Here is a 110689-nt window from a genome sequence, read left to right as displayed (position 1 = left end):
GACCAGCACGATCGCGGTGATGACCGCCGCCGCGCTCCGCCGGAAGATCGCGCCCAGCGCCAGGGCCAGCACGGCGGTCACGGCCAGCAGCGCCGCCGTGCCGACGATCACCCGGACCTCGGTGAGCGCGGTGACCGGCGCGATGTCGTTGTTCCGGTCGCGCATGAGCCGGATCCCGACCGGGACCGCGACCGCCGCGGCGACGAGGCCGCCCGCGAACGTCACCGTGCCGACCACGGCGGCCTTGGCCAGGAGCACCCCGCTCCGCCCGGGGCTGGCCGCCAGCGTCGCGCCGATCAGGCCGCGCCGGTATTCGGCCGTCACGTACAGCACCCCGACCACGATGACGGCGATCAGGCCGATGGACGCGCCGGTCAGCGTCCGTTCGAGGACCGCGCCGCCCTCCATGCCCGCCGGCCCGACGTCGCCCGACCCGGTGAGCTGGACGGTGCTCCCCCACTGCCGGGCCGACCCGACGGACAGCGGCGGCGCGCCGGTCTCACCGCCGACGTCGTCGTGCGCCCACGTCCCGGACGCCCCCTCGACGGCCACGTCCTCGAATTTCCCGGTGACGTTGGTGAGGCGGCACGCCCCGATGGTGCCGCCGAGCGTGCCCTGGGAGAGGGTGACGTCGCAGGGTGAGGCCGCGAACAGCCCGATGAGGGCGGGCCCGGGGAAGGGCTTCTCGACGATCACGTCCCACGATCTGCCGTCCGGTGACGACTCGCCCTTGAGGGTGCCGCCGGTCCGGGTCAGCCGCAGCCACCGATCGCCGCCGGCCGCGAGGTCGCCGACGAAGTCGTCCTGGACGCGGGTGCCGTGCTCGCCGGTGACCATGACGGCCGTGTAGGCGGAGCCCTGGCGCAGGTCCCGCTTGACCATGAGGCCGACCTTCGCCCAGGGCACCACGCCCGCGACGATCTCGTCGTGATCGGGCGGCGGATAGGTGATGACGCCGCTCAGCCCGGCGACCCTGACCGTGATCGAGCCGTCGCCGGGAAGGGCCTGGTGGTAGTAGGAGAACCGGTCGTTGACGGCCTGCCCGCCGGGCCCGATCGGGGTCACCGGGCAGACGTCCCCCTGGGGCCCGTCGCACGACCGGACCGTCCCGGCCGCGCCCAGCAGCCCCACGCCCACGGTGAGCAGCACGGCGGCGATCGACCCGGCGACCCAGCCGCGTACCGTGCGGAACTTGGTCCATTCGGACCTCAGCAGCGGGATCACCGGAACTCCACGCTCTCTCGGGTCAGCTCCATGTAGGCCTCCTCCAACGTCGCCCGATGGGCGCTGACCTCGGCGAACGGCACCGCGGCGGCGGTCAGCGCCGCCACCGTCTCCGCGCCGGACAGCCCCGCCACGGTCACCGCGTCGCCGCCGGTCACGGTCACGGTCGCGCCCGCACGGGCCAGCGCCTCCATGGCCTCCTCGCGCGCGGTCGTGCGCAGGGTGACCCTGCCGTCCGAGGCGGCCGCGATCAGGTCGTCGACCGCGCGGTCGGCGACGACCCGGCCGCGGCCGGCCACGATCAGGTGCCCGGCGACATCTTGGAGTTCGCTCATCAGGTGGCTCGACACGAGCACCGCCCGGCCGCCGGCCGCGAGTGAGCGCAGCAGGCCGCGGATCCACGCGATCCCCTCCGGGTCGAGCCCGTTGAACGGCTCGTCGAACAGCAGCACCGGCGGGTCGCCCAGCAGCGCCGCCGCGAGGCCGAGCCGCTGCCGCATCCCGAGGGAGTAGCCGCCCGCCCGGCGGCGCGCGGCCGTGGCGAGGCCGACCTGGCCGAGGACCTCGTCGACCCGGCGCGCGCCGAGCCCCTGCGACTGGGCCAGCCAGAGCAGGTGGTTGCGGGCGGTCCGGCTCGGCTGCAGCGCCGACGCGTCGAGCAGGGCGCCGACGTGGGTCAACGGCCTCTTCATGCTCGTGTACGCCACCCCGCCCACCAGCGCCGATCCCTCGTCGGGCCGGTCGAGGCCGACGACGATCCGCATCGTGGTCGACTTGCCCGCCCCGTTGGGGCCGACGAACCCGGTGACGACGCCCGGCCGCACGGTGAAGGTCATGTCGTCGAGCGCCTGTGTGGGGCCGAAGCGTTTGCGCAGCCCCGTGACGGTCACATCCATGCTCCGGAACCCTAGGGTCGCGCCCTCGGCCCCCGCGTCGCGCGGCGGAGCGGTCTTCGGGTAGCTCGTACGAGGGATGTCCGCCCACCCCATAACGGGCAGAATGACCTGCGTGAACGGGCGTGCCGTCGCAGGTGTCCTGGTGGTGGTGGCCTTCGGGCTGGGGGTGTCCCAGTCGATGGTCCTGGCGTTGGTGGGCCTGGCGACGACCCTGCCGCTGGTGCTGCTGTGGCCGCAGCGGACGGCCGCCGCCGTGCTGGTCACGGCGGCGACGGTGCTGTCGGTGACGGCGTTCCGGGACCCCGCGTACGCCGGCCTGGCCGCCACCATGATCGCGCTGTTCCGCCTGGGCGAGACCTCCGAGAGGGCGGCGCTGGCCTGCTCGGCCGCGGGTCTGGCGCTGATCGTCCAGGCGCCCGTGCTGGCCCTCGCGCCGTCGGCCGCGATGGCCGGGATCACCTGGCAGGCCAGGAGGAAGGCCCGGGTCAGCGAGGCGGCGCGGGACGTGATCGAGGAGAGCCTGCTGCGCCGCAGCGCGGCCGGCGAACGGGCCAGGATCGCGCGCGAGCTGCACGACGTGGTGGCCCACCACATCTCGATGGTGGCCGTCCAGGCCGAGACGGCCCGCCTGGCGACCCCCGGGCTGCCGCCCGCCGGGGCCGACCGGCTGCGCGCGATCGGCGACGCCGCGCGGAGCGCGCTGACCGAGATGCGCCGCCTGCTCGGCGTGCTCCGCGAGGACACCGGGCAGCCCGAACGCGCCCCCCAGCCGGGCCTGCGCGAGCTGAACGCCCTGGTGGACACGGCCCGCGCGGCCTCCGGCGGGGCGACCCGGCTGATCCTGCGCGGCACGCCGATCGCTCTGGACCCGGTGGCGGAACTGGCGGCGTACCGGATCGTCCAGGAGGCGCTGACCAACGCCCGGCGGCACGCGCCGGGCGCGGCGGTCGACGTGGAGTTCGCCTACGGGGCGGGTGCGCTGCGGGTGGTGGTGCGGGACAACGGGCCAGCCGTCGACGACCCGGTCGAGGGGCTGGGCCTGGCGGGCATGCGGGAGCGCGCCTGCGCGGTGGGCGGGACGCTGCGGACAGGAGCGGTGAGAGGCGGCGGGTTCATGGTCGAGGCGACCCTCCCCGGGAGGACGGCGTGATCAGGATCGTCATCGCCGACGACCATCCCGTCGTCCGGTCGGCGTTCGCCGACCTGCTGGCCACCCAGCCCGACCTCGCCGTCGTCGGCACCGCCTCCGACGGCGCGGAGGCGGTGCGGGTCTGCGCCGCGACCGCGCCGGACCTCGTGCTGATGGACGTCCGGATGCCCGTCATGGACGGCATCGAGGCCACCCGGCGGCTGTCGGCGAGCGCCCGGGTGCTCATCCTCACCACCTTCGACCTCGACGAGTACGTCTACGACGCCCTGCGCGCGGAGCCGGCGGCTTCCTGCTCAAGGACGTCACCGCCGAGCGGCTCTTCGACGCCGTCAGGGTGGTGGCCGCCGGGGAGGCGCTGCTCGCGCCCACCGTCACCCGGCGGCTCATCGGCGAGTTCGCCCAGCTCCGGGCCAGAGTGTCGCCCAGGGTGTCGATCGAGGGGCTGACGCCCCGCGAGACGCAGGTGCTCCGGCTCATCGCCGAGGGGCTGTCGAACCCGGAGATCGCCCAGCGGCTGACCGTCACCGAGGAGACGGTGAAGACCCACGTCAGCCGGGTGCTCGGCAAGCTGGGCCTGCGCGACCGGACGCAGGCCGTGGTCGCCGCCTACGAGTCGGGGCTGGTGGTGCCCCGGTTCAGGGGATGACGTCGAAGGTCGCCATCATGGCCATGTCCTCGTGTTCGAGGTTGTGGCAGTGGAAGACGTACCGGCCCGGATGGCCGTCGAACTTGGCGATCACCTCCATCGTCTGGGCCTCCCGGAGTTCGACCGTGTCCTTCCAGGCCGGGTCGGGGACGCCGTCGGCCATCACCTGGAAGTGCGCCAGGTGCAGGTGGATCGGGTGGCTGACGTCGCTGGTGAAGCGCCAGATCTCCGTCGCGCCGAGCTTCACCGTGGCGTCGACCCGGTTGGCGTCGTAAGGCTTGCCGTTGATCAGCCAGCCGGTGCCGCCGTGCAGGCTGCCGCTGGAGAACTCGAAGTCGCGGGTCACCGTGGCCGAGGCGGGGTCGATCCGGTCCACCCGGGACAGCGCCGACGGGATCGACGAGTCGTCGGGGGCGTCGCGGTCGACGTCGAAGCGCATGACGGGGCCGTCGCCGGCCAGGTCGCGCAGCTCGACCCGGTCACCGATCCGGTGGGCGGCGAAGTCGACGATGAGATCGGCCCGCTCGCCGGGCGAGAGCCGGACGGAGTCCAGGGTCCTCGGAGCCGGGAGCAGGCCGCCGTCACTGCCGATCTGGACGATCGGGCCACCGGTCGACAGCTCGTAGGGACGCGCGTTCGACGCGTTGACGACGCGCAGCCGATGACGGGCGCGGGCGACCCGGAGAACCGGCCACGGCGCGCCGTTGACCAGCGTGACGTCCCCCAGCACGCCGCCCATGTACGCCTCTTTGGCCCCGGGCTTCCCCGGCCGGCCGGGGTAGGGCATCGTGCCGTCGGCGGCGAACGACCGGTCGCAGATCACCAGCGGGATCTCGCGCTCGCCCTTCGGGAGCGGCAGCGCGTCCTCCTCGTCGTCGCGGACCAGGAACAGACCGGCCAGACCCCGCCAGACCTGCGGCCCGGTGTAGTCCATGCGGTGGTCGTGATACCAGAGCGTGGCGGCCCGCTGCGTCATCGGATAGTCGTATTCGCGGGTAGCCCCCGGTGGTACGAGATCCAGCGGGTGCCCGTCGGAGGCCGCCGGGGTGTGGCCGCCGTGCAGGTGCAGGACGGTCGGCACGCCCAGGCCGTTGGTCAGCCGCACCACGGTCCGGCGTCCCCGCCGGGCCTCGACGACCGGGCCGGGGAACACGCCGTCGTACCCCCAGATGGGCGTGCGCAGCCCGGGGATGATGCTTGCGACCGCCTGACGTGCGGTGATGTCGTAATAGTCGGCGTCGCCGCGCCGGGTGGGCCGGGCGAACGGCCGGAGGGGCAGCGGCACGGCGAACGGCCGCGGCAGGGGGGCGGTGCTGCGCAGGACCTGCGGCACCGGGGTGCCCGCCAGCAGCGAACACCCCGTGACGAGGGCGAACCCGCCCAGGCCGACGACGGCCAGGGCCTCTCGCCGGGTGAGCCTCATGCCGGGGCGTGCTGCCGGGCCGGGTAGAGGGTGCTCAGCACGTGCACCACCCCACCGAACATGATCATGCCGATGGGCACGTGCAGCGCCTTGAAGTGCGCGAACCCCAGATACATCTGCACGAAGACCAGGAGCAGGACCATCACCCCCGGGACGATCTGCTTCCGCTCCCTCGTCATGATCGCGACGACGAGCGAGCCGATCGCCGCCAGCAGCACCAGGATCGCGGTGGCCCGGTGGATGCCCCGCCCGCCCGGCGACGCCAGCAGCAGGCCCGCCGTGATGCCCTGGATGAGCAGGGCGGCGGCGAGGATCAGTGCCATGACGCGCCGCGCGCCCAGATAAGCCGTGTTCATCGGTGGTCTCCCCACGTGAGAAGTCAACGCCGCCAAGCGTCGCCGCCACGTGGGCCGGGCGCGTCGTGCGCGGGTGGGCGGCCCGGCTACATCCCGGGGAGTACGCGGTAGTGGTAGCCGTGCGACACCGTGAACCCGGCGCGGGCGTAGAGGGCGCGGGCGGGCGGGTTGTCCTCCTCGACCTGGAGGTAGAGCCGCCGCGCGCCCTGGCCGCCGGCCCAGGCCGCCCCGGCGGCCAGGACGGCCGAGGCGATCCCGGCGCGGCGGTGGCGCGGGTGCGTGACCATGCAGAAGACACCGGCGTAGCCGCCGTCGACGGCGAAGACGCCCATCCCGGCGGTCTCACCGCCGACGGTGGCGGCGAAGAGGGCGACCGGTTCGGGGATCCGGAGGATGACCTCAAGCGTGGCGGCCCGGTCGTCGAGCGCGGCGAAGACCTCCGGCCAGCGGGCCCGGTCGCCGACCCGCTCGGCCGCTCCCTCGTCGTCGAAGCCCGAGGCCGGGGCGGTGAGGATCAGCGTCGGGGCGTCGCGGTGGTAGCCCCGGGCCGCCAGTTCCGCGTCGAGCTCCGTGTAGGTGTCTGACGGGCTGACCTGCACGGTGACGGCCCGGCCGAGGGCGCGGTAGTAGCTCTCCACCGCCTCGATCGACGGGCTGGAGCCGTGGAGGGGCAGCGCGGAGTTGATCCGGCGGCGGGGCACCGAAGGGGTGTGTCGGAGCAGCCAGCCGTCGCGCTCCTCGGTGTGGGCGGCCGGCCACGCGCGGGCGGCGCTGCGTTCGAGCGTCCACCACTCGGGCTGCTGATCCATGACGGCACCATACAAGCCGGTCATGTCTAATGACCTTTATGGAGATCGGGTGTGACGAATCGGGAGCGGAGGGCGAGAAGCTCATCGGCGGGGTGACCGACGTGTTCGCCCACGCGAGCATCGCGCTCACCCTCGACGAGGCCGCGGCCTGCATGGACGAGGTCCGCCACCGCGCCCCCTCCCCCATCACCGAGTACAAGTCGTTCGTCATCCGGCGGGCCAAGCACCGGCTGGCCCTCCAGTGGCTGCTCGGCCCGACCGGCCCCCTCCAGGGCCACGCGCGCGTCCACCTGACCGACAAGACCCTCTACATGACCCGCCGCATCACCGGCCTGGTCGGCGAGGACGGCGACCGCCTCTACCGGCTGGCCCCCGACGCGTTCGGGGCCCGGTGGCGCGACCTGCTGGAGGGCTTCAACGACCTCATGCGCCCCCACTCCGACCGCTCGATCGCCGAGGTGTTCGCGCTGGTCGACGACCTGGCCCTGACCCACGGCGAGGCCGGTGACGTGATGCGCCGCCTGGCCAAGGCCCGGCCCCAGGTCGAGGACCTGCGGACCCGCCTGGCCGCGAACCCCACGACGGCCGCGCCGCTCGACCCGCTGCTGCCGGCGATCGTGCGCGCGGTCGAGTTCTGGGGCGGCGGGCGGCCGGTGACGATCGTGCACGACCGGCAGACGACCCTGACCGAGGAGCGCGTCGGCCTGCTGCGCCGGGCCTGCCCGCTGGACGGGCTGCGCCTCGTCGAGTCCCACCTCGACGCCCGGATCCAGGTCGCCGACCTGCTGGCGGGCATCGTCCGCGGCATCGCCGCCAACGACCTGCACGGTCAGGGCGACCCGCTGATGACGGGCCTGCTCGCCCCTTACGTCGACGATCATTCCGTCTGGATTTGAGAAAGCCCCGGCGGCGTCGGGCCGGGCGGCCGGCGCGCCGTCCCTACTGTCGGCGGCATGAGACGACTGGCCCTCGCGATCCTGCCGCTCGCCGTGTTCGCCGCGATGTCCCCGGCCTCGGCCGACGCCCGGCCGTCACCCGACCGGCAGACAGCGTACTACCTGGTCAAAGCGGGCAAGCTCAACTTCTTCCAGCAGCTCGCCCTGTCCGGCCGGGCCACCATGATCGAACCGTCGCTGCCGCGCATCCTCGACGAGTACAAGTCGATCAGGATCGACGGCGTCGACCTGAAGACCTACCTGCGCAACGTCGACCCCAAGTCACCGGCCGACCCGGCGCTCGACCCGCTGCTGGCCAACCCCGACTACCGCGCCGGGCTGGCCGAGGTCCGCGCGCTGCCCACCTACCCGAAGCTGCTGCGCCTGCTGAAGAGGCACGTCAACTGACGGGATCGATGTGGATCTTGGGTGGCCGGCCGGGGTCCCGCTTCCCGGCCAGCGCCCCGGCCACGTCGTCGAGCCCGATGGTCGCGCCGACCAGCGGCGTGGGGTCGACGGCGCCGGAGGCGTACCGCTCGATGGCCCCCGCGAGACCCCCTGACGCGCTGAGCACCCCGGTGACCTTCAGGTCCTTCAGCGCGATCACCCGCGTGTCGACCAGGCTGGGCTCCCCCGCCAGGCCGATGTAGACCACCCGCCCGCCGGGCTCGACGGTCTCGGCGGCGAGGGCGGGGAGCGCGGCGGCGTTGGAGGCGTCGATGACGGCGTCGAACGGCAGGTCGGGCACTCCGGTGTGGCAGGTGAAGCCGAGGGATTCGGCGAACCCGGTCGACAGGCCGAGCAGGTGGACCTCCGCGCCCTCGGCGACCGCGAACATGGCGGCCAGCAGGCCGATCGTCCCCGGGCCGAGGATCAGCACCCGCTCCCCCGGTCCCGCCCCGGCGGCCCGGACGGCGCGCAGCGCGTTCCCGCCGGGTTCGACCATCGCGCCCGCCACCGGCCCGACGCTGTCGGGCAGGGCGTGCAGCGCGAAGACGGGGACGGGCAGGAACTCGGCCAGCGCGCCCGGGTAGCCGTACCGGATCCCGATCTCGAACCTGTCGGCGCACAGGTGCTGCCTGCCGCTCCGGCACCGGGCGCACTTCTGGCAGCCGAGCATGGTGTCGCCGGTCACCCGCCGTCCGAGCCACTCCTTCGGGACGCCCGCGCCGAGCGCGGTCACCACGCCGCACCACTCGTGCCCGATCCGCAGCGGATAGCGCGCCTGCCCGTCGTGCAGGTAGGCCATGTCCCCGGTGAAGAACTCCGCGTCGGTCCCGCAGACGCCCGCGCGCTCCACCCGCACGATCACGTCCCCGGGCTCGGGCACGGGCGGTTCGACATCCCGGACCTCGCCTTGGAACGGCCCTGTGATCACGAACGCGCGCATACCACCATCATGCTGGACATCTCAGACATCACCTATGGGGTGTTTTCGGGCAGACCGAACCGCAAAGAGTTCTTTGCAAAGGTCTTTGCAAAGAACTCTTTGCGTTTTATGGTGGTCCTCATGAACGAGTCCGTCTTCCTCGACGCCAAGGGCCTGCGGGCGCTGGCCCACCCGGTCCGGGTCCAGCTCCTCGGCCTGCTGCGGCTCTACGGCCCCCACACCGCGACCGGCCTCGCCGAGCGCCTCGCGCTCACGTCCGGCGCGACCAGCTACCACCTGCGCCAGCTCGCGGCGGCCGGGTTCGTCGACGAGGACGTCGACCGGGGCAACGGCCGCGAACGCTGGTGGCGGTCGGTCCACCGGGGCACCGAGTTCAACGACCGCGACCTCGCCGAGCAGGAGCCCGAGGCGGCGCTGATCTACCTCCAGTCGATCGCCGGTTCCCAGGCCCAGCGCGCCCAGCGCACCGTGGCCGCCTCCCAGACGATGCCCCGCGAGTGGCGCGACGTCTTCGACCTGAGCGACTGGTCGCTGCAGCTCACTCCCGAGGAGGCCCACGGCCTCGTCGAGGAGCTGCACGCCGTCGTCCGCCGCTACCGCCACGAGGGCACGCCCGCCCCCGACGACGCCGAGCGCGTGGTGGTCGTCATCCACGCCCTGCCGGAGCCGTCATGACCCGCTCGTGGCGCCCGGTCGCGGGCCTGTTCGCGGCCTCCCTCGTCGCCCTCACCGGCACCCGCGTCTCGTCGATCGCCATCCCGTGGTTCGTGCTGGTCACCACCGGCAGCGTCACCCAGACCGGGCTGGTCGCGTTCTGCGAGATGGCTCCGTACGTGCTGGTCAAGGCCCTCTCCGGCCCCGTCGTCGACCGGGTCGGGCCGCGCCGGATGTCCTGGCAGGCCGACGCGGTGAGCGCGGCGGCGGCGACGATGATCCCGATCCTGCACGTCTCGGGGTCACTGTCGTTCCCGCTGCTGCTGGTCCTGGTCGCGGTCATCGGCGGGGTGCGCGGCCCCGGCGACCTGGCCAAGGAGATCATGGTCCCCGAGGCGGCCGAGCGCGGCCGGATCCCCCTGGAGAGGGCGGCCGGCCTGGCGGGCGTCGCCGAACGCCTGGCCTCCACGGTCGGCCCCGCCGTCGCGGGCGTGCTGGTGGCCCTGACGGGCCCGATGATCGGCCTGGTCGTCAACGCCGTCTGCTTCGCCCTCGGCTCGGTGATCGTCGCCACCGTCCTGCCGAAGGACATGGGCCACCGTCCGGCCGAGACCGGGCCGAAGTCCGGCTACTGGCGCAGCTTCGGCGAGGGCTTCGCGTTCCTGAAGAACGAACGCCTCATGCTGACCATCACGGTCATGGTCGGGATCACCAACCTGCTCGACGCGGCCTTCGCCTCCCTGCTGCTCCCGGTGTGGGCCAAGGAGAGCGGCGGCGGCCCCGCCGCCATCGGCCTGGCCTCCAGCGCCATGGGCATCGCCGCGGTCGCGGGCGCCCTGATCGCCGCCGTGGTCGCCCACCGCCTGCCGCGCCGCCTGGTCTTCTTCCTGGGCTTCCTGGTCATCGGCGCGCCGAGGTTCCTGATCCTGGCCGTCGACGTGCCGTTGTGGGCCGTCATCACGGTCTTCGCGATCGGCGGCTTCGGCGGCGGCTTCCTCAACCCGATCATCGGCGCGATCTACTTCGAGCGCATCCCGAAGGCGATGCTGGGCCGGGTCAACTCCCTCAGTGACGCCGTGGCCTGGGCGGGCATCCCCCTCGGCGGCCTCCTGGCGGGCGCGGCGGTGGCCGCGACCGGCCTGGTCCCGGTGCTGGTGTTCTGCGGCGCGGCCTACTTCCTCACCACCACCCTCACGGGCCTGCGCCCGGAGTGGCGCGAGATGGGGTCACGGCCCGTGGTCGAACCGGACCGCGCCGGTCAGGAACAGCGCACGCCGTAGATCAGCAGGCCCAGGCGGCCGATTCCGGGAGGGACCGGCTCGCCCGGCCGTCCTCGCGACCTGGCTACGTCCAGTGGCCGGGCCGATCGAGGTCGAGGCGGGTCGTCCGGTCACCCCGGGCGGCGGCGACCTGGGGGCGGGTCAGGAACAGCGCGCCGCGCAGGTCCGCGCCCCGGACGTCGGCCCCCCGCAGGTCGGCCCCGAGCAGGTCGGCCGTGCGCAGGTCCGCGCCGCGCAGGTCGGCCCCGATGAGGAGCCGCCCGCGCAGGCTGACGTTGCGCAGGTCCTGGCCGCGCAGTTTCGCCCCGGCCAGGTCACGGCGCATCTCCCGGGACCGGCCGCGCACCCGCTCGCTGATCTCCCCCAGCCGCGCCCCGACCCGGCCGCGCAGCTCGCCGATCTGGAGGGGGTCGATGACCGGGGACGCCGCCAGCGCCTCGGTCTCCTTGAGCAGGTCGGCGGTGTGGCCGTGCCGAGAGGCCTCCTCCAGGTACCAGAGCAGCTCGTGCAGCTGCCGGATCAGCGGGAACAGCGCGACGTCGAGCCGCGCCCTGGTCACCCGTTGCCCCGCGCCGAAGCAGTCGAAGGTCACGCAGCCCTGGTAGCCGCTCTCGCGCAGGCGGTCGTGGATGCGGCAGCGGAAGTCACCGGTCAGATTGGCGCAGGGCTTCCCTGCCGGTTTGTCGACGGCGAAGTCGGCCGATCTCGTGAACGGCAGCTCCACGCAGCACAGGCCGGCGCAGGAGGCGCAGTCGGAGTGCAGCTCGGTCACACGTGCTCCATGACGATCACGGCGGTGGTCCGGGGTTCCAGGGCGCGGAAGACGTGGGGCACGTCGCCAGGGTAGGTGATGTAGTCACCGGGCCCGAGCTCCACCGGCCCCTCGGTCGGCCCGACCAGGGCCCGCCCGAGCCCCATGATCACGTGCTCCAGCGTGCCCGGGTTGTGCGGGTCGGAGGTGCGCGCCTCGCCCGGCTCGGCGTCGATGCGGAACAGGTCGCGCCGCGCCCCGGGCGGGCAGGAGGCCAGCAGCGTCGCCGCGTAGTCGGCCCGCTCCGAGTGGGTGACCGGCCCCTCCCCCGCGCGGATCACCCGCACATGCGGCCGGGGCGGATCGATCAGCCGGCTGATCGGCACCCCCAGCGCGACGGCGAGCGCCCACAGCGTCTCCACGCTGGGGTTCCCGCCTCCCGCTTCGAGCTGCGACAACGTCGACTTGGCGATCCCGGCCCGTTTGGCGAGCTCGGTCAGCGACAGGCCGACCCGGTCGCGTTCCCGACGGATCGAGGCGGCGATGAGCGTGATCAACGCGGCGGAGGTGTCCAAGCCGTTCGCTCCACAAGTCCGATTGTTCGCCTTGACGAACGATGTCCGTAGTGTTCATTCTATTGGCCATGCGTTCGATATCGCGAACAGCGCTGCGGGACATCGCCCTGGTCTGCGTGGCCGACGCCATCGTAGGGGCGTCTTTCGGCGCGATCGCCGTCTCCGGGGGCTTCGACCCATGGGTGCCGGTGGTGATGTCCTTGATCGTGTTCGCCGGCGGCGCCCAGTTCGCCGCGATCGGCATCCTGATGGGCGGCGGCGGAGCCGTCGCGGCGGTCGCGACCGGCCTGATCCTCAACGCCCGCCTGCTCCCCTTCGGCTTCGCCGTCGCCGACGTGGTCGGGAACCGCCTGCCGGGAGTGCACCTCATCACCGACGAGACCGTGGCCTTCGCCCTGAAGGGCGCGGGCCCCCGCGAACGCCACGACTACTTCTGGACCAGCGGCCTGGCCCTGTTCGCGGCGTGGAACGCCTCGGTCGTGGCCGGCGCGCTGGCGGGCGCCGCGATCGGCGACGTCGGGGCCCTGGGCCTCGACGCCGCCTTCCCCGCCGTCCTGGTGGCGCTGATCATGCCCGCCCTGGCCGACCGCGGCGTGCGCGTCCCGGTCCTGACCGGCGGCGTGATCGCCCTGGCCGCCTCGACGGTCCTGCCGGCCGGGCTGCCGGTGCTGCTGTCCCTCCTCGGCCTGCTGGCCCGGCCGAAGGAAGCCTGAGCCGCCGCGCGACCGATCGTGATCATGGACGATCCCCCGCCACCCCCACATGCCACCCCGACCGAAAGGGACCCGAGATGGACATGCCGATCGCCGCGATCGTGGCGCTCGCCGCCGGAACGCTCGCGTTCCGGCTGGCGGGCCCTCTCCTCCGTGGTCGGGTACGACTTCCGCCCCGCCTGGAGGCCCTGCTGTCCACGGCGGCCCTCGTGCTGCTGTTCGCCCTGGTCGTCACGTCGTCGTCCGGCGGCTGGGCGCGGCCCGCCGGGGTGGTCGTGGCGGGGGCGCTGGCCCTGCGGCGGGCGCCGTTCCCGGTGATCGTCATCGGGGCGGCGGCCACCACCGCGCTGCTGCGGCTCATCGGCGTGCCGTGACTCGGGCGTCGAACTCCTCCGTCGTCGGCAGGAACCACGTCTGGTCGCCCCGGTTGCACTCCCGGACCAGGTCACGGAAGGCGTCACTGGCCGCGACGTGCCGGGAGACGTCCCCGATGACGGCCAGGCGCAAGCCGTACTGGACGAACTTCTGCAGGACCGCGCCCGCGAGCCCGGTCCGCAGGGAGAAGAACGCGTCGGACAGCCGCTCGGCCGGGACGACCACCCAGGTCACCCCCTGCCCGAAGGTGGCCCCGATGACGTCGAGCGCGTCGGCCTCGGTGGCGATCGGCGGGCCGTCGGCGGGAAGCGTGAAGTGCATGATCACTCCTGGGTGAGGCTGTCGACGATGGTGAGCAGCGCGGCGGCGTCGGCCGCGCCCCCGATGACGATGATCTTCAAGGAGGCCCTGACCTCGTCGTAGATGGCCTCGACGCGCAGCTTCCCCTCCCCGCCGGAGTTGGCCGCCGCGATCAGCGCGTTGGTCAGCCGATCGGTCCGCTCCCGGCTGATCGCGTCGACCTGGACGACCGCCGACACCTCCACCCCCCGCTGCCGCCGCACCGCCTCGGGCACGACCGGCTGGCCGGTGAAGGCCTCCAGATCCTCACGGGTGATGCGATATTGCTTGCCGATGCGGACGGCCTTCAGCTTCCCGTCACGCACGTAGTTGCGGACGGTCTTGACGTGAAGACCCAGAAGATTGGCGACCTGTTCGACGGAATAGGGCTGCATGTTCCCTATTATAGGGAACAATAGGGAAGGTTAGCGCCGAAACGAGAACGCGACCAGCACGACCCCCACGAAGGCGAGCGACAGGTTCGCGAAGACCTCCCGCCCCTCGAAGACCTCCAGCCGCTCGAAGATCCAGCGGTTGGGCGCGTTCAGCAGCACGCCCATCACGGGCTGCGCGGCCAGATGATCGACGGTGCCGCTGACCCCCATCGCGAACAGCAGCAGACCGAGAAGCCGGGGACCTTTTCGCATGCGCCCGACGCTAGACGCGGCGACGGTCACCCCGCCTCGGCCGAAGGTCGCCGGACGGCCCGACTTTCGGGTAGGACTGCGGGAATGACCACGGTCCTGTGCGTACCGCAGTGGCAGGGCTCAGCCCACGCGCGAGCCCCCCGCCTGACGGAAGGCGCCCACCGCGCATCCGCCCTGATCACAGCCGACACGGTGGTGACGGTGCCGACCCCCGGGACGACCCCGAAGTCCGGCGGCATCCGCGCCCGGGACACGTTGATCGAGGTCCAGCGCCGGACCTTCGAGGCCCTGGAGGGCGTCGACGACCGGATCATCACCGTCGGCGGCGACTGCGCCGTGGACATCCCGTCGATCGCCACCGCCCACGACCGCTACGGCGACGCGCTGACGGTGCTGTGGATCGACGCGCACCCCGACGTCTACAGCCCGTCGACCCTTCCGTCGGGGGCGTTCCACGGGATGGTCGTCCGGGCGCTGCTGGGCGACGACGAGCTGGCCGGGCTGACCCCGGACCGGCCGCTGAAACCGAGCCAGGTGATCATCGCCGGCGAACGGGCGGGCGCGGACTCGGAACACGCCTACCTGCGGGAACAGGGCATCCGCCGGTACGGCGTCCCCGACCTGCACCGGGCCTTCGAGGGACTGACGGGGCCGGTCTACGTCCACGTGGACCTCGACGTGCTGGATCCGGAGGTGTTCGGTTCGACGTGCTACCCGGAACCCGGCGGGGTGCACCCCGACCGACTCGCCGACCTGATCGCCGGCCTTGACGGCGTGATCGGCGCAGCCCTCACCGAACACGCGCCCCTCAACCAGATCCCCCACGAAGACAACGTGATCCGAACCGTGTCCGAGGCTCTGAACAGCGCATTCTGACCAGAATGGTCCGACCAGAGCGTCCCCACCAGACCATCCCGAACAGACCGTCTCGATCAAACGTCTTGACCCGCGCGATCCGACCGACGTGTCCCGCCCCTCCCGACCGGCGCGTTCTGAGCAGCGCGCCCCGACCAGACCGTCCCGACCAGACCATCTTGACCGGCGCGTCCCGACCGGACCGTCTCGACCGGCGCGATCCGACTGACGTGTCCCGCCCCTCCCGACCGGCGCGTTCTGAGCAGCGCGCCCCGACCAGACCGTCCCGACCAGACCATCTTGACCGGCGCGTCCCGACCGGACCGTCTCGACCGGCGCGATCCGACTGACGTGTCCCGCCCCTCCCGACCGGCGCGTTCTGAGCAGCGCGTTCTGAGCAGACCATCCCGATCAGACCGTCTTGACCGGCGCGATCCGACTGACGAGTCCCGCCCCTCCCGACTGGTGCGTTCTGAGCAGCGCGTTCTGAGCGCTCGCCTGCAGCGCGCGATGTCGTTTGCTGGTCTGTTGAGACCAAGCGCGTCCTGCTACCAGGGTTCCGGGCGGTTCGATCCACTTTGGCCGCCCCCAATCCCTCTCCGTCTCCCGGTCCCACTCCGACCCGGCCGACGCTGCACCCGCCCGACAACGACCGCGCCGGACACCGACTCTGATGCCGCTCCGCACCCAGCCTCACGCGTCCCCGGCCGCCACCGCCCCCGGCCTGGTTCAGACCCGGGCCTACCACCGGAGACCTGTGGCCATGGCCCGCGCGCCGGTCGAGGAGCGGGGGATGGAGATGCTCGCCCTCGACCAGACCGTGCCGGACCCCGGCCTGCCCGTGGTCGAGGTAGTCGTACCGGGATCACACCACTTGTGGTGGCAGCTGACCGCGGCCGGCTATACGACCTGCCCGCCCAGCTCGGCTTGGTGCCCAAACCGACCCCGACCCGACTCCAACCCCCGGCTCAATCCGACCGCCGGCACCATACAAGCGCACCTTCCGCGTCACCGTCCCCGCAGGTAGGCGAGCACGGCCAGCACCCGCCGGTGATCGTCTTCGGCCGGAGGCAGGTCGAGTTTGGCCAGGATGCTGGCGATGTGCTTCGCGACCGCCGCCTCGGTGACCACGAGCGCGCGGGCGATCGCGGCGTTGGAGCGGCCCTCCGCCACCAGACCGAGCACCTCGCGCTCCCGGGGAGTCAGCCGGGACAGCGGTTCCCGGCGACGGTTGAGCAGTTGCCGCACCACTTCGGGGTCGACGACCGTGTGCCCGGCCGCGACCCGTTCCACGGCGTCGACGAACTCGCGCACCTCACCGATGCGATCCTTGAGCAGGTAGCCGATGCCCACGCCACCCCCGGAGTCGAGCAGTTCGGCGGCGTAGGTCTGTTCGACGTACTGACTCAGCACCAGCACCGCCAGCCGCGGGCGGCTCGCCCGCAGCGTGAGCCCGGCCCGCAACCCCTCGTCGGTGAAGCCGGGTGGCATGCGGGCGTCGGCGACGATGATGTCGGGCTCGTGTTCGGCCACGGCGGCGATGAGCGCCTCGCCGTCACCGACCGCGGCGACCACGTCATGGCCGAACCGGTCGAGCAGCCCGACGAGCCCTTCACGCAGCAGCACGCCGTCTTCGGCCAGCGCTATCCGGAGACGAGGCACGCCAGATCTCTCCGAAAGCGGCACACGGCACCTCCACACGGGAGACATAAGGCCTCCACCGGCTTCCTCCGCATGTGCAGCGCGGAATCTCCACGCAGGCCATCCGGACGCGGACCTGAAACCTCCATCGGTCTCCTCCGAATCCGCGGCGCGGCATCCCCCCACGGGCGATCCGGACACGGACCTGAAGGGGACGCGGAATCCCCCACGGGCCATCCGGGCGGACCTAAAGGGGGCGCGGCATCCCCAAACCGGCTATCCGGACACGGACCTAGATGAGACACGGAATCTCCACCCGTAACGAGGTCGGACCGCCGGGCGGGCTCGACAGGGTCATCACGCCGTCGGTGACGGCGACGCGGTCGGCCAGGCCGGCCAGTCCCGATCCTCCGGCGGGGTCGGCTCCGCCCACTCCGTCATCCCGGACCTCCACCACCAGCGCGCCGTCCCGCAGGCGCCCGTAGACCAGGCCGTGGCGGGCCCCGCTGTGCTTGGCGATGTTCGTCATCGCCTCGGAGACGACGTAGTAGGCGGCGGCCTCGATCGGCGGGGGCAGCCGGCCGGGGAGTGAGACGTCGACGTCGACCGGGATGGGCGATCGCCCCGCCACGTCTTCCACGGCCGCGCCGAGCCCTCGGTCTGTGAGCACCTGAGGGTGGATGCCGCGGATGAGTTCCCGCAGCTCGGCCAGGGCGCGTTTGGCCTCCTCATGGGCGTCGGCGACCTGCGTCTCGGCGGGCGAACCGGGCGGCAGGTCGAGACGGGCCAGGCCGAGCTTCATGCTGAGGGAGACCAGCCGCTGCTGCGCGCCGTCGTGGAGGTCGCGCTCGATGCGGCGGCGTTCGGCTTCGAACGCGTCGACCAGCCGGGCCCGCGAGCGGATGACCTCGGCGTCGCCGGGCGCGATGACCGCCCGCGTGATCATGGCCCGGGTGCCCGCCCAGGCCACCAGCATGTACGCCGAGAGCGGCACCAGCAGCACTCCGCCCAGCGCCAGCGGCAGGCCGTCGGCCCAGTGCAGGCTCGGCTGGAACGGCCCCGACATCAGCAGCGCCGGCAGCCAGAAGGCGGAGGAGACCAGCCCCAGGTCCATCCAGCACAGCACCGACAGCGCGACGACCGTGAACCCGAACTCGCGCCAGGTCGCCTGCTCCCGTGCCCGGGTGAAGACCCAGGCCCGGACTCCCCTCTCCGGGGGTTTCACGTGGGGGTCGTCGACGGGAACCCGGTCGACCAGCCGCAGCCGCCACCGCTCGAACGCCGCCGCCGGCAGCGCCAGCAGCACCAGGACGAGCAGGGCGGCGGCGGCCGCGGTGCCCGTGCCGTAGAGGTAGGCCGTGTAGATGAGCAGGCACGCGGTCACGGCGTAGACCGCGCTGGCCAGCAGGTAGGCGAGCGCGCGCCACGGCCACGACGAGCTCAGGAACGCCAGTGGCCGGCGCGTCATCGCCGTCATGGCGGTCTGGATCAGCACGCCCCGACCGTAACCGATCAGCCCGGCGGGGCACGGTAGTGCCAGGACTACCTTCGTCTCTCGCCGCAGCACCAATGTGCCGCCGGGGCCGAGCGAGTTCGCTGGACCCCATGAAGGTTCGATTGGAAGCGGTACGCCGCACCTACGGCACAGTGACCGCCCTCGACGACGTGACGGCCACCTTCGACGCGGGCACCCTGACGGCGATCATGGGCCCGTCGGGCTCGGGGAAGTCGACACTGCTCCACTGCGCGGCCGGGCTCGACCGCCCGACCGGCGGGACGGTCGTCATCGACGGCACCGACCTCGGCTCCCTGAGTGAACACGGCCTGACCGTGCTGCGGCGCGAGCGGATCGGGTTCGTCTTCCAGGCGTTCAACCTGGTCTCGGCGCTGACCGCCGAGCAGAACGTGGCGCTGCCGCTGCGTCTGGCCGGCCGCCCGGCCGCCCCCGAGCTCGTCCGCGGGGCCTTGGCGCGGGTCGGTCTCGCCGACCGCGCCCACCACCGGCCGAACGGGCTGTCGGGCGGCGAGCAGCAGCGGGTGGCCATCGCGCGAGCGCTGATCACCAGGCCCGCCGTGGTCTTCGCCGACGAGCCGACCGGCCAGCTCGACACCCAGACCTCACGCCAGGTCCTGGGGATGCTGCGGGCCCTGGTCGACGACCACGGCCAGACGATGATCATGGTGACCCACGACCCGGTGACGGCCTCCTGCGCCGACCGGGTGATCTTCCTCGAAGACGGCCGCGTGGTCGACGAACTCACCGCCCCCCTCACGGCCGAGGCCGTCGCCGCCCGGATGGCCGCGGCATGTTGAGCTTCGCGACCGTCCGGGAGCGGTGGCACTCCTTCGCCGGAGGCTTCGTCGTGCTGCTCCTCGGCATGACGCTGGTCTCGATGAGCACCCTGGCCCTGACCTCGTCCGGCCCGGAGGTGCCCGGCCGGTTCGCCGGAACACCCGTGTTCGTCTCGGCCCCGCAGACCGATCGCCAAGACGGCGACTTCGCCCCCGACCGGCCGTGGTCACCCCAGCAGGTCACCGCCCTGCTCGACCGCCTGGCCATGATCCCCGGCGTGAGACGGGCGATCCCCGACCGGACCTTCTACGCCCAGCCGGTCATCTCAGGCCGCCCCATCGCGTCCGACCGAGGCTACGCCTGGTCGACGGCGATGCTCGCGCCCTACCCGCTGACGGCGGGCACCGCACCCGGCCGGGGCGAAGTGGCGCTCGACCGGTCCCTGGGTCTTCGTCCGGGGGCACGGGTGTCCGTGCTGACCGTGCGCGGTCCGGTGACCTACACCGTGTCCGGCACAGTCGACGGGCCGGGGGTCTACCTGAGCGACGCCGAGGCGGCGCGCCTCTCGGCCGGGATACGCGCGATCGGCCTGGTCACCGAACCGGGAGCCGACATCGCGGCGGTCGCGAAGGCCGCAGGGGAAGCTTCGGCCCACGTGGGGCGATCAGTCCTCACCGGAGACGCCCGGAGCGCGTTGGAGTCGCGGGACGACGAGCGGACCCGCTGGATCGGCCTCCAGGTCCTCACCGGCATGGCCGTGCTCTCGGGTTTCGTCTCGATCCTGGTCGTGGGGTCGACGTTCGCGGTCGGGGTGGCGCATCGCCGCCGGGAGTTCGGACTCCTCCGTGCCGTCGGCGCGACGCCGGGCCAGATCCGGCGGATGGTCTACGGCGAGGCGCTCGTCGTCGGCGTCGCCGCCACGGCCGCGGGGGTGGCGGCCGGCGCGTCACTCGCCCCCGTGCTGGGCGCGGTGCTGGTCGACGTCGGTTTCGAGCCCGACGGCTTCACGGTGAGCCTGTCGCCGCTCCCCCTCGCCGGCTCGTTCGTGGCCGGGGTGGTCGTGACGCTGGTCGCGGTGTGGTCGGCGTCCCGGCGGGCCGCGCGGGTGCGCCCTCTGGAGGCGCTGCGCGAGGCCGAGGTGGACGACCGGCCGATGCCGCGCGTGCGGTGGATCACCGGGCTGGCCCTCTGCGCGCTGGGCGTGGCCTCGGCGCTGGGCTCCGACCCCGAAGGGTCGTTCGTGATGTCGGGCCTGGTCGCCGCGATGGGGGTGATCGCCGGTCTGGCGCTGCTGTCCCCCGTCGTGGTCCCGCCCGTGGCCCGGCTCGTGTCGTGGCCGTTCGCCCGAGGGCGGGGTGCGGTCGGCCTGCTCGTCCGGGAGAACGCCCGGACCGCCGTCCGCAGGACCGCCGCCACGGCCACCCCGGTGCTGGTCACCGTGGGCTGCGCGGTGCTGATCACCGGGATGGTGCAGACGACCGCCGCCGGGTTCGCGGCCGTCCGCGCCACCACGATCCGCGCCGACGCGGTCGTCGTCCCCGACGGGACGCCCGGCCTGACCGACGCCTCCGGTGGTGAGTCGTCCCTGTTCAGCGCCCTCTTCGAGCCGAACGGCGACCCTCTCAGCACGATCGGGGCGACCCCCGAACTCCTGGCCCGCGCCGGTGACGCCACGGGCCCGCTCGACGCCCTCCGCCACGACGACCGGATCCTGGTGGCCGACTGGCTGGCCGAGGATCGCGGCCTGAGGCCGGGCGCGACGATGCCGGTGACCTTCGAAGACGGCACCTCCGCTCGCCTGACCGTCGCGGGCACGGTCAAGGACGCCGGCGCCGACGTGCTGATCTCCCGGGGCCTGCTCCGGAGACACGACCCCGTGGTCCTCGCCGAGGAGGCCTACGTCGTCGGCCCGGCCGCCGACCCCGGGGCGGGGGCTCGCGTGGTGGACGTCGCGACCTACTCGGCCGAGGCCGACGCCGAGGAGGACCGGCTCGTGTGGATCGCGACCCTGCTCCTCGTCGTGGTCTCCACCGCCTACGCGGGTGTGGCGATCGTGAACACGATGGTGATGTCGGCGGCCGGACGCGTCCGCGACCTGGAGGTCCTGCGGCTCTCGGGCGCGACGCCCCGGCAGGTGCGCGGCACCCTCGCGGCCGAGTCGGCGCTGGTGGTGCTGCTGGGCGCCGGGCTGGGGGCGGTGGTCGCGCTGCCCGCGCTGCTGGGCATCCGCGGCGCCTTCGCCGAGGCCATGCGGGCGGACGTCCCTCTCGTGATCCCCTGGCCGCTCATCGGGGGTGTGGTCGCCGCCTGTCTGGTGCTGGCCGCCGGGGCGTCCGTGCTCGCGGCGAGGATCGGGGGCGCCACCTGAGCGACGTCGGCGCGTTCCGTGCGGTTCACCCCGGCGTCCCCCGGGTGCGGAGCCAGGCGCTCCGCACCCGGGAAGGCAGGTGGAAAGGCTCCCGCACACCGGGCATACTCACGCTCGTGCAGCCACGGTTCGCCTTCCTCGATCATCCCGGGCCTCTCGCGTTCGCCCATCGGGGCGGCGCCGCCGAAGGGCGGGAGAACACGATGGCCGCCTTCGAGAAGGCCGTCGCGATGGGATACGCCTACCTGGAGACCGACGTCCACGCCACCGCCGACGGGCAGCTCGTGGCCTTTCACGACCACACCCTCGACCGGGTCACCGACCGGCGGGGGCGGATCTCCCGGCTGCCCTGGCGCGAGGTCGCCAAGGCCCGCATCGGCGGGGTCGACGAGATCCCGCTACTGGAGGACCTGCTCGGCGCCTGGCCCGACGTGAAGGTCAACATCGACGTGAAGGAGTCGCCGGCGATCGTGCCGCTGGCCCGGGTGCTGCGGCGCACCGGCGCGTCCGACCGGGTCTGCCTGACCTCGTTCTCGGACATGCGGCTGGCGCAGGCGCGGCGGGCCTGCGGGCCGCGGGTGTGCTCGGCGATGGGGCCGCGGGCGATCGCGGCGCTGCGCACGGCCTCGGCCCGGGGCGGCTACGGGCGGATGCTGGCCGGGCTGGCCCGCTCCGGCGTCCCGTGCGCGCAGGTGCCCGTCGGGTGGCGCGGGCTGCGCGTGGTCACCCCGGCGTTCGTCCGCACCGCCCACTCGATCGGCATGCAGGTCCACGTGTGGACCATCGACGACCGCCCCACCATGGAACGCCTGCTCGACCTCGGGGTCGACGGGATCATGACCGACAACATCACCGGGCTGCGCGAGGTGCTCACCGCGCGCGGCCAGTGGCCCACCACCTGAGGCAGATTCCAAGCGCGACACGCTTGGCCCTCCTGAGAGCGAGCAGCAATGACTTCCCCCCAGGTCATCGACGAGAGCCCGACGGCCAGAACCCGCGAACAGAAGGGTTGGTACTGGTACGACTGGGCCAACTCGGCCTTCCCGACCACGGTCATGACCGTGTTCCTGGGGCCCTACCTGACCGACATCGCCGAGACCGCCGCGAACGGGGCGCCGTTCGTCGACGTGATCGGCTTCGACGTGCGGCCCTCGGCCTACTACTCGTTCGTGGTCGGCGTGGCGGCGGTCTGCCAGATCGTGGTGATGCTGATCGCCGGGGCGCTGGCCGACCACACCGGGCGCAAGAAAGAGATCATGGGTTTCTTCGCCTACCTGGGGTCGGCGGCCACCCTGCTGATGTGGTTCGTCGCCGACGGGGCGTACATCCTGGGCGGGGTGCTGTTCATCATCGGCCAGACCAGCTTCGCGGCGGCCTTCGTCGTCTACAACTCGTTCCTGCCGCAGATCTCCACGCCCGAGGAGCGCGACCGGGTGTCGGCGCGCGGCTGGGGGTTCGGCTACCTGGGCGGCGGGCTGCTGCTGGTCGTCAACCTCGGGCTGTTCCTGAACGCCGAGGCGCTCGGCATGGAGACCGGCACGGCGGTGCGGCTCGCGCTGGCCTCGGCGGGCCTGTGGTGGGGCGGGTTCACGATCATCCCGCTGCTGCGGCTGCGCAACCGGCGCGGGCAGGCGCCGGCCGGTGAGGGCGCCGGCCGGGCCGTGGTGCTCAGCGTGCGGCAGCTCGGCCTCACCGTCCGCGACCTGATCACCCGCTACCCGCTGACGCTGGTGTTCCTGCTCGCCTACATCGCCTACAACGACGGCGTGCAGACGGTGATCTCCTTCTCGGCCACCTACGCCGACCAGGAGCTGCGCCTCGACGAGACCACCCGCATCGGGGCCATCCTCATGGTCCAGTTCGTGGCGTTCTTCGGCGCGATCCTGCTGGGCCGGGTCGCGATGCGGGTCGGCACCCGCAAGACGGTCCTGTGGTCGCTGGTGGCCTGGTGCGGGGTCGTGGCGGCCGCCTACTTCGTGCCTCCGGAGCAGCCGCTGCTGTTCTTCGCCCTCGGCTTCGCGATCGCGATCGTGATGGGGGGAACACAAGCACTGTCGCGGTCGTTGTTCTCCCACGTGATCCCAAAGGGGCGGGAAGCGGAGTATTACAGCCTCTATGAGATCAGTGACAAGGGTGCGACGCTCATCGGATCCTTCACCCTGGGCCTGGCCCTGCAGCTGACCGACAGTTATCGGTACGGCATCGTCTCGCTGGTGATCTTCTTCGTGATCGGCGGGGTGCTGCTCGCTTCCGTCAACCTGCCGAAGGCGATCAGGGCCGCGGGCAACGACGTGCCAGAACGGATTTGACGGCGAATCGGTTCACGAGCGCCGGAAAAAGCGCGATTGGATCACGTCTTGGGTGGGAATCCACACACGGTATCAGGCGTTGTACATGGTGGAGACCAACCCCTCTATAGCTGTTGTCGTATAGGGGGATCTCAGGAGGCTTAGAACATGGGCGAGCGTGCACTTCGCGGTACCCGGCTCGGCGCGACCAGCTACGAGAACGACCGCAACACCGATCTGGCACCCCGCCAGGAGGTGTCCTACACCTGCCCCAGGGGTCACCACACCACCGTTCCGCTGGCCGCTGAGGCCGAGATCCCCGCGAGCTGGGAGTGCCGTCACTGCGGCTCCCCCGCTCTCCGGGTCGACGCCGAGCAGCCCCAGCAGAAGAAGGCCAAGCCCCCACGCACCCACTGGGACATGCTGCTGGAGCGCCGCTCGATCGAAGACCTCGAAGAGGTCCTGAACGAGCGACTGGCCATCCTGCGGGCACAGCGGCGCAAGAGCGCGTAGGCCCCGACCCACCACCGACGCGAGGGCGCCTTCCGGATCATCCGGAAGGCGCCCTGTCGCGTTAGGACGTCAGCCACATGGCGTCTTCATGGTCATCCGTTTCCGTCCGGCGGGGGTCTTCGGCAGCTCCGGCTCCACGGCCAGCAAGGTGATCGCCTGCCCGGAGACGGCGCCCGCGGGGAGGGTCTTGCCGCCTTGGCGCTGGACGGTCGGGCGAGTGATCACCATCTGCTGACCCTGCAGCGCATAGCTGCCCGGCTCGAAGATCAGCTCCTCGCGGAAACCGTCGCCGTCGACACCGACGGTGATCGCCGGTTGGCCGGCGGCGGTGTAGCGGGCGTGCGTGGCCGAGATGCCGGGCAGTCCGGCCGCCAGCCTCAGCAGGTCGGCCGCGCGGCCGGGGTGGAAGTTCGCCGACGCGAGGAGACTGAGAACCTCCCGGAACCGCAAGGAGGGCGACCCCGAACGCGTGACCTCGGCCCGCAGATCGGGTGACCACCTGTCCGGGTCGCGGCGGGAGCAGAGCTCCGAGAAGAGCACTTCCTGGCCCATCCCGTTGAAATACAACCACGGACCCCGGCCGTCGGCCGGGAGCCAGTTCTCGCTCCATCCGGACGTGACCTCACCTCCGGGCGTCTCCCAGGACCGATGGGTCAGGCCCTCGTGGAAGAACTCGCCGGGCTTCGCCTCCAGTCGCAGCGGCCGGTTGAGCATGGCGTCGGCGGCCTTCAGCAGCACCTGCCGGGCGTCGAGGCGCGCAGGCGGGTCGGGCGGCGGCGGGAAGGCGGCCGGGACCGGGCGCAGCAGCACCGCCGCCGTCACGCCCACCAGCGCGGTCGCCAGCGCCGCCAGCAGCGGCCCCAGCCGGTTCCGCCACCCCCGGGGGCGGCTCCTCGCCGCGGCGGCCACGAACCGGGCACGGGCGTGGGCCAGGTCGGTCTCACCGGCCGGGGGGCGTTCGAACAGGGTCTCAAGATCACGCATCGACGGCCTCCGGGGTCGTCCATCCATCGGCGCCGGCAGTGGACAGCGGACCCCTCGCAACGGTCCTGAGGTCACGCATCGGGCGCCTCCAGCGCGGCCCTGACCCTGGTCCGGGCGCGGTTCAGGCGGGAGCGGACCGTCCCGACCGGGATCGACAGGGCCAGCGCCACCTCCCCGTAGGTGAACTGGGCCCACGCGACCAGCAGCAACACGTCGCGGTCGCCGGATTTCAGCGCCGCCAGGGCACGCAGCAGGGGCCGGTTCACGGCGAGCGTGGTCACGCCCTCCTCGACGAGGGCGGCGATCGTCTCGTCCGGGCCGCTGCGGGCGTAGGCGCGGTAGCGGGCCGTCTCCCTGCGGCGGTGCTTGCCGATCAGGTTGGACGCGATCCCGTAGAGCCACGGCCGGGCGTCGGTGTGGTGACCTGAGTAGACGTGGCGGCGGCGGAAGGCGTCCAGGAAAGTGTCGGAGACGACGTCGTCGGCCGCGTCGGGGCCCAGCCGACGGGCCACGTAGGCGTGTAAATGGGGTGCGTGCCGGTCGAACAGGGCGGCGAAGCACTCGGGCTCGGCCAGGGAACGCTGGATGAGGTCGTTGTCCCCGGCCGTCGCAATGGCATCCCTCATGGGATCCTCTCGGGCGGTGCGGCTTGACGTCCAGCTATCACCGCGAGCCGCCCGGAGGGTTCACGTCAGTCGTCGACGACCTCGCCGCGCACCACGTTCTCGCGCGGGCGGTCACGGCGGGCATCCTGCGGGGGCAGGCCCGTGATGAACGGCGCGTAGGGCGAACGGGCCGCCATCGCCTTCACGCGGCGTCCGAGGAACCAGGCCGCGCCGCGCCGGGCGAACGGCCGGGTGAACGGAAGGATCATGAAGAAGCCGAAGATGTCGGTGAAGAAACCGGGGGTCAGCAGCAGCGCGCCGCCCGCCACGATCAACGCGCCGTCGGCGAGCTCCTTGTCGGGCATGCGGCCCGACTCGATCGCCTTCTGCAGCGCGCTCCAGGCCCGGCGGCCCTCACGCCGCACCAGCCAGCCCCCCAGCAGGCTGTCGGCGATCAGCAACCCGACGGTGGTCCACCCACCGATGACCTCACCGATCTGGATCAAAAGCCAGATCTCCACAACGGGCACCACGAGAAACGCCAGGAAAAGCCCGATCCGCAGCATTCGCCACACCTCCACACGCGAGCCTACGGGGGTTCCAACGCACCCGCGCGGAACCCGGGTTCCCCGCTCAGCCGCAGGCGTAAACCTCGTCGAGGCGACGACGGAACCGCTGGCCACATCGCTTCGCCCATCCAACGAGCGGCGTAAACCTTACCGCCAACGGCGAAACCACCCCACCGGACCGGCGGCGCACCCAAGCTACCCACCACACCACCCATGCCCGCAGCGTGGGCCATTCCCCCACGCCGGCGTGTCACGCCGCCTCGCGTCTCAGTCGCAGCATGACATTCCCACTCGTAGCGGGAACCGCCCCCGCCACACCGCCTCGCCGACGCCGATCAAGGCATGACACCGCTGGTGCTGGCCACCGCTGTCACCGCGGCACCGGGATCATGATTTCAAGCCCGCATCAGGGCGACGCCGACCCAGGCCAGGGACGTCCACGCATGGAGGGGGCCATACCGCCCCGTGAATCCGACTGCGGCGCGGCCTTACCGCCGGCGCCGCAACCGCCCCGGCAGGCCCGTGACGCCCCACACGCTGATGCGCCACAGCGCCTCGGTCATCACGTCGCGGCTCATCTTGCTCTGCCCGACGGCCCGGTCGACGAAGGTGATGGGCACCTCGGTGATGCGCAGGCCCTCGCGGACCGTGCGCAGGGTGAGGTCGACCTGGAAGCAGTAGCCCTGCGACTGCACGCCCTCGACGCCGATCTTGCGCAGGGTGGTGGCGCGGTAGGCGCGGAAGCCGGCGGTCGCGTCGCGGACCGGCATGCCGAGCATGATCCGCGTGTACGTGTTGGCCCCCCGAGACAGGAACTCCCGCGACGTCGGCCAGTTGACGACCTTCCCGCCGGGCACCCACCGCGACCCGATCGCCAGGTCGGCGCCCCCCTCGACGGCCGCGAGCAGCTTGTGGAGCTCCTCGGGCTGGTGGGAGCCGTCGGCGTCGATCTCGATGAGGACGTCGTAGTCGCGGTCGAGGCCCCACTGGAAGCCGGCGATGTAGGCGGCGCCCAGGCCCTGCTTGCCGGGCCGGTGGAGGACGTGGACGTGGTCGTCGCGCTCGGCGATCTCGTCGGCGATCTTGCCGGTGCCGTCGGGGCTGTTGTCGTCGGCCACCAGGAGGTCGGCGTCGGGCAGCGCCGAGCGCAGCCGTTCGACGATGCGCGGCAGGTTGTCGCGCTCGTTGTAGGTGGGAACGATCACGAGCACGCGCCCAAACGTCCGGTCCATCGGCTCCTCCTAGTCCCGCCGGCTGCGCCGGGCGGCGACCCCGGCGGCCGCTGCGGCGACGACAGCGCCCGTTCCCGCCAACATCATTATGATCTCGGGCCAAACACCTACCCGAGTCGCGAGGGTGTCACGCGTGCGCACCTGAGCCGTCACCACGGTGCTCGTCGCCACGAGTTCGGGCGTCTCCCACAGGATGTCCCCGTCGGGGGCGACGTGGGCGGAGATGCCGGTCGTCGCGACCGGGATCACCGCGCGGTTGTGCTCGACCGCCCGGATCCGGGACATGGCGAGCTGCTGCGGCGGCAGGCTGGACAGTTCGTAGGTCGCGTTGTTGGTCTGCACCACCAGGGGCGAGCCGCCCGCGCGGACGGTCCCGTTGACGACGGTGTCGAAGGCCACCTCGTAGCAGCTCACGGCCCCGACGGTGACCGGCCCGACCTTGAGGTCGCCCGGCTTGTCACCGGGGATCGACTGCTTCCCGACGAGGGCGGCCCGCTCGAACAGCGACAGGACCAGGTCCTTGTACGGCGTGAACTCCCCGAACGGCACCAGCTTCTGCTTGTCGTAGTGGGCGCCGGGCCCGGTGACCGGGTCCCACACGATGCTGCGGGTCGCCCGCGCGTCGTCGCCGAGCGACACCACGGCCCCGACGAGCACCGGCACGCCGATGTCCTTCACGGCGGCGTCGATGATCGAGTAGGCCTCGGGGCTGCGGTAGGGGTCGATGTCGGTCGAGTTCTCCGGCCAGACCACCAGGTCGGGCCTGGGGTACTTCCCGGCCCTGACCGCCTCGGCCAGCCGGTGGGTCTCGTCGGCGTGGTTCTTGAGCACGACGGCGGGCTCGGTCGCGGAGAAGCCAAGCCCTTCCCTGCCGGGCACGCTGCCCTGGATCACCCCGATGTTCACCGTCTTGCCCTCGTCGACCTGGAGGGGGATGAGCATCCCCACCACCGGTAGGGCTATCACCCCGGCCGCCGTCAGTGCGACCACGCGCTCGCGGTAGTCGCGGGTGAAGAGGTGGACGCCCAGGTAGGCGAGCAGGCAACCGGTCAGGGCGACGGTGAAAGTTACAAACGGGGCGCCGCCGAGGGAGGCGTACTTCAGGTAGGGGGACGTGCCCTGGGAGAAGGCCAGGCGGGCCCACGGGAACCCGCCGACGGGGAACGTGCTGCGCCCCCACTCCTGGAGCACCCACAGGCACGCCACCCAGAGCGGCCACAGCCGCATCCGGATCACCAGGGAGACCAGGAGGGCCTGGACGGCCCAGAAAACGCTCTCAATGGCGACCAGGGCCAGCCAGGCGTCTTCTCCGATGGGCCGCACCCACGCCATGGCGGGGAGCATGAAGGCCAGGCCCGCCAGGTAGCCGATCCACAGGGCCCGGCGGGGACGCAGGCCGTACACCGACAGGACCACCGGGGCGACGCCGAGCGGGGCGAGGAACCACCAGCCGAGCGGCGGGAAGGCCAGGAAGATCAGCAGGCCGCCGGCGACGGCGAGCGCCGCGCGCGCCCACGTGGGTGGGGCGAACGCCGGGGCGGTCGACCGTACGGTCGCCGTTGCGAGCACGCGTCTCCTTGAACCAGACCGAATGGGGCTGGTCGGAACGCTACCGCGCCGGACGGCGGGCCCCAAAACAGGAAAGCCCGCGTCAGGAATCGGCCGGAAGAACAGCGATGGTCCTTGAGTTCTCCTGTGGCCACAGGAGAACTCAAGGACCATCCGGCTACGCACAGGGCACGGGTGCCACGTGCCCAGGCCCAACTCACGAGACGGTTCAGAGTCTCGAGCGCCCTTCGGACCGGTTCCGTCCCGTCGGCGGCGGGCGCGGAGTTCCGTTGTCTACTGGGCGCTGAAACTCTTCCCGGGTCCAACCCCCCACCCGGATGGAGTGCCCCGCCCCGACAAAAACGCCGGCGCCGCGCCTGGCTGAGCTACAGAGCGCCCCGAAGTGCGGGTGACGCTCGTCACGGACGCGGAATCCGACGATGTCTGAGGACGGCCAACCGGTCAGTCCCGTGCTGGACTCCGCAGCAAACTACCGACCTGAGCGCAGATGTCAACCAGCTCCCCAGCAGCGGGAACGCCAAGTTTTCGCAGGTGGGACAGGCTGGTACAAGGGCCGCTATCGGAGGCTGGCCAGCACGTCGGGCAACGGGCCGGTGTGGACGACGCAAAGGCGCTGGGTCGCCCTGGTCAGGGCCACGTAAAGGTCGCTGGCGCCGCGCGGCGACTCGGCCAGGATCTTCGCCGGTTCGACCACCACGACCGCGTCGAACTCCAGGCCCTTCGCCTCGGTCACGGTGAGCACCGCCACCTCGGCGTCGAGCGCCTCGGGACCGGTCATGTGGGGCATCCCGACGTCGAGCCCCACGGGCACGATCACGACCAGCCGGCCGTCGGGAACCTTCTGCTGCTCGATGATCCCGGGCAGGTCAGCGGCCAGATCGGCGGTGCGGACGGCGGTCGGCTTCTCGCCGCTCTCGCGGACCGAGTCGGGGGCCTTCAGCGCCGGGTCGACCAGGGTAAGCACGTCGGCCGCGACCGCCATCAGCTCGGCGGGCGTACGGTAGTTGACGGTCAGGTGGGACTCGCGCCAGCGGCCCTGGACGTAGGGGTCGAGCACGCTCTTCCAGCTCGGCGCGCCGGCCGCCGAGCCGGTCTGGGCGATGTCGCCGACGATCGTCATCGACCGCGACGGGCAGCGGCGCATGAGCGTGCGCCAGGCCATCGCCGACAGTTCCTGGGCCTCGTCGACGATCACGTGCCCGAAGGCCCACGTCCGGTCGCGGGCGGCGCGCTCGGCCGTTGTGAGATATCCCTCTTCCGCCTGCTGGCGTTCGGCGAAACGCTCGGCGTCCATGATGTCGGCCAGGCCGGTCATCTCCAGGACCTCGCGGGCGTAGGCGAGCTGCTGCTCGCGCTCCTCCTCGGCGCGGCGGGCGGCCCGCAGCACGCCCTCGTCGATGTCGCCGAGCAGTTCGGCCGCCTCGTCGAGCAGCGGCACATCGGCCTCGCTCCACCAGTGTTCGCCCTTGCGCGGCGGCTCGCGGAGCAGCAGCGCGGCCTCGCCCTTGCTCAGGCCGGCCGCCAGCAGGCGCTCGGTGGAGGTGAACAGGCCGATGAGGAGCTGGTGGGGGGTCAGGTAGGGCCACAGCTTGTTGAGGGCGGCCTTCACCGGCTCCTCGGTCCGCAGGTCCTCGCGCAGGTCGGCGAAGTCCTCGTCGGAGAGCATGCCCCGGCCCAGGCTGCGGGCGGCCTGCTTGGTCAGCGTGTTGAGCAGGTGCCGCACGAACACCGCGCGGGCCTGGTTGTGCGGGCGGCGCGACTTGACCGCGCGGTTGCGGGCCGCCTCGAAGGTCTGCCGGTCGAGCCGCAGGGTGTAGCGGTCGAGCCGGATGTCGACGGGCTTGCCGGGCATGCGCTGCCGGTCGGCGATGGCGCGGGCGAGCACGTCGGCCATCCGCAGCCCGCCCTTGAGCGCCGCGGCGGCGGCCGGTTCGGCGCGCCTGGCGGTCACCCCGGGGAACAGCTCCCCCACCGTCGACAGCAGCACGTCGGTCTCGCCCAGCGACGGCAGGACCTGCTCGATGTAGCGCAGGAACGTGAGGTTCGGCCCGACGATGAGCACCCCTCGGCGCTCCAGCCTCTCTCTGTACGTGTAGAGCAGGTAGGCCGCCCGGTGGAGCGCGACCACGGTCTTGCCGGTGCCCGGCCCGCCCTGCACGACCATCACGCCCGACAGGTCGCCCCGGATGATCCGGTCTTGTTCGGCCTGGATGGTGGCCACGATGTCGCGCATCCGGCCGGTGCGGGTCTCGGAGAGGGCGGCCAGCAGGGCGGCCTCGCCGTTGAGGGTGGCCCGGTCGGCGGCGGTCAGGCTGTCGAGGTCGAGCAGGTCGTCGTCGACCGAGACGACCGTGCGGCCCTTGATGTGGAGGTGGCGGCGCCGGGTCACGCCCATCGGCGCGGCCGGGGTGGCGCGGTAGAACGGCTGGGCGACCGGGGCCCGCCAGTCGATCAGCAACCGCCGCTGCTCGTCGTCGGTCAGGCCGATGCGGCCGATGTAGAACCGGGTCTCCTCCTCGCCGGGCGCGAGGTCGAGGCGGCCGAAGCACAGGCCGCGCTCGACGGCCCACAGGCGGGCCAGGCGCTGGGAGTACATGACGGCGAAGTTGTCGCGTTCCGACCGGTTCTGGTGGGTGCCGAACGCGCCCTGGGCGAGCACGCCGTCGAGCTGCTCACGGGTGCGCACCCGCAACTGGTCGAGCCGGTCGTAGAGGCCGGCGACATAGTCGCGTTCACGGGTCAGCTCGGGCGCGGATGACTGTGGCATAGGCCGATAGATTCTACGCGTACCGCGAAGGCCCCCGGTCACGATGCGGTTTCGGGCGATTGACTTATTTGGAAGGTTTCTTTACTTTCTCCAAAGTGAGCCAGCCGACCCCCGGAACCCCCAGCCTGCTGCGGGCCATCAACGACCGCGCGGCGCTGCGGGTCCTCCTCGACCGGGGCCCGCTGACCCGCCCCGAGCTCGGCGCCCTGACCGGGCTGTCCAAGCCGACCGCCTCCCAGCTGCTGCTCCGCCTCCAGGAGGCCGGGCTGGTGGTCCTCGACGGCATCCGCGAGGGCCTGCCCGGCCGGACCGCCGAGCTCTACCGCATCAACGCCGGGGCGGCCCACGTGGCGGCCCTCGACGTGACCCGCGACCGGGTCGAGGTCGCCGTGGCCGACCTCACCGGTTCGGTCGTCGGCACGTCCACCCTGCCGACCCCCGGGCGGGCGCAGGGCGACGTGGTGGACAAGGTCCGCACCGCCCTGGCCGAGGCGTGGCCCCACCGGGTCAACCGGGTGGTGATCGGCATCCAGGGCGCCGTCGACCCGGGCACCGGCCGCCTCGGCTACGCCGCCCACATCCCGGGCTGGCACATCCCGGACCTCGTCCGGACCCTCTCGGAGGGTGTCGGCACGCCGGTCGACGTGGAGAACGACGTCAACCTGGTCGCGCTGGCCGAACGCGCCCACGGCAAGCACGGCGACTTCGTGCTGCTCTGGGTGGACTCGGGCATCGGCTCGGCGATCGTGCTGGGCGACCGCCTGCACCGGGGGGCGACCGGCGGGGCCGGGGAGGTCGGCTACATGCCGGCCGTCGGCGCGCCCACCGCGCGCGACGTCGGCAAGCGGGTCGACCACGGCTTCCAGGCGCTCGCCGGGGGCCAGGCGGTGCTGCGGCTGCTGCGGGCGCGCGGCATCCGTGGAACGTCCGCGGCGCAGGCCGTGGAACGCGCCGTCCAGGTCGTCGAGGACGGCGGCCGGAACGCCGATGAGGCCGCCGAGGGGCTGCGGGAGATCGCCCGCCGCCTGGCCATGGGGCTGGCGTCGATCACGGCGGTGCTCGACCCCGAGGTCATCGTGCTGGCCGGAGGGATGCCGCTGGCGGGCGGCGAGACGCTGCGCGCGATGACCGAACGCGAACTGCACGCCCTCACGCTGCCCCGGCCGCCGCTGCGGCTGTCGGCCGTCGGGGGCAACCCGGTGCTGGCCGGGGCGCTGCACCTGGGGCTGGACGTGGTCCGGGACGAGGTCTTCGGATCGAAACTACAAGGAGGATGAGTGAAACTCGCCGTTGTCGGGGGCGGCTCGACGTACACACCAGAGCTGATCGACGGCTTCGCGCGGCTGCGCGACGAGCTGCCGCTGAGTGAGGTCGCCCTGGTCGACCCGGACGCCCACCGGCTGTCCCTGGTCGCCGGGATGTCCCGCCGCATGCTGGCCCGCGCGGGACACCCCGCCGTGGTGACCGAGCACGCGGAGGTCGGGCCGGGGGTCGAGGGGGCCGGGGCGGTGCTGCTGCAGCTGCGCGTCGGCGGCCAGGCGGCCCGGAACGTGGACGAGACGCTGCCGCTGGAGTGCGGCTGCGTCGGGCAGGAGACGACCGGCGCGGGCGGCCTGGCCAAGGCGCTGCGGACCGTCCCGGTCGTGCTGGAGATCGCCGAGGAGGTCCGCCGCCGCGCGCCGGGCGCGTGGATCGTCGACTTCACCAACCCCGTCGGGATCGTGACCCGGGCGCTGCTGGACGCCGGGCATCGGGCCATCGGGCTCTGCAACGTGGCGATCGGGATGCAGCGGCGGTTCGCCGGGCTGCTCGGCGTGCCCTGGCAGTCGATCGGGCTGGGCCACGTCGGCCTGAACCACCTCACGTGGGAACGCTCGGTGACCGTGGACGGGCGCGAGGTGCTCCCCCGGCTGCTCGGCGAGCACGCCGCCGCGATCGCGGCCGAGGTCGGGGTGCCCGAGTGGATCCTGCGCGACCTCGGGGTCGTGCCCTCCTACTACCTGCGCTACTTCTACGAGCACGACAACGTGGTGGCCGAGCAGCGGGTCAAGCCGTCGCGGGCGGCCGAGGTGGCCGCGATGGAGCAGACCCTGCTCGACGTCTACGCCGACCCCGCCAGCGACACCAAGCCCGAGCTGCTGGGCAAGCGCGGCGGCGCCTACTACTCGGAGGCGGCGGTCGCGCTGATCGCCTCGCTGGCCGGGGACCGGGGCGACGTGCAGGTGGTGAACACCCGCAACGGCGGCACGCTGCCGTTCCTGCCCGCCGAGGCGGTCATCGAGGTGCCCGCCGTGATCGGCGCGTCCGGCGCCACGCCCCTGGCCGTCGACCCGGTCGAGCCGCTGTACCGGGGGCTGATCGCGAACGTGTCGGCGTACGAGGAACTGGCCCTGACCGCGGCCCTCGGCGGCGGGGAACGCCGCGTGCGGGACGCCCTGCTCGCCCACCCGCTGGTCGGCCAGTCGGACCTGGCGACCGGGCTGGCCTCGCGCCTGGTCGAGGCCAACCGCGCCCACCTGTCGTGGGCCCGTTGATGCGGACGATCCTGGCGGTCGACGGCGGCAACAGCAAGACCGACGTCGCCCTGGTCGGCGAGGACGGCGTGGTCCTCGGCACCTGGCGTGGCGGCCCGTTCACCCCGCAGAGCAGCGGCGTGGTCCCGGCCGTCGACGTGATCGAGAACGCCCTGCCCGGCCGGGGCCCCTACGCCGACCACGTCTTCGCCTACGTCGCGGGCGCCGACCTGCCGATCGAGGAGGTCCGGCTCCGCGACGAGATGGCCCGCCGCGGCTTCGCCCCCGAGATCGTCGTCGGCAACGACACCTTCGCCCTGCTCAGAGCGGGCGCGAGCGGCCCGTGGGGCGCGGCGGTGGTGTGCGGCGCCGGGATCAACGCCGTCGCCGTCGGCCCCGACGGCCGGGTGGCCCGCTTCCCCGCGCTGGGCAGGCTGTCGGGCGACTGGGGCGGAGGCGGCGGCATCGCCGAGGAGGCCCTCTGGCACGCCGTCCGCGCCGAGGACGGCCGGGGACCCGCCACCGCCCTGGCCGACGTGGTCCGCCGGGTCTTCGGCAAGGCGACCGTCGAGGAGGTGGTCGTCGACCTGCACTTCGGCGACCTGCCCTACGACCGCCTCCACGACCTGGTGGCCCCGCTGCTGGAGACCGCCCGCCACGGCGACCCGGTCGCCCGCGAGGTGATCACCCGGCTGGCCGACGAGATCGCCGTGCTCGGCGTCGTCGCCATGCGCCGCATCGGCCTGCTCGACGGCCCGTGTGAGGTGGTGCTCGGCGGAGGCGTGCTCACCGCCCGCGACCCGTTCCTGACCGGCCTGGTCGAGGCCCGGTACGCCGCCCAGGCCCCGCACGCCAAACTCGTCGTCGCCGACGTCCCCCCGATCGTCGGCGCGGCCTTCAAGGGACTGGACGCCCTCGGCGCCGCCCCCGAGGCCTACGACAACGTCCGCGCGGCCTTTCAGACGGCGGGCGGCCGGTAGTCGAACGGGGTGGAGAGCACGACCGTGGTCCGGGTCGACACGTTGGCGGCGGCCCGGATCTGGTTGAGCAGCTCCTCGAGGTCGTGGGGCGAGCCCACCCGCACCTTGAGGATGTAGCTCTCGTCACCGGCCACGCTGTGGCACGACTCGATGGCGGCCAGGTGGCGCAGCCGGTCGGGCGCGTCGTCGGCGGCGGCCGGGTCGATGGGCTTGATCGACACGAAGGCGGTCAGCGGCAGCCCGACCTCGTCGAAGTCGACCAGCGCGGCGTAACCCTTGATCACGCCGCGTTTCTCCAGCCGCCGCACCCGTTGGTGGACCGCCGACACCGACAGCCCGGTCTCCTTGGCCAGATCGGTGAAGCTCATCCGTCCGTCGGCGGCCAGCAACGCGACGATCCGCCTGTCGATCTCCTCCATTGCGCAAACGGTACGGCAATCAGACGATCACCAGATCCCTGGACGAGTTGTTGAGGCGGGAAACCCCGTCGTCGGTGCAGATGACGATGTCCTCGATGCGGGCGCCGTGTTCGCCCGGCAGGTAGATGCCCGGCTCGACCGAGAACGCCATGCCCGGCGCCAGCACCTCGTCGTTGCCCGCCACGATGTAGGGGTCTTCGTGGGACTCCAGGCCGATGCCGTGGCCGGTGCGGTGGATGAACAGGTCGCCGTAGCCGGCCGCCGCGATCACCTCGCGGGCCGCCGCGTCGATCGACTCGCAGGTCACCCCGGGGCGGACCGCCTCGCAGGCGGCGTCCTGCGCCTCCCGCAGCACGGCGAAGTAGCGCGCGTAGTCGGCCGGGGGCTCGCCCACGCAGTAGTTGCGGGTGGAGTCGGAGCAGTAGCCGGTGGCCATCGTGCCGCCGATGTCGACCACGACCGGCTCGCCGGGCCGGATCACCCGGTCGGACACGTCGTGGTGGGGCGAGGCGCCGTTGGGGCCCGAGGCGACGATGACGAAGTCGATCGTGACGTGGCCGGCGGCCAGGATCGCGTCGGCGATGTCGCGGCCGACCTCGCGCTCGGTCCGGCCCGCCTTCAGCAGCGTGGGCACCAGCGCGTGGACCGCGTCGATCGCCGCCCCGGCCTCGGCCAGCGCCGCCGCCTCGGCGGCCGACTTGCGCATCCGCAGGTCGCGCAGCACGGTCGAGGCGAGCACCTGCTCGGCCCCCGGGAGGGCGGCGCGGAAGCGCAGCGACTGCATCGCCCACATCCGGTCGGCCAGCGCCACACTGCCGACCTCGCCCAGCCTGCGGGCCACGACCGCGTAGGGGTCGTCGGTCTCGTCCCACGGCACGAACTCCACGCCCAGCCGCCCGGCCGCAGACGTCTGGGCGGCGGGCAGTTCGAGGCGCGGCACCATCATGAAGGGGTCGCCGCCGTCGCCCGGCACGACCAGACAGGTCAGCCGTTCGAGCGCGTGGGCGTCGTAGCCCGACACGTAGCGCAGATCGGGGCCGGGGGTCAGCAGCAGGGCGCCGACGCCGGACGCCGCGGTGGCCGATCGCACCAGGTCGAGGCGGTCGGCCGAAAACACGTCAAGGGACTCCGTTGTCACAGCGTCATACTAGAAGTGGCGTGGATCGGCGAAAAACCCGGCAGCTCGTCCAGACCGATGCTACGCTCCGCACAGGGCCGTTTACGGCTCGTCCCCCTCCTGTCACTTCTCACCCCGTTTGGACCATGCGTTTCCCGAGAGCGAGCCTCACCATGACCGGCGGCGCCGGTGGCGAGCAGCCGCCCCTGACCTCCATCGAGGAGTCTGCCCTCGTCGGCGCCCACACGGCCGCCGACATGGTCGCCTCGATGCGAGACCGGCTCGACCGGACCGAGGCGCGCCTCGCGGAACAGCGCGAGCTGACCTATCTGCTGCGCGACGCCATCCTCCCCGAGCCCGGCGCCGATCTGATGCTGCCCAGCGCCAGGGTCGCCGTGCGCTGCGTGCCGATGGAGGACCGCCCGGTCGGCAGCCACCACCGGCAGGTCGCCGGGGAGCCCGAGCAGCTCTTCAACGTGCTCGGCGGCGACTGGTGGGAGGCGAGCAACCTGCCCGACGGGCGGGTCCTGCTGGCCGTCGGCGACGTGTCCGGCCACGGCATCCCCGCCATCGCCCACATGGCCCAGCTCCGCCACGGCCTGGCCGCGCTGGCGATGACCGGCCAGGGCCCCGGCGCGATGCTCGGGTGGCTCAACACGCTGACGATGACCCGTCTCGACGACACCACCGCCACCGCCGTGGTCGGCCTGTTCGACCCCAAGACGCTCCGGTTCACCTGGGCCGGCGCGGGCCACCCGGTGCCGGTGCTGGTGCGCGGCGGGATCGCCCGGCCGATGGTCGCCCCGCCCGGCGTGCTGCTCGGGGCCGCCCTCAAACCGGCCTACGGCGTGGCCAAGGTCCAGCTCCGGCCGGGCGACGTGCTGCTGATGTTCAGCGACGGGCTGATCGAGCGGCGTGACCGCGACATCGACGAGGGCCAGGCGCAGGTGCTCGCGGCGGCCGGGTCGCTGACCGTGGCCGACCTGCCCACGACCGTCGACGCGATGCTGAAGACCGTCGGCGGGCCCAATCCGCGCGACGACACGTGCCTGCTCGCGGTGGGGGTGCTGGGAGCATAGACGGGTGCTGATGCTTCTCGACACCCCGTCGCTCTACTTCCGCGCCTACTACGGCGTGCCGGAGTCGATGACCGCCCCTGACGGCATGCCCGTCAACGCCGTCCGGGGCCTGATCGACATGATCGCCACGCTGGTGAAGGCGCACTCCCCCACCCATCTGGTCGCGGCGATGGACGCCGACTGGCGGCCCGCGTTCCGGGTGGCGGCGATCCCGTCGTACAAGGCCCATCGCGTCGCCTCGGGCGACGAGGAGGAGATCCCCGACACGCTGGCCCCGCAGGTTCCGGTCATCGAACAGGTCCTCGCCGCCGTGGGCATCGCGTCCTTCGGGGTCGAGGGGTACGAGGCCGACGACGTCATCGGCACCCTCACGGCGACCTCTGCGCAGCCGGTCGAGATCGTCACCGGCGACCGGGATCTGTTCCAGCTCGTCGACGACGCCAAACGGCGCCGGGTCCTTTACACAGTAAGGGGAATCCGGAACCTGCAGACGGTCGACGAGGCGTGGGTGACGGCGAAATACGGCATCCCCGGCCAGGCCTACGCCGACTTCGCCACCCTCCGGGGCGACCCCTCCGACGGGCTGCCCGGCGTGGCCGGGATCGGCGAGAAGACGGCCGCCTCGCTGATCACCCGCTTCGGGTCCCTCGACGCGCTGCTCGCGGCGGTCGGCGACGAGGGCTTCCCGGCCGGGGCGCGGAACAAGCTGGAGGCCGCCCGCGACTACCTGGCCGTCGCGCCCGCCGTGGTGAAGGTGGCCCATGACGTGCCGATCCCCTCGGTGCCGTTCGAGGTGCCGGCCAAGCCCCACGACCCCGAGGCGCTGGTCGCCCTGGCCGACCGTTACGGGCTCGACAGCCCCCTGAACCGGCTGCTGACCGTGCTCGGGAAGGGCTGAACCGCTACGTTGAGGGACGTGCCACACCGAAAAATCCGGATACCCGACGCCGGACCGCCGCGCCTGAGCGAGGGCTTCGACCGGGTGCGCCGGGAGTTCGACCTGCCCGACGAGTTCCCCCAGGCGGTCCTCGACGAGGCCACGGCCACGGCCTCCCGGCGGTTCCGCCTCGAAGACCGCACCGATCTGCCGTTCCTGACCATCGACCCGCCCGGCTCGATGGACCTCGACCAGGCCCTCTGCCTGGAGGAGCGCCAGAACGGCTACCGGGTCTGGTACGCCATCGCCGACGTCGGCTCCTTCGTCCGCCCCGGCGGGGCGATCGACCGGGAGGCCCGGCGCCGGGGCGAGACCGTCTACCTGCCCGACGGGCGGGTGCCCCTCCACCCGCCGGTGCTGTCGGAGGGCGCGGCCAGCCTGCTGCCCGGCGAGGTCCGCCCGGTGGCCCTCTGGTGCGTCGATCTCGACGCCGAGGGCCAGGTCGTCGGTTCCGACGTCCGGCCGGCGCTGGTGCGGAGCCGGGAACGGCTCGACTACGACTACGTGCAGACCCTCGTCGACACCGGCCGCGCCGACGGGACCCTGCGCCTGCTCTCGGAGATCGGGCCGCTGCGGCTGGAGATCGAGCGTGCCCGCGGCGGGGTCACGCTGCCGACCCCCGACCAGGAGGTCGTCCGGGCGGGTGACGGCTACCGGGTGGAGTTCCGCTCGCCGCAGCCGTGCGAGGAGTGGAACGCGCAGATCTCCCTGCTGACCGGCATGTCGGCGGCCCAGATGATGCTCGACGCCGAGGTGGGGATCCTGCGGGTGCTCCCGTCGGCCGGGCCGGCCGACGTCGGCAAGGTCCGCCGGATGGCGCTGGCCCTCGGCGTGCCCTGGCCCGAGGGGGCGGGCTACGGCGAGGTCGTCCACGGTCTCGACCCGAAGATCCCCGGCCACGCGGCCTTCCTCCACGAGTCGACGGTCCTGCTGCGCGGCGCCGCCTACGTCGGCTTCGACGGCGATCCGCCCCCCGACGCCCTGCACGCCGCGGTCGCCGCGCCCTACGCCCACGTCACCGCTCCCCTGCGGCGGCTGGTCGACCGCTACGCCACCGAGGTCTGCCTGGCTGTGGCCGCCGGCGAACCGGTGCCCGAGGAGATCGGCCAGGCGCTGACGGAGCTCCCCGCCCAGATGGCGGCGGCGACGAGGCGGACGTCCGGGGTCGAGCGGGCCTGCGTCGACCTGGTCGAGGCGTTCCTGCTGCGCGACCGCATCGGCGAGACCTTCGAGGCGGTCGTCGTCGACGTCGCCGAGAACGGCAAGGGCGGCCAGATCCAGATCTCCGAACCCGCCGTGATCGCCCGCTGCGACGGCGCCGACCTCCCCCTGGGGCAGCGGGTCTCCGCCCGGCTCCTGCGCGCCGACACGGCCACCCGGGAGATCCGCTTCACCTGGGAACACCCGGCGACCGACTAGATCCGAGGTCCTGCCCCGAGTCCTCCCGGTCCGGCCGGGCAGTCCAGGATCCGTCCGTCGCCCGTGCCGACCAGCAGCCGGCCCGGCCCGGCGACGGTGAGGGCCGTCGGCAGGACGGACACCGCTCCGATGGTCAGGGGGCCACGCCCGCGCACGGTCCCGGTGTGAAGGTCGAGCACGACGATCTCACCGTCGTCGTAGGCGACGTAGACGGCGTCGTCGCCGGCGTCCAGCGCCGTGGCGGGCCGGTCGGTGCGGAAGATCCAGAGTGGTGCCTCCACCGCATGGACGTTGCGGCGAGGTTCCCAACCCTTGCCCAGTCGGGTCACAGCGGCGCGGGCGGCCTCGCGACCGTCGGGGCGCGGTGCCGGGATCCGAGGGCCGACCAGGTCGTAGGAGGTGACCGATCGGGGAGGCACCCTGCCCCAGTCGGTCCGCCGCACCACCGCGACGTGCCCCTCAGTCCACGCGTCCGGGTCGTCCCAGTCATCCGGGGGCGCCATCACCACCCGTAAGGCCTGGTCGTCGAGCCACTCCAGGCCGAGGATCTGTCGGCCCGACGCGTCGTAGCCGGGCAGGTGCTCGATGAGCGGCGCGGCCACACCCGTTTCCAGGGACAGCAGGAACAGTTCCCCGCCGAAGTGGTAGCCGCCGTCGTACTGGCCAGTGCCGATCGCGAGGAGTGGAAGAGTGGGGTGGAAGGCCATCGCGTGGACCTTGTGGCGCGAGTGGACCAGGGCCCGGCAACTCAGGTCGCGCGTGTCGTAGACGCCGACGGGGACAGGGCTGCGGAAGTCCGCGGCCCCGGCCACGGCGAGCAGGCCACGACGCTCGTCGGTGACGGCGAGGGCGGGCTCTCCGATCTCGGCGAAGGGGCGGTCGCCGTACACGATCACGCTGGCGATCTTGCCAGAGAAACGGACAGGGCCGCTCGCGTGATCGCGGGCGGCCCTTGGCGCAGTCGTCAGGTCACTTCCTGAGGCTCCAGGTGGTGCCGTATCCGCCCAGGTGCAGGGCCAGGAAGACGGCGCCGGCGATGGTCAGCGTGGTCACGGTCAGGACCGCGCCGACGGCGTAGCCGCCGATCGCGAAGACGAGGGCGACGAGGAACAGGAGAGCGGCGAGGAGAGCGAACATCCGGACCTCCAGAGGCGGGGCTTGTACTTAGCGGATTTCCGCCGCGTTATATCCGGAATCTCCCTTTGGAGTTACGGTGGGCGAACAGACCACCACTCGCTCCTGACCGGCCGGTCAGTTCAGGTCAGCGACGAGTAGGCCACCACTCCGCGCCGCATGGCGTCGATCGCCTTCACCGAGGTCTCGCGCACCTTGCTGCCCTGGGGCGCGGCGTCGCGCAACTGGCCGAGCAGGTCGAGCAGCTGCTTGACCCACCGCACGAAGTCGCCCGCCGCCAGGTCGTTGTCGGTCAGCACCGCGTCGAGGGTGTGGCCCTTGGCCCAGCGCCAGGCGGCCCAGGCGAAGTTCATGTCGGGCTCGCGGGTGAACGACAGCTCGTGGTCCTGCTCGACGGCCTCCAGGTCGGCCCACAGCTTCACCATCGACGCCAGCGCCTCTTTGGCGGCTCCGGCGGGGATGCGGGGGCTCCTGTTGTCGTCGGACTGGCGGGATTCGTACACCAGCGAGGAGACGCAGGCGGCCAGTTCGGCGGGGTCGAGCTTCTCCCAGATGCCGCCGCGCAGGCACTCGGCGGTCAGCAGGTCGAGCTCGGTGTAGAGCTTGGCGAGGCGGCGGCCCTCGTCGGTGACGGTCTCGCCCTCCAGGTAGCCGAGCTCGTCGAGGATGCCGCAGACGCGGTCGAAGGTGCGGGCGATGACGTGGGAGCGGCCCTCGACGCGGCGGCGCAGGCCCTCGGTCTCGCGCTGCAGCTTGTAGTAGCGCTCGGCCCAGCGGGCGTGGTCTTCGCGCTCGTCGCAGCCGTGGCAGGGGTGCTGGCGCAGCTCGCGGCGCAGGCGGAGGATCTCGTCGTCCTCGGCGGCGTGGTCGCGGGCGCGCACCGGCTTGCCGAGGTCGACGTCGCCGAGCTTGGCGTGCATGGTGGCGACCAGGTTCGCCCGCTCCTTCGGGCTGCGGGCGTTGAAGTTGCGCGGGACGCGGATGTGGTCGACCGGCTCGACCGGCACCGGGAAGTCGGCCGGAGTCAGCTTCTTGACCTGCTTGCCGACCGTCAGGACCAGCAGCGACGGCCCCTCGCCGCGCACGCTCACGCCCGGGTCGAGGACGACGGCCAGCCCGGCCCGGCGCCCGCCGGGCACCCGGATCACGTCGCCGACCTTCAGCACCTCCAGGCTCTGCACCGCCTGGGCGCGCCGGGCGGCGCCGCGCTGCCTGGACAGCTCGGCCTCCCGGTCGGACAGCGCGCGGCGCATGGCGGCGTATTCGGGGAAGTCGCCCAGGTGGCAGGTCATCGCCTCCTTGTAGCCCCGGAGCGCGTCTTCGTGCTTGCGCAGCTGGCGGGCGAGCCCGACGACCGCGCGGTCGGCCTGGAACTGGGCGAAGGAGTCCTCCAGCAGGGCGCGGGCGCGCTCACGGCCGACCTGGCCGACCAGGTTGACCGCCATGTTGTACGAGGGCCGGAAGCTCGACCGCAGCGGGTAGGTGCGGGTGCTGGCCAGACCGGCGACCCCGATCGGGTCCATGCCGGGCTGGTAGACGACCACCGCGTGGCCCTCGACGTCGATGCCGCGGCGGCCGGCCCGGCCGGTGAGCTGGGTGTACTCACCCGGGGTCAGGTCGGCGTGGGTCTCGCCGTTCCACTTGTCGAGCTTCTCGATGACGACCGAGCGGGCGGGCATGTTGATGCCCAGCGCCAGGGTCTCGGTCGCGAAGACCGCCTTGACCAGGCCCTTGGTGAACAGCTCCTCGACGACCTCCTTGAAGGCCGGGAGCATGCCCGCGTGGTGGGCGGCCAGGCCGCGCTCCAGGCAGTCGCGGAAGTCGAGGTATCCCAGCACCGCCAGGTCTTCGTCGGGCAGGTGGGCGGTGCGCTCGTCGACGAGCTGGCGGATCTCGTGGCGCTCCTCGTCGGTGGTGAGCCGCAGACCGGCGTAGAGGCACTGCTTGACGGCGGCGTCGCAGCCCGCGCGGGAGAAGATGAAGGTGATCGCGGGCAGCAGGCCCTCGGCGTCGAGGCGCTCGATGACCTGGGCGCGGTCGTGGGGGGTCCGTCTGGGGCGGTTGTAGCCGCGTTTGCCGCGGACCTGGTTGAGCCGCTGCTCGTCGCGGGAGATGCGCATCAGGTTGGCGTTGATGCGGGTCGCGCCGTCTTCGCTGGCGAACAGGTCGTAGATGCGGTTGCCGACCATCATGTGCTGCCACAGCGGCACCGGGCGGTGTTCGTCGACGATCACCGTCGTGTCGCCGCGGACCGCGCCGAGCCACTCGCCGAACTCCTCGGCGTTGGACACCGTGGCCGACAGGGCCGCGACCCGGACCGACTCGGGCAGGTGGATGATCACCTCTTCCCAGACGGCGCCCCGGAAGCGGTCGGCCAGGTAGTGGACCTCGTCCATCACCACATAGCCGAGGCCCGACAGGGTCTGGGACCCGGCGTAGAGCATGTTGCGCAGCACCTCGGTCGTCATGATGACGATCGGGGCATCGCCGTTGACGCTGTTGTCGCCGGTCAGCAGGCCCACGTTGGCGGCGCCGTAGCGGCGCACCAGGTCGTTGAACTTCTGGTTCGACAGGGCCTTGATCGGCGTGGTGTAGAAGCACTTGCGGCCCTGTTCGAGGGCCAGGTGGACGGCGAACTCGCCGACCACGGTCTTGCCCGATCCCGTCGGCGCCGCCACCAGCACGCCGTCTCCGGCCTCCAGTGCCTGGCAGGCGTCGAGCTGGAACTCGTCGAGCTCGAAGTCGTACAACCCGCGGAACGAGGTGAGCGCCGGGCCCGACTCGTTCTGCTGGTCACGGAAGGCGGCGTAGCGTTCCGCAGGCGTGCTCATGGCGTCAACCCTACCGATATTCCTGTTACGGCCGTGTCATCACCGTCAGCGCACCTGCACGGGCCGTGCAGGTCAGCGGGGTGGGTCCGGCGCGTTCCCCGTCGGCGTAGGCGATCACGCCGGGTGCCTCCAGCGTCACGGAGGCGGCACGGTGGACCTCGACCGCCGGGTGTTTCGTGTGGGTGCCCAGGAACACCTTCGGGAAGGCGCGCAGGAAGGCGGCCTTGGGCAGCGCCTTCAGGATCACCACGTCGAGCAGGCCGTCGTCGGGCCGCGCGGTGGGGCAGACCTTCATGCCGTTCCCGTACGACCGCGTGTTGCCGACCGCCACCAGCATCGCGGTGACCTCGGCGGCGGGGTGGTGGTCGAGGGTGATCCGGAACGGGATCGGCTCGAACTCCCTCAGCTCCCGCAGCACGGCGGTGACGTATTTGGCCGGGCCGGTCATGGCGTTGGCGCGTTCGTTGACGCGCGAGTCGAAGCCGCAGGCCAGCACCCCGGCGAACCACCTGTCGCCGACCGTGGCGGCGTCGATGACCCGGGGCACTCCCCCGGTGACCAGGTCGGCGGCGCGTAACGGGTCGCGCGGGATCCCGAGGTCGGCGGCGATGTCGTTGCCGGTGCCGAGGGGGACGATCGCGAGCGGGACGCCCGTGCCGGCCACCGCCTGGACCGCCAGGTGCACCATGCCGTCACCACCGCACGCGACGACCACCGAGGGGCGCCCGCGCACGGCGGCGCGGGCCTGCTCCAGCGTGTCGCCGGGCGAGGCGCCCGAGATGACGGCGAGGTCCCGGCCGGAGGCGCGCAGCCGCGCCAGCACCGATTCGAGACGGGCCATCCCCCGGCCGCCGCGGGCGGCCGGGTTGGCGAGGACGGTTATCCCGCTCACTCGGCGGGGGTGCCGTCGAGTTCCTCTTCCAGCGCCTTGGCCTTGACGGCCGCGGCGGCGTCGGCCCGCTTGTCGTGGACGAACATGAACGCCTCGGCCAGGAAGAACAGCCCGATCATCGGCAGCGCGAGCGCCAGCATGGTGAACGGGTCCTGGCTCGGCGTCGCGACGGCCGCGAAGACGAACATGCCGAACACGACCATGCGCTGGTGCTTGGCCACGGTCTCGTAGCGGAGCACGCCGAGCAGGTTGAGGAAGGCCAGCAACAGAGGCAGCAGGAACGACACGCCGAAGATCAGCAGCATCATCATCAGGAACGTCAGATAGTCGTTGACGTCGATGAGCGGCACCGCGTTCTCGGGCACGAACCCCAGCAGCAGCGACAGGCCCTTGTCCATCGTCAGGTAGGCGAGCGTCGCGCCGGCCAGGAACAGCGGGACGGCCAGGCCGAGGAAGGTGTAGCTGTAGCGCTTCTCGTTGCGGTAGAGGCCGGGCGTCACGAACGCCCAGATCTGGTAGAGCCAGATCGGCGAGGCCACCACGAGGCCGAACATGAAGGCGACCTTGAGGTTGATGAACAGACCGCCGGTGACGCTGCCGACCACCAGGCTGCACTCTTTACCGCCGCCGAGCCGGTAGGCGTCGGGCAGGCGGCAGAACGGCCCGGTCATGAAATCCCAGATCGGATCGAAGAAGACCAGCCCGACGATCGTCCCGACCACCACGCCGATGATCATCTTGAACAGGCGGTTCCGCAGTTCGCGGAGGTGGTCCATGAGCGACATGCGCCCATCGGGGTCGTCGGTCGCGGCCGAGGAGGCCTTCTGCGTCGACGACCTCTTCAACAGGGCCATCCCATGATCCTGTCTCGGGAGAAGGTGCGGCGGAGGTCAGTTCTTCTTGTCGGACGGCTGGACGCCGGGCTGCGAGGACGCGCGGAGCTTCGCGTTCTCCTCTTCCAGCTGGCGCAGCCGGTCTTCGACCGAGGGCGTCGGCACGGCCGGCGGGATCTGCGCGGGCGGGGCCGGCGCCGGCTGCGGGGTGACCGTCTCGGCCTGCGCGGTGACGACGGTGTCCTTGCCGTCGTCCTCCTCGCGCATCTTCTGCGTCTCCTTCTTGAACAGACGCATCGACTGCCCGAGGGCGCGAGCCGTGTCGGGGAGTTTCTTGGCGCCGAACAGCAGGATGATGATGAGCCCGATGATGATGAGCTCAGTGGGTCCCAGGCTTCCCATGACACGTCCTTAAGGGGCGGGTGATGCACGTCCTTGCCCGATCGTACGCTGCGATGGCAGTGCTCATCACCCTTCGGGGGGACGAATCGTCCGCATTCGGGCCTTGGTTCGCTCGATTTCGGCCCCCAGTCCCCGTGCGGCCACCAGGACGCGAACCGTCAGAAACCCCACGACCACCAGGCCCGCCGCGCCCAGGCCCGCGTATAACCAGATCACACGCTTCCCTCGTAGTTCGCCAGGGTCCGCTTGGCCGTCTCGGCGACCCGCGCGGCCAGGGTCTCGGGCCGGACGACCCGCCCCGAGTCGCCGAGCCGCAGCGCCAGCCGGACGAGCCAGCCCTGGTCACGGGCTCGCAGCGCCACCCGCTGACGGCCCTCGCCGAGCTCCTCGACCTCCTCGACGGGGTAGTACTCGGAGATCCACCGCCCGGCCGGGGTGACCTCCAGCTCGACCAGCTCGTCGGTCTCGGAGGGGCGGAAGACGCCCTGGGTGACGTCCATCGGCTCGGCCTCGGCGGGCGGGTCGGCCGCCACGTCGAGGACGGCGACCTCCTGGATTCGGTCGACCCGGAACATCCGCATCGCCTCGGCCCGGTAGCACCAGCCCTCCAGGTAGTGGCGGCCGTCGACGAGGGCCACCCGCAGCGGGTCGACCTCACGCGGGGTGATCTCGTCGCGACCCGGGGTGTAGTAGACGAGCGAGAGGCGGCGGCCCCGGCGGGCCGCGTCGGTGACGGTGGCGAGCGCGCCGGGGGCGGCCTCGACCTCGACGGTGACCTGGTTGCTGATCGCGGCGGCGCCGTCTCCGGCCGACTGCTCCAGCTTGGCCACGACCCGGCCGAGGACCTCGCCGCCGGCGAACTCGGGCAGCTCGCCCAGCATTCGCAGCGCGACCAGCAGGGCGCTGGCCTCGTCGACGCCGAGCTTGAGGGGGCGGGCGATCGTGTCGGCGTTGTCGATGAGGATCTCGCCGCCGTCCCAGGAGACGTCGATCAGGTCGCCGGGGGTGTGGCCGGGCAGGCCGCACATCCAGACCAGCTGGAGGTCCTCGATGAGCTGCTTCTCGTTGAGCCCGAAGACCTTGGCCACCTCGGGCACGGAGGCCCCGGGGTGGGACATCAGGTAGGGCACGAGGGCGAGCAGCCGGGGGAGCCGGTCGTTCAATGCAGGGCACCCTTCAGGCGGCGGATCACGGCTTCGCGGGCGTCCGGAGGTCCGTCGATCACGGCGTCGGGGCCCAGGCTGGCCAGCCAGCCCGCGAGCCTCTCGGGGTCGGTGAAGACGATGTCGGCCTCGTCCCAGCCGTCGCCGGGCCGGACCTCGCGCGCGAGGTGGCGCAGGCCCTGGCAGGTGCCGGGGCGGACGCGCACCGTGGCGGTGCGTTCGGGACCGGGGTCGTCTCCGCCGTAGGCCACCAGCGCCCGCAGGTCGGTGCCCTCGGGCACCTCGACCGTTCCCGGGCGGCCGGTCGGGGTGACGTCGCCGACGATGCGGCTGAGCCGGAAGACGCGGGTGCCGTCGCGGGTGCGGTCGTGGCCGACCACGTACCACCGGCCGCGCCGGGACAGCACGCCCCACGGCTCGACCACGCGCTTGAGGACCGACTCGCTGCCGCCGGAGCGGTAGTGGAAGGTGACGGCCCGGCGGTCGCGCACCGCCTCCCACAGCGGGGTGAACGCGGCGTCGCGGGTGTCGACCCGCAGCTCCAGCGGCCCCTCGGCCAGGTCGGTCTCGACGCCGCCGGCCTTGAGCTTGAGCATCGCCCCGCCGGCCGCCTCGGCCAGGCTGGCCCGCTGCCACACCTGGGCGGCCAGGCCGAGCACGGCGGCCTCGTCGGGCTCCAGGGTGATCTCGGGGAGCTCGTAGGACTGCTTGACGATGCGATAGCCGGGGTCGTCCTCCCACGGGTCCTTCTGGACCTCGATGGGGATGCCGATCTCGCGGAGCTCGTTCTTGTCCCGCTCGAACATCCGCTGGAAGGCCTCGTCGTTGGCCGGGTCGTACCCGGGCACCGCGAAACGGATCTGCTCCGCACTCAACGGACGTGTGGTCGACAGCAGGCAGATCACCAGATTCAGCAACCGTTCCGTCTTCCGCCGCGACATCGGCCCTCCCTCCTGACTCGAACGCTACCCTTTTCCGGTGATCAGATGGCGCAGGGGCGAGGTCCGTGAGATCAGGCGCGAATGGCCCGGCGCACTCGAGATCGAGGTCGCCGTCGACGACGGCACTCGATGCCGGGCGCTGGCCTATCCGCCGCTGGTGGGCCGCCCCGAGCCCGGCGACACGGTGCTGCTCAACACGACCGCCCTCGCCATGGGCCTCGGTACGGGAGGTTACGCCATGGTGGTGGCGATTCCTGACCGTTTGCCACAAGATCCCGCAGGACCGGGCCATCTCGTCAAGGCCCGTTACACCCCCCTGCAGGCCACGGTTCTGGGCGCCGACGAGCAGGACTCCCCCCACCACGCCGTCCTGGAGGAGGCCGACTCCCTCGACGGGATGCCCGTCGTGGTCGCCGACCTGCACTCGGCCCTGCCCGCGATCCTCTGCGGCCTCTACCTGGAGCGCCCCGGCGCCCGGGTCGCCTACGTGATGCTCGACGGCGGCGCGCTGCCGGCGTGGTTCTCGATGGCCTGCGCGAAACTCCGCGAGATCGGCTGGTTGACAGGCGTTGTCACGGTCGGCCAGTCGTTCGGCGGCGACCTGGAGGCGGTCACGACCCACACGGGCCTGCTCGCCGCCCGCCACGTCCTCGACGCCGACCTGGTCGTCGTGGCCCAGGGTCCGGGCAACCTGGGCACCGGGACGAAGTGGGGCTTCTCCGGCGTCTCGGCCGGCGAGGCGGTCAACGCCGCCGGCGTCCTGAACGGCCGCCCGGTGGGCGCCCTGCGCGTCAGCGAGGGCGACCTGCGCGAGCGCCACATCGGCGTCTCCCACCACAGCCTGACCGCCTACGGCCGGGCCGCCCTGACCAGGGCCGACATCGTGGTCCCCGAACTCGGGGGCGACTTCGGCGCCCGCGTCGAGCGCCAGGCCGCCCCCCTGGGCGAGCGCCACAACCTGGTGAAAGTCAAGGTCGACGGCCTGTACGAGGCTCTCCAGGCCTCCCCTGTGGGCCTGTCGACCATGGGGCGCAAACTCGACCAGGACCTGGCCTACTTCCTCACCTCGGCCGCGGCCGGGCGGCACGGGGCCGCTCTTCTGCCGGCCTGAGTCCTCCGCGTCACCGGGCGAACCCCGCGCGCCCGGTTTGCGCCGGAGACGGCGCGGCCCGGAGCGGCGGGCGGCGCCGGGGTGGGCGGAGCCGTAACGGAAAGAAGGCTTTCACGCCCTGTCCCCGTGGGGATCGTAGAACTCCTTGAAGGTGAAGGCGTCGGGGGTCGGGCCCTTCTCGCGCAGCAGGGTCAGCCGCGACCAGCCCTCCTTCAGCGACGGGATCTCGCCCTCCTCCACCCACCACATCACCGTGTAGGGCTCGGCGACGCGCAGGAACCACTCGCGGCGGCGCTGGAGGACCGCCAGGTGGGCCGACTTGTAGACGAAGTTCCACAGCGTCTCGCGCGACTCCCAGATCGAGAAGTTGATCAGCAGATGGTCGCCGAACTCGTGGACGATCGTCTCCTCGGGGTCGTCCTCGTTGGCGATGGCGCGCCAGACGAAGCCCGGCGCGGCGTCGGCCAGCGTGTTCACGGGTTCGAGGGCGGCGACGAACTCGGTCAGCAGGGGGTCGTCGACGGGCGCGCGCATGTGCGCGACGTTGAACTGGGCCAGATGCATGACCTCACCGTCGCAAAGCCGGGTCTTCTATGTCAACTTTGATTTGTTTTAGAATCCTCTTGGGGGAAGACGACGCAGCACTCCCCCGGCCGGGGATCGAGCCGGGCCGGGCCCGGGTCACCGCGTCCTTCGAGAAGGCCCTGGCAGAGGGACAGGTTCATCGAGCACACGAGGAGGGGCTGCTCCTGGGCGAGCACGTGGAAGGGGCAGTTGCGCAGGCGCAGCGTCCCGTCGTCGTCGTAGGGCTCGTAGCCGCGCTCCCGGAGCAGGTCGGCCAGGCCGGTGGCGGCGCTCTCCGCGCCGAGACGGGCGCCGATGCGGTGAGCGGCCTTCTCGGCCACCTCGTCGGCGCCGAGCAGGTCGACGACCTCGGCCAGGACCAGGGCCAGGGTGCGGTAGTCGCGCGGGGGCACGCTCACCTGGCGCTCCCCCGGGGCCCGGCGGTAGACCTTCGCCGGGCGGCCGCTGCCGGGGCCCTTCTTCTCGGTCAGACGGGCGAAATCGGCCTCCAGGAGGCCCGACTCGACAAGCTTGTCAAGATGAAAGGCCGCCAGGGGGCGCGCGACGCCGGCCGCTTCCGCGGCCTCGTTGCGCCCGACCGGGCGGCCCTGCGAGGTGACGTATCGGTACAGTTCGCGGCGGACGGGGTCGTTGAGGGCCGCGACCGCCGCGAGATCGTCCATCGGTTTCCTAGAGAGCGCCGAGCACGTCGACGACGAACACCAGGGTGTCGGTGCCCTTGATGCCGGCGTCGGGCTGGCCGGCCTCGCCGTAGCCGAGGGCCGGCGGGATGGTGATGACGACGCGGCTGCCGACGTTGACGCCGGTCAGACCCTGCTTCCAGCCGGGGACGACCTGGTCGAGCGCGAACGAGGTCGGCTGCTTGCGCTCCCAGGAGCTGTCGAACTGCTTGTCGGTGCCCCAGATCTTGCCGGTGTAGTGGACCATGACGGTCTGCTTCTCGGTGACCTTCGGGCCGTCGCCCTTGATGACGGTCTTGACCGTCAGGTCCTTCGGCGGCTGGGCCGTCGTCGTGGTGGTCAGCGTCGGGGCGCTGTCGTCACCCGGGTTGACCAGCTTGACACCCTCGATGCCGGGGTCGGTGGCCTTGCCCTTGGCGGCCTTGGCGGTGGCCGAGACGACGTCGATGACCAGGACCTGGGAACTGGTGGTGAAGTCGGTGCCCTGGGTCTTGGCCTGCTCGACCACGGCCGGGTCGATCGAGTCCTTGCCGACCACGACGAGCACGCGGCCACCGGGCTTGCTGCCCAGCAGGCCGTCGTAGAGCGCCTTGGGCATCTGCTGCTGGCTGATCGGCACGAACTCCGACTGGCCCGAGTCGTAGGCGGAGCCGGTGGCCTTGTTCTCCTTGCCGTCCCACGTCCAGACGCTGACCTTCGCGACCAGCGTGTCACCGTCGGCGGCGGCGGCGCCGTCACCCTCGGAGATGACCCGGGCGGACGAGGTCAGCGCCGGACCGCCCTTCGGGAAGGTGACGCTGGGCTTGCTGCCCGGGTCACCCGCGACCTTGATGTCCTTCGGGTCGGCGGCGGGACCGACGGGGGCGGCCGCGGCGGCGCCCGACGAGGCGGCCGCACTGGGTGCGGCGCTCGTGGCGGCGGCGGAAGGGCTGGCTCCGGTGGCCGTCTTCTGAGCGGTGCCGCACGCGACAGCGGTCAGCATCAAAGGAAGAGCGGCGGCGGCGATGGCCGTGCGGCGGCGCATGTGAAAGTCCTCAAGGATATGACAGCGGGTTCGGGTCACACTACCCGAACCCGCCGTCTCCTCGACGTAAGGAGATCACATTCCAGCGATCAGCTTGTCGACCCGTTCGTCAACACTACGGAAAGGATCCTTGCAGAGGACGGTCCGCTGGGCCTGGTCGTTGAGCTTGAGGTGGACCCAGTCGACGGTGAAGTCGCGCCGCTTCTCCTGGGCCTTGCGGATGAACTCGCCGCGCAGCCGGGCCCGCGTGGTCTGCGGCGGAACCGACTTCGCCTCGAAGATCTTGATGTCGGACGCGACCCGCTCGACCGACCCGCGTTTCTGCAGCAGATAGAACAGGCCCCGCTTGCGGTGCACGTCGTGGTAGGCCAGGTCGAGCTGGGCCACCCGGGGTGAGGAGAGCGGGAGATCGTACTTGTTTCTGTAACGTTCAATCAGCTGGTATTTCGTGACCCAGTCGATCTCCCGCGAGACCAGGTCGAGGTCGCCGGTCTCCACGGCGCGCAGGGTGCGCTCCCAGAGTTCCAGGACCCGCTTGCTGATCTCGTCGCCGCCGCGGCGGTCGACGAAGTCCTTGGCCTTGCCGAGGTATTCCTGCTGGATCTCCAGCGAGGAGGCCTCGCGGCCGTTGGCCAGCCTCACCCGGCGGCGGCCGGTCATGTCGTGGGAGACCTCGCGGATGGCCCGGATCGGGTTCTCCAGCGACAGGTCGCGCATCACCACGCCCGCCTCGATCATGCGCAGCACCAGGTCGGTGGCGCCGACCTTGAGGAGCATGGTCGTCTCGCTCATGTTGGAGTCGCCCACGATGACGTGGAGCCGGCGGAAGCGCTCGGCGTCGGCGTGGGGTTCGTCGCGGGTGTTGATGATGGGGCGGCTGCGCGTCGTCGCCGACGACACGCCCTCCCAGATGTGCTCGGCCCGCTGGGAGACGCAGTAGACGGCGCCGCGCGGGGTCTGCAGCACCTTGCCGGCCCCGCAGATGATCTGCCGGGTGACCAGGTAGGGGATCAGGACGTCGGCCAGGCGGCCGAACTCGCCGTGGCGGCCGACGAGGTAGTTCTCGTGGCAGCCGTAGGAGTTGCCCGCGGAGTCGGTGTTGTTCTTGAAGAGGTAGATGTCCCCCGCGATGCCTTCTTCGCGGAGGCGCTTCTCGGCGTCGACGAGGAGTCCCTCGAGAATGCGCTCGCCCGCCTTGTCATGGGTGACCAGCTCCACGACGTTGTCGCACTCGGGGGTGGCGTATTCAGGATGGCTGCCGACGTCGAGGTAGAGACGCGCGCCGTTGCGGAGGAAGACGTTGCTCGATCGGCCCCAGGACACCACTCGCCGGAACAGGTAGCGGGCCACCTCGTCGGGGGACAGCCTGCGCTGGCCCCGGAATGTGCAGGTGACGCCGTACTCGTTCTCCAGCCCGAAGATGCGACGATCCATCACCTCACCCTATTCCCAGATCCGTCGTGTGCGGTAGGAAACTCATGGTCGTCTCATTCCCCGCGAACGTCAGTAATAGATCTGGACGACCTTCACGATCTGGCCACTCTTCACGGTGATGAGCGCGGTGGGCTCCCCCTGCCCGGCGAGCTCGATCAGCCGGGCGCGCGGGCACGGCTCGGTGCCCAGGGACGCGGAGTTGATCGTCTGGTCGTCGCCCTTGCAGCCGACCGCGCTGAGGAACTGCACGCTCTGGGCGATCGGGGCGGCGTAGGTCATCCCGCCCTCGGGGCCGACGAAGTCGCCGCCCGCGTAGCGGACCGGGACGTACCGGGCCTCGCCGTCGCCCCACGAGATGAGCCGGCCGCGCAGCACGCCGTCGGCGCTCGGCGTGACCTGGCTGAAGTCGTGCCCCTCGTCGTACTGGAACTTGGCGGCCTTGATCTTCGGGATCCGGCCCGAGATCGGGTCCTCCTTGTCGACGTCGGCGCTCACCTGGGGCGTCTGGGCCGGGGCCGCCGTCTCCGTGGGCACGGCCTCGGGGGTGGCGCTGGCCACCGGGGCGGCGGGGGTCGCCGTCTCGGTGACCGTGACGGTGACCGCCGGGGCGGGCGCGGCCGCCTCGGGAGTGGAGGAACAGGCAGCGAGCGGGAGGACGGCCAAGGCCACGAGGGCCCGCCGGAATGTGATCGTCATAGCGGGACGAGCCTAGCGAAACCTGACTTATGGCCGGGTCAGATATCGGCACGGGCCGGCCATCGCCGCCACACCGCGACGTGCAGGAGCACCGCTGTGCTCAGGGCGTTCAGGGTGACGTGGCTGAGCCACCCCCACTCGTGCTCGGGCGGCACCCCTAGCGCGCGGGCCAGCAGCGGCAGCGACCACGCCAGGAGCACGGCCAGAGTCGCGGCGATGGACAGGGAGATCGTCCGGCTCACGGCGAGGTTCCGGGTCACCCGGATGGCCGGCCACCATTCGAACAGCAGGGCCACCACCAGGACGCAGCTGATGCCGGTGCCCGCCACGGCGGTGATGCGGCCCCCCGGCCAGCCGAGGAGGGCGGAGGCGAGCCAGTAGGCGGCCCATCCGCAGGCGATCACGGTCACGTTGGCCACCAAGGAGCCGGGTCCCCCTCCGGGCGATCCGGGCGAAGGGCCAGCCGCGCACAGCCGTGTAGAAGATCATCTGCCAGAGGCCGATCGACACGAAGAAGGCGGCGTACTCCGCCCCCGGGACCCCCAGCGAGCGCACCACGACCAGCCAGGCGGCCAGCCCGAGCGCCCAGCTCAGGGCCAGCGCGACCAGGCCGGAGGGGATCCGGCCGAACCGGTCGAGCGGCCGGCGTTCGCAGACCAGGGTCAGTTGCAGCATGATCGTGAAGATGCAGCCGCACAGGTGCACCGTGGCCGGATAGGTGCCGATGTGGGCGGGACCCGGCGCGAAGACACCGACCAGTTCCGGCCCGTTGACGACGAACTGTCTCGCCACGGTCAGCACCACCCCGCCGGCCACGACGATCACGGTGTCGTACAGGCCCGACCACTGGCGCAGGAACATCACGCCCGGCCAGTCCTCCCACCAGAACGCGATCATCGCGAGGACCGGCAGGGCGAAGGTGATGATCGGCCCGAGCACGAGCAGCGAGTGCACGGCCCCGTTCGCGCCGATCGCCAGCAGCACGGCGAGCGGGACGACGAAGAGCAGGCCGATCAGCCCACGCCGGGGCTGACCCGCGACGGCGTCCGCCAGCGCGGCGGGGCTGAGCGCGTCGGGATGGCTGATCGCCGGACGGTCGCCGAGCTCCCGGGCGGGCGGCGTGGCCGTCGGCGTCACCGGCCGTTCAGCGGACATCGTCCGACCGGAGTCGCGCGCGTCATGACGCCTCCTCCCCGTGGGTGCCGTTCTTCCCGAACGTAGTGGCGACAGTGGCAACGCAGCCGAAACAGCGGGCAATCTCGGCTTTGCCTCCCTGGTGCGGTCGGGTGGCCGGCCATTCCGGAGGCGTAACGGAGGAAAGGCCCTTCACACGCCACGGGGCCGCCTGCCGGTGTGCGGCGGGCGGCCCCGTGAGGCGTCGGTGTCTCTAGAGCGGCGGTTCGGAACCGGTGTCGATGTCGCCCTCGGGCGCGGTCGGCGGGGGCTTGCGGCCGCCCTCGGGGGTGGCCGGCGGGCTCTCGGGGGTGGCTGCGGGGGTGGCGTCGGCGAGGAGGCGCTCCAGGCGGGGGCCGCTGAGGCGCAGGAACTTGCGGTGTTCGCGGTTGCGGTCGAGGACGGCCACCTCCAGCTGGCCGGCGCCGGGGCGTTCGCCGCCCGGCTCGGTCAGCGCGGTGAGGGCCGCGTCGAGGGCCTCGGCCAGGGGGGCGCCCACGCGGTAGCGCTCCTTCAGGCGGGTCGCGACGGTGTCGGACTGGCCGCCGATGACGGCCATGCCCTGCTCGTCGAAGACCGAGCCGTCGAAGGTGAGCCGGTAGATCTGGTCCTGCTCGGCCGTCTCGCCGACCTCGGCGACGACGATCTCGACCTCGAGGGCCTTGATCGAGTCGGTGAAGATCATGCCGAGCTGGCTGGCGTAGACGTTGGCCAGGGCGCGGGCGGTGACGTCCTTGCGGTTGTAGTTGTAGCCGTTGACGTCGGCGTAGCGGATGCCGGCCTGGCGCAGGGTCTCGAACTCGTTGTAGCGGCCGACGGCGGCGAAGCCGATGCGGTCGTAGATCTCGCTGATCTTGTGAAGCGCCTTGGACGGGTTCGGGGCCACCAGCAGGATGCCGTCGGCGTACTGAACCACGACCACGCTGCGGCCTCGGGCGATGCCTTTCCGCGCGTATTCCGCGCGGTCGCGCATGATCTGCTCAGGCGACGCGTATGGGAACGGCATGGACACCTGTGGGTTCCTTTCTAGCGCAGCGGGGCGGTCGGCCCGTCGGGGTCGGTCATACGGCCCGCGAGCAGCGACTCGACCAGGGTCGCGATCTCCTCGTCGGGGAGACGGCGGTAGCCGTCGGCGGTGATGACCACCACGACCGGCCAGATCCGGCGGGTCACGTCGGGACCACCCGTCGCCGAGTCGTCGTCGGCCGCGTCGTAGAGCGCCTGAAGGCAGGTGAGGACGGCCTCGTCGGGGGCGGCGTTCTCGCGGTAGAGCTTCTTGAGGGAGCCGCGCGCGAAGATCGAACCGGACCCGATCGAGTGGTAGAGCTGGTGTTCGTAGGGGCCGCCGCCGACGTCGTAGCCGAAGATGCGGCCGCCGTCGATCCGCTCGTCGTAGGCCGCGAAGATCGGGACCACGACGAGGCCCTGCATCGCCGCGCCCAGGTTCTGGCGGACGAAGGTGGCCAGCCGGTTGGCCTTGCCGTCGGTCGACAGCGAGCGGCCTTCGAGCTTCTCGTAGTGTTCGAGCTCGACCTGGTAGAGGCGGGCCATCTCGATGCCGGTCGAGGCGGTGCCGGCGATCCCCATGCAGGAGTATTCGTCGGTCCGGAAGACCTTCTCCATGTCCCGGTTGGAGATCATGTTGCCCGAGGTGGCGCGCCGGTCGCCGGCCATGACCACGCCGCCGGCGCAGGTGACCGCGACGATGGTGGTCGCGTGGGGGATCTGGTCGCCGACGGGCGCCGGCAGCGCCTCACGGCCGTCCGGCAGCATTTCCGGGGCGTAGCCCCGCAGGAAATCGGTGAAGGACGAGGAACCCGTATTGGTGTAGAGGTTGTTCATCCAGGCCTGCTGAGATGCCACGCGACTCCCTCCTAGGTCGTGTTGTTTACGCCGACCCTACTCATGTGACAGCGCTGGTTGCACTCTTCCCGATCAGCTGACCGCGAACCAGCTTCGGACCAGTTTCATGATCGGAGTTTTTCGGCGCAAACGACTCGTCGCGGCCCGCGGAGGATCCCGCGGCCGCGACGAGGACGGCTGTCTGTGAGTCTGCCGAGCGTGGCGAGGTGGGCGTCGGCCCCTTTACTCGCCACCCTTCTGCACGTAGGACCGGACGAACTCCTCGGCGTTCTCTTCGAGGACCTCGTCGATCTCGTCGAGGATCGAGTCGACGTCGTCGCTGAGCTTCTCGTGGCGCTCCTGGACGTCGCTTCCGGACTGCTCCTCGACCTGCTCGGTCTCGGTCTCCTGCCGGCCGGTCTGCTTCTGACCGCCGGTGTCCTTGCTCGCCATCGGTGATACCTCCACTCGGGGGACGTGTCTGTTCCATATCTTCCCCGAACCGGCCGACAACTCGCCTGAATCGCCGTGCGATCTTCGGCGGGGTTGACCGGATAGCCCTACTATCCAATAATCATCGGACAGTACCGCTATCCAATAGATCGGGGCTCGCTCGGATGTCTCCCTCCACCCTTACCACCGCCGGGATCCTGCTGATCACGGTCTCCGGCGTCGCCTTCGGTGGGGCCAGTCTGCTCGCTCACATACTCGGACGTATACCCGGATATCTGGACAATCCAGTCAGAAGAGGACTTTGGCGTGCCGGACACGCCCACGCGGGGGTCCTGGTGCTCTTCGCCCTCGTGTCGCTGATCTACCTCGACCAGGCCGACCTCTCCCCCGGACTCCGCGCGCTGGCGCAGTGGCTCATCGTCGCCGCGCCCGTCTTGATGCCGCTCGGATTCTTCCTGTCGGTCGTCCGGCCGAAGGACACCCGGCCCAACCGCCTCATCTGGCTGACCGGGCTGGGCGGGGCATCGCTGGCGGCGGGTACGATCATCCTGGGAATCGGGTTGCTCTAGATCTCCCGGATACGGAGCGAAACCGCCGCCGGACCAGCAGAATATTGAGCGCATGGGGAGCTCGGACTCGGGTCAGACAGGTGGTTGGTTCAGATCGGTAAGCACACGGCGCCTGCTCACCATGAAGGCACCGGGTCCGCCAAGGGCGGGCCGCCGGCCAAGCCTCAGCGTCCGAGGCCGCCGCTGCTCGGCGCCCGCTACCAGCTCTCCATCCCGGTCCGCCGCGACAGCTCGGGCATCATGTGGCAGGCCCACGACCTGCTGCTCAAGCGCGACGTCGCGATCAAGGAAGTCCAGCCGCCCCAGCGCACCGACCGGCCCGACATGGAGCTGGCCCGGCGCAAGGCGCTCAACGAGGCCCGGTCGGCGGCCCGGCTGAGCCACCCGGCGATCATCACGGTCCACGACCTGCTGGAGGAGAACGGCCGCCTCTGGATCGTGACCGAGTTCCTTGAAGGCCTGACCCTCAAGCAGACCATCGAGCATCTGGGCTCGCTGCCGGTCCACTGGTCGGCGTGGATCGGCTACCAGCTGCTGGCCGGGGTGCGCCACGCCCACGACGCCGGGGTCGTCCACGGCGACATCAAGCCGGGCAACGTGCTGCTGACCGGCGACCGGGTGGTGCTGACCGACTTCGGCATCTCCGCGCTGGAGTCCGAGTCGACCGCGCGGGCCGCCCGCTCGGTCGACTACATCGCGCCCGAGCGGATGAGCGGCGGCCCGGCCAGCCCGGCCGCCGACCTGTGGTCGGTGGGCGCGACGATCTACGCCGCCGTCGAGGGCCGCCCGCCCTTCCCCGCCACGGGTGCCACCGTGCTCGGGCTGACCACGGCCCGCGACCCCGATCCGCCCTCGAAGGCGGGCGGGCTGCGGCCGGTGCTGGAGGGGCTGCTGCGCCGCCGGGCCCGCGACCGCCTGGCGGGCAAGGACGTCTCGATGCTGCTGGCGGGGGTGCTGCACCGCGAGGGCATCGCGGCGGCGACGCCGGGGCGGCGGGCCGACTACCTGCCGCCCGACGCCTTCACGATGTGATTCACGATGTGATTCACAATGTGATTCACGAGGTGGCTTCCAGGTCGCCCTCGGAGTCCAGGAACGCCTGCTGGAGGGCGGCCATGATCTCGGGGTCGGGCTCGGCCCACATGCCGCGTCCGGCCGCTTCGAGCAGGCGTTCGGCGATGCCGTGCAGGGCCCAGGGGTTCGACTCGCTGAGGAACTTGCGGTTCTCCTCGTCGAGGACGTAGGTGGCGGCGATCTTGTCGTACATCCAGTCGGCGACCACGCCGGTGGTGGCGTCGTAGCCGAACAGGTAGTCGACCGTGGCGGCCAGTTCGAAGGCGCCCTTGTAGCCGTGGCGGCGCATCGCGGCCAGCCAGCGCGGGTTGACCACGCGGGCGCGGAAGATGCGGCTGGTCTCCTCGGTGAGGCTGCGGGTGCGCACCGCCTCGGGGCGGGTGGAGTCGCCGATGTAGGCCTTCGGGTCGCGGCCGGTGAGGGCGCGGACGGTGGCGATCATGCCGCCGTGGTACTGGAAGTAGTCGTCGGAGTCGGCGATGTCGTGCTCGCGGGTGTCGACGTTCTTGGCCGCGATGTTGATCCTCCTGTACGCCGCCTCCATGTCATCCCGGGCCGGGACGCCGTCGATCCCCCGGCCGTAGGCGAAGCCGCCCCAGACGGCGTAGACCTCCGCGAGGTCGCGGTCGTCGCGCCAGCTGCGGCTGTCGATCAGGGGCAGCAGGCCCGCGCCGTAGGCGCCCGGGGCCGATCCGAAGATGCGCAGCGTCGACCCGTCGGCCTGGACGTGGTCGCGGACGTAGTTGCCCTCCTCGTCCAGGTCGGCCACCAGCCTGACCGCGTCGTCCATCAGCGCCACCACGTGGGGGAAGGCGTCGCGGAAGAAGCCGCTGATGCGGACGGTGACGTCCACCCGGGGGCGGCCGAGTTCGGCGGCGGGGACGACCTCCAGGCCGGTCACCCGGCGGGAGGCGTCGTCCCAGACCGGGCGGACGCCCAGCAGGGCGAGCACCTCGGCGATGTCGTCGCCGGAGGTGCGCATGGCGCTGGTGCCCCAGATGGACAGGCCGACCGAGCGGGGCCACTCCCCCGTGTCGGCCCGGTAGCGCTCGACCAGCGACTCGGCCATCGCCTGGCCGGTCTCCCAGGCCAGGCGGCTGGGCACCGCCTTGGGGTCGACGGAGTAGAAGTTGCGGCCGGTCGGCAGCACGTTGACCAGGCCGCGCAGCGGCGAACCGCTCGGCCCGGCGGGGATGTAGCCGCCCTCCAGGGCGTGCAGGACGTTGGTGATCTCGTCGGCGGTGCCGTCGAGGCGGGGGACGATCTCGGAGGCGGCGAATCTCAGGATCTGCCGGACCTGAGCGGTTTCGTGGAGATCGTCTGCTCTCTCCGGATCCCAGCCCGCGGCCTCCATCGCGGACACCAGGGAGCGGGCCTCCGCCTCGACCTCGTCCACGTCGGCGCGCGCGTCGCCGTGCTCGGTCAGGCCCAGGGCCTCCCGCAGGCCGGGGAGGGCCTGGTCGCCGGCCCACATCTGGCGGGCGCGCAGGATCGCCAGGACCAGGTCGACGCGGGGTTCTCCGGTCGGCGCCTGGCCCAGGACGTGCAGGCCGTCGCGGATCTGGACGTCCTTGACCTCGCACAGCCAGCCGTCGACGTGCAGCAGGAAGTCGTCGAACTCGGCGTCGTGGGGGCGGTCGTCGAGGCCGAGGTCGTGGTCGAGGCGGGCGGCCTGGATGAGCGTCCAGATCTGGGCGCGGACCGCCGGGAGCTTGGCCGGGTCCATGGCCGCGATGGAGGCGTGCTCGTCGAGGAGCTGCTCCAGGCGGGCCATGTCGCCGTAGGTGTCGGCGCGGGCCATCGGCGGCACGAGGTGGTCGACCAGGGTGGCGTGGGCGCGGCGTTTGGCCTGGGTGCCCTCGCCCGGGTCGTTCACGAGGAAGGGGTAGATCAGCGGGAGGTCGCCGAGGGCGGCGTCGGGGCCGCAGGCGGCCGACAGGCCGGCCGACTTGCCGGGGAGCCATTCGAGGTTGCCGTGCTTGCCGACGTGGACGACGGCGTCGTAGCGCTGCGAGAGCCAGTGGTAGGCGGCCAGGAAGTGGTGGCTCGGCGGCAGGTCGGGGTCGTGGTAGATGGCGATCGGGTTCTCGCCGAAGCCGCGCGGCGGCTGGACCATGACGACGACGTTGCCGTCCTGGAGGGCGGCCAGCACGATGTCGTCGCCGTCGACGAACAGCTCGCCCGGGGCGGGGCCCCAGTGGCGCTCCATCGCCTCGCGGAGGTCTTCCGGGAGGGTGTCGAAGTGGGCCTTGTAGACGTCCTTGTGGATGCGGACCGGGTTGCCGGCGAGCTGCTCGTCGGTGAGCCAGTCGGGGTCCTGGCCGCCCGCCGCGATCAGGGCGTGGATGAGGGCGTCGCCGTCCTGGGCGGCCACGCCGGGGAAGTCGCCGACCTGGTATCCGGCCTCGCCCATGGCCCTGAGCAGCCGGACCACGCTGCGCGGGGTGTCGAGGCCGACGGCGTTGCCGATGCGGGAGTGCTTGGTCGGGTAGGCCGACAGCATGATCGCCACCCGGCGTTCGGCGACCGGGATGTGGCGCAGGCGGGCGTGCCGGACCGCGACCCCGGCCACCCGGGCGGCGCGTTCGGGGTCGGCGGCGTAGACGGTCAGGCCGTCGGGGTCGATCTCCTTGAACGAGAACGGGACCGTGATGATCCGGCCGTCGAACTCGGGGATGGCGATCTGGGACGCGGCGTCGAGCGGGGACAGCCCGTCGTCGGCGGCCTCCCAGGTGGCGCGGTCGGTGGTCAGGCAGAGGCCCTGGAGGATCGGGATGTCCAGGTCGGCGAGGGCGCCGACGTCCCACGCCTCGTCCTCGCCGCCCGCCTGCGCGGCCGCGGGCCGGGTGCCGCCCGCCGCCAGCACCGTGACGATCAGGGCGTCGCACTGCCGCAGTGTGTCGATCAGGCCGGGCTCGGCGGTGCGGAGCGAGGCGCAGTAGACCGGGAGCGGGCGGCCGCCTTTGTCGCGGATGGCTTCGGACAGGGTCCGGATGAAAGCGGTGTTGCCGGCGACGTGGTGGGCCCGGTAGTAGAGGATCCCGACGACCGGCGTCGCATGTCCGGAGATTTCCGGACCGCGCGGAGCGCTCGGCTCGGCGGCGTCCGCATCCGCGTCTCTCCAAGCGCCGAGGCCCCATGACGGCAGGGCGGCCGGTGGGGCGAAGCCGTGGCCGGTCAGGAGCAGCGTGTCGCTGAGGAAGTGGTGCAGTTCGGCCAGGTTCGACGGGCCGCCGTGGGCCAGGTAGGCGTGGGCCTCGGCGCACACCCCGCTCGGGACCGTCGAGAGTTCCATCAGCTCGGCGTCGGGGGCCTGTTCCCCGCCCAGCACGACCACGGGCTTCCCGCTGCCCAGGAGGAGGTCCAGGCCCTCTTCGTAGGCGCGGCGGCCGCCCAGCAGGCGGATGACGATCACGTCGGCGTCGGCGAGTAACGACGTCGGGTCGGGGGTCCGGGAGGGGTTCGCCAGGCGGTAGGGGGCGCCGCTCGCGCGGGCGCTCAGGAGGTCGGTGTCCGATGTGGACAGCAAAACGATCATGGCGAGGCCCTCCCTCGGGGTCCGCGCCCCGGGTCGTGTGTCCAGGTGACGGCCGAGTCTCCTGGCTCCCGGATCAGGGCTCACCCCGGCCTTCCCTGTGACAGTGGCCGTCGGTGGGGTTCGCTCCCCGGTGACAGTGGCGGGACCGCGCCGGATTCACACCGGCTTCCTCGTTTGTGCCGTCGCCCGATGAGACTACGGGACTCCCCCGGCTTGCAAGACCCACGGGGGGCTTTACCATCCTCGACGTGGCCATTACCGGACATTCCTCGCGTGACGCCTGTCCCGGCGCGTTACAGGTCCACCCCGCCGCCGACGGGCCGCTCGCCCGGGTGCGGCTGCCCGGGGGCGACCTGACGGGGGCGCAGCTGGCGGTGCTGGCGACCGCCGGTGGTGGGGTGCTGGAGCTGACGTCACGGGCGAACGTCCAGGTCAGAGGCGTCAAGGACCCGGCGGGGTTCGCGGCGGCGGTCGCGGCGGCGGGGCTGCTGCCGTCGGCGTCGCACGAGCGGGTGCGCAACATCGTCGCCTCACCGCTGTCCGGCTCGGCCGCGTTCCGGGGGATGGTGCGGGACCTCGACGCGGCGATCTGCGCCGTGCCGGAGCTCGCCGAGCTGTCCGGGCGGTTCCTGTTCGCGGTCGACGACGGCTCGGGGGACGTGGCGGGTCTCGGCGCCGACGTGGTGCTGATGTCCCGCGGTGAGCACTTCGCCGTCTTCGCCGCAACCACCGACCTCCGGTTACGGCTACCGCCCGCCGAGGCGATCCACGAGGCGGTCCAGGTCGCGCAGACCTTCCTGAGGGTCTCCGACGGCGCGTGGCGCATCCCCGAGGGCGCTTTCCCCGGCGTCCCCGCGAACCTGCCGCAGCCCCGGACCAGCGGTTACGTCGGCGACTTCGGTGAGACGACCGGCGCGCTGGTCCCCCTGGGCCGCCTGACTACACGGCAGGCGATGGTCCTGGCGGAGGCCGAGTGGCTGCGGATCACCCCGTGGCGCACCGTGCTGGTCCCGAAGGGCACCCGCCTGCCCGAGGGGCTGATCACCGACCCGGAGAGTCCCTGGCTGCACGTCACCGCCTGCACCGGCTCCCCCGGCTGCGCGAAGTCGCTGAGCGACGTCCAGCGGGACGCGCGGCCCATCGGCGTCCCCGTCCACTGGTCCGGCTGCGCGCGGAAGTGCGGCCGGCCCCGGGGCGAGGTCGTGGACCTGATCGCCACCCCCACCGGCTACCAGCGGAGTGCATCGTGACCTACATCAAGGACGGCGCGGAGATCTACCGCCAGTCCTTCGCCACCATCCGCGCCGAGGCCGACCTGTCGGCCATGCCGCCCGACGTGGCGCGGGTCGCGGTCCGCATGATCCACGCCTGCGGCATGACCGATCTGCCGGGCGACATGGCCTGGTCGGGCGGGGTGGTCGCGGCGGCCCGGAAGGCGCTGGACGCGGGCGCGCCCATCCTCTGCGACGCGAACATGGTCGCGGCGGGGGTGACGCGGAAGCGGTTGCCGTACCGGAACGAGGTTCTGTGCACCCTCGCGGACCCGCGGGTCCCGGCGCTGGCGGCGGAGCTCGGGACCACCCGCAGCGCGGCGGCGCTGGAGCTGTGGCGCGACCGGATGGGCGGCGCGGTGGTCGCGGTCGGGAACGCGCCGACGGCGCTGTTCCGGCTGCTGGAGATGGTCGCCGATGGCGCGCCGCGACCGGCGGCGGTGATCGGGATCCCGGTGGGGTTCATCGGCGCGGCCGAGTCGAAGGACGCGCTGGCCGCCTCCGACCTGGAGTTTCTGGTGGTTCGCGGTCGCCGTGGCGGCAGCGCGATGACGGCGGCGGCGCTCAACGCCATCGCCAGTGACGAGGAATGATGACCGGAACGCTCTACGGCGTGGGCCTCGGCCCCGGCGACCCCGAACTGGTGACCGTGAAGGCGGCCCGGCTGCTCGGCGAGGCCGGGGTGATCGCCTACCACAGCGCCCGGCACGGCCGCAGCATCGCCCGCTCGGTCGCCGCCCCCTACCTGCGCGAGGGCCAGATCGAGGAGGCGCTGGTCTACCCGGTCACGACCGAGACGACCGACCACCCGGGCGGCTACCAGGGCGCCCTCGACGAGTTCTACGCCACCTGCGCCACCCGGCTCGCCGCCCATCTGGACGCGGGCCGCGACGTGGTGGTGCTGTGCGAGGGCGACCCGCTGTTCTACGGCTCCTACATGCACCTGCACAAGCGCCTGGCCGCGAGCTACCCGACCGAGGTGGTCCCGGGCGTGACGTCGATCAGCGGCGCGGCGGCGGCGCTGGGCCGCCCGCTGGTCGAACGCGACGAGACGCTGACCGTGCTGCCCGGCACCCTCCCGCAGGACGAACTGGCGGCCCGCATCGGCGCGGGCCCGGTCGCGATCATGAAGCTGGGCCGGACCTTCGCCAAGGTCCGCGCCGCCCTGGAGGAGGCGGGCCGCCTCGACGAGGCCTGGTACGTCGAACGCGCCACCACCGGCGCGCAGCGCCTCGCGCCCCTGCGCGACGTCGACCCCGAGTCGGTCCCCTACTTCTCCCTCGCCCTGCTGCCCTCCCCCGTCGGCGCCCCGCTCCCGCTGCCCGAGCGCCCCCGCCACGACGGCCCCGGCGAGGTGGCCGTCGTCGGCCTCGGCCCGGCCGGACGGTTCTGGCTGACCCCCGAGGCCCAGGACGCCCTGGCCACCGCCGACGAGCTCGTCGGCTACGGCCCCTACCTCGACCGCGTCCCGCCCAACCCGCGCCAGAAGCGGCACGCCACCGACAACCGCGTCGAGGCCGAGCGCGCCGAGCACGCCCTGTCCCTGGCGCTCGCCGGGTCGCGGGTGGCGGTGGTGTCCTCGGGCGACCCGGGCGTGTTCGCGATGGCCTCGGCCGTGCTGGAGGCGGCCACCCAGGAGCGGTTCAGGCAGGTCCCGGTGCGGGTGGTGCCCGGCCTGACCGCGGCCCACGCCGTGGCGGCCCGGGTCGGCGCCCCGCTGGGGCACGACTATTGTGTGGTGTCGCTGTCGGACCAGCTCAAGCCGTGGGACGTGGTCGCCCGGCGGATCTCCGCCGCGGCCGCCGCCGACCTGGTGCTCGCGATCTACAACCCGGCGTCCAAGACCCGGACCTGGCAGGTCGGGGTGGCGCGGGACCTGCTGCTGGAACACCGCCCGGCGGAGACGCCCGTCGTCATCGGGCGGGCGGTGGGGACCCCTCAGGAGAGGATCGTGGTGACGACTCTGGGCGACCTCGACCCGGCGGAGGTCGACATGCGCTGCCTGCTGATCATCGGCTCGTCGACGACCCGGGTGGCCGATGGCGTGGTGTTCACGCCCCGGCGCTATCCGGCATGAAGCGCGTCTTCATCCTCGGGGGGACGGCCGAGGCGCGTGAGCTGGCGGCCCGGCTGCATCCCGAGAACGTGGTGGTGACCTCGCTGGCGGGCCGGGTGAAGGAGCCCCGGCTGCCGGTGGGGGCCGTGGTCATCGGGGGGTTCGGCGGCTCGCTCGGGCTGGCCCGGTGGCTCTGGGAGCACCCGGTCGACGTGGTCGTCGACGCGACCCATCCGTTCGCGGCCCGGATGTCCGAGGCGGCGGCTGAGGCGGCGGCGATGACGGGGATCCCGCTGGTCGGGCTGCGGCGTCCGGGGTGGGCGCAGGAGCCGGGAGACGACTGGCGGTGGGTGTCGTCGCTGGAGGAGGCGGCCCGGTCGCTGCTGGGGAGGCGGGTGTTCCTGACGACCGGGCGGCGCAGCCTGCCGCTGTTCGACGGCGTCCCGGGGGTGTGGTTCCTGGCGCGGTCGGTCGATCCGCCGGAGGATCCGGTGGCGATGGAGGTCGTCCTGTCGCGGGGGCCGTACACGCTCGAAGGGGAGATCGCGCTGATGCGGGAGCACCGCATCGACACCCTGGTGACCAAGGACAGCGGCGGGGAGCTGACCCGCGCCAAGCTGCGGGCCGCCCGTGAACTGGGGATCCCGGTCGTGATGGTACGCCGCCCGCCGGTGCCGCCCGAGGTGCCCTATGTCGAGACGGTCACCGAGGCGGTCGACCAGATCCACGCCCACGAGTGACGACATTTCCGAAATATCGCCGGGCGTGCCCTTTGTGTAGCCTTAACGGGAGCGGGCCACCGAGTAGAGGTGGCTGTCGGGGAACTGCCCGGCCGTGAGGACCCGGCCGACGATGATGACCGCCGTCCGCCTCACCCCCGCCGCCTCCACCATTCCGGAAATGTCGCCCAGCGTCCCTCTGATGATGACTTCGTCGTCGCGGGAGGCGTAGGCGACCACCGCCACCGGGCAGTCCGCGCCGTAGACGGCCGTGAGCTCCTCGGTCACCGGCCCGATGCGCTGGACGGCCAGGTGGAGGACCATCGTCGCCCTCGACGCGGCCAGGGTCGTCAGGTCCTCCCCCGGGGGCATGGGGGTGGCGCGTTCGGACGTGCGGGTGAGGATGATCGTCTGGGCCACGCCGGGGACCGTCAGCTCGCGCCTGAGGGAGGCCGCCGCCGCCGCGAAGGCGGGCACGCCCGGGACCACCTCGTAGGGCACCCCGGCGGCGTCGAGGCGGCGCATCTGCTCGGCCATGGCGCTGAAGACCGACGGGTCGCCCGAGTGGAGCCGGGCGACGTCGAGGCCCCGCTCGTGGGCGGCGGTCATCTCGGCGAGGATCTGGTCGAGGTTGAGGTTCGCGGTGTCGACGATCCTGGCCCCCTCTGGGCAGCGGGCCAGGAGTTCGGCGGGGACGAGCGAACCGGCGTACAGGCAGACCGGGGACGTCTCGATCACCCGCTGCCCGCGCACGGTGACGAGGTCGGCCGCGCCGGGGCCGGCGCCGACGAAACGGATCACGTGAGGTCCTTCCTGACCGACCAGATGGTCACGGGCATGGCGGGCCGCCAGCCGGTGAACCCGCCCACCGGGGCCGCCCGGCTGACCGACAGGCGGGTCAGGTCGCCGCCCCGGTCGCGGTGCCACCGGGCCAGGACCGACTCCGACTCGACGGTGACGGCCGTCGCCACCAGGCGTCCGCCCGGCTTGAGAGCCTGCCAGCAGGTCTCGGGGACGCCCTCGGCGGTCAGGCCGCCGCCGATGAAGACGGCGTCCGGGGGTTCCAGGCCGGCGAGGGCCTGCGGGGCCGCTCCGGTGACGACCTTCAGGGCCGGTACGCCCAGCCTCGCGGCGTTCCCCGCGATGCGGGCCGCCCGCGCGGGGTCGCGTTCGACGGTCACCGCCCGGCACGACCGGTCGGCGCGCATCCACTCGATCGCGATGCTGCCCGCGCCGCCGCCGACGTCCCACAGCAGCCCGCCTGGCTGGAGGAAGGCCAGGACGACGGCTCTGACCTCGCGTTTGGTGAGCTGGCCGTCGTGGTCGTAGGCGTCGTCGGGGAGGCCGGGGACGATCGGGAGCGGGTCGTCGGCGACGCACTCGACGGCCACGACGTTCAGCGGGTCGTGGTCGTCGCGGATCGGGCCGACGCGCTCCCCCGGCCCGCCCAGCTGTTCGAGGACGGTGACCGCGCTCCGGTCGTACCCGCACGCGGACAGGGCCTCGGCCACGGCGGCGGGAGAGCCGCTCCCCTCACTCAGCACGACGAAGCGGCGGCCGGGCGCGAAGACGGCGGCGAGCGGGCGGCCGACCATGCTGACGACGGTCACCGACTCGACCGGCCAGCCGAGCCGCGCGCACGCCAGCGACACCGACGACGGATGCGGGATCACCCGCACCTCGGGGACGATCCTCGCGATCGTCGCGCCGATGCCGTGGTGCATGGGGTCGCCGCTGGCCAGCACGACGATCCGTCTGCCGCAGGTCAGCAGCTCGCGCAGGGCGGGCATGAGCGGCGAGGGCCACGGCCGGAGTTCCGCCGGGGTGTCCGGGAGTAACGAGAGCTGGCGGTGCGACCCGGCGATCACCTCGGCCTTGGCGACGGCCTCCCGGGCCTGCTCGCCGAGCCCCGGCCAGCCGTCGGCGCCGATGCCGACGACGACCACGTCAGCCACGCCGCACGTTCCCCAGCTCGCGGGTGATCTTGATCTCGATGACCACCCTGAGCGGGTTGGGCCTCGGCTCCTTGTAGCGGGCCGTGTAGAGGCGCACGGCCAGCGCGACCGCCTCCGGGTCGTCGTTCACCGTCGCGATCCCCTCCAGCGTCGACCACTTCGCGCCGTCGACCTGGCAGACCGCCGCCCGGGACGCGCCCTTCGCCACGTTGCGGACCTTCTGCGACGTCGACGAGCTGATGACCCGCGCGACGTCGCCGTCGAGGGTCACCCCGACGGGCACCACGTGCGGGGTGCCGTCGGCCCGCAGGGTCGTGAGCGTGCACAGGTGCCGCTCGGCCCAGAACTCCTCGAAGGTCATCTGCACTCCTTGACGAAACGCGTCGCTGCCTCCGGCGTCCCCGCCCAGTGAAGGTGCAGGTAGGACGCCAGGATCCGCCCGGCAGCGTACCCGTCGGCGCCGCCGCGCCAGCGGTAGACCCGCTCACCGGGGAGTTCGGTGACCGTGCGATGGAACTCGTGCCCCCTGACCCGCTCCCCGGCCCGGCCGATGACGGTGTCGCGGGTGACGACGGCGTCGCGGTAGCCGAGGGTGAGCTTGGGCGACATCTCCGCTTCGGCGTCGATCCGGCCGACCATGGGGTGGCCGTCGAGCTCCCGGGCCAGGTAGAGCAGGCCGCCGCACTCGGCCAGGATCGGGCCGCCGAACGCGGCGATCTCGCCTTTCAGGCGGTCGTTGGCGGCGAGCTCGTGGACGTGCATCTCCGGGAACCCGCCGGGGAGGATCAGGCCCCCGGCGCCTTCGGGCAGCCGCTCGTCGCGCAGCGGGTCGAAGGGCACGACCTCGGCCCCGGCGGCCCGCAGCAGCTCGGCCTGCTCGGCGTAGCCGAAGGTGAACGCGGGCCCACCGGCGACGGCCACCGTCGTCGACGGCGTGCTGCTCTCCCCCGGGCTCCACGGGTCTGCGGGCAGTTCGGGAGCCGTGTGGGCCAGCCGGACCAGCGCATGCAGGTCGCAGCCCTCGGTGACCAGGTCACCCAGGCGCTCCACCGCCTCGACCGCCTCACGCCGGCGTTCGGCGACCGGGATCAGGCCCAGGTGCCTGGACGGGGTCTCGATGCCCGGCGTCCGTCTGATGACCCCCAGAACCGGGACGCCGCTGTGGTCCAGGGCGGCCCGGCAGACCTCCTCGTGGCGGTCGGAGCCGACGCGGTTGAGGATGACGCCGCCGATCCGCACCCGCGTGTCGAACCCGGCGAAGCCGTGCACCAGCGCGGCGACCGACTGGCCCTGGCCGGTGGCGTCGACGACCAGGACCACGGGGGCGTCGATGAGCCGGGCGACGTGCGCGGTCGAGGCGTAGCCGTCGGGGAGGCCGTCGAACAGGCCCATGACGCCCTCGACGACCGCGATGTCGGCGTCTGCCGCGCCGTGCAGGAACAGCGGCGCGACCAGGTCCTCGCCGGTGAGGAACGGGTCGAGGTTGCGGCCGGGGCGGCCGGTCGCCAGGGCATGGTAGCCGGGGTCGATGTAGTCGGGGCCGGCCTTGTGCGGCGAGACCGACAGGCCCGCTTTGACCAGGGCGGCCATCAGGCCGGTCGCGACCGTGGTCTTGCCCGCCCCCGACGACGGCGCCGCGATGACCAGCCGGGCTACCATTCGATGCCCCTCTGGCCCTTCTGCCCGGCGTCCATCGGGTGGCGGACCTTGGTCATCTCGGTGACCAGGTCGGCGAACTCCATCAGGTCGGGATGGGCGTCGCGTCCCGTGATGACGACATGCTGGGATCCGGGGCGGTTCCGCAGGGTCTCGATGACGTCGTCCACGGAGATCCAGCCCCATTTGATGGGATACGTGAACTCGTCCAGGACCAGCATCCGGTACGTCTCGGCGGCCAGGTCCCGCTGGATCTGCGCCCAGCCCTCACGGGCGTTGGCCGCGTGGTCGTCGTCGGACTTGCGGATCCACGACCAGCCGTCGCCCATCTTGTGCCAGGTGACCGGCGGGCCGATCTCGCCCAGCGCCCTCAGCGCCGACTCCTCGCCGACCCGCCACTTGGCCGACTTCACGAACTGGAAGACGCCGATGGGCCAGCCCTGGTTCCACGCGCGCAGGGCCAGCCCGAAGGCGGCCGTCGACTTGCCCTTGCCGGGGCCGGTGTGGACGATGACCAGCGGCCGGGTCCGGCGCTGACGCGTGGTGAGCCCGTCGTTCGGGACGTTCTCCGGTTGACCTTGCGGCATCTCAGGCGGCTTTCATGACGTGGGCGACGTCGGCCAGGCCGACGACGGGGGCGTTGAGCCGGAACGCCAGCCTGGCGGCCAGCCCCAGCCGGACGGGGCCCGACTCGCAGTCGACGACGACGCACGCCGTGTCCCTCAGCAGGGCGGTGGCGCGGTCGGCGTCGCCCGAGGTGGCGCGGCCGTCGGTGACGACGACGACGAGCGGGCGGCGGGCGGGGTCCCGCAGGTGCTCCACCCGCAGCACCTCGGCCGCCTTGACCAGGCCGGCGGCGATCGGGGTGCGGCCTCCCGTCCTGAGCAGGCGCATCCTGGCCGCCCCCGCCTCCACCGAGGAGGTCGGCGGGAGGACCAGTTCGGCCGAGTCGCCCCGGAAGGTGATCATGCCGATCTTGTCGCGGCGCTGGTAGGCGTCCAGGAGCAGGCTCAGCACCGCCGCCTTGACCTCGCCCATCCGCTTGCGCGCGCCCATGGAACCGCTGGCGTCGACGACGAACAGGACGAGGTTGCCCTCCCTGCCCTCGCGCACGGCCTCGCGCAGGTCGGCCGGGGTGACCGCGCCCCGCCGCCAGCCCCGCAGCGCGGCGGCGCGGAGGGTGGCCATGAGGTGGACCTGGGTGACCTTGGCCTTCGGGGCGCGCGAGCCCACGGTGCGTCCCCGCGCCGACCGGCCCCGCGACCGGCGTCCGGGCGCGCCGCCGCCGACTCCCGGAACGGAGAAGAGGCGGGCCTTGTAGGGCGCGCCGGGGACCTGGAACGACTCGGCGGCCTGGGTCTGACCGGCGTCGGGCTCGCCTTCCCGGGGGGAACGGTTGGAGGCGGGAGACCGCTCGGCCAGGCCCGGATCGGCGGGGTTCTGGTTGGACTGGTTCTGGTCGGTTTGGTCTTGGCCGGTCTGGTTCTGATTGGCCTGGTCCCGGCTGGCCTGGTCCCGGCTGGCCTGGTCCTTGCTGGCCTGGTCCTTGCTGGCCCGATTTGCGTCGGTCTGGCTCTGGTCGGTCTGCTCCTGGTCGACGCCGTTCGGTTCGCTCGTCTCATCCGGGCCGTCCGGTGGGGTCGGGTCCTCCGGGTCGTCCGGGTCGTCCGGGAGCTGGTTGAGGAGTTCGTCGAGTTTGTTCTCGTCCAGGCCGGGGGCGTCGAAGGGGTCCCTGCGGCGGCGGTGGGGCAGGGCGAGGCGGGCGGCCTCGCGCACGTCGCGGGTGGTGACCCTGTCCCGGCCGGCCCACGCCGCGTGGGCGACCGCCGCGTGGGCGGTGACCAGGTCGGCGCGCATCCCGTCGACCTCGAAGCCCGCGCACACGGTCGCGATCTGCTTGAGGGCGGCGTCGGGGAGGCGTACCGACTCGACCCGCTTGCGCGCCTCGGCGATGCGCGCGGCGAGCTCGCCCTCCCGGGCGTCCCAGTCGGCGGCGAAGCGGTCGGGGTCGCGTTCGTAGGCCATCCGGCGGCGGATCACCTCGGCCCGCTCGCCGGGGTCGCGCGAGGCGCGGACCTCGACGGTCAGCCCGAACCGGTCGAGGAGCTGGGGCCGCAGCTCGCCCTCTTCGGGGTTCATCGTCCCGGCCAGCAGGAACCGCGCGGCGTGCCGGACCGACACGCCTTCCCGCTCGACGTAGCAGGTCCCGAGCGCGGCGGCGTCGAGCAGCAGGTCGACCAGGTGGTCGTGCAGGAGGTTGACCTCGTCGACGTAGAGGACCCCGCGGTGCGCGGCGGCCAGCAGCCCCGGCTCGAACGCGGCGACGCCGTGGGCGAGGGCCTTCTCCAGGTCGAGCGACCCGGCGAGCCGGTCCTCCGACGCGCCGACCGGCAGCTCGACGAGCCGGGCCCGGCGCGTCTCGCCCCCGCCGTCGTGGGGCCCGTCGTGGGGCCCGTCGGGGCATTCTCGGTACGGCGCCGCCGGGTCACAGGCGAACCGGCACCCCGGCACGACCTCGACCGGGGGCAGCAGCTCGGCCAGCGCCCGCACGATCGTGGACTTGGCCGTGCCCTTCTCCCCGCGCACGAGCACCCCGCCCACCCGTGGCGACACGGCGTTGAGGATGAGCGCCAGCTTGAGGTCGTCCATCCCGACGACCGCACTGAACGGATAGGTCACTCCTGGCTTCCTTTACTCCGAGGCGGATTCACAGCCGCAGATTCCACCGGCCACCGACCCCGGTGAGCAGCGCCCGCCCCAGCGGCGGCACGTCGACCCGCGCGTAGTCCGCCCCGGTGGCCGCCGAGACGGCGGCCCGCACGACGGCGGGATGGGTGAGCGCGAGCACCGGCCCGCCGTCCAGGGTGCCGAGCCACCCCCGCACCCGGGCGATGAGCGCGGTCACCGGCTCGCCGCCGTGGGGCGCGGCGTCGGGATCCCCGATCCACCGGGCCAGCTCGACGGGGTCGATGTCGGCCAGCCGTCTCCCCCGCCAACTCCCCATGTCGAGATCGCGCAGATCGGCCACGACCTCGGCCTCGGGAAGCAGGGCGCAGCGGGCCTCGGGCCCGCGCAGGACACGGGCCGAGGCCGGTCTGTCCAGCGACGGCGGGTCGGCCGGCGGCTCGCCGGCCAGCGGAAACGCGCCTTCCCGCTGGCCGGCGGTGAGCGGGTGCGCCAGCAGCGTCACCCGCACCGCCTTCATGACCGGTCCCGGGTCAGACCCGCACCCGCCGCCGCGCGGACAGCAGGGCGAACACCGACCCGAGCACGCCCCAGAGCACGGCCTGCATGCCCAGCGACGACACCCGGAAGTTCCACAGCAGCACCGCCGGGAAGTCCCCCGGCACCTCCTGGATCGCCGGCAGCACCGCGTAGGCGACCCCGACGATCACCAGGAACGCCGGGACGGCCGCGACCCACCCGTACCGCCGGTGGACCACCGCCCCCGCGCCGAGCGCGAGCAGCCCGATGGCCAGCATCACCAGATAGAGCACGGTGCGCTGCCCGATGGTCTCGGGATCGCCGACGGCGGGCGGGTTACCGGGGTATTTGAGGAACGGCACCAGCACGACCGCCAGGAACCCCCCGGCGGCCAGCGTGACGGCCAGCGTCTGCTCGTTCGCGGGCCCGAAACGGCCCTTGACGAGGGCGTAGACGAGCGCGAACAGCCCGCCGACGACGATGCCGTAGAGGGTGGTGGCGAGGAACAGCCCGAAGGCCTGCCCGCCCCGGCTGACCAGTTCGTCGGCGTGCGAGTGGCCCGCCCCTGCGGCGGCCTCCTCGATCGCGATGGCCTGGTCGATGAAGGGCTCCCCGACGAGGAACCCGAAGAGTCCCGCGAGCAGCCCGGCGACGGCTCCGGCGCCGAGGCCCCGGAGGAAGAGATCCTTGATCATCAGTGGCAGGGCACGCCGAGGAGATGACGACCGTCGTGCATGAGCTCATGCAGGAAGTCGCCACTCGACGCGAGCAGCCCCGCCGAGTCCATCGTCACCAGGTAGGCCACGATCAGTAGTACGGGCACCGCCGCCGACCAGGGCAGCAGGGTGCGTACGGGAATGGATGGGGAGCTGGACATCTGGCTCACGCCACGATCCTCCTCCGGGATTGCGCGTCCCTGTCGTAGATCAACGTGGCGGGTGGTGACCTGACTTTCCATCGGCTGATGGATCACAGTGGCGCGACCGCACCGGACTCTCACCGGTTTCCCTCACGCCGCCACAATTCCCGGCGAACGTATCTCGATATGCCGAAACCCGTCAAGACGGCATGATCCCGGCCCTTTACAAAGTAGATCAACTACTTCCTGGAACGCGGAGGAGCCCGTGACCACCACGGCCACGGGCTCCTCCGGCGAACGGCTCAGTTGTCGCCGGTCAGCGCCTGGACCAGCTCGGCCGCCGTGCGGCACCGGTCGAGCAGGTCGCCCACGTGGGCCTTGGTGCCGCGGAGCGGCTCAAGGGTGGGCACCCGCTGGAGCGACTCGCGTCCGGGGATGTCGAATATCACCGAGTCCCACGAGGCCGCGGCGACCGACTCGCTGTACTGCCGCAGGCAGCGCCCCCGGAAGTAGGCCCGGGTGTCGGTGGGCGGCGTCTCGACGGCACGCTCCACGTCGTCCTCGGTGACGAGGCGCTGCATGCGGCCCCGCTCGACCAGGCGGTTGTAGAGGCCGCGCTCGGGCCGGATGTCGGCGTACTGGAGGTCGACGAGCTGGAGGCGGGGGTGGGACCACGGGAGCTTGTCGCGGGTGCGGTAGCCCTCCAGCAGTTCGAGCTTGGCCACCCAGTCGAGCTCGCGGGAGAGCTGCATCGGGTCTTCGGCGAGCCGGGTCAGCACCGACTCCCACCGGTTGAGCACGTCTTTGGTCATCTCGTCGGCGTTGGACCCGTAGCGGTCCTCGACGTATTTGCGGGCCTGCTCCAGGTACTCCATCTGGAGCTGGATCCCCGTCATCTTCCGCCCCGACCGCAGCGTCACGATGTGCTTCAGCGACGGGTCGTGGGAGATGGCGCGGAGCGCGGCGACCGGCGACTCGACCGAGAGGTCGACGGTGAGGAAGCCGTCTTCGATCATCGCCAGGACCAGCGAGGTGGTGCCGAGCTTGAGGTAGGTCGAGATCTCCGACATGTTCGCGTCGCCGATGATCACGTGGAGCCGGCGGTATTTCTCCGGGTCGGCGTGGGGCTCGTCGCGGGTGTTGATGATCGGCCGCTTGAGCGTCGTCTCCAGGCCCACCTCGACCTCGAAGAAGTCGGCGCGCTGGGAGATCTGGTAGCCGTCGCCGCGCGAGTCCTGCCCGATGCCGACCTTGCCCGCGCCGGCGAAGACCTGGCGCGAGACGAAGAACGGGGTCAGGTGGCGCACGATGTCGGCGAACGGGGTCGCCCGGCGCATCAGGTAGTTCTCATGGCAGCCGTAGCTGGCGCCCTTGGAGTCGGTGTTGTTCTTGTAGAGCTGGATGGGCGCGTTGCCCGGCATGCCCGAGGCGCGGACCGCCGCGTCGTGCATGACCCGCTCGCCCGCCTTGTCCCAGATGACCGCGGCCCGGGGGTTGGTGCACTCGGGCGTGGAGTATTCGGGGTGGGCGTGGTCGACGTAGAGCCGCGCGCCGTTGGTGAGGATGACGTTGGCCAGGCCGAGGTCCTCGTCGGTGAGCTGGCTGGAGTCGGCGACCTCACGGGCGAGGTCGAAACCCCGGGCGTCGCGGAGGGGGTTCTCCTCCTCGAAGTCCCACCGGGCACGGCGGGCGCGCGCGGCCGAGGCCGCCAGGTACGCGTTGACGACCTGCGACGAGGTCACCATCGCGTTAGCACCTGGTTGACCGGGCACGCTGATGCCGTACTCGGTCTCGATGCCCATCACCCGCCGGACTGTCATGCGCACCCCATGGCCTGTCGTTCCGCCGTTTATATCCCGAGCCTAGCCCCTTCACTATGCCCGGCCACCAGACAGTTACGGCACCGATGCCTGGCGTTGTTCCACAGGGCTCCTGCCCATCAGACGGCGCAGCAACCGCTGACCTGGGCGATCAACAAGCCGGTATACAGCATACGACAGAAGAATCGATGCCAGCATCGTGCCCCCGACCAGTACCCACGGATTAAGAGATTCCCGGAATCCGGGGATAAGTACCGCCGAGACGTTCTGATGCACCAGGTAGAGGGGGTAGGTGAGCGCCCCGACCGTGGTCAGCGCCCGCCATCTGACCCAGCGCAGCCAGCCGAGGGCGACGGCCGCCATGAGCAGGTAGATGACCGTGATCCAGGCGATGATCGCGGGCGGCGGGGCCGGGAAGTTCTTGATCCCGACCAGGTCGATCCGGCTCTGCATGCGCTCCAGGGCGACGTACAGGGAGCAGGCGTAGCTCACCGCGACGAACCCCCACCGGGTGACGGTCGAGCCCTCCCGGTGGATCAGGTAGAAGGCCATGCCGGCGATGAAGTAGGGCGCCTGCCTCGGCATGAAGACCTCGGTGACCAGGTCGTTCTGCAGCCACTCCGCGAAGATCGCCGCAGCCAGCCACACCCACATGAACGCCATGGCCCGCCGCAGGTTGACCCCCATGACCACGATGATCGAGATCAGGAGGTAGAACTTCAGCTCCACCCACAGCGACCAGAACACCCCTCCGGCCGGGATGACCCCGAACGCCTCCTGCAGCATCGTGAGATTGATCACGTAGCCGACGGTGTCCAGATTGGGCTTGAAGGCCTCGGTGCTCGTGTACGTGTAGAGCACGTACAGCGCGATCACGGTGAACCAGTAGGCCGGATAGAGCCGCGCGAACCGCGACACGGCGAACCGGCGCAGGCTGTGCCCCCAGGCGCTCATCAGGATGACGAACCCGCTGATGAGGAAGAACAGCTCGACCCCGAGGATGCCGAGCGTGGTGAGGTGCTTGACGGGCGCGAACAGCTCGACCGGCGAGGCGTCCCAGAGCGACCGCGACGCGGCCATGAAGTGGAACGCCATCACGGCGAACGCGGCGACGAACCGCAGCAGGTCCAGCTCCACCAGCCGGGGCCGCCGCACCGGCGGCGCTCCCCCGCCCGCGGGACCGGCCGCCGGGACCGGAGGCGGCGCGGCCCCCGCCCCCCGCTTGCGCCTGCCACCCCGCCCGGCGGGCGCCTCCCGCTCGGCCGCGTCGCGACCCACCCCGAGGAACTGCCCCGTCACCGGCGCCTCAGCGCCTCCGTTCCACGTCCCGGGCCCCGGCTGGACGGCCACCCCGGCGCCCTGCGCCACCGGCCAGGCCCGCGCGTCCGCCGAGGCGGACCCACCCGGCCACGCGTGGAGATCCCCGTTCGTCGGGCCCTGGTGTCGCGCCGGCCCGGGTGGGACCTGGGGTCCGGCCTGGGCCTCTTGCGGCCACACACGGGCGTCTCCGGGGCCGTTCGGCCGGACGCGTGCGTCCCCCGGCGGGACCCCCGGGTCGGACGGCCAGGGCTGCTCTCCGTTCCACGTCCCCCGCGTCACGTCAGCCCGCCACATTTAAATCCGCACCAATACCGCACAACGGGCAACGCTACAACGTCATCACCTCGCACAAGACGTGACAAACGAAAACGGCACGTCCCCCGCAGTGGGAGACGTGCCGTTTTCGCGTAATTCCTTACAGGTACTGTCCCGTGTTGGCCACCGTGTCTATTGACCTGCCGGCCTCCGTGCCCTGCTTGCCCTGCACGAGGGTGCGGATGTACACGATCCGCTCGCCCTTCTTGCCGGAGATGCGGGCCCAGTCGTCGGGGTTGGTGGTGTTGGGGAGGTCCTCGTTCTCCCGGAACTCGTCGACGCAGGCGGCCATCAGATGCTGGATGCGCAGGCCCTTCTGGCCCGTCTCCAAGAACTGCTTGATGGCCATCTTCTTGCCCCGGTCGACGATGTTCTGGATCATCGCGCCCGAGTTGAAGTCCTTGAAGTAGAGGACTTCCTTGTCGCCGTTTGCGTAGGTCACCTCGAGGAAGCGGTTCTCCTCGATCTCGTTGTACATGCGCTCGACGACCCGCTGGATCATCTCCGAGATCGTGGACTCACGGCTGCTGCCGTGCTCCGCGAGGTCGTCGGGATGGAGCGGGAGCTCCGAGATCAGGTACTTGGAGAAGATGTCCTTGGCCGCCTCGGCGTCCGGCCGCTCGATCTTGATCTTGACGTCCAGGCGGCCGGGCCGCAGGATCGCCGGGTCGATCATGTCCTCGCGGTTGGAGGCGCCGATGACGATGACGTTCTCCAGGCCCTCGACGCCGTCGATCTCCGACAGCAGCTGAGGGACGATGGTGTTCTCCACGTCGGACGACACACCGGATCCGCGGGTGCGGAAGATCGAGTCCATCTCGTCGAAGAACACGATCACCGGGGTGCCCTCGGACGCCTTCTCACGCGCCCGCTGGAAGACCAGGCGGATGTGCCGCTCGGTCTCACCGACGTACTTGTTCAGCAGTTCCGGGCCCTTGATGTTGAGGAAGAAGCTCTTGCCGGACTGGCCGGTCTTCTCCGCGACCTGCTTGGCCAGGGAGTTGGCGACCGCCTTGGCGATGAGCGTCTTGCCGCAGCCGGGCGGACCGTAGAGCAGCACGCCCTTCGGCGGACGCAGCTTGTGCTCCCGGAACAGGTCGGCGTGCAGGTAGGGAAGCTCGATGGCGTCCCTGATCTGCTCGATCTGGCCGCGCAGGCCGCCGATCTCGTCGTAAGAGATGTCGGGCACCTCTTCGAGGACGAGCTCCTCGACCTCCGACTTGGGGATGCGCTCGTAGACGTAACCCGAACGCGGTTCGAGCAGGAGCGAGTCGCCCGACCTTATCGGCTGACTCAGCAGCGACTCGGCCAGCTTGACCACGCGCTCCTCGTCGGCGTGGGATATCACGAGCGCGCGCTGCCCGTCTTCGAGCAGCTCCTTCAACATCACGATCTCGCCCACGTCCTCGAAGCCCAGGGCTTCCACGACGTTCAGCGCCTCGTTGAGCATGACCTCCTGGCCACGCTTCAGCGACTCGGCGTCGACGGCGGGGCTGACGTTCACCCGTAGCTTGCGCCCGCCGGTGAACACCTCGATCGTGCCGTCTTCTCTGGCCTCGAGGAAGACGCCGAAACCGGATGGCGGTTGCGCCAGCCGGTCGACCTCCTCCTTGAGGGCGACTATCTGGTCCCTGGCCTCCTTGAGGGTGGCCACGAGCCGTTCGTTCTGGCCTGTGAGGGCGACCACCTGAGCTTGAACGTCGTGGAGACGCTCCTCCAGCACCCGCGCTTGGCGGGGGGATTCCGCAAGCTTGCGGCGCAACGCGGTGATCTCCTCCTGAAGGAAGGAGACCTGTGTTGTGAGGTCGGCGACCTCCCGTTCGCGCTGCGCGGCCCGAGCCTCTGCGTCATCGCGAGCTGCCACGCCCCGTCACCTCCTTCCCAGTAGAGGAAAGACTACTCAAGTCCCTACCAATCTGACGGCCTTGAAAAACGTAGCCCACTGGTGTTCGTCTAGTTACGTGGAGTGTTTGGTAGTTGATGCCTTTTCGGAGGGTTTATCTGCGTGAGCACATGGAACACGGTGTTTGTTCCCACTGTCACGCTTGTTTGCTCGTTCGCCGCTAAATCGTCACTAGTCTTCCGTACCCTCCCCATACGCCCCCTTTGCCGGGCGGCGGCGCCTCGGCGGCGGCGTGACGCCGTCCGCCATGCGGCGGGCGGTGACGAGGAAGCCGGTGTGCCCGACCATGCGGTGGTCGGGACGGACGGCGAGACCTTCGACATGCCAGTCGCGAATGAGGGTCTCCCACGCCTTGGGCTCCGTGAAACTCCCGTGATCGCGAAGTGTCTCGACGGTTCTTGACATCTGGGTCGTCGTGGCCACGTAGCAGCAGATCACGCCGCCGGGCGTGAGCGCCTTGCTCGCGGCGTCGACGCACTCCCAGGGGGCGAGCATGTCGAGGATGACCCGGTCGACGTCGGTCTCGTCGAGGGCCTCGTTGAAGTCGCCGACCACCAGACGCCACTGCTTCATCTCCTCGCCGAAGAACTTCGTCACGTTCTTCGTCGCGACCTCGGCGAAGTCGGCGCGGCGTTCGTAGGAGGTCAGGGTGCCCTCGGCGCCGACGGCGCGCAGCAGGAAGCACGACAGCGCCCCCGACCCGACGCCGGCCTCCACGACCTTGGCCCCGGGGAAGATGTCGGCCATGGCGACGATCTGGGCCGAGTCCTTCGGGTAGATCACGGCCGCGCCGCGCGGCATCGAGAGCGTGTAGTCGGACAGCAGGTGGCGGAACGCCAGGTAGAGGATCCCGCCCGACGACCGCACCACGGAGCCCTCAGGCTGCCCGATCAGGTCGGAATGCGCGATCCACCCCTTGTGGCTGTGGAAGACGCCGTCCTCCTTGAGCGTCAGGGTGTGACGCTTGTTCTTCGGATCGGTGAGCTGAACCTGATCTCCGGCCTGGAACGGGCCGTGCCTGCGAAAACCCATGGCGGCAAGGCTATCCACAAAAGCGGGTGCGGACGGCCGGAGGCCGTGCGCACCCGCGCCGTGAATCTGCCTGAAAAACAGGTTTGTCCCCCGACTCGGACGACTGGTACCAAGTAGCCATGTTCCCCCGCGAAACCATCCCCGCCGGACCGGTGACCCTGCGACCGCCCGCCGAGTCCGACGCCGACGCCATCGCCCGTGCCTGTGCCGATCCCGAGACGCAGCGCTTCATCCCCGTCCTGCCGCGCCCCTATACCCGGGAGCACGCGGTCGGCTACATCACCGGGATCGCCGAGGAGGGGTGGCGGGCGGGCGGGGCCGAGTTCGTCATGGCCGACCCGGACTCCGGCGAGGCGCAGGGCGTCATCGGGCTCAAGCCGGCCGACCGGTTCGGCAACGTCGAGGTGGGCTACTGGGTCGCGCCCTGGGTCCGCGGCAAGGGCGTGGCCACGGCGGCGCTGCGGGCCGTGACCGGGTGGGCCTTCGACCACGGGGCGCCGCGCGTGCACCTGGTCGCCGAGATGGAGAACGTGGGCTCGCAGAAGGTCGCGCTGGGCGCCGGGTTCCGGCACGAGGGCCTTTCGCGCGGCGCGGGGCCGATCCCCGGCGGCGGCCGGGCCGACATGGCGCTGTTCGGCCGGCTGCCCGGCGACTCCGGGGAGCCGATCAGGCCCTTCCTGCCGTTCCTGCCGCCGGGCGGGCTCACCGACGGGGTCGTGACGCTGACCATGCTGACGGGCGACGACGCACCGGCGTACCAGCTGGTGGCCTCGCTGCCCGACGTGGTGAAGTACCGGGTCCCGCCGGAGGCGCCGCCGTTCGAGGAGACCCTCTACCGGTGCCGGGGCGCCGCCTACCGGTGGCTGGTGGGCATCCAGGCCGAGATGGCCATCCGCGACGCCGCGACCGGCGCGTACGCCGGGGACATCCAGCTCTCGCACCTCACGCCGCCGATGCGGGAGGCGATGGTCGGCTACAGCCTGCACAGCGACTTCCGGGGCCGGGGCCTGGTCACGCGGGCGGTCCAGCTGCTGGCCGAGTGGGCGTTCACGAAGACGTCCATGCGGCGGCTGATCTCCGGCACCAACCCCGACAACCTGGCTTCCCAGGCGGTTTTGGAGCGGGCCGGGTTCACCCGGGGCCAGACCCAGAAGGAGTACCTGCCCGGCCCCGGCGGCACGTGGACCGACAACGTCGAGTGGCTCAGACTCCGCTGAACCGCCGGACGGTCGCGGCGAACGCGGCGTCGGTGCCCTCCAGGGCGCGGTCGATCTCGGCGTCGGTGTGGGCGGTCGACAGGAACCAGTTGTGCCAGGGGTGGACGTAGACCCCCTCGGCCAGGCAGGCGGCCGCCCAGAAGACGCCCCGCTCCAGCGTGGCGTCGCCCTCGAACGAGAGCCACGGGATCTGCACCGGGCCCGTCTGGTTGATCGTGATGCCGTGGCTCTTGGCCTGCTCATACAGTCCGGTACGCAGCCTCGCCCCGGCGCGTTCGATCACCGCCGGCCCGTCGGTCTCGCGGAGGATCTCGATCGTGGCCTTCGCCGCGGCCATCGCGGCCGAGGAGAACCAGAAGGAACCGGTCGAGTAAAGGGTCTGGGCCGCGTTCCTGAGCGCGTCGGCGCCGGTCACGGCCGCGATCGGGTGGCCGTTGCCCATGGCTTTGGACCAGGCCGACAGGTCGGGCCGCACACCGAAGGGCTCCCAGGTCCCCCGCAGGTCGAGCCGGAAGCCGGCCCGGACCTCGTCGATCACCAGGGCCGCGCCGAGACGGTCGGCCAGCGCCCGGATCCCGCGCGCGAAACCGGCCTCGGCGAGCTCCTGGTCCTCGAAGGAGTCGTGCTTGAAGGGGGTCACCAGGATGGCCGCGACGTCGTCCCCGGCCTCGGCGGCGGCCCTCTCGGCGTCCTGGAGGTCGTTGTAGGCGAACTCGACCGTGTCGGCCCGCTGGTTGGGCGTGACGCCCGAAAGGCCCGGAGTGCACCACGGGTCGGCGCCGTGGTAGGCCCCGTGGGCGATGAGGACCTTGGTGCGGCCCGTGGCGGCACGGGCGACCATGAGGGCCTGGGTGGTGGCGTCGGTGCCGTTCTTGGAGAACATGGCCCACTCGGCGGCCGGGATGAGGTCGACGAGCAGCTCGGCGAGCTCGACCATGATCGGCCCCGGGCCGTTGAGGCAGTCGCCCTGGGCCTGGAGCCGGGCGGCGGCCTCCTCCACGCGGGGGTTGCGGTGGCCGACGATCATCGGGCCCCAGGAGCACATCAGGTCGAGGTACTCCCTGCCGTCGGCGTCCCACTGGCGGGCGCCCTCGGCGCGGGTGAAGAACTGGGGGTAGGTGTCGCCGTGGAGGACGGCGTTGAGGTGGCCGTACATGCCGCCGGGGATGACCTTGGCGGCGCGGGCGCGCAGATCGGCGTCCAGGGACATGGGGGGAGTTCCTCTCAGGACAGCAGGGCGGCGGCGCCGTCCAGGTTCGCGTCGGAGCCGAGGCCCCCGGCCACGCGGGCGGCGACGGCGGTGCCGAGGCGGGCCGATTCGAGCACCGACCGGCCGGTGAGCAGCCCGGCGGCGAACCCGGCGCAGTAGGCGTCACCGCATCCGGTCGTGTCGATCGCCCGCACGTCCTCGGCGGGCACCTTCGTCAGCCCCTCCGCCGTGGCGACGAGGCTGCCCTCGGCGCCGAGGGTGATGACCACGGTCTTCGGCCCCTCGGCGAGGAGCTGCTTGGCGGCATCCTCGACGGTTGCCGCCCCGGTCATCAGGAGGGCCTGCTCCTCGTTGGGCAGGAAGTGGTCGACATGGGGCAGGAAGGTCTTCGCGGCGGGCATCAGATCGGCCATGTTCGACAGCAGGTCGAGGGTGACCTGGGCGCCGGCGGCGCGGATCTCGTCCAGCAGCGTGTGGAAGGCGGGGTCGTGGAGGCCCCAGGTGGCGTCCATGCCGCCCAGGTGGACGACCTTGGCGCCCCTGACGGCCTCGACGTCGACATCGGCCAGGGAGAGCCCCAGGTTCGCGCCGGGGACGTGGAACGAGGGCCGCCCGCCGTCGGGGCGGATGGGCAGGATGGAGGCCGCGGTCTGCTCCCCCGGCTTACGGGTGATCTTCGAGACGTCGACGCCGTGACGCCTCATGACCATGAGCAGGAAGTCGCCGAGCTCGTCGTCGCCGACGGCGCCCAGCGAGGTGACCGGGATCCCCAGTTTGGCCAGGACGACGGCGGTCCCGGCGGCGGCCCCGGCGGCGGTGATGCGCACCTGCTCGACCAGATGGGTGTCCTGGCCGGCCGGGATCGACTCGACGGGCCGGGCGAGCACGTCCACGATGTGGACGCCGAGTGTGACAACCGACATGGCCTGGATGATAGACGGGCGTCCGACTAAAATGTCAACATGCCGAAGATCGTGAACCATGACGAACGCAGGGAAGAGGTCGTGGCCGCCGCCCGCCGCGTCATCCTGCGCGCGGGCATCGAGGCCGCCACCACCCGGGCCATCGCCAAGGAGGCCGGCTACTCCAACGGCGTCCTGACCCACTACTTCGCCGACAAGGACGAGATCCTGCTGTCGGCGCTCCGGTCGAGCCACCGGCGGATCACCGAACGCCTGGCGGAGAAGCTGACCGGATTGACGGGGCTGGCGGCGCTGCGCGAGGTCCTGCTGGACAACCTGCCGCTGGACGAGGAGCGGGAGAGGGAGACGGGCCTGGAGATCGGCTTCTGGGCCCGCAGCCTGACCTCACCGGAGCTGCTGCGGGTGCAGCGGGAGGAGGCGGACGACCTCCACCTGCTGGTCCGCAGCCTGCTCCAGAACGCGGCCGACGCCGGGGAGATCACGGGCGAGGGCCTCGACGACACGGCGGAACGGCTCCTGGCCCTGGTGGACGGGCTGAGCCTCCACCGCCTGCTCCACCCCGACCGGGCGGCGCGGATCGAGCAGATCATGCTGGCGGAACTGGACCGCCTCCGGCTGTCCTAAGCGGCCTTCGGCGACGTGACGGGGAAGACGGGACCCGGCTCTCGGTGGGGACGACGAGCCGGGTTCCCGGGCGGTCAGGCGTTGCGGTGGGGTTCGAAGCGCATCGTGCGGGAGACGCCCACCCGGACGGTCGTGCCGGGCATGATCGTGACCGACTCGTTCGGGGGGATGTCGTAGAAGTTGGGGTCGCCCGGCGGCTGGATCTGGGTGCCGTTGACCGAGCCCAGGTCGATCAGGTTGACGTCCCAGTTCTCCAGGGTCACCCGCAGGTGGCGGCGGGAGACCGAGCCGTCGGGGCTGGTCACCCTGGCCGGGCGGGCGTCGCCCGACTGGACCTCCGGGGCGCGCTCGGGGTCGCGGCCCAGGATGTAGTCGCTGTCGAGGGTCAGGGCCATGCCGTCGTCGAGCAGCAGGACGCCGAGCGCGGGGCGGGGGCCCTTGTAGGGGACCAGGTCGCGGGTCGACAGCGGCACGCCGCAGACCGCGCAGTAGGGCGCGCGCGGGTCGTTGAAGTGGTCGTTCTTGCAGTCGACGCCGTGGACCATGGGGCCGAGGCGCTCGGGGGCGGCGTCCATCTGGGTGGAGTCGCTCGGGTCCTCGGGCGGGAGGTCGGGCTGCGGCTGGGGCTCGAAGTGGCCGCTGTCGTGGCGGCGCTCCTCGCGCTGGGGCGGCAGCGGCTCGGGGGCCGGGGGCTGCGGGTCGTAGGGCGGCGGGGCCCCGATCGGCGGGCCGGGGGGCGGGCCGAACGGCCCCGGGCCCGGCGGGGGCGGGGGCTGCATGGGGGTGCCCATCGGCGGGTGGTCGTAGGGCGGCGGGTCGTAGGACGGCTGGCCGTACGGCGACGGGCCCGGCGGGGGCGGCGGCTGGTGGGGGATCATCGGCTGCTGCGGGCCCGAGGGCTGCGAGGCGTAGGGGTGACCCGGCTGGGGCGGCGGGGAGGGCTGCGGGATCGGATGGGGCCGGTGGACCGTGTGACCGGTCGCCGTGTAGTCGATCTCGGCGCCGCCGCCCGCGACCACGCCGCCGTCGAGGCGGGAGTAGGGGCTGGACGCGCCGGAGCCGGGCAGCCGCAGTTCGACCCGGCCCACCGGGCCGCCTACGAGCCGGTCGGCCCAGGTCAGGGCGTCTGAGCCGGACACCACGAAGTCGCCGTCGGGGGCGCCGAACAGGTGGGCCGAGGCCGCGCCCGAGACCAGCACCGCCACCCCGCCGCCGGCCGGACCGGCGACCGCGATCGTCGGCGGGTCGTCGCTCATGGAGCGCGCCAGAACCTGGGCGACCTTACGGACCAGGGTCCGTCCGTCGCCGCCGTTCTCCGCGGTCTCCCGCACCGCGTCGAGCAACTCCTCAACCTGCGCCGAGCCCGGCCCGCATACCAGCGCCAGCCCGTTCAGGTGAGCGACCACACCGTCACCCGGAAGCGGACGGACCACCCCCGCGCCCTGCTCCGTCACAGAACTCTCCTCCGGCCATACCTAACTTCTGATCGTTTGACCAGAACATTAGTGGTGCGCGAGCCAGATGACGAGTGGGGGCCATTCATACCGATCTTGGTCAGACGCCGGTGAAGACCCGGTTGACGTCGGCTGTGGCGAGTACGCCGTAGATTTCGCCGCCCCGTTCGACGAGCAGATATTCACCGGCCGGGTTGTCGCGCATCGCGTCGATCAGGGACTCCCCCTCGAGGTCGGCGCCCAGGACCAGGGCCGGTTCGAGGGTGCGGGCCAGCGACCCGACGTCGATCCAGGGGCGGCGCGGCTCGGGGGTGGCGTGGACGGCGGCCTCGTTGACGATCGCCGTCGGGCGGCCCTCGTGGTCGACGATGATCAGCGCCCCGGCCCCGCTCTCGCGGGCCCGGCGCAGCGCCTCGGCCAGCGGCACGTCTGAGGTCACCGGAAGGGCCCGGCGGGCGAGTGCCCGCGCCCTGACCTGAGGCAGCTTGGAGCGGACCTTGGCGACGCGCAGCGACTGCGAGGCGCCGATCCAGATGAAGGAGGCCAGGATCATCGCCCAGAGGATGGAGGTGAAGTCGGGCTCCTGCCCGGCCATGAGCGGCAGCACGATCTGCGACAGCACCAGGACCACGGCGACGCCTCGCCCGATCCAGGCGGCGGCGACGGTGCCGGTGTTGGGGCTGCGGGTGACCTTCCACACACCGGCCCTGAGCATGCGCCCGCCGTCGAGCGGCAGCCCGGGCAGCAGGTTGAACGCGCCCACGATCAGGTTGGACAGCCAGAGGATGTCCAGCAGCACGCCGGGGATCGTGTTGGGGTCGACGACCTGCGCGAGGCCGAAGAAGACGCCGGCCAGCCCGAGCGACACGACCGGGCCGGCGAAGGAGACGAGGAACTCCTTGCCGGGGGTGTCGGGCTCCTTCTCGATCTCCGAGACGCCGCCCAGCAGATAGAGGGTGATGCGCTTGACGGGCAGGCCGTAGGCCTTGGCGACCACGCAGTGGGCCAGCTCGTGGAGGAGCACCGAGAGGTAGAGCAGCACCGCGAAGAACAGGGCTACTGAGTAATGGACCCACGGCGAGAGTTCCGGGAGCCGTCCAGCGGCGATCGGTTCGTAGGTGATCGTGATGAACGCGGCGACGATCAGCCATGTCGGCGACACGTAGACCGGGATCCCGAACGGGCGGCCCATCCGCAGGCCCGGGGACGGTGTGCTCATAGTGGTCTGGTTTCCCTTCCTTGGCATGGATCCTACGCGGCTCCGGAAAGGACGCTCGGCCCCGGAACTGTCGGGGGAATGGCCTATGGTCTGGGCATGACCCTGACCGAGGAGCGCGCCGTCATCGGCGCTCTGTCCCCCTCCCGTGCCGGTGACTTCATGACCTGCCCGTTGCTCTACCGGTTCAGGGTGATCGACCAGCTTCCCGAGAAGCCCTCGGCGGCGGCCGTCCGGGGCACGCTCGTCCACGCCGTGCTCGAACGCCTCTACGACCTGCCGTCCGGGGCGCGCACCGCCGCGGCGGCGCGTGAGCTGCTGGAGCCGCAGTGGCTGCGGCTGCTGGAGGAGGAGCCCGCCTACCAGGGCCTGTTCGCGACCGACGCCGAACGCGACGAGTGGCTGGAGCAGGCGCGGGGCATGGTCGACCGCTACTTCACGCTCGAAGACCCGACGGTGCTCGAACCGGCCGAGCGGGAGCTCTATGTCGAGGCGGTGCTCGACAGCGGGCTGATGCTGCGGGGTTACGTCGACCGTCTCGACGTCGCGCCGACCGGGGAGATCCGGGTGGTCGACTACAAGACGGGCGCCGCGCCGGGGCCGCATTTCGAGGCCAAGGCGCTGTTCCAGATGAAGTTCTACGCGCTGGTGCTGTGGCGGCAGCGTGGCGAGATCCCCCGGCTGCTCCAGCTCATGTACCTGGGCGGCGGCGGCGAGGTGCTCCGCTACCAGCCCGACGAGGCCGACCTGCGCGCGACCGAACGCAAGGTCGAGGCGCTGTGGCAGGCGATCGAGCGGTCGCTGACCACGCGCGAGTGGCACCACCGGCCCTCACGGCTGTGCGGCTGGTGCGACCACCAGGCGCTGTGCCCGGAGTTCGGGGGCACTCCCCCGCCCGTCCCGGAGCAGCGCCCCCGGCCGACGCGCCGCCTGCCGGCCAGGGCCGCGACCGACGAGCTCTGAAACGGCACCCCCGGCGTCAGAGCGGGTCGAGACGGCGCCTGAGCAGGCAGAACTCGTTGCCCTCCGGGTCCTGGAGCACGTGCCACTGCTCCTGCCCCGTCTGGCCGATGTCGGCGGGGCGCGCACCGAGCTTCAGCAGGCGTTCGAGCTCGGCGTCCTGGTCGCGGTCGGTGGGGTTGAGGTCGATGTGCAGCCGGGACTTGCCCTCCTCGGGCCGGTCGCGCCTGCTGAGGATGATGGTCGGCTGCGGCCCGCCGAAGCCCTCGCGCGACCCGATCTCCAGCGAGCCGTCGTCCTCGCGGTCGAGCACGACGAAGTCGAGGACCTCGCACCAGAACCTCGCCAGCGCCTCGGGGTCGCGGCAACTGAGGACGAGCTCACCGATACGACATGCCATGACCGAACCTGCCCCCCACTCGAAAACGATCTTATTACCGTACCCGCCGGGGCCGCGGGCGGCTCGTTCCTAGGGATGAGGCCCGCAGGCCGGAGGCCGCCTAAATTGATTGCGTGCGCACCTCCCCCCGGCGGCAGCTGATCAGCGACTCAGTGCTCGCGGTCGTGATGACCGCGTTCTCGCTGCTCTTCGCCCTGTCCGTGGGGCCTCACACGGCCGTCGAGTGGGAAGGGCTGACGGCTCTCCCCCAGCGGCCCGCCGACGCGTTCAGTCTGGTCCTGATCGTCTGCTGCACGTTGCCGCTGGTGTTCCGGCGGCGGTGGCCGTTCCTGATCCTGGCGGCGACGACGGTGCCCGTCGTGGTGCTGAACGTGCTCGACTACAGCGCGGGGCTGGGCGACCTGGCGGCGATGGTCCTGCTCTACACGGTCGCCACCCAGCGGGGGCTGGCGCTCAGCGTGCTGGCGGCGGTGCTGGTCATGGCCGGTTACCTGGCGGGGGCGCTGCCGGGGAACCAGCAGCTCGTCTGGACCGACCACGCGATCATCGTGGTCGTCACGGCGCTGGTGTGGGTGATCGGGCGGACCATCCGGCTGCGGCGGGCTTATCTCGGGGAGCTCGTCGACCGGGCCGACCGGCTCGAACGGGCCCGCGAGGCCGACACCCGGGCGGCCAGGGCCGAGGAGCGGTCGCGGATCGCCAGGGAGCTCCACGACGTGGTCGCCCACCACGTCTCGGTGATGACGGTGCAGGCCGCCGCCGCTCGTACGATGCTGGAGAAGGACCCCCAGGTGGCGCGCGACGCGCTGGTCTCCATCGAGGAGATGGGGCGCACGGCGATGGCCGAGATGCGCAGCATCGTCGGCGTGCTGCGGACCGACGGGCCCGCCGAGCGGGGGCCGCAGCCGGGGATGCACGACCTGCCCGGCCTCGTCGACCAGATGCGCGAAGCGGGGCTGACCACGCAGCTCTGGCTGGAGGGCGAGGTGCGGCAGCTCCCTCCCGGCGTCGACCTGGCCGCCTACCGGCTGGTGCAGGAGGCGCTGACCAACAGCCTGCGGCACGCCGGGCCGGCCGCGCGGGCGTGGGTGACGGTCCGCCACGAGCCGAGCGAGCTGATGGTGCACGTCGAGGACGACGGCCGGGGCCTGGTCCTGAAACGGGAGAACGGCGGCAAGGGGCACGGTCTCGTGGGCATCAAGGAGCGAGTTGCCCTCTATGGTGGAGTTCTGCGGATCGGCCCGCGTCCGGGGGGCGGATTCGAGGTCCGGGCCCGTTTCCCCCTCAAGGACAGGTAAATGCCTATCAGGGTGTTGTTGGTCGACGACCAGCCGCTGCTGCGCACGGGGTTCAGGTTCATCCTGGAGGCCGAGACCGACGTGACCGTGGTGGGCGAGGCCGGTGACGGGTCGACCGCCATGGACCAGTCGCGGGCGCTGCTGCCCGACGTGGTGCTCATGGACATCCGGATGCCCGGGATGGACGGCATCGAGGCGACCCGGCGGATCGTGCGCGACGCCCCGGCCTCGGCCCACGTGCCCCGGGTGCTGGTGCTGACCACCTTCGACCTCGACGAGTACATCGTGGAGGCGCTGCGGGCGGGGGCGAGCGGGTTCCTGCTGAAGGACGTGCCGCCGGCCGAGCTGCTCCAGGCGATCCGGGTCGTGGCGGCCGGCGACGCGATCGTGGCGCCGAGCGTGACGCGGCGGCTGCTCGACAAGTTCGCCAGCCGGCTGCCCTCGGCCCAGCAGCAGTCGTCGCCGACACGGCTGGCCCGGCTGACCGAGCGCGAGCTGGAGGTCCTCAAGCTCATCGCCAAGGGCCTGTCGAACGCCGAGATCGCCCGCGAGCTGGTGGTCAGCGAGACGACGGTGAAGACCCACGTGGGCAACGTGCTGACCAAGCTGGGGCTGCGCGACCGGGTGCAGGCGGTCGTGCTGGCCTACGAGACCGGGCTGATCACTCCCGGCGCGCACCCCTAGCACGACCGCTCAGCGGCGTCAGCTCCGGCGCAGCTCCTTGAGCAGCAGGTCCTTCACGTCGGTGGCGTGGTAGCTCTCGCCGTCCCACGGGCCGATGAGGACCGGGCCGTCCTCGGGCGAGTCGGGGAGGCGGCCGTGGCTGCCGCTGACCTGCTTGGGGTCGAGGGGGACGACCGACATCTCGTACCGGAAGCCCATCTTCTTGCGCAGCAGCGCCTTGGCGGCGATCGCCTTGCTGGTCATGAAGAGCTCGGCGGGGTCGTAGCCGGGCTTGCGGTGGATCTCGACCAGCTTCGCGAAGTCGGGGGCGCGGTCGTCGTCGAGCCAGTAGTAGTAGGTGAACCAGGCGTCGGGCTCGGCCACGGCGACCAGTTCCCCGGCGCGTTCGTGGTCGAGGCCGTACTTCTCCTTGCCGGCCTGGTCGAGGACCTCGTCGACGCCGTCGAGGCCCGCGATCAGGTCGCGGACGCGCGGGATGTCGGCGGAGTCGCGGACGTAGACGTGGGAGATCTGGTGGTCCGACACCGCGAAGGCACGGCTGGTCCACGGGTCGAGATACTCCATGCCGACCTGGGTGTAGACCTCCAGGAGGCCCTCGCGGCGCAGGGCGCGGTTGATGTCGACGGCCTTGGAGGCGTTGGTGATGCCGTACTCGGAGAGGATCACCGGGTTCTCGTCGAGCAGCGGGACCAGGGCCGTGTCGACGGCCTTGGCGGCGGCGATCGCCTGCGGGGAGTCGGGGCCGAAGCGCTGGAGGTCGTAGTCGAGGTGCGGGATGTAGACCATCGTGAGGTCGGGCCGCTCCTCGTTGATGATCTTGCGGGTGGCGCCCACGATCCAGTTCGACGAGGTGATGCCGGCGTTCGGGCCCCAGTAGGTGAACAGGGGGAACTCGCCGAGCGAACCGGTGAGCCGGTCGTGCCACTCCGGGGGGCGGACGTAGGCGTCGGGCGACTTGGCGCCGTCGGCGTGGTAGATCGGGCGGGGGGTCACCACGAAGTCGGAGTCGGTGCCCATGGCGTACCACCAGCAGATGTTGGCGGTCTTCAGGTCTCGGGTGACGTCCCAGATCTGCTCGCCCTGGATGAGGGCGTTGTGCTGGCGCCACAGGAAGACCTCGCCGAGGTCGCGGAAGTACCAGCCGTTGCCGACGATGCCGTGGTCGCGGGGCATCGCGCCGGTCACGATGGAGGCCTGCACCGAGCAGGTCACCGCGGGCAGCACCGGCGTGAGAGCGGCGGCGTTGCCCAGTTTCGACACGTTGGGCATATGGGCGAGCAGCCGGGGCGTGAGCCCGACCACGTTGATAACCAGCATCGTTTTATCGCAATCCTCTGAGGAAATCGATGGACCTCTGGGCGACCGCCGGTGCGGCGTGGCTGTGCCGGGCCAGCTCGACCGCGATCATCCCGCCGAACTCGCGCAACTCCGCCAGGACGGGCGCGAACTCGATCTCTCCGTCGCCGAACTCCAGGTGCTCGTGGACACCTCGCCGCATGTCGTCGATCTGCACGTGGACCAGGTAGGGCGACGCCCGCCGGACGCACTCGGCGACCGGCCAGGGTTCCAGGCACCGGCAGTGCCCGATGTCGAGGGTCAGCCCGAACCGGCCGGGCTCCCCCAGCCGCTTGCGCAGCCGCTCGTAGGAGGCCAGGTCGTCGACGAGCATGCCGGGCTCGGGCTCGAACCCGAGCACGACGTCGTGCTCCTCGGCATGGGCCAGGAGGGTCTCGCAGTGGGCCGTCAGCCGGTCCCACGCGAGGGCGTCGGACACCTCCGCAGGGCGGATGCCGCTCCAGAGGTGGACGACCGGGGCGCCGAGGTCGGCCGCGACCTCGATCGCCCTCTTCGTGTACGAGACCCGCGCCCCCGCGTCGTCGTGCAGCAACGTGGGGAAGTGCTTGCGGAACGGGTCGAGGGTGTAGCGCCCGCCCGTCTCGACGACCACCGACAGGCCCAGCCGCCCGAGCCGGGTGGCGACCCGGCTGACCTCGTCGAAGGCCGGGTCGGGGCCCAGGTGGCCGTGGTCGAGGGTGAGCGCGACCCCGGTGTAGCCCAGGTCGGCGAGCACGGTGAGCGCGTCGTCCAGGGAGTGGTCGCGGAACCCGTTGGAGCAGTAACCGAAGTTCATGCGGTCGACATCTTGGACGAGAGCCAGCGGCCCACCGGGAGCGCGGCCACCAGGCCCAGCGCGCTGCGGGTCTTGCCTCCCCCGGCCACGGCCGCCGCCTGGAGGGGCACGAAGCCCATGATCGAGGCGCGCACCGCCTGGCGCACCTGCTCGGGGTCGGGCTTGCCGCGCAGCGCCAGCGTCGCCCGGCCGCCGCTGGCGGCGTATCCGGCGACGAGGGCGGCCGCGGTGGCCTTGTCGGCGGCCGAGCCCGCACCCCGGGCGACCGAGACGGCCGCCAGGCCGGTGGCGGCGGCCGTGCAGGCCAGAGCGCCCCGGACCGTCGCCTCGTCGGCGCCGGCCACCTCCGCGCGGCCCAGGATGCTGATGCCGTAGGTGTGCGCGCCGACGGCGAAGGCCATCGGCGTCACCCGCCCGGCGCCGAGCATCACGTCGAGCGTGCGGCAGGCCGCCATCGAGGCCGGACCGGCCGGGGTGTGCTTCAGTCCCATGTCGTACGCCCACACCGCCGCCCCCAGCAGGCCGGCGATGACGAAGCCCTTCTTCCCGCCCGCCGCGGCGGCCACGGCGATCCCGGCGCCGGTCAGCCCGGCGGCGATGCCGAGCGCCTGGTTGGCCGAGATCCGGCCCGACGGGATGGGCCGCTCGGGCCGCTCGATCGCGTCGATGTCCCGGTCGGCCCAGTCGTTCAGCGCCATCCCGGCCCAATAGAGCAGCACTGAGGCCGCCGCCAGGGCGGGGGTCCCGCCGCGCCCGGCGAGCGCGGCGCCCGCCATGGTGTCACCGGGGACAGACAGGGTGGCCGGGGCGCGCACCAGTTCGAGCGCCGCCCTTAACCCGATTCGACTCATCAACCGCTTCCGATCGCTTACGCACGCTAGACGATCGGATGTTTCCAGACTTTTTGTCCGGAAGCGAGACCTTGACCTGCATTAAGTGACATATGCCCCCTTAGGGAACTCGACGGCGGTCGCCGCTCGTCCCCTTCGCGAGGGGGTGGCGATGCCGAGGATGCCCTGGCGCCGACGGCTGCGGTACACGCTGATCCTGGCGTGGGCGCTGCCTCTGGCCGCCGTCCAGCACGTCCTGGTCCGGCTCGGCCTCCTGCCGGGTCTGCCCGTCCCGCTGCGCCACCCCGACGGAGCGGTGACGGTCCACGGCGCGGCGCACGGCTTCCCGCCGGTGGGTGACGCGGCACCGCACGAGGGCTGGCAGATCGGTTTCCTGACGGTTCACCGGGACCGGGTGGCGTTCCATCCCCTTCCCGGCTCCGTGGAGTGCTCGTTCCCCCGTGAGGGCGCGGTCGTCACCGTCGACTGGCCGGGCAGGGGTGTGCTGAAGCTCGGGGCCAGCGCTCGCGTGCGCGTGGAGCTGCCCGACGGGCGGGTGTTCCTGATCAACCTCCGGACCGCCTACCAGGAGGTCGTCGAGGACCTGGCGGGCCGCCCGCTCGGGAGGCGGGCGGCCGGCTCCTAGGCCACCGTCGCCGGGGCCTCGGTCTTCGCCGGGGCGTTCTCCGGGAAGTGGCAGGCGACCGCGTGGCCCGGCGCCAGTTCCGCCAGGGGCGGTTCCTGGGTCTTGCAGACCTCCTGGGCCTTCCAGCAGCGCGTGTGGAAGCGGCAGGCGGGCGGCGGGTTGAGCGGCGAGGGGACGTCGCCGGTCAGGCGGATGCGCTCGCGGTTCTCGCGCTGGCGCGTGTCGGGGATCGGCACGGCCGACAGCAGCGCGTTGGTGTACGGGTGCATCGGCGAGGCGTACAGGTCCTTGCGGTCGGCGACCTCGACGATCTTGCCGAGGTACATGACCGCGACCCGGTCGGAGATGTGCCGCACGACCGACAGGTCGTGGGCGATCACCACGTAGGTCAGGTCGAGCTCGTTCTGCAGGTCTTCCAGCAGGTTGACGACCTGGGCCTGGATCGACACGTCGAGGGCCGAGACCGGCTCGTCGGCGATGATCAGCTTGGGCTTCAGGGCGAGCGTGCGGGCGATGCCGATGCGCTGCCGCTGGCCGCCGGAGAACTCGTGGGGGTAGCGGTTGTAGTGTTCCGGGTTCAGCCCGACCAGTTCGAGGATCTCCTGGACGGCCTTCTTCGTCCCCTGCTCGGTCTGGATGCCCTGGATCCGGAACGGCGCCCCGACGATGGCCCCGACGGTGTGGCGGGGGTTGAGGGAGCTGTACGGGTCCTGGAAGATCATCTGCATGTCACGCCGGAGCGGGCGGAGCCTGCCCTGCTTCATGTGCGTGATGTCGTGACCCTCGAAGGTGATCTTCCCGCCGGTCGGCTCGATCAGCCGGGTGATCAGGCGGCCCGTGGTCGTCTTGCCGCAGCCCGACTCGCCCACCAGGCCCAGCGTCTCGCCCTTGCGGACGTCGAAGCTGATGCCGTCGACCGCCTTGACCGCGCCGACCTGGGTCTTGAACAGGCCCTTGGTGACCGGGAAGTGCTTCTCCAGCCCCTGGACGGAGAGGATCGATTCGGTCATCAGGACTCCAGCTTCGGCTTGATCTCGGTGGCCCAGATGGCCCGCCGCTCCTCCCGGGGGAGGTGGCAGCGCACCAGGTGGCCGCCCTCGGTCTCGCCCAGGTCGGGCACCAGCGTGCTGCCCTTGCCGCCGGTGCGCGGCTCGAAGGCGCAGCGCGGGTGGAAGGCGCAGCCGGACGGCACGTTGATGAGCGAGGGCGGGCTGCCCTTGATCGGCAGCAGCCGCTCGGTCACCTCGCGGTCGAGGCGGGGCATGGACCCCAGTAGACCCCAGGTGTAGGGGTGCTCGGGCCGCTCGAAAATGTCGTCGGCGGAGCCGTACTCGATGCACTTGCCGCCGTACATGACCAGGATGTCGTCGGACAGTTCGGCGACCACGCCCAGGTCGTGGGTGATGATGATCAGCGCGGCGTTGAAGTCGCGCTGCAGGTCGCGCATCAGGTCGAGGATCTGCGCCTGGACGGTCACGTCGAGCGCGGTGGTCGGCTCGTCGGCGATCAGCAGCTCGGGGTCGCACGACAGGGCCATCGCGATCATCGCGCGCTGGCGCATGCCGCCGGAGAACTCGTGCGGGTAGCTGTCGACGCGGCGGTCGGGCTGCGGGATGCCGACCCGGCCGAGCATGTCGATCGCGTGCTTCTTGGCGACCTTCTTCGGGACGTCGTTGTGGATCCGGTACGCCTCGATGATCTGGTCCCCCACCGTGTAGTAGGGGTGCATCGCCGACAGCGGGTCCTGGAAGATCATCGACATCTTCTTGCCGCGCAGCGTGCGGACGTGCTCCTGGGAGGCGGAGACGAGCTCCTCCCCGTCGAGCCAGACCTCGCCGGAGATCTTCGCCCGGCCGCCCTTGTGCAGGCCGAGGATGCCGAGCGAGGTGACGCTCTTGCCCGACCCCGACTCGCCCACGATGCCGAGCGTCTTGCCGCGTTCGAGGTTGAACGACAGGCCGTCGACCGACTTGACCAGGCCGTCGTCGGTCGGGAAGTGGATCTTCAGATCCTTGAGCTGGAGGAAGGTCATGACAGCCGCACCCTCGGGTCCACGACCGCGTAGAGCAGGTCGACGATGAGGTTGGCCACGACGATGAAGAACGCGGCCAGCATGGTGAAGCCCATGATCTTGGGCAGGTCCTGGGCCGCGATGGCGGTGGTGGCGTACTTGCCGAGGCCCTGGAGGGAGAAGGCGTTCTCCGTCAGGATGGCGCCGCCGACCAGGATGCCGACGTCGAGGCCGAAGATGGTGACGATCGGGGTCAGCGCGGCCCGCAGGCCGTGCTTGCCGATGACCACCCGTTCCTTCAGGCCCTTGGCTCTGGCGGTGCGTATGTAGTCCTCACCCATCGTGTCGAGCATGCCGGCACGGGTGAGCCGGGCGTAGGCCGCCGCGTTGAGGAACGCCAGGGTGAGCCACGGCAGGATGAGGCTGTAGGCCCACTGGACGGGATCCTCCGAGAACGGCACGTAGGCGCCGCCCGGGGCGGTGATGCCCAGACCGTACGAGAGGATCGACAGCGCCACCAGACCGGTGAAGAACGGCGGCAGCGAGACGCCCGCCAAGGCGATGATCATCGCTCCCCGGTCGAAGACCGAGCCTCTGCGCAGCGCCGACAGCACGCCGACCGAGACGCCGACCACCAGCCAGATGACCGAGGCGCCCGCGGCCAGGGACAGAGTCACGGGCAGCCGGTCCATCAGGTCCGGCCAGACCGGTTGCTTGGTGACGAACGAGTAGCCGAAGCAGGGGGCGGGACAGAACTCGACGCCCGTGCCGTAGTCGTACTCGGCGCCGACGAAGATGCCCTTCACCCATCGGCCGTACTGGACCACGACGGGGTCGTGCAGCCCGAGCTTCTCCGCGACGGCGACCACGGTCTCGGCGGTGGCCGCGCGGCCGACGTAGCGGTTGGCGATGTCGTCGGCCGTGACGCCCGCCAGGCGGGGCACCACGAAGAAGATCGAGAAAGTGACCGCGCTGACAATGAACAGCATGGCCAGGGCGCCGATCAGGCGCCGGATGATATAGGTGACCACTGTCCCCCCTCGGCAAAGGGGGCCGGTCCGGCCGGACCGGCCCCCTGCCTGCCGAACTAAGGCCGGATTACTGGACGCCGAGCGCCAGGTAGTCGTACATGTCGAAGGCGCCGGTGATGAACTGGTTCGTCACGCCCTTGCCCCGCAGCAGCAGACCCTTGGCGTAGACGGCCGGGAGGACGTAGGCGCCCTCCATGACCTTCTGGTCGGCCTGGCCCCAGATCGCGTCGCGCTTGGCGGTGTCCTGCTCGGCGAAGGCCTGGTCGACGAGGGCGTCGACCGCGGGGTCCTTGACCGAGAGGTTGTAGTTGCCGGCCTCACGGATGGTGCGGCTGTCGATGATCTGCGACAGGAAGCCGAAGCCGTCGTTCCAGTCGGCGCCCCAGCCGTTGGTGGCCAGGCCGATGCCGTTGGCCTTGGTGTAGGCGGGCTTGCCGGCGTAGGCGGTGTAGTACTCCGAGGTCGGGAAGCCCTTCAGGGTGAGCTTGATGCCGACCTTGGCGAGCGCCTGCTGCATCGACTCGCCGGCCGCGACCTCCTTGGGACGGTCGGAGCGGAAGGTCATCGTGGTCTCGAAGCCGTTGGGCTGGCCACAGGCGGCGAGCGCCTCCTTGGCCTTGGCCTCGTCGCCGGCGCCGGTCGGGTAGAGGTCGATCTTCTTCCAGCCGCCGATGGCCGGGGGCATCACCGAGGTGGCGATGTCGCCCGCGTACTGGCCGCCGTAGGCGGTCTGGAGGCCGGTGCGGTCGGCGGCGTAGATGACGGCCTTGCGGCACTCGATGTTGTCGAGCGGCGGGACGTCACCGATGATCGAGATGTACCAGGTGCGCGCGGTGACCGGGTTGTCGGCCCGCTCCTTCAGCGCCGGGTCGGTGGTGACCGAGGCGAGGGCGGCCGGCTGCACACCGGTGCCCGCGATGTCGACGTGCAGGTCGCCGGAGATGATCCGGTTGTCGAGGTCGTTGCCCTCGACGCCCAGGGAGATCTCGTACTTGTCCGGGAGCGCCTTGCGGATCGGGTCGGTCGCCGGGTCCCACTGGTCGTTGCGGACCAGGGTGTACTGCTTGCCGGCCTCGACGGTCTCGAACTTGTACGGACCGGACGCGATCACGTGCTCGCGGTACTTGATGCCGGTGTCCTTGGCCTGCGGGACCGGCACGGTGGCCGGGAGCGCGGCGAAGTTGTCGAAACCGGCGTAGGGCTTGTTCAGGTGGAAGACGACGGTCTGGTCGTCCGGGGTCTCGATCGCCGAGTCGGTGTTGACGTCGGGGGTCTTGTAGACCGACTTGAAGTCCTTGGGCAGGTCGAGCCAGTCGTTGAAGTAGGTCGGCCCGTTGACGAACGTCTCCTTGTCGAGCTGGCGGAGAACGGCGTACTTCACGTCCTTGGACGTGATCGGGGTGCCGTCCTCGAACTTCAGCCCGGTGCGGAGCTTGTAGGTCCAGGTCTTGCCCTCGTCGCTCATCTCGCCGAGGCTCTCGGCGAGGTCGGGCACGAGCTCACGGCCCTTGGCGCCCGGCGCGGGGTTGTAGGTCACCAGCGGGCGTCCGTAGATGCGCAGCAGGTTCCACGACATGCCGTAGTAGGTGTCACCGGGGTCCACCGAGTCCCAGTCCTCGGTGACGGCCATCTTGAGCGTGCCGCCCTTCTTGTCAGAAGGGTTGGTCACGTTCTCGAGACCGGCGTTGAAGCCCGCCGCGCCGGCCGCGGGAGCGGAGGCGTTGCCTCCGGTCTCGTTGGCCGGCGTTTCGGTTCCGCCGCCGCCACAGGCCGACAGGGCCAGGGCGAGGACGGCACCGGCGGCCGAGACGACCAGTGCTTTCTTCTTCATTCGTAAACCCCTTGTTGGTAGGAGCCGGGGGAACAGGGATAAAGGATCAGCGGCCCGACCGTGGGTCGAGCGCGTCGCGCAGGCCGTCGCCGAAGAGGTTGAAGGCGAGCACGGTGATGAAGATCGCCATGCCGGGGAAGAACATGAAGTGCGGAACGGTGTAGTACTTCGTGGCCGCCGCGAGCATGCCGCCCCAGGTCGCGGTGGGCGGCTGGATGCCCACCCCCAGGAACGACAGCGCGGCCTCGAAGAGCACGTTGGTCGGGATCAGCAGCGTCGCGTAGATCAGGATCGGCGCGATGAGGTTCGGCAGGATCTCCCGGAACAGGATGTACGGGCCCCGCGCGCCCAGGCTCCGCGACGCGTCGACGAACTCTCGTTCGCGCAGCGACAGGGTCTGGCCCCGGATGATGCGGGCGATGTAACCCCAGTTGAAGAAGCCGATGACGAAGATCAGCAGCAGGATGCGGAGCGTGTCGCCCTTCACCTGGAGCTGCGTCTCGAACTGGCCGAGCACGCCCACCAGCGCCATGGCGAAGACCAGGACGGGGAAGGCGAGGAAGACGTCCATGAGCCGGCTGATGATCGTGTCGACCCAGCCGCCGAAGTAACCGGCGATGACGCCCATGGTGGTGCCGATGACCACCGACAGGAGGGTGGCGAAGAACGCGATGAGCAGGGAGATCCGGGCGCCGTACACGACCCGGCTGAACAGGTCGCGGCCGTTGACGGGCTCGACCCCGAACAGGTAGTCCCAGCTGATGCCGGTGCCGCCCTTGGGCGTCATCGTCATCGTGTCGATCATGTCCTGGTTGAACTGGTTGGGCGGATGGCCGAACCAGCCGACGATCAGCGGCGCGAAGATGGCGACGAGGATCAGGAAGATGATGACGCCGGCACCGGTGAGGGCGACCTTGTCACGCTTCAGACGCATCCAGGCGATCTGGCCGAGCGACCGCCCCTGGATCGCCTTCGCGCCCGCTCCCTCGGTAACGGACTCCGGAGTGGCTTTCAGCTCGCCACCGGAGACGTCAAGTGGTGCGGTCATGCGTTGGGCCCCCTGGGTTCCAGACGACGTTGTGCCGACGGGAGCACGACGCGTCCGGAGCGCTCCCATGTGGATGCGACCCACAGGGTGAGCGGGTCTCGGAGGCAGAATCTATGTGCTGATCTGCGTAAACAAGACCCAGTAGGCGCTATGTGGCCCAACTGTGATTCACGCGAAACTCATTCGTGTTGATCTTGAAGAGAATGTCGGAGTCCCGTTTCGGTTCTGTCGCGGAACTGTGACATTGCACTGATGAGTAACTTAGGTCTCGCTATGCGAGATTTCCCGAGCCCGGCTCAATTGATGCCGCGCTTCTTCAAGATGTCCTCGATGTCGGAGAAATCGTCGTTCTTGGCCTCGACGGGCTGGGCGGGCCGAGCGGCGGGCCGGCTCATCGGCTTGGTGACGTCGGCCGGCCGGCCGGGCGCGGTCGTCGTCACGGCCGCGGGCTCCGTCTTCCCCGTCTTCGCCCTGCGGCCGACCCGGAGCGTACGGCCCCGCAGCACCCCCGACACCAGGAACAAGATCACGGACAGCCCGGCCAGCGCAACCCCCGACCACACCATGGGCGAGAGCACCAGCCCGGTCACGAAACCGACGATCGAGCTGACGATGTTCCAGATCGTCTTCAGCGCCCCGGTCAGGTAAGCCGCCAGCGGCAGCAGCGCCCACGCGGTGGCCCGCAGCCCCGCCGCCGCGCCCCGGCGCCGGAACGCGAAGAACGCGAACACCACTCCGGCGGCGGTCAGCGCCACGCACAGCGGCAGCCACGCGATCTGTTCGAAAGTCATTCCGGCCCCCTCAATCGTCCGGGGCAGATGCCCACGCCCTGATTTCCATCCTGTCACGCGGGTCTCCGGCGTGCGCTCCTCCCTGAGGAGGGCGCGACCCCTAGGCACTCCCCCGGGTTAGCCCTGGGGGACCGTGGGGTTCACTCGGATCCGCCCGGGCCGCCGTCTTCCTAACGTCGGTGGCATGTGGCCTTTCATGGGGCGTATGGCCGAAGTCGATCAGATCAGGGCGGTGGCCCGCGACGGGGGCGGGGTGCTGGTGGCGGGCCCGGCCGGGTCGGGCCGCAGCCGCCTGCTCACCGAGGCGCTCGCACCGCTGCGCTTCCTGCCCGTACGGGCCCGCGCGGTGGACGTGCCGTTCGGGGCCTTCGCCCACCTCTTACCCGAGCCCTCCTGCACACCGGTCAACCCCGTCGTCTGGGCCGCCCGCGCCCTCGGGCCGATCCCGCCGGTGCTGGCCGTCGACGACGCCCACCTGCTCGACCCGAGCTCGGCCGCGCTGGTCGCCCACCTGGCCGAGCACCACGGGACCACGCCGGTCCTCACCGCCAGGGCGGGGGCCCCGCTGCCGGAGCCGATCGCGGCCCTGTGGCGCGACGGCGCGCTGACCCGGATCGACCTGGCGGCGCTGACCGTCCGGGAGACCGGCCGCCTGCTCGCCGCCGCCCTGGGCGCGCCCGCCGAGATCGCGACGGTACGCCGCCTCCACCACACCACCGGCGGCAACCTCCGCCTCTTCACCGAACTGCTGCCGGGCACCGCGATGGTCCGCGACGGCGGGGTCTGGCGGTGGGACGGCGAGCTGACCCTGCCGCCCCGGCTGCGCCATCTCCTGGAGGCCGAACTGGCCGGGCTGACCCCGGCCGAGACCGCCGCGATCGACCTGGTCGCCCTCACCGAGCCGGTCGACCTGGACGTGCTGCTCGGACTGGCCGACCAGGCGGCCGTCACCCTGCTGGAACGGCGGGGCCTGGTCACCGTGGTGCGCGACACCTCTCCCCCGCGCGTGCGGCTGGCCTGCCCGCTGCACGCCCACGTGGTCCGCGAGCGGGCCACCGCGCTGGGCGTGCGCGACGGGCTCGCGCTGATCGGAGGGGCCACCCCCCGCGTCGAGGGGCTGAGCGCCCGCGAGGCCGAGGTCGCCCGGCTGGCCTCCTGGAACCTGACCAACCGCGAGATCGCCGACTGGCTGGTGCTGTCGCCCCGGACGGTCGCCAACCACCTGTGCCGGGTCTACACGAAGCTGGGCGTGAACAACCGGGCCGACCTGGCCCCTCTGCTCGCCGCCTAGATAAGAGTGCGGATGAACGGCAGGTCGACGTCGAGGAGCGACTCGACGACCGTGCGGCGGGGGGCCGCCGTGATCGGCAGCAGGTTGGGCACCGCGATGACGTGGCAGCCGGCGGCGGTGGCCGCGGCCACGCCGTTCGGCGAGTCCTCGCACACCACGGTGTGCCGGGGGTCGGCGCCGAGCAGGCGCAGCGCCAGTTCGTAGGGCTCCGGGTCGGGCTTGGTGCGGGACACGTCGTCGGCGGTGACCACCACGTCGAAGTGGTGGCGGCCGATCGAGGCGAGCACGGCGTCGGCCATCCGCCGCAGCGAGGCGGTGACCAGGGCGGTGCGCACCCCGGCCGCCTTGACCTCGGTGAGGAGCTCGATCGCGCCGGGCAGCGGCTCGACCCCCGACGCCAGCCGGGTCAGCATGCCGTCGAGGAGCCACTCGCCCACCACCTCGGGGGCGACGTCGGAACCGGTCAGGCCGAGCATGTAGGCGACCGTGGTGTCCCACGAGCCGCCGACCAGGCGCTCCTGGTGTTCGGGGCCCCACTCGCCGCCGAGCCGCTCGACGACCTCGGCCTCGACGAGGCCCCACACCTTCTCGGTGTCGACCAGCAGGCCGTCCATGTCGAAGAGGACGGCGTGCAGTTGTTCAGACATTGAAGTTCCGGCCTCGGGGAGCAGACGGCGTGTCGGGGGTAAAGCTTATCGGTGGCCACGGATAACGCTCGGGGGCGCACTGCAACTAGGCTGGCCCCACGACTATGTGAGGAGGCGGCTTGATCGAGCTCGAAGGGCTCCCTGAGCTCGTCGACCCGGTGCTGATCGCCGCGTTCGAAGGCTGGAACGACGCGGGCGAGGCGTCGAGCGCGGTGCTCGCTCACCTGGAGGCCGAGTGGAAGGCCACCCCCCTGGTGGAGCTCGACCCGGAAGACTATTACGACTTCCAGGTCACGCGGCCGATCGTGGAGCTGGGCGAGGGCATGACCAGGTCGATCACCTGGCCCACCACCCGCCTGCTGGTGGCCCGCCCGCCGGGCGCCAAGCGTGACGTCGTCCTGCTGCGCGGCATCGAGCCCAACATGCGCTGGCGCACCTTCTGCCAGGAGATCGTCGGCCTCTGCCACGAGCTCGGCATCGAGCTGGCCCTCCTCCTGGGCGCCCTGCTGAACGACTCCCCCCACACCCGGCCGGTGCCCATCGTGGGCTCGGTCAGCGACCCGGGCCTGGCCCGGGTGCTCAACCTCGACCTCACCAAGTACGAGGGCCCGACGGGGATCATCGGCGTGCTCCAGCACACCCTGGGCCACTCGGGGCTCCAGACCATCTCGCTGTGGGCCTCGGTCCCCCACTACGTCGCCCAGCCGCCCAACCCGAAGGCGACCCTGGCCCTGCTGAGCCGGGTCGAAGACCTCCTCGACATCCCGATGCCCTACGGCGACCTGCCCGAGGAGGCCCGCGCCTGGGAGACCGGCGTCGACGAGCTGGCCGCCCAGGACTCCGAGGTGGCCGAATACGTCAAGGAGCTCGAGGAGCGCAAGGACGCCGCCGACCTCCCCGAGGCGAGCGGCGACGCGATCGCGGCCGAGTTCGAGCGGTACCTGCGACGGCGCGACCGGGGCACCGACTCGGGCTGAGGCTCAGGTCAGCGGCGGCAGACCGAGGTTCATGGGGGAATGGCCGGCCGTCAGCGCGCGACGGTTCGAGACCCACGTCCGGTGGTCGGCCTACGTCGCCGTCGCCACCCCGGTCGCCGTTCTCCTCGCCGGGTCGTCGATCGCCGTGGTCGTGTTCACGTTCGCCCTCGTCGCCGGCTACTGCAGGTGCTGCGCGAGCCGCAGCGCGCCCACGTCGACCGGGCGGCGCTCGCGCTCGCCCGGGTCGTCCGGGAAGGGGTCACCAGCGTGCTGCGCCACTCGGCGGCCACCGAGGTCACGCTCACCACGACGGCCGAGGACGGCGGGATCCGCCTCGTGATCGCCAGCGACCGGACCCGGAGACGGACCCCGGTTCCGGGACGGGGCTGAAGGCGCTGTCCGAGCGGATCGAGGCGCTCGGCGGACACGTCACGGCCCGCCGCGAGGGCGACCGTTTCCTGCTGGAAGCCGTGGTCCCGGTGTGATCCTCGCGTGATCCGCATCCTGGTCGCCGACGACGATTGCAGTCGGCGGGCGAGGACTACGGCTGCCGGGTGGCGGCGAGCTGGGGGCGCGGGCCCGGAGAGGGTGCCGTTCGGGTGATCCACCTGTCCGCCGACCTGCTGGTGGCGGTCGCCGTCGCCGTCTGGGCGGGCATCCGGCGGAGCGGTCCGGGCTTGACACCGTGAGAATTCATCCGGTGGAAACCGGATGCTCAATTTCCTCGCACTTCATAGCCCCTGTGAGGTAATAATGAGCGCTTCCCTCCTCACAAGCGTCTTCTGTGGACTGCGCACACAAGGGCGAAAATGGTAACTCCCTCATCACAACCGCACCATTCCTCTCAGGAAACCCGTCGGCGTGTCCTCGACATGGCGATGCGGATGAAGACCGGCGGGCCGGCCATGAACGGTGAGCCGACCGGCGGGGCCACCCCCCAGATCCGGGGCACCACCCCGGCCCAGGCCGTGGAGACCTTTCTCGCGCTGCTGCAAGATCGGCTGCCCGGCTGGCTCCGGCTGCTCCACGAGCTCCGCCCGGGACACGGCGACGTGGGCGGGAACCTGCGGCCGGTCGCGCTGGCCGGGATCCACTACTACACGGAGATCCAGGCCGCCGCCCTGCCGGCGTTCGTGTCGCCGCTGCTCACGGTGCGCTTCCGGCAGGCCATGCGCGACTCGGAGCTCGGGCCCGAGGGCGAGGTGCTGCCGCTCGCGGCGTACCTGGCCGGCGAGCAGGAGCTCGGGCGGGTCAGGGCCGACGTGCACCCCGAGTCCAGCGCCCGGCTGCTGCTGGCCGGCTGCTTCCGGCACGCCTACTACGAGATCTTCACCGGCGCCGACTCCGAGCCGTCGCGGCCGGAGGCGGCCGACGCCATCGTCCGGGAGCTGCGCCTGGAACCCTGACCCGAGCCCTGACCCGAAACCTGACCCGCAGCCTGGAGCGCCTCGTCGTGGCGGTGCCAGACCAGAGCGGCCAGGTCGTCGTCGACGCCCAGCGGGGCGCTGACGACCTCGGCCCCGCTCTCGACCAGACGCGTGTGGAACAGGCCGGGGGCCAGCAGGTAGGAGGCCACCGCCGTCCGGGGGGCGGGGCCTGTCCTGATCGTGGCCAGGGCCCGGTCGATCCCCGGCTCGCCGGTCGACGCGAACGCGGCCGTCACGGGGCGGGCCAGGCGTACCGACAGGAGGCGGGCGGCCGCGCGGACGGCGGCGAGGGCGGCGGGGTCCGACGAGCCGGCCGCGCCCAGGATCACCGCGTCGCCGGAGCGGAGCCCGGCGGCGGCCAGCCGGCGGGCCAGCACCGAGGTCAGCAGCGGGTGCGGGCCCAGCGGGCCCGCGACGACCGCGTCGGGCCGCACCCGTGCGACCACCTCGGGCAGGTCGATGTGGACGTGGTAGCCCCCCGCGAGCAGCAGCGGCACCACCACGACCGGGCCCGCCACCTCGGCGAGCACCCGCTCCAGCGGCGGGTCGCTCAGCTCCAGGAAGGCCAGCTTGGCCGTCACCCCCGGGCGGGTCCGCCGCACCCGCGCGGCCAGGCCGGCGAGGACGGCGTCCCATTCGGCGCTGCGGGCGCCGTGGGCGGCCATCACGAGAGTCGTCACACGTCGTCCCGGTCGCAGGCCAGGCGGTAGCCGCGCTTGACGACCGTCTCGACGATGCCGCTCGGGCCGAGGGCGCGGCGCAGCCGGGTGATGGCCATCTCGACGGCGTGCTCGGCCGAGTCGCGGGACGGGCCGCCGGGCAGCACCATCCGCAGGTCGGCGCGGGCCACGACGTGTCCGGGCCGGTCGGCCAGCCGCTTCAGCACGGCCATCGGCGCCGGGGGCAGCGGCTTGAGGTCGCCGTCGACGACCACCGCGTGGCCCCGGATCTCCAGGTCGTGGCCGCCGGCGGTGAGCCGGGTGACGCTCTTGTCGGGCAGGTGCCGGGCCAGGGTGCGGGCCAGCGAGCCGAGCCGGGACCGGTCGGGCTGGATCACCGGCACGCCCTTGGCGACCAGCGGCTGCGCGGTGACCGGCCCGACGCAGGCCGCCACCACCGGCCCGCGGAAGGCCGCCAGCAGGGCGTCCTCCAGCCCGTCGGCGCGGGCCGCGTTGAGCATGGCGTGCACGGCCGGCGCGCTGGTGAACGCCACCGCGTCGATCGCCCCCGAGGCCGCCTGGCTGACCAGGCGGCGCAGCGGTGAGGTGTCGCGGTAGGGCAGCCACTGGTAGACCGGAACCTCGATGACGGTCGCCCCGGCGGCGCGCAGGTCGGCGACGAAGCCGTGCAGCGGCTCGCCGTGCAGCTGGATCGCGATGCGGCGGCCGTGCAGGTTCTGGGACAGCAGGTACCGGAGCACCTCCTCGCACGACTCGGTCGCCGGGGTCCAGTGGTCGGTGAGCCCGGCGGCCCGGACGGCGCCGCGCGCCTTGGGGCCGCGGGTGAGCAGCCGGGCGTCGGCCAGCCGGGCGGTCAGGTGGCTCGCCAGGCCCCAGCCCTCGGCCGCCGCCACCCAGCCCCGGAACCCGACGCCGGTGGTGACGACCACGTCGTCGACCGGCTCGGCGAGGCACTCGCGGGTGGCGCTCATCAGGTCGACGTCCTCGGAGAGAGGGACGAGCCGGATCGCGGGCGCCCGCACCACGCGCGCGCCCCGGCGTTCGAGCAGCGCGGAGAACTCCTCACGGCGGCGGGTGGCGGTGACGCCGATGGTGAACCCGGCCAGAGCGTTCGGCGCGGTCTCTGGTGACAGCCCCTCGGCCAGTGCGGCCAATTGCGCCTCTTCAAGTAGTGCGGTCATTTGACGCTCACCTCAACCATCCCCATGGTGACGCGAATCGGAAATATCGGAATCACAGTCCCGGGATCGTCCAGGCAGACCCCGCTGGTGAGCGAGAACACCTGTTTGTGCATCGGGGAGGCCACGGTGGGCTCCCCGTTCCTGGTGCCGACGATCCCCCGGGAAAGGACGTAGGCGCCGCTGAAGGGGTCCCGGTTGCCGATGGCGTACAGGGACCCGTCGTGGGTTCGGAAGACGGCCACCTGCTCTCCCTCGACGAGGGCGCAGGCGCCGCGCTCGGGCAGCAGGTCGGGAAGGGGACACACGGGCGTCCACACGCGCTGGGGCAGCGGCATCGTCGTCATCGGCTCGTCACCTGCAGGATCTCGGGCTTGATCTGGTCGCGCTCGGTGGTGAAGCTGATCGACGGGTCGGGCGTGCCGGGCGCGTTCACGAAGCTGACGAAGCGGCGCAGCTTCACCGGGTCGTCGAGGGTGGCGCGCCACTCGTCGGCGTAGGTCGCGACGTGGGCGGCCATCTGGGCGTCGAGGTCGGCGCAGATCCCCAGCGCGTCGTCCATGACGATCTCGCGGAGCCGGTCGAGGCCGCCTTCGAGGTTCTCCAGCCACGCGGAGGTGCGCTGGAGGCGGTCGGCGGTGCGGATGTAGAACATCAGGAACCGGTCGATCGTGCGGAGCAGGGTCGGGGTGTCCACGTCCTGGACCAGCAGGTCGGCGTGGCGGGGGGTGAAGCCGCCGTTGCCGCCGACGTAGAGGTTCCAGCCCTTCTCGGTGGCGATGATGCCGAAGTCCTTCGAACGGGCCTCGGCGCACTCGCGGGCGCAGCCGCTGACCGCCGACTTGAGCTTGTGGGGCGAGCGCAGGCCCCGGTAGCGCAGCTCCAGGTCGATGGCGAGGGTCACCGAGTCCTGGACGCCGTACCGGCACCAGGTGGACCCGACGCACGACTTCACCGTGCGCAGGGCCTTGCCGTAGGCGTGGCCCGACTCGAACCCGGCGTCGACCAGGCGCCGCCAGATGCGCGGCAGCTCTTCGACGCGGGCGCCGAAAAGGTCGATGCGCTGGCCTCCAGTGATCTTGGTGTACAGGCCGAAGTCGCGGGCGACCTCGCCGATCACGATCAGTTTCTCGGGTGTGATCTCGCCCCCGGGGATGCGGGGCACGATCGAATATGTCCCATTTTTTTGTAGGTTAGCCAGGAAATGATCGTTGGTGTCCTGGAGCGTGGCGTGCTCGCCCTCCAGGACGTGGCCGTTGTGCAGCGAGGCGAGGATCGAGGCCACCACGGGCTTGCAGATGTCGCAGCCCCGGCCGGTCCCGTGCTCGTCGATGAGCTGGGTGAACGTGGTGATCCCGCGCACCTGCACGATCGAGAAGAGCTCGGCCCTGCTGTACGTGAAGTGCTCGCACAGCCCGGTCCCGACGTCGACGCCCGACTCGGTGAGGATCTTCTTCAGCAGCGGGATGCAGCTCCCGCAGGTGGTGCCGGCCCGGGTGCAGGCCTTGATCCCGGCGACGTCGGTGAGGCCCTCGTCCTTGATGGCCGTGGTGACGTCGTTCTTGGTCACGCCGTTGCACGAACAGACCGGCGCGTCCCCCGGCAGCTCCACGGCGACCGGGCTGAACAGCAGGTCGCTCGGGGCGGCGGGCAGGGCCGCGCCGACGAACGGGCGCAGTGTGGCGTAGGGCGCGGCGTCGCCGACGCAGATGCCGCCGAGCAGGGTCGAGGCGTCGTCGCTGACGAACAGCTTCTTGTAGACCCCGGCGACCGGGTCGAGATAGGTGACGTCGAGCGCGCCCGTCATCGCGCCGAACTGGGCGACCTCCACGCCGAGCAGCTTCAGCTTGGTCGACAGGTCGGCGCCCTTGAACTCCGCCTGGCCGCCCATGATGCGGTCGGCGACGGTCTCGGCCATCGTCATGCACGGCGCGACCAGGCCGTAGATCTGGCCGTCGTGCAGCGCGCACTCGCCGATGGCGTAGATCGCGGGGTCGCTGGTGCGCATGCCGTCGTCGACCACGATGCCGCCGCGCTCGCCGACCTTGACGCCCGCCGCGCGGGCCAGTTCGTCGCGCGGGCGGATGCCGGCGGAGAACACCACGACCTGCGCCTCGATGAGGCCGTCGGGGGTGCGCAGCCCGGTGACCCGGGACTCCCCCTCGACGCACGCGACGCCGGAACTCGTGTGCACGGTCAGCCCGAGGGCCTCCACGTGCCTCTTCAGCACCGCGCCGCCGCCCTCGTCGACCTGGCGGGGCATCAGCCACGGGCTCATCTCGACGATGTGCGTCTCCAGCCCGAGCCCGCGCAGCGCGTCGGCCGCCTCCAGCCCGAGCAGGCCGCCGCCCACGACGACGCCCGCCGTGGCCCGCGCCGCCGACGCCCTGATGGCGTCGAGGTCGTCGATGGTCCGGTAGACGTGACAGCCGTCGAGGTCCCGGCCGGGGACCGGCGGCACGAACGGCGCCGAGCCGGTGGCCAGCACCAGCACGTCGTAGGGGATGGTGCCGTTGACCGTCTTGGCCTCGGGCTCGATCGACGTCGCCTTCACTCCCGTGAGGACCTCGACGCCCGCGACCGCGGGGTAGGCGAGGTCGCGGCCCTCGGTGAGGTAGGAGGTGAGGGCCACCCGGTCGTAGGCGCCCCGGGGCTCCTCGCCCAGGATCGTGACCGTTCCGGTGAAGCCCTTGGTCGTGAGCGTCTCGGCCAGCCGCTGCGCGGACGGGCCGTTGCCTACGATGAGAACGCGGGTCATGCGCTCGCCCCTTCCTGTTCGCACAGCCACTCCACGAGCCCGCCGACCGTTTCGGCGCAACTCCCACAGCCGGTGGTCGCCCGGGTCGCCGCCGCCACGGCGGCGACGTCACGCGCTCCGGCCTCCCAGCAGGCCCTGATCTGTCCCTTGGTCACGTTGTTGCAGCGGCAGACCTGCGCCGCGTCCGGCATGCGCACCGGGCTGGCGCTGACCGGCACCGCGCCGGACAGGGCCGGGAACAGCAGCCCGGCCCGGTCGGCGGGCAGCGGCCCGCCCCGGTCGAAGAGCTGGGTGAGCGTGCCGACCGCCGCCGGGTCGCCCACGAGGATGGCGCCGACCAGGCGGTCGTCGCGGATGACGAGCTTGCGGTAGGTGCCGCCGCGCCGGTGGGTGAAGCGGACGATCTCGGCGTCGGCGTCGGTCAGGTGGGTCTCGCCCATCGCGGCCAGCTCGACGCTCTTGGCCTTGAGCCGGGTGACCAGGCGCGACCCCCGGTAGCGGGCCCGCGCGTCGGCGCCGGTGATCAGGTCGGCCACGATGGCGGCCTGGTCCCAGCAGGGCGCGACCAGGCCGTAGACCTGGCCGTCGTGCTGGGCGCACTCGCCGATGGCGAAGATCGCCGGGTCGTCG

At 71.7% G+C, this 110689-nt stretch carries 109 protein-coding genes, 1 pseudogene and 2 riboswitches (2 of these 112 running past the window's edge); of the genes and pseudogenes, 38 read left to right on the top strand and 72 right to left on the bottom strand.

Going from position 1 to position 110689, the window contains the following annotated elements; genetic code table 11:
* Together AW270_RS09185 and AW270_RS09180 are read right to left on the bottom strand one after the other, a co-directional pair.
* A protein-coding gene (locus tag AW270_RS09185; RefSeq protein ID WP_061292807.1) for a DUF1349 domain-containing protein crosses the window boundary here: on the bottom strand, positions 1–1224 show its 5' portion. Its footprint begins 252 nt before the window's first position; only the first 1224 of its 1476 coding nucleotides appear in the window; its start codon is at positions 1222–1224; its stop codon lies beyond the left edge, outside the window.
* The gene (locus AW270_RS09180) at positions 1221–2120 is read right to left on the bottom strand and encodes an ATP-binding cassette domain-containing protein (RefSeq protein ID WP_061292805.1); all 900 of its coding nucleotides are present in this window, start codon (positions 2118–2120) and stop codon (positions 1221–1223) included. Before AW270_RS09180 ends, AW270_RS09185 begins: the two co-directional genes overlap by 4 nt.
* A 112-nt stretch (positions 2121–2232) precedes the next feature.
* Here AW270_RS09180 and AW270_RS09175 point away from each other — a divergent pair, with 112 nt between their 5' ends.
* Positions 2233–3270, top strand: a complete 1038-nt coding sequence (locus tag AW270_RS09175; RefSeq protein ID WP_218009134.1) for a sensor histidine kinase — start codon at positions 2233–2235, stop codon at positions 3268–3270.
* Positions 3267–3916, top strand: a pseudogene (locus AW270_RS09170) (response regulator). Before AW270_RS09175 ends, AW270_RS09170 begins: the two are co-directional and overlap by 4 nt.
* Here the strand turns inward: AW270_RS09170 and AW270_RS09165 are convergent.
* The 3 genes from AW270_RS09165 to AW270_RS09155 form a co-directional block, all read right to left on the bottom strand.
* Positions 3906–5339, bottom strand: coding sequence for a multicopper oxidase family protein (locus tag AW270_RS09165; RefSeq protein ID WP_061292801.1), 1434 nt, complete (start codon positions 5337–5339; stop codon positions 3906–3908). The pseudogene AW270_RS09170 and the gene AW270_RS09165 sit on opposite strands and share 11 nt — an antisense overlap.
* Positions 5336–5695 carry a hypothetical protein gene (locus AW270_RS09160; protein ID WP_061292799.1) on the bottom strand — a complete coding sequence of 120 codons (360 nt, stop codon included), beginning with the start codon at positions 5693–5695 and terminating at the stop codon, positions 5336–5338. The genes AW270_RS09165 and AW270_RS09160 overlap by 4 nt, the downstream gene beginning before the upstream one ends.
* Before the next feature lie 86 nt (positions 5696–5781).
* Positions 5782–6504 carry a GNAT family N-acetyltransferase gene (locus tag AW270_RS09155; RefSeq protein ID WP_061292798.1) on the bottom strand — a complete coding sequence of 241 codons (723 nt, stop codon included), beginning with the start codon at positions 6502–6504 and terminating at the stop codon, positions 5782–5784.
* Positions 6505–6542: 38 nt separating this feature from the next.
* On the opposite strand from AW270_RS09155, the gene AW270_RS09150 reads away from it, so the two are divergent.
* Complete coding sequence (locus tag AW270_RS09150) at positions 6543–7400, top strand: DUF3800 domain-containing protein (RefSeq protein WP_245674638.1); 858 nt, start codon at positions 6543–6545, stop codon at positions 7398–7400.
* 57 nt (positions 7401–7457) lie between these two features.
* Positions 7458–7847: a hypothetical protein gene (locus AW270_RS09145; RefSeq protein ID WP_061292795.1), complete on the top strand. Its 390-nt coding sequence runs from the start codon at positions 7458–7460 to the stop codon at positions 7845–7847.
* Here the strand turns inward: AW270_RS09145 and AW270_RS09140 are convergent.
* On the bottom strand, positions 7840–8829 hold the full coding sequence (locus tag AW270_RS09140; protein WP_061292793.1) for a zinc-dependent alcohol dehydrogenase: 990 nt from the start codon (positions 8827–8829) through the stop codon (positions 7840–7842). The genes AW270_RS09145 and AW270_RS09140 overlap by 8 nt on opposite strands.
* 120 nt (positions 8830–8949) lie before the next feature.
* On the opposite strand from AW270_RS09140, the gene AW270_RS09135 reads away from it, so the two are divergent.
* The gene (locus AW270_RS09135; RefSeq protein ID WP_245674637.1) at positions 8950–9504 is read left to right on the top strand and encodes an ArsR/SmtB family transcription factor; all 555 of its coding nucleotides are present in this window, start codon (positions 8950–8952) and stop codon (positions 9502–9504) included.
* Positions 9501–10763 (top strand): MFS transporter, encoded by a 1263-nt coding sequence (locus tag AW270_RS09130; protein WP_061292789.1) that lies wholly within the window; start codon positions 9501–9503, stop codon positions 10761–10763. The genes AW270_RS09135 and AW270_RS09130 overlap by 4 nt, the downstream gene beginning before the upstream one ends.
* Positions 10764–10827: 64 nt before the next feature.
* Here AW270_RS09130 and AW270_RS09125 read toward each other — a convergent pair whose 3' ends face one another.
* A complete protein-coding gene (locus AW270_RS09125; RefSeq protein ID WP_061292786.1) occupies positions 10828–11535 on the bottom strand; it encodes a pentapeptide repeat-containing protein in 708 nt (235 codons plus the stop codon).
* The gene (locus tag AW270_RS09120) at positions 11532–12089 is read right to left on the bottom strand and encodes a helix-turn-helix domain-containing protein (protein ID WP_061292784.1); all 558 of its coding nucleotides are present in this window, start codon (positions 12087–12089) and stop codon (positions 11532–11534) included. The genes AW270_RS09125 and AW270_RS09120 overlap by 4 nt, the downstream gene beginning before the upstream one ends.
* Before the next feature lie 68 nt (positions 12090–12157).
* Here AW270_RS09120 and AW270_RS09115 point away from each other — a divergent pair, with 68 nt between their 5' ends.
* A complete protein-coding gene (locus AW270_RS09115; protein ID WP_082801420.1) occupies positions 12158–12802 on the top strand; it encodes an AzlC family ABC transporter permease in 645 nt (214 codons plus the stop codon).
* 77 nt (positions 12803–12879) lie between these two features.
* Complete coding sequence (locus AW270_RS09110; RefSeq protein ID WP_061292781.1) at positions 12880–13176, top strand: AzlD domain-containing protein; 297 nt, start codon at positions 12880–12882, stop codon at positions 13174–13176.
* Here the strand turns inward: AW270_RS09110 and AW270_RS09105 are convergent.
* The 3 genes from AW270_RS09105 to AW270_RS09095 are packed head-to-tail and all read right to left on the bottom strand — an operon-like array spanning position 13160 to position 14163.
* On the bottom strand, positions 13160–13498 hold the full coding sequence (locus tag AW270_RS09105) for a DUF4180 domain-containing protein (protein ID WP_061292779.1): 339 nt from the start codon (positions 13496–13498) through the stop codon (positions 13160–13162). The two genes, AW270_RS09110 and AW270_RS09105, sit on opposite strands and share 17 nt — an antisense overlap.
* A 2-nt stretch (positions 13499–13500) precedes the next feature.
* Positions 13501–13911: a helix-turn-helix domain-containing protein gene (locus tag AW270_RS09100; RefSeq protein ID WP_061292777.1), complete on the bottom strand. Its 411-nt coding sequence runs from the start codon at positions 13909–13911 to the stop codon at positions 13501–13503.
* 30 nt (positions 13912–13941) lie between these two features.
* On the bottom strand, positions 13942–14163 hold the full coding sequence (locus AW270_RS09095) for a hypothetical protein (RefSeq protein ID WP_061292775.1): 222 nt from the start codon (positions 14161–14163) through the stop codon (positions 13942–13944).
* Positions 14164–14247: 84 nt separating this feature from the next.
* On the opposite strand from AW270_RS09095, the gene AW270_RS09090 reads away from it, so the two are divergent.
* Positions 14248–15039, top strand: a complete 792-nt coding sequence (locus AW270_RS09090; RefSeq protein WP_061292772.1) for an arginase family protein — start codon at positions 14248–14250, stop codon at positions 15037–15039.
* Positions 15040–15589: 550 nt separating this feature from the next.
* Positions 15590–16045 (top strand): YcaO-like family protein, encoded by a 456-nt coding sequence (locus AW270_RS42095; protein ID WP_369408986.1) that lies wholly within the window; start codon positions 15590–15592, stop codon positions 16043–16045.
* On the opposite strand, the gene AW270_RS09085 is transcribed toward AW270_RS42095, so the two are convergent.
* Both AW270_RS09085 and AW270_RS09080 read right to left on the bottom strand, forming a co-directional pair.
* A complete protein-coding gene (locus AW270_RS09085) occupies positions 16027–16728 on the bottom strand; it encodes a response regulator (RefSeq protein ID WP_174549857.1) in 702 nt (233 codons plus the stop codon). The two genes, AW270_RS42095 and AW270_RS09085, sit on opposite strands and share 19 nt — an antisense overlap.
* Positions 16729–16951: 223 nt before the next feature.
* Positions 16952–18154: a sensor histidine kinase gene (locus tag AW270_RS09080; RefSeq protein WP_157521780.1), complete on the bottom strand. Its 1203-nt coding sequence runs from the start codon at positions 18152–18154 to the stop codon at positions 16952–16954.
* 110 nt (positions 18155–18264) lie between these two features.
* Between AW270_RS09080 and AW270_RS09075 the strand changes: the two genes are divergently transcribed.
* The 5 genes from AW270_RS09075 to AW270_RS09055 all read left to right on the top strand — a co-directional run bounded on the left by AW270_RS09075 (position 18265) and on the right by AW270_RS09055 (position 24121).
* A complete protein-coding gene (locus tag AW270_RS09075) occupies positions 18265–18972 on the top strand; it encodes an ABC transporter ATP-binding protein (RefSeq protein ID WP_218009132.1) in 708 nt (235 codons plus the stop codon).
* A complete protein-coding gene (locus AW270_RS09070; protein WP_063819147.1) occupies positions 18966–21320 on the top strand; it encodes an FtsX-like permease family protein in 2355 nt (784 codons plus the stop codon). The genes AW270_RS09075 and AW270_RS09070 overlap by 7 nt, the downstream gene beginning before the upstream one ends.
* A gap of 116 nt (positions 21321–21436) precedes the next feature.
* Positions 21437–22222: a glycerophosphodiester phosphodiesterase family protein gene (locus tag AW270_RS09065; RefSeq protein WP_082801419.1), complete on the top strand. Its 786-nt coding sequence runs from the start codon at positions 21437–21439 to the stop codon at positions 22220–22222.
* Positions 22223–22270: 48 nt separating this feature from the next.
* Positions 22271–23629, top strand: coding sequence for an MFS transporter (locus AW270_RS09060; RefSeq protein WP_061292764.1), 1359 nt, complete (start codon positions 22271–22273; stop codon positions 23627–23629).
* Positions 23630–23776: 147 nt separating this feature from the next.
* Positions 23777–24121, top strand: coding sequence for an RNA polymerase-binding protein RbpA (locus tag AW270_RS09055; protein WP_030453745.1), 345 nt, complete (start codon positions 23777–23779; stop codon positions 24119–24121).
* Between the two features lie 69 nt (positions 24122–24190).
* On the opposite strand, the gene AW270_RS09050 is transcribed toward AW270_RS09055, so the two are convergent.
* The 6 genes from AW270_RS09050 to AW270_RS09025 all read right to left on the bottom strand — a co-directional run bounded on the left by AW270_RS09050 (position 24191) and on the right by AW270_RS09025 (position 31847).
* The gene (locus AW270_RS09050) at positions 24191–25105 is read right to left on the bottom strand and encodes a hypothetical protein (RefSeq protein WP_061292763.1); all 915 of its coding nucleotides are present in this window, start codon (positions 25103–25105) and stop codon (positions 24191–24193) included.
* 71 nt (positions 25106–25176) lie between these two features.
* Positions 25177–25731: an RNA polymerase sigma factor gene (locus AW270_RS09045; RefSeq protein ID WP_061292761.1), complete on the bottom strand. Its 555-nt coding sequence runs from the start codon at positions 25729–25731 to the stop codon at positions 25177–25179.
* Positions 25732–25796: 65 nt separating this feature from the next.
* On the bottom strand, positions 25797–26276 hold the full coding sequence (locus AW270_RS09040; protein WP_061292759.1) for an FxsA family protein: 480 nt from the start codon (positions 26274–26276) through the stop codon (positions 25797–25799).
* A 491-nt stretch (positions 26277–26767) separates the two neighbouring features.
* Positions 26768–27511, bottom strand: coding sequence for a polyprenol monophosphomannose synthase (locus AW270_RS09035; protein WP_061292757.1), 744 nt, complete (start codon positions 27509–27511; stop codon positions 26768–26770).
* Positions 27512–27520: 9 nt separating this feature from the next.
* Complete coding sequence (gene lnt / locus AW270_RS09030; protein ID WP_245674636.1) at positions 27521–29080, bottom strand: apolipoprotein N-acyltransferase; 1560 nt, start codon at positions 29078–29080, stop codon at positions 27521–27523.
* Positions 29081–29636: 556 nt separating this feature from the next.
* Entirely contained in the window at positions 29637–31847 is a 2211-nt protein-coding gene (locus tag AW270_RS09025; RefSeq protein ID WP_061292755.1) for a HelD family protein, read from the bottom strand.
* 95 nt (positions 31848–31942) lie between these two features.
* Here AW270_RS09025 and AW270_RS09020 point away from each other — a divergent pair, with 95 nt between their 5' ends.
* From AW270_RS09020 to AW270_RS09010, 3 genes are read left to right on the top strand one after another with little or no spacing between them, the layout of a single operon-like run.
* Positions 31943–33124 carry an ROK family transcriptional regulator gene (locus tag AW270_RS09020; protein WP_061292753.1) on the top strand — a complete coding sequence of 394 codons (1182 nt, stop codon included), beginning with the start codon at positions 31943–31945 and terminating at the stop codon, positions 33122–33124.
* A complete protein-coding gene (locus AW270_RS09015) occupies positions 33125–34381 on the top strand; it encodes a 6-phospho-beta-glucosidase (protein ID WP_061292751.1) in 1257 nt (418 codons plus the stop codon).
* The gene (locus tag AW270_RS09010) at positions 34381–35340 is read left to right on the top strand and encodes an N-acetylglucosamine kinase (protein ID WP_174549856.1); all 960 of its coding nucleotides are present in this window, start codon (positions 34381–34383) and stop codon (positions 35338–35340) included. The genes AW270_RS09015 and AW270_RS09010 overlap by 1 nt, the downstream gene beginning before the upstream one ends.
* Here AW270_RS09010 and AW270_RS09005 read toward each other — a convergent pair.
* Both AW270_RS09005 and AW270_RS09000 read right to left on the bottom strand, forming a co-directional pair.
* A complete protein-coding gene (locus AW270_RS09005) occupies positions 35319–35759 on the bottom strand; it encodes an Lrp/AsnC family transcriptional regulator (protein WP_061292747.1) in 441 nt (146 codons plus the stop codon). The genes AW270_RS09010 and AW270_RS09005 overlap by 22 nt on opposite strands.
* Before the next feature lie 19 nt (positions 35760–35778).
* On the bottom strand, positions 35779–36876 hold the full coding sequence (locus tag AW270_RS09000; RefSeq protein ID WP_245674635.1) for a M24 family metallopeptidase: 1098 nt from the start codon (positions 36874–36876) through the stop codon (positions 35779–35781).
* A 146-nt stretch (positions 36877–37022) separates the two neighbouring features.
* Here AW270_RS09000 and AW270_RS08995 point away from each other — a divergent pair, with 146 nt between their 5' ends.
* From AW270_RS08995 to AW270_RS08985, 3 genes are read left to right on the top strand one after another with little or no spacing between them, the layout of a single operon-like run.
* On the top strand, positions 37023–37955 hold the full coding sequence (locus AW270_RS08995; RefSeq protein ID WP_082801417.1) for a PP2C family protein-serine/threonine phosphatase: 933 nt from the start codon (positions 37023–37025) through the stop codon (positions 37953–37955).
* A gap of 10 nt (positions 37956–37965) precedes the next feature.
* A complete protein-coding gene (locus AW270_RS08990) occupies positions 37966–38853 on the top strand; it encodes a 5'-3' exonuclease (protein ID WP_061293488.1) in 888 nt (295 codons plus the stop codon).
* An 18-nt stretch (positions 38854–38871) separates the two neighbouring features.
* Positions 38872–40311: an RNB domain-containing ribonuclease gene (locus tag AW270_RS08985; protein ID WP_082801416.1), complete on the top strand. Its 1440-nt coding sequence runs from the start codon at positions 38872–38874 to the stop codon at positions 40309–40311.
* Here the strand turns inward: AW270_RS08985 and AW270_RS08980 are convergent.
* From AW270_RS08980 to AW270_RS08950, 8 genes are all read right to left on the bottom strand, one after another.
* Complete coding sequence (locus AW270_RS08980; protein WP_061292740.1) at positions 40308–41207, bottom strand: PQQ-binding-like beta-propeller repeat protein; 900 nt, start codon at positions 41205–41207, stop codon at positions 40308–40310. The two genes, AW270_RS08985 and AW270_RS08980, sit on opposite strands and share 4 nt — an antisense overlap.
* 73 nt (positions 41208–41280) lie before the next feature.
* Positions 41281–41448, bottom strand: a complete 168-nt coding sequence (locus AW270_RS39475; protein ID WP_169807280.1) for a hypothetical protein — start codon at positions 41446–41448, stop codon at positions 41281–41283.
* A gap of 119 nt (positions 41449–41567) precedes the next feature.
* Entirely contained in the window at positions 41568–44276 is a 2709-nt protein-coding gene (locus AW270_RS08975) for a DEAD/DEAH box helicase (RefSeq protein ID WP_061292738.1), read from the bottom strand.
* 25 nt (positions 44277–44301) lie between these two features.
* Positions 44302–45168 (bottom strand): diacylglycerol/lipid kinase family protein, encoded by an 867-nt coding sequence (locus AW270_RS08970; RefSeq protein ID WP_245674634.1) that lies wholly within the window; start codon positions 45166–45168, stop codon positions 44302–44304.
* Positions 45165–46022, bottom strand: a complete 858-nt coding sequence (gene tatC, locus AW270_RS08965; RefSeq protein ID WP_061292736.1) for a twin-arginine translocase subunit TatC — start codon at positions 46020–46022, stop codon at positions 45165–45167. The genes AW270_RS08970 and tatC overlap by 4 nt, the downstream gene beginning before the upstream one ends.
* A gap of 36 nt (positions 46023–46058) precedes the next feature.
* Positions 46059–46403 carry a Sec-independent protein translocase subunit TatA gene (gene tatA / locus AW270_RS08960; RefSeq protein ID WP_061292734.1) on the bottom strand — a complete coding sequence of 115 codons (345 nt, stop codon included), beginning with the start codon at positions 46401–46403 and terminating at the stop codon, positions 46059–46061.
* A gap of 212 nt (positions 46404–46615) precedes the next feature.
* On the bottom strand, positions 46616–47566 hold the full coding sequence (locus AW270_RS08955) for a helix-turn-helix transcriptional regulator (RefSeq protein WP_369408982.1): 951 nt from the start codon (positions 47564–47566) through the stop codon (positions 46616–46618).
* On the bottom strand, positions 47563–48507 hold the full coding sequence (locus AW270_RS08950) for a helix-turn-helix transcriptional regulator (RefSeq protein ID WP_061292731.1): 945 nt from the start codon (positions 48505–48507) through the stop codon (positions 47563–47565). The genes AW270_RS08955 and AW270_RS08950 overlap by 4 nt, the downstream gene beginning before the upstream one ends.
* A 37-nt stretch (positions 48508–48544) precedes the next feature.
* Here AW270_RS08950 and AW270_RS08945 point away from each other — a divergent pair, with 37 nt between their 5' ends.
* Complete coding sequence (locus AW270_RS08945; RefSeq protein WP_061292730.1) at positions 48545–49618, top strand: DUF3866 family protein; 1074 nt, start codon at positions 48545–48547, stop codon at positions 49616–49618.
* Between the two features lie 111 nt (positions 49619–49729).
* On the opposite strand, the gene AW270_RS08940 is transcribed toward AW270_RS08945, so the two are convergent.
* The 9 genes from AW270_RS08940 to AW270_RS08900 all read right to left on the bottom strand — a co-directional run bounded on the left by AW270_RS08940 (position 49730) and on the right by AW270_RS08900 (position 57505).
* Positions 49730–50182, bottom strand: a complete 453-nt coding sequence (locus AW270_RS08940) for a DUF3291 domain-containing protein (protein ID WP_061292728.1) — start codon at positions 50180–50182, stop codon at positions 49730–49732.
* A 32-nt stretch (positions 50183–50214) separates the two neighbouring features.
* Positions 50215–50865 carry a helix-turn-helix transcriptional regulator gene (locus AW270_RS08935; protein WP_061292725.1) on the bottom strand — a complete coding sequence of 217 codons (651 nt, stop codon included), beginning with the start codon at positions 50863–50865 and terminating at the stop codon, positions 50215–50217.
* Positions 50866–50872: 7 nt separating this feature from the next.
* A complete protein-coding gene (locus AW270_RS08930; RefSeq protein WP_061292723.1) occupies positions 50873–51907 on the bottom strand; it encodes an FKBP-type peptidyl-prolyl cis-trans isomerase in 1035 nt (344 codons plus the stop codon).
* A 75-nt stretch (positions 51908–51982) separates the two neighbouring features.
* Positions 51983–53341 (bottom strand): Pup--protein ligase, encoded by a 1359-nt coding sequence (pafA, locus tag AW270_RS08925; RefSeq protein WP_061292721.1) that lies wholly within the window; start codon positions 53339–53341, stop codon positions 51983–51985.
* Between the two features lie 69 nt (positions 53342–53410).
* Positions 53411–54037 carry a hypothetical protein gene (locus AW270_RS08920; protein WP_061292719.1) on the bottom strand — a complete coding sequence of 209 codons (627 nt, stop codon included), beginning with the start codon at positions 54035–54037 and terminating at the stop codon, positions 53411–53413.
* A gap of 27 nt (positions 54038–54064) precedes the next feature.
* Positions 54065–55192 (bottom strand): hypothetical protein, encoded by a 1128-nt coding sequence (locus AW270_RS08915; RefSeq protein WP_218009130.1) that lies wholly within the window; start codon positions 55190–55192, stop codon positions 54065–54067.
* A 232-nt stretch (positions 55193–55424) separates the two neighbouring features.
* Complete coding sequence (gene prcA, locus AW270_RS08910) at positions 55425–56216, bottom strand: proteasome subunit alpha (RefSeq protein WP_061293479.1); 792 nt, start codon at positions 56214–56216, stop codon at positions 55425–55427.
* Between the two features lie 20 nt (positions 56217–56236).
* Positions 56237–57052, bottom strand: a complete 816-nt coding sequence (prcB, locus tag AW270_RS08905; protein WP_061292717.1) for a proteasome subunit beta — start codon at positions 57050–57052, stop codon at positions 56237–56239.
* A 243-nt stretch (positions 57053–57295) separates the two neighbouring features.
* A complete protein-coding gene (locus AW270_RS08900) occupies positions 57296–57505 on the bottom strand; it encodes a ubiquitin-like protein Pup (RefSeq protein ID WP_061292715.1) in 210 nt (69 codons plus the stop codon).
* A gap of 335 nt (positions 57506–57840) precedes the next feature.
* Here AW270_RS08900 and AW270_RS41095 point away from each other — a divergent pair, with 335 nt between their 5' ends.
* Together AW270_RS41095 and AW270_RS08890 are read left to right on the top strand one after the other, a co-directional pair.
* Positions 57841–58074 (top strand): hypothetical protein, encoded by a 234-nt coding sequence (locus AW270_RS41095; protein ID WP_245674633.1) that lies wholly within the window; start codon positions 57841–57843, stop codon positions 58072–58074.
* 84 nt (positions 58075–58158) lie between these two features.
* Positions 58159–59106 (top strand): serine/threonine-protein kinase, encoded by a 948-nt coding sequence (locus AW270_RS08890; RefSeq protein ID WP_063819146.1) that lies wholly within the window; start codon positions 58159–58161, stop codon positions 59104–59106.
* Positions 59107–59131: 25 nt separating this feature from the next.
* Here AW270_RS08890 and cobN read toward each other — a convergent pair whose 3' ends face one another.
* Positions 59132–62686 carry a cobaltochelatase subunit CobN gene (gene cobN / locus AW270_RS08885; protein WP_061292711.1) on the bottom strand — a complete coding sequence of 1185 codons (3555 nt, stop codon included), beginning with the start codon at positions 62684–62686 and terminating at the stop codon, positions 59132–59134.
* A 33-nt stretch (positions 62687–62719) separates the two neighbouring features.
* Positions 62720–62885: riboswitch (cobalamin riboswitch) on the bottom strand.
* Positions 62886–62934: 49 nt separating this feature from the next.
* On the opposite strand from cobN, the gene AW270_RS08880 reads away from it, so the two are divergent.
* The 4 genes from AW270_RS08880 to AW270_RS08865 are packed head-to-tail and all read left to right on the top strand — an operon-like array spanning position 62935 to position 66753.
* Positions 62935–63936: a ferredoxin-like domain-containing protein gene (locus AW270_RS08880; RefSeq protein WP_218009129.1), complete on the top strand. Its 1002-nt coding sequence runs from the start codon at positions 62935–62937 to the stop codon at positions 63934–63936.
* Positions 63930–64550 (top strand): precorrin-8X methylmutase, encoded by a 621-nt coding sequence (locus tag AW270_RS08875; RefSeq protein ID WP_157521825.1) that lies wholly within the window; start codon positions 63930–63932, stop codon positions 64548–64550. Before AW270_RS08880 ends, AW270_RS08875 begins: the two co-directional genes overlap by 7 nt.
* Positions 64550–66034: a precorrin-2 C(20)-methyltransferase gene (locus AW270_RS08870; protein ID WP_061292707.1), complete on the top strand. Its 1485-nt coding sequence runs from the start codon at positions 64550–64552 to the stop codon at positions 66032–66034. Before AW270_RS08875 ends, AW270_RS08870 begins: the two co-directional genes overlap by 1 nt.
* A complete protein-coding gene (locus AW270_RS08865) occupies positions 66031–66753 on the top strand; it encodes a cobalt-precorrin-6A reductase (RefSeq protein ID WP_061292706.1) in 723 nt (240 codons plus the stop codon). Before AW270_RS08870 ends, AW270_RS08865 begins: the two co-directional genes overlap by 4 nt.
* Before the next feature lie 42 nt (positions 66754–66795).
* Here the strand turns inward: AW270_RS08865 and cobM are convergent, their stop codons facing one another.
* From cobM to AW270_RS08800, 13 genes are all read right to left on the bottom strand, one after another.
* Positions 66796–67533, bottom strand: coding sequence for a precorrin-4 C(11)-methyltransferase (gene cobM / locus AW270_RS08860; protein WP_061292705.1), 738 nt, complete (start codon positions 67531–67533; stop codon positions 66796–66798).
* Complete coding sequence (locus tag AW270_RS08855) at positions 67530–68687, bottom strand: bifunctional cobalt-precorrin-7 (C(5))-methyltransferase/cobalt-precorrin-6B (C(15))-methyltransferase (RefSeq protein WP_061292702.1); 1158 nt, start codon at positions 68685–68687, stop codon at positions 67530–67532. Before AW270_RS08855 ends, cobM begins: the two co-directional genes overlap by 4 nt.
* Positions 68680–69048: a PPOX class F420-dependent oxidoreductase gene (locus AW270_RS08850; RefSeq protein WP_061292700.1), complete on the bottom strand. Its 369-nt coding sequence runs from the start codon at positions 69046–69048 to the stop codon at positions 68680–68682. Before AW270_RS08850 ends, AW270_RS08855 begins: the two co-directional genes overlap by 8 nt.
* Positions 69045–70346: a cobyrinic acid a,c-diamide synthase CobB gene (locus AW270_RS08845; RefSeq protein ID WP_061292697.1), complete on the bottom strand. Its 1302-nt coding sequence runs from the start codon at positions 70344–70346 to the stop codon at positions 69045–69047. Before AW270_RS08845 ends, AW270_RS08850 begins: the two co-directional genes overlap by 4 nt.
* Complete coding sequence (gene cobO / locus AW270_RS08840) at positions 70340–70930, bottom strand: cob(I)yrinic acid a,c-diamide adenosyltransferase (protein ID WP_061292695.1); 591 nt, start codon at positions 70928–70930, stop codon at positions 70340–70342. Before cobO ends, AW270_RS08845 begins: the two co-directional genes overlap by 7 nt.
* Position 70931: 1 nt before the next feature.
* The gene (locus tag AW270_RS08835; protein ID WP_369408981.1) at positions 70932–73022 is read right to left on the bottom strand and encodes a VWA domain-containing protein; all 2091 of its coding nucleotides are present in this window, start codon (positions 73020–73022) and stop codon (positions 70932–70934) included.
* A 28-nt stretch (positions 73023–73050) separates the two neighbouring features.
* A complete protein-coding gene (locus tag AW270_RS08830; RefSeq protein ID WP_061292693.1) occupies positions 73051–73548 on the bottom strand; it encodes a histidine phosphatase family protein in 498 nt (165 codons plus the stop codon).
* Between the two features lie 13 nt (positions 73549–73561).
* Entirely contained in the window at positions 73562–74242 is a 681-nt protein-coding gene (locus tag AW270_RS08825; protein ID WP_157521779.1) for a CbtA family protein, read from the bottom strand.
* The gene (locus AW270_RS08820) at positions 74242–74424 is read right to left on the bottom strand and encodes a CbtB domain-containing protein (RefSeq protein WP_061293473.1); all 183 of its coding nucleotides are present in this window, start codon (positions 74422–74424) and stop codon (positions 74242–74244) included. Before AW270_RS08820 ends, AW270_RS08825 begins: the two co-directional genes overlap by 1 nt.
* A gap of 14 nt (positions 74425–74438) precedes the next feature.
* A riboswitch (adenosylcobalamin (AdoCbl) riboswitch) is annotated at positions 74439–74582 on the bottom strand.
* Between the two features lie 126 nt (positions 74583–74708).
* A complete protein-coding gene (gene dop, locus AW270_RS08815; RefSeq protein WP_082801415.1) occupies positions 74709–76226 on the bottom strand; it encodes a depupylase/deamidase Dop in 1518 nt (505 codons plus the stop codon).
* Positions 76227–76301: 75 nt separating this feature from the next.
* Positions 76302–77525 carry an acyltransferase family protein gene (locus AW270_RS08810; RefSeq protein ID WP_245674632.1) on the bottom strand — a complete coding sequence of 408 codons (1224 nt, stop codon included), beginning with the start codon at positions 77523–77525 and terminating at the stop codon, positions 76302–76304.
* A gap of 436 nt (positions 77526–77961) precedes the next feature.
* Positions 77962–79725 (bottom strand): proteasome ATPase, encoded by a 1764-nt coding sequence (gene arc / locus AW270_RS08805; protein ID WP_061292684.1) that lies wholly within the window; start codon positions 79723–79725, stop codon positions 77962–77964.
* A gap of 210 nt (positions 79726–79935) precedes the next feature.
* Positions 79936–80796, bottom strand: coding sequence for a tRNA (adenine-N1)-methyltransferase (locus tag AW270_RS08800; RefSeq protein ID WP_061292683.1), 861 nt, complete (start codon positions 80794–80796; stop codon positions 79936–79938).
* Positions 80797–80915: 119 nt separating this feature from the next.
* On the opposite strand from AW270_RS08800, the gene AW270_RS08795 reads away from it, so the two are divergent.
* The gene (locus AW270_RS08795; protein WP_061292681.1) at positions 80916–82013 is read left to right on the top strand and encodes a GNAT family N-acetyltransferase; all 1098 of its coding nucleotides are present in this window, start codon (positions 80916–80918) and stop codon (positions 82011–82013) included.
* Here the strand turns inward: AW270_RS08795 and AW270_RS08790 are convergent.
* Positions 82000–83223, bottom strand: coding sequence for an aminotransferase class III-fold pyridoxal phosphate-dependent enzyme (locus AW270_RS08790; protein WP_061292679.1), 1224 nt, complete (start codon positions 83221–83223; stop codon positions 82000–82002). The two genes, AW270_RS08795 and AW270_RS08790, sit on opposite strands and share 14 nt — an antisense overlap.
* Before the next feature lie 14 nt (positions 83224–83237).
* Positions 83238–84146 carry a carbohydrate kinase family protein gene (locus AW270_RS08785; RefSeq protein ID WP_061292677.1) on the bottom strand — a complete coding sequence of 303 codons (909 nt, stop codon included), beginning with the start codon at positions 84144–84146 and terminating at the stop codon, positions 83238–83240.
* Positions 84147–84185: 39 nt separating this feature from the next.
* Here AW270_RS08785 and AW270_RS08780 point away from each other — a divergent pair, with 39 nt between their 5' ends.
* Positions 84186–84770: a TetR/AcrR family transcriptional regulator gene (locus AW270_RS08780; RefSeq protein WP_061292674.1), complete on the top strand. Its 585-nt coding sequence runs from the start codon at positions 84186–84188 to the stop codon at positions 84768–84770.
* A gap of 74 nt (positions 84771–84844) precedes the next feature.
* Here the strand turns inward: AW270_RS08780 and AW270_RS41755 are convergent, their stop codons facing one another.
* Both AW270_RS41755 and AW270_RS08770 read right to left on the bottom strand, forming a co-directional pair.
* Positions 84845–86224: an FHA domain-containing protein gene (locus AW270_RS41755; RefSeq protein ID WP_061292673.1), complete on the bottom strand. Its 1380-nt coding sequence runs from the start codon at positions 86222–86224 to the stop codon at positions 84845–84847.
* Positions 86225–86324: 100 nt separating this feature from the next.
* Entirely contained in the window at positions 86325–87443 is a 1119-nt protein-coding gene (locus AW270_RS08770; RefSeq protein WP_245674631.1) for a site-2 protease family protein, read from the bottom strand.
* 96 nt (positions 87444–87539) lie between these two features.
* Between AW270_RS08770 and AW270_RS08765 the strand changes: the two genes are divergently transcribed.
* On the top strand, positions 87540–88403 hold the full coding sequence (locus AW270_RS08765; protein ID WP_157521778.1) for a RecB family exonuclease: 864 nt from the start codon (positions 87540–87542) through the stop codon (positions 88401–88403).
* A gap of 16 nt (positions 88404–88419) precedes the next feature.
* On the opposite strand, the gene AW270_RS08760 is transcribed toward AW270_RS08765, so the two are convergent.
* Entirely contained in the window at positions 88420–88800 is a 381-nt protein-coding gene (locus AW270_RS08760) for a VOC family protein (protein WP_061292668.1), read from the bottom strand.
* A 113-nt stretch (positions 88801–88913) separates the two neighbouring features.
* Here AW270_RS08760 and AW270_RS08755 point away from each other — a divergent pair, with 113 nt between their 5' ends.
* Together AW270_RS08755 and AW270_RS08750 are read left to right on the top strand one after the other, a co-directional pair.
* On the top strand, positions 88914–90098 hold the full coding sequence (locus AW270_RS08755) for a sensor histidine kinase (protein WP_245674630.1): 1185 nt from the start codon (positions 88914–88916) through the stop codon (positions 90096–90098).
* A complete protein-coding gene (locus tag AW270_RS08750) occupies positions 90099–90782 on the top strand; it encodes a response regulator (protein WP_061292666.1) in 684 nt (227 codons plus the stop codon).
* Positions 90783–90800: 18 nt separating this feature from the next.
* Here AW270_RS08750 and AW270_RS08745 read toward each other — a convergent pair whose 3' ends face one another.
* From AW270_RS08745 to AW270_RS08735, 3 genes are read right to left on the bottom strand one after another with little or no spacing between them, the layout of a single operon-like run.
* Complete coding sequence (locus AW270_RS08745) at positions 90801–92099, bottom strand: alkaline phosphatase family protein (RefSeq protein ID WP_061292663.1); 1299 nt, start codon at positions 92097–92099, stop codon at positions 90801–90803.
* A 4-nt stretch (positions 92100–92103) separates the two neighbouring features.
* Positions 92104–92913: a sugar phosphate isomerase/epimerase family protein gene (locus AW270_RS08740; protein WP_061292661.1), complete on the bottom strand. Its 810-nt coding sequence runs from the start codon at positions 92911–92913 to the stop codon at positions 92104–92106.
* The gene (locus AW270_RS08735; RefSeq protein WP_061292658.1) at positions 92910–93764 is read right to left on the bottom strand and encodes an SCO3242 family prenyltransferase; all 855 of its coding nucleotides are present in this window, start codon (positions 93762–93764) and stop codon (positions 92910–92912) included. Before AW270_RS08735 ends, AW270_RS08740 begins: the two co-directional genes overlap by 4 nt.
* 151 nt (positions 93765–93915) lie before the next feature.
* Here AW270_RS08735 and AW270_RS08730 point away from each other — a divergent pair, with 151 nt between their 5' ends.
* Complete coding sequence (locus AW270_RS08730; RefSeq protein WP_157521777.1) at positions 93916–94389, top strand: hypothetical protein; 474 nt, start codon at positions 93916–93918, stop codon at positions 94387–94389.
* Here AW270_RS08730 and AW270_RS08725 read toward each other — a convergent pair.
* From AW270_RS08725 to AW270_RS08700, 6 genes are all read right to left on the bottom strand, one after another.
* The gene (locus AW270_RS08725; RefSeq protein WP_061292654.1) at positions 94386–95399 is read right to left on the bottom strand and encodes an ABC transporter ATP-binding protein; all 1014 of its coding nucleotides are present in this window, start codon (positions 95397–95399) and stop codon (positions 94386–94388) included. The two genes, AW270_RS08730 and AW270_RS08725, sit on opposite strands and share 4 nt — an antisense overlap.
* Complete coding sequence (locus tag AW270_RS08720; protein WP_061292651.1) at positions 95399–96421, bottom strand: ABC transporter ATP-binding protein; 1023 nt, start codon at positions 96419–96421, stop codon at positions 95399–95401. Before AW270_RS08720 ends, AW270_RS08725 begins: the two co-directional genes overlap by 1 nt.
* Positions 96418–97431 (bottom strand): ABC transporter permease, encoded by a 1014-nt coding sequence (locus AW270_RS08715; protein WP_061292649.1) that lies wholly within the window; start codon positions 97429–97431, stop codon positions 96418–96420. Before AW270_RS08715 ends, AW270_RS08720 begins: the two co-directional genes overlap by 4 nt.
* Positions 97432–97498: 67 nt before the next feature.
* Positions 97499–99262: an ABC transporter substrate-binding protein gene (locus AW270_RS08710; RefSeq protein ID WP_061292647.1), complete on the bottom strand. Its 1764-nt coding sequence runs from the start codon at positions 99260–99262 to the stop codon at positions 97499–97501.
* 46 nt (positions 99263–99308) lie between these two features.
* Positions 99309–100310: an ABC transporter permease gene (locus AW270_RS08705; protein ID WP_061292645.1), complete on the bottom strand. Its 1002-nt coding sequence runs from the start codon at positions 100308–100310 to the stop codon at positions 99309–99311.
* 296 nt (positions 100311–100606) lie between these two features.
* Entirely contained in the window at positions 100607–101101 is a 495-nt protein-coding gene (locus AW270_RS08700; protein WP_061292643.1) for a hypothetical protein, read from the bottom strand.
* 205 nt (positions 101102–101306) lie between these two features.
* Between AW270_RS08700 and AW270_RS08695 the strand changes: the two genes are divergently transcribed.
* A complete protein-coding gene (locus tag AW270_RS08695; protein ID WP_061292641.1) occupies positions 101307–102392 on the top strand; it encodes a helix-turn-helix transcriptional regulator in 1086 nt (361 codons plus the stop codon).
* Here AW270_RS08695 and AW270_RS08690 read toward each other — a convergent pair.
* Positions 102389–103039 carry an HAD family hydrolase gene (locus AW270_RS08690; protein WP_061292639.1) on the bottom strand — a complete coding sequence of 217 codons (651 nt, stop codon included), beginning with the start codon at positions 103037–103039 and terminating at the stop codon, positions 102389–102391. The genes AW270_RS08695 and AW270_RS08690 overlap by 4 nt on opposite strands.
* Before the next feature lie 119 nt (positions 103040–103158).
* Here AW270_RS08690 and AW270_RS08685 point away from each other — a divergent pair, with 119 nt between their 5' ends.
* The 3 genes from AW270_RS08685 (at position 103159) to AW270_RS08675 (ending at position 105422) form a co-directional block, all read left to right on the top strand.
* Positions 103159–104016: a PAC2 family protein gene (locus AW270_RS08685; protein WP_061292637.1), complete on the top strand. Its 858-nt coding sequence runs from the start codon at positions 103159–103161 to the stop codon at positions 104014–104016.
* A 186-nt stretch (positions 104017–104202) separates the two neighbouring features.
* Positions 104203–104406: a hypothetical protein gene (locus AW270_RS08680; RefSeq protein ID WP_061292635.1), complete on the top strand. Its 204-nt coding sequence runs from the start codon at positions 104203–104205 to the stop codon at positions 104404–104406.
* A gap of 482 nt (positions 104407–104888) precedes the next feature.
* A complete protein-coding gene (locus AW270_RS08675; RefSeq protein ID WP_061292634.1) occupies positions 104889–105422 on the top strand; it encodes a hypothetical protein in 534 nt (177 codons plus the stop codon).
* On the opposite strand, the gene AW270_RS08670 is transcribed toward AW270_RS08675, so the two are convergent.
* The 5 genes in view from AW270_RS08670 to AW270_RS08650 are tightly spaced (each overlapping or abutting the next) and all read right to left on the bottom strand, a layout consistent with a single transcriptional unit that may run on beyond the window.
* Positions 105335–106123, bottom strand: coding sequence for a sirohydrochlorin chelatase (locus AW270_RS08670; RefSeq protein ID WP_063819145.1), 789 nt, complete (start codon positions 106121–106123; stop codon positions 105335–105337). The two genes, AW270_RS08675 and AW270_RS08670, sit on opposite strands and share 88 nt — an antisense overlap.
* A complete protein-coding gene (locus AW270_RS08665) occupies positions 106120–107304 on the bottom strand; it encodes a uroporphyrinogen-III synthase (protein ID WP_061292632.1) in 1185 nt (394 codons plus the stop codon). Before AW270_RS08665 ends, AW270_RS08670 begins: the two co-directional genes overlap by 4 nt.
* Complete coding sequence (gene nirD, locus AW270_RS08660) at positions 107301–107648, bottom strand: nitrite reductase small subunit NirD (protein ID WP_061292631.1); 348 nt, start codon at positions 107646–107648, stop codon at positions 107301–107303. The genes AW270_RS08665 and nirD overlap by 4 nt, the downstream gene beginning before the upstream one ends.
* Positions 107645–110059, bottom strand: coding sequence for a nitrite reductase large subunit NirB (gene nirB, locus AW270_RS08655; protein WP_061292630.1), 2415 nt, complete (start codon positions 110057–110059; stop codon positions 107645–107647). The genes nirD and nirB overlap by 4 nt, the downstream gene beginning before the upstream one ends.
* Positions 110056–110689, bottom strand: partial view of an FAD-dependent oxidoreductase gene (locus tag AW270_RS08650; RefSeq protein WP_061292628.1) — the 3' end only. The gene runs 770 nt beyond the window's last position; the window shows 634 of its 1404 coding nt (coding positions 771–1404); its start codon lies off the right edge, out of view; it ends in the stop codon at positions 110056–110058. Before AW270_RS08650 ends, nirB begins: the two co-directional genes overlap by 4 nt.

The organism is Herbidospora cretacea (assembly GCF_001570605.1).
Classification (GTDB): Bacteria; Actinomycetota; Actinomycetes; order Streptosporangiales; family Streptosporangiaceae; genus Herbidospora; species Herbidospora cretacea.
This window is presented reverse-complemented; position numbering and strand designations above follow the sequence as displayed.

What these genes read in the sequence shown, in the direction of transcription:
- AW270_RS09180 (WP_061292805.1), bottom strand. Translation starts at nt 2,120, where the DNA reads ATGGATGTGACCGTCACGGGGCTGCGCAAACGCTTCGGCCCCACACAG.
- AW270_RS09165 (WP_061292801.1), bottom strand. Translation starts at nt 5,339, where the DNA reads ATGAGGCTCACCCGGCGAGAGGCCCTGGCCGTCGTCGGCCTGGGCGGG.
- AW270_RS09160 (WP_061292799.1), bottom strand. Translation starts at nt 5,695, where the DNA reads ATGAACACGGCTTATCTGGGCGCGCGGCGCGTCATGGCACTGATCCTC.
- AW270_RS09155 (WP_061292798.1), bottom strand. Translation starts at nt 6,504, where the DNA reads ATGGATCAGCAGCCCGAGTGGTGGACGCTCGAACGCAGCGCCGCCCGC.
- AW270_RS09150 (WP_245674638.1), top strand. Translation starts at nt 6,543, where the DNA reads ATGGAGATCGGGTGTGACGAATCGGGAGCGGAGGGCGAGAAGCTCATC.
- AW270_RS09145 (WP_061292795.1), top strand. Translation starts at nt 7,458, where the DNA reads ATGAGACGACTGGCCCTCGCGATCCTGCCGCTCGCCGTGTTCGCCGCG.
- AW270_RS09140 (WP_061292793.1), bottom strand. Translation starts at nt 8,829, where the DNA reads ATGCGCGCGTTCGTGATCACAGGGCCGTTCCAAGGCGAGGTCCGGGAT.
- AW270_RS09135 (WP_245674637.1), top strand. Translation starts at nt 8,950, where the DNA reads ATGAACGAGTCCGTCTTCCTCGACGCCAAGGGCCTGCGGGCGCTGGCC.
- AW270_RS09130 (WP_061292789.1), top strand. Translation starts at nt 9,501, where the DNA reads ATGACCCGCTCGTGGCGCCCGGTCGCGGGCCTGTTCGCGGCCTCCCTC.
- AW270_RS09115 (WP_082801420.1), top strand. Translation starts at nt 12,158, where the DNA reads ATGCGTTCGATATCGCGAACAGCGCTGCGGGACATCGCCCTGGTCTGC.
- AW270_RS09110 (WP_061292781.1), top strand. Translation starts at nt 12,880, where the DNA reads ATGGACATGCCGATCGCCGCGATCGTGGCGCTCGCCGCCGGAACGCTC.
- AW270_RS09105 (WP_061292779.1), bottom strand. Translation starts at nt 13,498, where the DNA reads ATGCACTTCACGCTTCCCGCCGACGGCCCGCCGATCGCCACCGAGGCC.
- AW270_RS09100 (WP_061292777.1), bottom strand. Translation starts at nt 13,911, where the DNA reads ATGCAGCCCTATTCCGTCGAACAGGTCGCCAATCTTCTGGGTCTTCAC.
- AW270_RS09095 (WP_061292775.1), bottom strand. Translation starts at nt 14,163, where the DNA reads ATGCGAAAAGGTCCCCGGCTTCTCGGTCTGCTGCTGTTCGCGATGGGG.
- AW270_RS09090 (WP_061292772.1), top strand. Translation starts at nt 14,248, where the DNA reads ATGACCACGGTCCTGTGCGTACCGCAGTGGCAGGGCTCAGCCCACGCG.
- AW270_RS09085 (WP_174549857.1), bottom strand. Translation starts at nt 16,728, where the DNA reads ATGTCTCCCGTGTGGAGGTGCCGTGTGCCGCTTTCGGAGAGATCTGGC.
- AW270_RS09075 (WP_218009132.1), top strand. Translation starts at nt 18,265, where the DNA reads ATGAAGGTTCGATTGGAAGCGGTACGCCGCACCTACGGCACAGTGACC.
- AW270_RS09070 (WP_063819147.1), top strand. Translation starts at nt 18,966, where the DNA reads ATGTTGAGCTTCGCGACCGTCCGGGAGCGGTGGCACTCCTTCGCCGGA.
- AW270_RS09060 (WP_061292764.1), top strand. Translation starts at nt 22,271, where the DNA reads ATGACTTCCCCCCAGGTCATCGACGAGAGCCCGACGGCCAGAACCCGC.
- AW270_RS09055 (WP_030453745.1), top strand. Translation starts at nt 23,777, where the DNA reads ATGGGCGAGCGTGCACTTCGCGGTACCCGGCTCGGCGCGACCAGCTAC.
- AW270_RS09050 (WP_061292763.1), bottom strand. Translation starts at nt 25,105, where the DNA reads ATGCGTGATCTTGAGACCCTGTTCGAACGCCCCCCGGCCGGTGAGACC.
- AW270_RS09045 (WP_061292761.1), bottom strand. Translation starts at nt 25,731, where the DNA reads ATGAGGGATGCCATTGCGACGGCCGGGGACAACGACCTCATCCAGCGT.
- AW270_RS09040 (WP_061292759.1), bottom strand. Translation starts at nt 26,276, where the DNA reads ATGCTGCGGATCGGGCTTTTCCTGGCGTTTCTCGTGGTGCCCGTTGTG.
- AW270_RS09035 (WP_061292757.1), bottom strand. Translation starts at nt 27,511, where the DNA reads ATGGACCGGACGTTTGGGCGCGTGCTCGTGATCGTTCCCACCTACAAC.
- AW270_RS09025 (WP_061292755.1), bottom strand. Translation starts at nt 31,847, where the DNA reads ATGCCACAGTCATCCGCGCCCGAGCTGACCCGTGAACGCGACTATGTC.
- AW270_RS09010 (WP_174549856.1), top strand. Translation starts at nt 34,381, where the DNA reads ATGCGGACGATCCTGGCGGTCGACGGCGGCAACAGCAAGACCGACGTC.
- AW270_RS09005 (WP_061292747.1), bottom strand. Translation starts at nt 35,759, where the DNA reads ATGGAGGAGATCGACAGGCGGATCGTCGCGTTGCTGGCCGCCGACGGA.
- AW270_RS08995 (WP_082801417.1), top strand. Translation starts at nt 37,023, where the DNA reads ATGCGTTTCCCGAGAGCGAGCCTCACCATGACCGGCGGCGCCGGTGGC.
- AW270_RS08990 (WP_061293488.1), top strand. Translation starts at nt 37,966, where the DNA reads ATGCTTCTCGACACCCCGTCGCTCTACTTCCGCGCCTACTACGGCGTG.
- AW270_RS39475 (WP_169807280.1), bottom strand. Translation starts at nt 41,448, where the DNA reads ATGTTCGCTCTCCTCGCCGCTCTCCTGTTCCTCGTCGCCCTCGTCTTC.
- AW270_RS08975 (WP_061292738.1), bottom strand. Translation starts at nt 44,276, where the DNA reads ATGAGCACGCCTGCGGAACGCTACGCCGCCTTCCGTGACCAGCAGAAC.
- tatC (WP_061292736.1), bottom strand. Translation starts at nt 46,022, where the DNA reads ATGGCCCTGTTGAAGAGGTCGTCGACGCAGAAGGCCTCCTCGGCCGCG.
- tatA (WP_061292734.1), bottom strand. Translation starts at nt 46,403, where the DNA reads ATGGGAAGCCTGGGACCCACTGAGCTCATCATCATCGGGCTCATCATC.
- AW270_RS08950 (WP_061292731.1), bottom strand. Translation starts at nt 48,507, where the DNA reads ATGTCGCGGCGGAAGACGGAACGGTTGCTGAATCTGGTGATCTGCCTG.
- AW270_RS08940 (WP_061292728.1), bottom strand. Translation starts at nt 50,182, where the DNA reads ATGCATCTGGCCCAGTTCAACGTCGCGCACATGCGCGCGCCCGTCGAC.
- AW270_RS08935 (WP_061292725.1), bottom strand. Translation starts at nt 50,865, where the DNA reads ATGGACGATCTCGCGGCGGTCGCGGCCCTCAACGACCCCGTCCGCCGC.
- AW270_RS08930 (WP_061292723.1), bottom strand. Translation starts at nt 51,907, where the DNA reads ATGCGCCGCCGCACGGCCATCGCCGCCGCCGCTCTTCCTTTGATGCTG.
- pafA (WP_061292721.1), bottom strand. Translation starts at nt 53,341, where the DNA reads ATGGATCGTCGCATCTTCGGGCTGGAGAACGAGTACGGCGTCACCTGC.
- AW270_RS08920 (WP_061292719.1), bottom strand. Translation starts at nt 54,037, where the DNA reads ATGACGATCACATTCCGGCGGGCCCTCGTGGCCTTGGCCGTCCTCCCG.
- AW270_RS08915 (WP_218009130.1), bottom strand. Translation starts at nt 55,192, where the DNA reads ATGTCCGCTGAACGGCCGGTGACGCCGACGGCCACGCCGCCCGCCCGG.
- prcA (WP_061293479.1), bottom strand. Translation starts at nt 56,216, where the DNA reads ATGCCGTTCCCATACGCGTCGCCTGAGCAGATCATGCGCGACCGCGCG.
- prcB (WP_061292717.1), bottom strand. Translation starts at nt 57,052, where the DNA reads ATGAACAACCTCTACACCAATACGGGTTCCTCGTCCTTCACCGATTTC.
- AW270_RS08900 (WP_061292715.1), bottom strand. Translation starts at nt 57,505, where the DNA reads ATGGCGAGCAAGGACACCGGCGGTCAGAAGCAGACCGGCCGGCAGGAG.
- cobN (WP_061292711.1), bottom strand. Translation starts at nt 62,686, where the DNA reads ATGATCGTTTTGCTGTCCACATCGGACACCGACCTCCTGAGCGCCCGC.
- AW270_RS08870 (WP_061292707.1), top strand. Translation starts at nt 64,550, where the DNA reads ATGACCGGAACGCTCTACGGCGTGGGCCTCGGCCCCGGCGACCCCGAA.
- AW270_RS08865 (WP_061292706.1), top strand. Translation starts at nt 66,031, where the DNA reads ATGAAGCGCGTCTTCATCCTCGGGGGGACGGCCGAGGCGCGTGAGCTG.
- AW270_RS08850 (WP_061292700.1), bottom strand. Translation starts at nt 69,048, where the DNA reads ATGACCTTCGAGGAGTTCTGGGCCGAGCGGCACCTGTGCACGCTCACG.
- AW270_RS08845 (WP_061292697.1), bottom strand. Translation starts at nt 70,346, where the DNA reads ATGGTAGCCCGGCTGGTCATCGCGGCGCCGTCGTCGGGGGCGGGCAAG.
- cobO (WP_061292695.1), bottom strand. Translation starts at nt 70,930, where the DNA reads ATGCCGCAAGGTCAACCGGAGAACGTCCCGAACGACGGGCTCACCACG.
- AW270_RS08830 (WP_061292693.1), bottom strand. Translation starts at nt 73,548, where the DNA reads ATGAAGGCGGTGCGGGTGACGCTGCTGGCGCACCCGCTCACCGCCGGC.
- AW270_RS08825 (WP_157521779.1), bottom strand. Translation starts at nt 74,242, where the DNA reads ATGATCAAGGATCTCTTCCTCCGGGGCCTCGGCGCCGGAGCCGTCGCC.
- AW270_RS08820 (WP_061293473.1), bottom strand. Translation starts at nt 74,424, where the DNA reads ATGTCCAGCTCCCCATCCATTCCCGTACGCACCCTGCTGCCCTGGTCG.
- dop (WP_082801415.1), bottom strand. Translation starts at nt 76,226, where the DNA reads ATGACAGTCCGGCGGGTGATGGGCATCGAGACCGAGTACGGCATCAGC.
- AW270_RS08800 (WP_061292683.1), bottom strand. Translation starts at nt 80,796, where the DNA reads ATGGGTTTTCGCAGGCACGGCCCGTTCCAGGCCGGAGATCAGGTTCAG.
- AW270_RS08795 (WP_061292681.1), top strand. Translation starts at nt 80,916, where the DNA reads ATGTTCCCCCGCGAAACCATCCCCGCCGGACCGGTGACCCTGCGACCG.
- AW270_RS08790 (WP_061292679.1), bottom strand. Translation starts at nt 83,223, where the DNA reads ATGTCCCTGGACGCCGATCTGCGCGCCCGCGCCGCCAAGGTCATCCCC.
- AW270_RS08785 (WP_061292677.1), bottom strand. Translation starts at nt 84,146, where the DNA reads ATGTCGGTTGTCACACTCGGCGTCCACATCGTGGACGTGCTCGCCCGG.
- AW270_RS08780 (WP_061292674.1), top strand. Translation starts at nt 84,186, where the DNA reads ATGCCGAAGATCGTGAACCATGACGAACGCAGGGAAGAGGTCGTGGCC.
- AW270_RS08770 (WP_245674631.1), bottom strand. Translation starts at nt 87,443, where the DNA reads ATGAGCACACCGTCCCCGGGCCTGCGGATGGGCCGCCCGTTCGGGATC.
- AW270_RS08765 (WP_157521778.1), top strand. Translation starts at nt 87,540, where the DNA reads ATGACCCTGACCGAGGAGCGCGCCGTCATCGGCGCTCTGTCCCCCTCC.
- AW270_RS08760 (WP_061292668.1), bottom strand. Translation starts at nt 88,800, where the DNA reads ATGGCATGTCGTATCGGTGAGCTCGTCCTCAGTTGCCGCGACCCCGAG.
- AW270_RS08750 (WP_061292666.1), top strand. Translation starts at nt 90,099, where the DNA reads ATGCCTATCAGGGTGTTGTTGGTCGACGACCAGCCGCTGCTGCGCACG.
- AW270_RS08745 (WP_061292663.1), bottom strand. Translation starts at nt 92,099, where the DNA reads ATGCTGGTTATCAACGTGGTCGGGCTCACGCCCCGGCTGCTCGCCCAT.
- AW270_RS08740 (WP_061292661.1), bottom strand. Translation starts at nt 92,913, where the DNA reads ATGAACTTCGGTTACTGCTCCAACGGGTTCCGCGACCACTCCCTGGAC.
- AW270_RS08735 (WP_061292658.1), bottom strand. Translation starts at nt 93,764, where the DNA reads ATGAGTCGAATCGGGTTAAGGGCGGCGCTCGAACTGGTGCGCGCCCCG.
- AW270_RS08730 (WP_157521777.1), top strand. Translation starts at nt 93,916, where the DNA reads ATGCCGAGGATGCCCTGGCGCCGACGGCTGCGGTACACGCTGATCCTG.
- AW270_RS08725 (WP_061292654.1), bottom strand. Translation starts at nt 95,399, where the DNA reads ATGACCGAATCGATCCTCTCCGTCCAGGGGCTGGAGAAGCACTTCCCG.
- AW270_RS08720 (WP_061292651.1), bottom strand. Translation starts at nt 96,421, where the DNA reads ATGACCTTCCTCCAGCTCAAGGATCTGAAGATCCACTTCCCGACCGAC.
- AW270_RS08710 (WP_061292647.1), bottom strand. Translation starts at nt 99,262, where the DNA reads ATGAAGAAGAAAGCACTGGTCGTCTCGGCCGCCGGTGCCGTCCTCGCC.
- AW270_RS08705 (WP_061292645.1), bottom strand. Translation starts at nt 100,310, where the DNA reads ATGACCGCACCACTTGACGTCTCCGGTGGCGAGCTGAAAGCCACTCCG.
- AW270_RS08700 (WP_061292643.1), bottom strand. Translation starts at nt 101,101, where the DNA reads ATGACTTTCGAACAGATCGCGTGGCTGCCGCTGTGCGTGGCGCTGACC.
- AW270_RS08695 (WP_061292641.1), top strand. Translation starts at nt 101,307, where the DNA reads ATGGCCGAAGTCGATCAGATCAGGGCGGTGGCCCGCGACGGGGGCGGG.
- AW270_RS08690 (WP_061292639.1), bottom strand. Translation starts at nt 103,039, where the DNA reads ATGTCTGAACAACTGCACGCCGTCCTCTTCGACATGGACGGCCTGCTG.
- AW270_RS08675 (WP_061292634.1), top strand. Translation starts at nt 104,889, where the DNA reads ATGGCGATGCGGATGAAGACCGGCGGGCCGGCCATGAACGGTGAGCCG.
- AW270_RS08665 (WP_061292632.1), bottom strand. Translation starts at nt 107,304, where the DNA reads ATGACCGCACTACTTGAAGAGGCGCAATTGGCCGCACTGGCCGAGGGG.
- nirD (WP_061292631.1), bottom strand. Translation starts at nt 107,648, where the DNA reads ATGACGACGATGCCGCTGCCCCAGCGCGTGTGGACGCCCGTGTGTCCC.
- nirB (WP_061292630.1), bottom strand. Translation starts at nt 110,059, where the DNA reads ATGACCCGCGTTCTCATCGTAGGCAACGGCCCGTCCGCGCAGCGGCTG.